We start from the raw sequence: 115,343 nt of genomic DNA, 5'->3' as shown, positions 1-115,343 counted from the left end.
CAATTCGCTGCCTTTATTGGCAGCAAGCATCATGACACCCATGATACTTTTGCCATTTACAGTTTGAGAATCCTTGGTGATCTCAATATGACTGGAAAATCGTGCAGTGGTCGATACGAATTTCGCAGAAGCTCGAGCGTGCAAACCCAATTTATTGATAATTTTAATTTTAGTTTCTATCATGGCGAGCAATTTAGCATGTGCTGTAATTTTCTACAATGGTTAAAGCCCTAGTTGTTCATTATTAGCACAAAAAAGCAGGTGTTTTTTTATAGTAAAGAATTATCAAATTGCTTCTTAGCGAGGAAGAGTTTTAAAAGAGTGATGACTAAAAAAATAGTGTTGGTTATTAATTAATTAATGTGATAACATTTTGCGCACTTGAATGCATTTTTTTAATATTTATTCTCTCACTTAATACTATTTTAAGCTTTATTCAAGATAATTTCAGCGATTAATTCATAGGAGAAGACATGGGAAGGTATGTAAAACGATTGGACGAAAAGCTAAAAACAATAGCAAAAGCAAGCTATCCGCGCTATCAATATCAGAGTTTTATGACTGGTCCCGAATGGCGTAACGTTGAAATGGCCGAAGAGCTTGCTGCGTTTTTACGAGAAAATAATTCTATATTTCAATTTCCTTATTTTCGTCAAGTTGCTGACTTATGGCGGGTATTTTATAACTCTTATTCAGTAGCAAGAGAATACGATAGTGCTTGGAACATATTAACTTCCGAATACATGGTAATGGATATCTTCATTACGCTTTTTACTACTCTGGAAATGATTCCTAAGGGATTGATTTCTCTTATACTTTATCCTTTTTTGAAAAAAGATAATAACTCGGAGATGCAACAAAAAGTTGCTGCTTATTTTGAGAGCTATGCTCAAGATTTACAAACGATTCCGTTTTATGATCATCATTACAAAGAAAATCGTGCGGCCTTAGCAGAAGCTTATAACTCTTGCGAAAACAAAACTTGGGTTGATTGGTTCACTTGGAAATCGTTATCGATCGAGCTTTGGGCAAGACGCTGGATTTCTAAACCTTTAAGTTATTGGTTTCATCAAGACACCAATATTGTTGAACCCGTAACCGATATCATCGTCAAGTATCGTGCAGAGGGTGTAAATAGGAAGAAAGATGCTAAAGCACAATTTAGGGATTTATTAGCACAAGCTAATGGACAGTTAAAAGACCATCTTAGTGACGATGAGATTGGCCAGGATCTAGAAGTTTCAATTGTCGATAACGAGGTATATGCCAGGAAGAAAATGGATAACTCTCAAGAACAAGAAAGTTCATCCACTTATGTTTATGCTCGTTTAAGAACACCGCGTTATGCTCTTTTTCAACCCGTTATCCGTGCTTTAGCCGATCAAGAGATTCATGTGAAAAAAATTGCAGGACAGGATCGGGTACAGGTGAAATGCGTGGTCACCGGGTCTGCAGATGAGGATGCAGGGGTTGAAGAGCAATTAGAACATAAAATTGAAACCCTCAACACTAGGGCTAGGGCTACAGACGCTACACCATTGTACACCTATGGTGACAGGATTCATGACAAAACACGCCAAGTGTGTTTATTCGATGTTCCTGTTATGAAATTAGAAGAAACTTTAGACGAATTTGACGAGCAAGGTGCTGAAGTCAGATTCATTCATAATTTTTAAGGGAGTAGATTCATGTCGAAATTGAAAGAAATGTTTAATTCATTACCCGAGCTCGGCCGTTTAAACTCATGGCCCGCAGGAATGATTGATAGAGCCTATTTGGCGAATTCAAAAGGTTTTTTCAGTAAAGCCTGGCAGTTTTTTAAAGTGAGAGCAATATTTTTGACTTTATTCCTGCCATTGACGCTGGTTGATATACTGGTCTCCGGCGCTTTAGGCATTCGTTTTTCCTTTAGTACATTTTTTGTTGCTGATAATTTACAAGATCAACGTCTCGCTCAGCAAAAAAAGTACACCACTATTTTTAGTAAAAACCTCTATGCCATTTTTGCCTCGTTAATTGGTTTAATTAGTCCAAAGCTGGTGGCTTTTTATTTTACTCCAGAAAAAACGTCGCAGAAGGGTGTCACTGCGGGTGGTGGCTACCATCATGATGAGGAAGCAGAATTTGAGCGACCAACAACGGTTAGGGAGTTGCAAAGCATCATTACTGAAGCAGCTGAAGCTGGCAAAAAAGTAATGCCTATAGGAGCGGGTCTCAGTCAAGGTAAACAGTTTCTGCCGGAGGGAGGTAAAGGTGCTGTAGTGGTTGATCTGAGTCAGTTGCAGCTAAGAGGTGGTCCTATTTCTATCGATGCAGAAGAAGGCGTAGCAACGGTTAGTGCGGCCGTACGTTGGGCTGATTTGCAAAATGAGGCTAACAAGTTAGGTTTAGCATTACAATTCATGCAGGCTTCTAATGTGTTTTCAGTAGGCGGCTCTATAGGAACGGATATTCATGGTTGGAATATAACTGGAACACTGGCTGATTCTATTTTGGAAATAGATTTTGTGGATGCCCAGGGCAAGCAACATACCTTAACGCCGGAGGACGAGTTATTCCATCACCTTACCAGTGGATTCGGCCTTTATGGTGTTATTACCCAAGTGAAGTTGAAGTTGATTAAAAATGAGAAACTTTATGAGCGTGGAGTAGAGGTAGCGCCTGCTCAATATGTTGAGCATTTTCAGCAGAAAGTTCAGCACAATGATAACGTGCACATGCACTTATATCGCTTGTCCTTAGATCCAAAGAATTTACTAGGCGCTGGTGTCGCAGTTGATTATGTGAAAGACCCAAGTCCCTATGGCCCAGTTGAAGATGAAGCTCACAAAGCTCGTTTAGAAAAAGGAAAACAAAAAGACGATAGCGTTGAAAAAGAAGAGGAACTACGTCCTCGCTCCAAACGAAAGGAGCGGATTAAAGAAGAAGAGGACGAGATTTGTGTTACTCCTAATCTGCAACAGGAAGGCAACCGTGGCACGCGCTTTAATCAGGTGATGATTAATCTTGCCCGACGAATTCCTTATGTACGCAAATACTATTGGGAAAGCGAGCGTGATCGCGTTTTAGCCAATAATGCGCCGGCAACGACCACCAATGAGATTATGCAACCCCCCATTAATGCGATGTTTAATCCTTCAGTGTCTGAGGCGGAGTGGTTGCAGGAGTACTTCTTACCAGGGGATGAACTCGACGGCTTTTTAGCAGAATTAGGGCAATTGTTGATGACAAACGGCGTGCCTTTGCTTAATGCTTCTGTACGTTTTGTTAAACATAATCAAGAAACACACCAATCACCCTTATCTTATGCAAGAGCAGGAGATCGCTTTGCAGTGGTTTTATGTTTTAACCAATCGCTTGAGCCCAGTGAAATTATAAAGGCGAAAAAATGGTTACGAGAAGCCCAGCATATGGCAGTAGAGCGAGGTGGAAGCTATTATTTGCCTTATCAACAAGTCTCTTCTCCAGATGATTTTGACCGCGCTTATCCAGATGCTCAAGCCAAAGTGCAAGCGCTTAAGCAAGAAGTTGATCCTGAAGGGGTTTTCTCGAGTGGACTTTATCAAAAATACCTCGCTCCTCAGACAGAAGTTAATCATTTTAAAGTGATTATGGAGTCTGAAGAGAACAAAGAAGAATTTGCTGGTTTCTTGAAAAATGTCCTCCAGCGTGTCGATGCGGATAAATTTTTCGCCTTGCTCGAAGACATTATGACCTATAACGATACTCATGCTGAGATTTACCAAGAATTATGCAATCGTTTACCAGAAATCATGCCTTCTGCAATAGGTGATTTCCGCCATATCCTAAGTTCACTCTCGGCCATTAAAACTGATCTGGCTCGCCAGGCTAAGGCCATATTGCCTTCAGAGATGACTGAAATTAATGGGTTAGTAGAAATTGGTTATCCTGCTCGTTTTGTTGGGGGATTTAAAGCGAATTACCAAGTCACAGGGCCTATTGTGGCGATTCATGAAAATGATCCTTCTTTGACTGACTATATTCAGACTGGATACCCCAGACCTAACGATGACTATAGAAAGTTAGATTACAATAAACCCCATCTCGCACTTGCTGATTTACCAGAAGACAGTGCAGACGTGATTACTTGCTATGTGGGTCTGCATCATTTCCCTGACGATGAACTAGAAGCCTTTTTAACTGAAGTAAGGCGAGTATTGCGTGAAGGAGGTCATTTCTTACTGGTTGATCACGATGTAGAGTATGGTGAAACTTCAATGAGCATGGCTCATATGGCTCACACTGTGTTTAATGCAGTCACAGGCGCTTCTTTGAAAGAAGAAATGACAGAGAGAAGGAATTTCCGCCCTATGTCTCACTGGAAGGCATTGCTGGAAGAGTACGGCTTGGGTTATGAGGTAGAGGGTCCTGATGTCCCAATGATTCGTGAAGGGGATCCAAGTCGTAACCGGATGGTGAGTTTTGTTAAGCCTAAACTGGAACTTCAATTAGATAAAGGACTGAGTAGCTCGGCAAATGATAAGGATGATTATGAGCATGGGCCTCATGCCAAGCGTGATTTTAGGAAGGAAAAACAGATTAAGGTCGTCGTTGTAGAAGAATCAACGGCTTCAAACTCAAAGAAAACAGCTGTCACTGTGAAAAAGGATGAGGATCACCAAGACAAGCATGAGGGAGAAAAGGTTCCTGTAGAAGTGGGTCAATGGAGGAATAGTGAATCAAGTGCGAAGCTATCAAGAGATGGACATTGGGGAGCAGCTAGTAAACGCAGTATAACTAGTGACCAACGTACTCAGGAACCTACCCCAGTTTCAACAGCTACCTGTTAGTAAATAGGCTGGCGTTATTGCATTGTTGAATGTAAGTTGGGTCTTGACTCAACTTACATTAAGCAGGCAACTCTTCTGCTGAAATTAATAAATTATAAAATTCTTCCTGTTCATTTATCCGCCGACAAGCCTCACGAAAAGAAGAAATGCTGAATTGCTTAATGATTGCAGCGAGTATTTTTAGATGCTGATCAACTTGTTCCTGCGGAACCAATAGACCAATAATTAAATCGATGGGCTGTTTATCTTCTGCCCCAAAATCAACCGGATTTAATAATCGGATCACGCAGCCTTGCGGTTTGATTAATGCGGCTGTGCGAATATGTGGGATTGCAACTCCTTGACCTATCGCAGTACTTCCTAAACATTCTCGTTTCCAATAAGCATCAAATAATTCTTGCGGATTAAGATGGGGATGATTTTGACTGACTAATTGGCTGAGCTTTAGAAGTACAGCCATTTTGCTTTGTGAAATACTGTCAATATAAACGGTGTTTACATTGATTAGTTGACTAATATGCATATTTACTGACCATAATAAGAGCTAAAGTATTTTAACGTGTCTTAAACTTTGCTGACAAGCAGAGAAGAATAATCATTAACAGTTCATATCCAATTCCGTGGAAGGTTGGGCCTTGGCCTGTGGTATCGTCACTTTTGTTTGAACAAAAATAGCTGTTGCTCCAATCAGTAGCTCACTCCGTTCGGGCTGAGTCCTTCGAGAGCCTCAGGATGCTCGGGTGCGCGTAGCGCTGTCTCGAAGCCTTGGTGCTGCCTCAGGACAGGCCCTTTCGAGTACCTCAGGACAGGCCTTCGAGACGTCGCTGACGCTCCTCCTCAGGCTGCATGGTTCAGTAAAATACTGGATTTGGCTCGAAATATTATTCAAAAAAAGTGACGATACCTCAGGGCCAAGGCCCAACCCACTACTTGACTCAGATTAGATGGCGTTAATCGCGATGATGATCGCGGATTTTTTCTTTATGCTTTATCAACTGTCTATCTAATTTGTCAATTAAAGAATCGATTGATGCATACATGTCTTCGGATTCGGAGCGCGCATACAATTCGCCTTTTGCAATCATGACAGAGGCTTCGACAACCTGACTTAGTTTTTCTACATCGAATATCACATGAATGGAAGTGATTTTATCGAAATGTTTTTCTAGTTTATTCAATTTATCCTGAGCATAAGATCTCAAAGCGGCGGTGACTTCGATATTATGACCTGTGAAGTTGATCTGCATAACGTTCTCCTTCAAAAAAAAGTAATCTAACTACGGATTGTTTTACGTTCATTGGACGGGGCGATACCCATTGCTTCGCGGTATTTGGCAACAGTCCGGCGTGCGACTTTAATACCTTGCTCACCAATTAACTGGGCGATTTTACTATCACTCAACGGTTTTTTCCGATTTTCTGCCGCAATCAATTTCTTAATGACTGCACGAATCGCTGTGGATGAACATTCTCCGCCACTCGCTGTAGCCACATGGCTTGAGAAAAAGTATTTTAACTCAAAGACTCCTCGAGGGGTATGCATAAATTTCTGTGTGGTGACTCGAGAAATAGTCGACTCATGCATATCTAAAGCAAGGGCCACGTCATTTAAGATAAGCGGCTTCATTGCTTCTTCACCATGTTCTAAAAAGTCTTGTTGATACTCTACAATACATCGAGCGACTTTGAGTAAAGTTTCTTGTCGGCTTTGAATACTTTTCAAAAACCAACGAGCTTCTTGTAAATTATTTTTCAAGAATTGATTATCAGCACTATTGTCTGCTCGTTGAATAAGCGATGCATAGTGATTATTAATACTCAGCCGCGGTAGGGTATTCGGATTTAAGGTGGCTTGCCAGCTACCATTAATTTTTTTTACGGTAATGTCAGGAACAATGTATTCGGTAACTTCTTGTTGAATTAAGTTGCCGGGTTTGGGGTTTAAGCGTTGAATAATTTGCAGTGCCTTATCCAGATGTATTTCATTGGATTGATGGTTTTTCATTAGCTGTCGATAGTTGTGTTGACCGAGCAAGGCAATATCATCGTGAATAATTCGTTTTGCTAAATTCACATCAGCATTAGCAATAGGGAGTTGCTTTAGTTGAATTAACAAGGTTTCAGCTAAATTATAAGAAGCGCAGCCAACTGGATCAAAATGTTGCAAACGATGACGGACCGCTTCTATTTCTTCCATATCTAAGGGATGTGTTTCACTGTCTAAACTTGCATGTAATTCGAATAATGACAAAGTAAGAAAGCCGTCATCATCAATCGCATCAATAATGGAGGTGGCGATAACTCGATCAACATCACTCATCGGCGTCAAATCTAATTGCCACCGTAAATGATCTTGTAAATTGGTCGTAGTCGAATAGAGGTTTTCATAGTTAAAATCCAGCTCATCAAAATTAGTTCTCTTGCTGGAATTGTTGTAAAGCTGTGACCATTGGAAATCGGCAAATTCATCAGTACTTTGTTTGGTTTCTTGCCGATTTTCTTCTTTCTCCTCATTAGGAGTGATTTCGAGCATGGGATTAGATTCAACGACTTGTTGGATCTCCTGTTGCAAATCTAGTGTGGATAATTGAAGCAGACGAATGGCTTGTTGTAGTTGTGGGGTAAGCGTTAGATGTTGATTGATATTCAGTTGCAACGACGGTTTCATGCAAATCCTCTTTGTTATTTTCCTCGCCTTTTCTTAAGTTTAACCGATTCGGGGGGATTATCCAGTAGGAATTTGGCACAATTCATAACCAAAACGCGATCGTATTGGTTTTTAAGTCTATCTGCTTGGGATTTAGAGGAGGTATTTTAAGCGTATAAGTCATCTCTTGCTAGGCGCTCGAGATGACTCTATTGATATTACTTAACTTTTTTCTCTTTAAAAATAACGTACTTACGAATCACGGGATCGTATTTTTTTAATTCCATTTTTTCCGGATGATTACGTGGATTCTTGGTGGTAGTGTAGTAGTAACCGGTACCAGCGGTTGATTCCATTTTGACTTTAACAGTAACAGCGGCCATGGTATTTCCTCAATAAATTAAACTTTTTCGCCTTTAGCTCGAAGCATTTCGAGAACAGCTTTAATTCCTAGTTTATCAATAATACGCATACCTTTGGTACTTACCTTCAGGCATACGAATCTTTTTTCTTCTTCAACCCAAAAACGATGCCGTTTAATATTAGGTAAAAAGCGTCGCTTAGTTTTGTTATTAGCGTGAGAGACATTATTGCCTGTTGCTGGTCGCTTACCAGTAACCTGACATACTCTTGACATATTGTTACTCCAAAGTGTTCGTAGATTTAAGTCAGCTTTGTATAAATCGGGACATCGCGTCTTGTGTTATTGCGAATTTCCAACACAAGCCAGACAAATCAGTCGGGTGTGAATACAAGTGCGGTTTTATAGCAAAAAACGCCGAATTATGCAAGATCTTATCTTCTTTCCTGTCATTTTGATCGTGAAAAAAGATAAAAAACAAAGCAGAAAGGGAGCTCCTCACATCTAATTTACAGGAATTTGCATAAATTTTTTCCACTTAGAGTTTAAATGATCGCAAAATAAATATAAATGAGTATAATCTGCTCAAATCAAAGAGAGTAGAACCATGCAACGAACCATTAAGAGCTTTGTTTTACGCGGCGGTAGAGTAAGCAATCGACAACAGTTGGCCTTAGACCATTTTCTTAGTGATTATGAATTAGCTTTGCCCAGTACGCCATGGGATTTGTCGGCAGTCTTTAAAAGAGAGGCTAAAACAGTCGTTGAGATTGGTTTTGGTATGGGCGCTTCTTTAGTTGCCATGGCGCAACAACAACCTGAGCTTAATTTTATCGGTATTGAGGTGCATAGAGCAGGCGTGGGAAGTTTGGTTGCCGATTTGCACGATCAGGAAATGACTAATGTAAGAGTTGTTTCTCATGATGCGGTAGAGGTGTTTAAACACTATTTTATGAGTGATTCTTTAGCGGGGATCCAAATTTTCTTTCCCGATCCTTGGCATAAAAAACGCCATCATAAGCGGCGCTTAGTCCAATCCGAATTTATTAAATTATTAGTAGACCGACTTCAAGTCGGTGGTTTTATTCATTGTGCTACAGATTGGCAAGATTACGCAGAGCATATGCAAACTGTTTTGTCGCAGGAAACGTTATTAATAAATACACAGGCTGATGGTGGATTTTCACCACGACCTAATACAAGACCATTAACTAAATTTGAACAACGAGGAAATCGCTTAGGTCACGGAGTGTGGGACTTAATTTATACCAAACAAGTTCAAAAATAATGACTGATTTCTTCATGCAAATGCTTAACCTATTGTTGTAAGAAAGAGGACTTAGTTTATGAAATCTTTTGCAGAGTTAGAGCGGGCTATCGAGTTAGGGGAAAAGGTTTTTGAAGCGTTTATCCATAAGGAAGCATCAGCTGATAAAAATTTTTTTGAGCGAAGATTTCTTTTTAAAGAGACTGAGCAAATTACAGTACTCAATTATCTCATTCATATTCATGAGGTAGGATTGGGAAAGCCCTGTAGGAAAAACCATATAAAAATGCTTCTTTCTATGGGGGCAGATTTTAACTTAGATTGCTCAATCCATTTGTTATTGAGATTGAAGAAATTAGATTTGTTTCCACTTTTTTTTCAGGACTCGGATGAGGAAAGCGAAGCTCGGCGAAAAGTCGAATTAGATTTCCCTGAGCTTATTACTGGTCGGACCCTATTATCTCGGGCTATAAGTACCGGAAATGCCTCAATTTTAAGTACTCTTCTTCGGCGCGGATTTAAAATTGATGTGAATGCGCCAAATCAAATACTAGTCCAGGGTCAAACCCTAACAATACAACCCTTGCATCAAGCAGTGGCAACTAATTTTCCCGAGGCAACTTATTATTTGCTTGAGAATGGTGCCATCGTCGATAACCCCTGCGGTCGATTAAGAGAAACGCCGCTGTTACTCGCCGCTCGGTTAGGCACAATAAAATCATTAGAAGTTTTGTTATTTGCAACTGCGGGCAAAAATTGTTTAGATCTGCAAGCTGAAAATAGTGAATCTGATAGGGCCATTGATTTGCTTTGTAAGCGCTTAAAAAATCAGGAAAAACCACAAGAGGCTTTATATGGCATTGCCATGTTGCTTTGTCATGGCGCTAAAGCGCCTCGAGATGAAGGCTTCAGAAGCTTATTAATAAAAAATCGTTTTGCATTAATCGATCAGGTGAAAGAATACAAGAAACAATCAGGAAATTCTGCTGTCTTATTTGTTCGGGCTTGCCATGATAAAAACAATCCTTTACACGATATTATTTATGCGAACACCTGGCTGCACCTTTTTTGGCGCTATTCCTCCTTGCAATGGATATGGCATTTATTGGGACTAAATTGCGACGAAGCGTTTCGAGTCGAAGCCTTAGTATACGATGGTCCTGAATCAAATATACCTCCTGCTTTTATACACAATGAATTTCAACCCCTAGAGTCGATCGCAACGAATCGTTCAAATGAAGAAATATCGGCCGAAGACCAGGCTAGTGAGCAAAGAGAAGAAATTAATTTAAATGGAGAAGAATTGGATTATAAGCCATGGGAGCGTGAATTTGCACAGTTTACTTGGCGTTATGGTGTTACTTGTGGACTTTTTAGAAACCCAGCAAGCACCATGTATCGAAATTTGACTTTAGGTGAGTGTACAAACATTGACCAGGTGCGTGAGTACTCAGGAAAAGTAGGCAATGAGACAACGACCACACGAACAGTAATTAATGCAATGTATGGAGAACCTACCCCCACTCACGAGAATTTATTTAATCCATTTTGATAGAGATAGTCTTAAATAGCATTGCAGTTGATGGGTATATTAGTCATTTACTTGCTTAAACTAAGCATACCCCATAGAATTCTAGTTTTCTGTGTAAAAGGCGGGGGGAGATAATGGGTTGGAATGAGCCAGATAAAGGCAAAGATCCATGGAGTGGAAAAAATCAGCCACCTGATTTAGATGAAGCATTAAAACGTTTTCAAGAAAAACTAAAGAAAACTTTTTTTGGTGGTTCAAATAAATCTGATGACTCTCCTCCCACGAATAGAAGTGGCGGATTATTGATCCTGATGGCTGCTTTAATTATTTTTATCTTATGGGCCTTGTCCGGAATCTTTATTGTTGACGAAGGTGAACAGGCTGCAATTCTTCGTTTTGGCAAATATGTTGATACAGTGGGTCCTGGACCACATTGGATTCCTCGTATTATTTTTTCAAAAATTGTAAAAAATGTAGAGCGAGTTTCGGATTATTCTTATTCAGCTCAAATGTTAACCAAAGATGAAAATCTCGTATCCGTTTCCTTAGCAGTGCAGTATCGCATCGGTGATTTACAAGCCTATTTATTCAATGTTGCCGATCCACAGGAAAGTTTGCAGCAGGCCACTTCAAGTGCGTTGCGCCAGGTTGTTGGAACGACAACCTTGGATCAAATTATCACCGAGGGCCGTGAAGCTTGGGGAGCTAATGTTCAAGACTCGCTGACTCGAATTCTTGAGAAATATAAAACAGGCATTGTGATTGTAAACGTATCGCCCCAACCTGCTCGTGCTCCTGAAAATGTGCAAGATGCGTTTGATGATGCGATTAAAGCGCAAGAGGATGAAAAGCGATTTAAAGAACAAGCATTCGCTTATCAAGCACGTGTTGTTCCTATCGCCGAGGGAAATGCCAGACGAATCATTGAAGAAGCTCAAGCGTTTGCTCAGCAAGTTGTACTTCGATCTAAAGGAGAGGTCGCTGAATTTTTGGCTTTGCTACCGCAATATGTGCAAGCGCCAGTGGTCACTTCTCAACGTATGTATTTGGATATGATGCAGCAGGTTTTAAGTAACAGCTCTACGATTATTGTCGATAATAAAGCCAATAATATCTTGTACTTACCACTCGATAAATTGGCAAATACGGATAACTTGCTGCCTAAAGCCGCTGCTATGGCGGGAGCCGCAAATGGTAATCCTAAACCGACAACAGGCTCTGAAGCTGAGAGCTTGGCAGTAAGTAGCCGTGATTTTAGTAGAAGAACATATAGTAGTGGCCCAGGAGGAAATTAGTAAATGAATGCAACAAAGACAATATTAAGCATCCTGGCATTTATCATACTGATGATAGTATTAGCGAGTGTATTTACTATTACTCAGGGGCAGCATGGTATTTTGCTTCGCTTAGGCCGTTTAGTAAATGATAAAGCAGGCAATGCCTTAGTGCTGGGGCCGGGTTTACATATTAAGACTCCATTTATTGAGAACGTACGTATTTTTGATACACGCATTCTTACCATGGATATTAAATCGTCGCGCATCGTCACTAAAGAAAAGAAAGACGTTATTGTGGATTATTATGTCAAATGGCGAATGGATGATTTAGCCCGTTATTACAAAGCAACGGGGGGCAATATGCTGAAGGCTGAAATTCTGCTTGAACAGCAATTAAATACCTCTTTACGCGCTGAATTTGGTAAACGCACCATTTCTGAAGTGGTTTCAGGAGGGCGTGATGATGTCATGGAGTCTTTACGTGGCAATGCAGAGCAGCGAGCGGCCGGATTAGGTATTTCTGTCGTTGATGTGCGTATTAAAGGAATTGAGCTACCTGAAAACACTAGTAATGCTATCTATCAACGCATGCGTGCGGATATGCAGAAGATCGCTAATCGTCATCGCGCGGATGGAAATGCCGCTGCAGAAGCCATTCAAGCTGCAGCTGACGCACAGGTTACTGTAATGCTCGCCAAAGCAAAAAGTGAAGGACAAATGATTCGCGCGCGTGGTCAGGCTGAAGCGGCAGCTATTTACTCAGCTGCTTATAGTCAAAATAAAGATTTCTTTAGTTTTTATCATAGCTTAAAAGCTTATGAAGGTAGTTTTAATAATAAACAAGATTTATTCGTGCTTGATCAAAGTTCTAGTTTTTTTGATTATTTTAAGCATGCTTTGACTGGTTCTAATACAAATGTTAAAAATCAGGCTCACTAATTGAGCTAAGACACCTGAATTTCGAATTTAACAGAGAAAATCATGTGTTTTCGTGCAAAATAGTAGAAATGTTGATAGAGCCTAATTATAATTATTGATTTTGCTGAAAATCGGGTTAAGTGCGCTTAACCCTTTTTTATTGGAGTGGCTAGATATGATCATTAATTTCCTCTCGGCAGTCGCGTTAGTATTTGTGTTCGAGGGATTAATGCTTTTTAGTGCTCCTAAGCGAGTGAAGAGATTATTACGCAAAGTTATTGAACAGGATGAGAAGGTAATGCGTATAAGTGGTTTTTTCAGCATGCTGGCGGGAGTAGTTCTACTCACCGTTGTTCATCAATTTGCAGAGTAAAGAGTCGATTATGGGTAAAAATGTTGTTGTAATAGGTACACAGTGGGGTGACGAAGGCAAGGGTAAGATTGTCGATCTCTTAATGCAGGATGCACAAGTTGTCGTCCGCTATCAGGGTGGCCATAATGCCGGTCATACTCTAAAAATAAAGGGTGAAAAAACGGTATTACGCCTTATTCCCTCAGGAATATTAAGACCTCATGTGCAATGTTACATTGGCAATGGCGTCGTTCTTTCTCCACAGGCACTTCTTGATGAAATTAAAGAATTAGAAAATAAAGGAGTGAATGTTCGTAGCCGCTTGCATATCAGCCAGGCTTGTCCTTTAATCTTGCCTTATCATGTAGCCTTGGATAAAGCGCGAGAAACTCATAAAGGCAGTGTTCCAATTGGTACAACAGGTCGTGGCATTGGGCCTGCCTATGAAGACAAAGTGGCTAGAAGAGCATTAAAGGTCAGTGATCTTTTAAATTTACAACGCTTTAAGACCAAGCTGGTCGATTTACTGCAATACCATAATTTTGTATTAAAAAATTACTATAATCAGCCCGAAGTTGAACTTGAGCCTTTATTAAAAGAAGCAGAGGGTTGGGCCGAAGCCTTGCGCGATATGATTTGTGATGTCACCACTTGTTTGCATAATCATAGAGAAAAAGGGGAGGCTATCTTATTTGAGGGAGCGCAAGGTGTTTACCTTGATATTGATCATGGCACCTATCCGTTTGTAACCTCATCAAATACTTGTGTCGGAAGCGTGATTAATGGTGCTGGTTTTGGACCTAAATATCTTGATTATATTTTAGGCATTACCAAAGCTTACACGACACGCGTTGGTGGTGGCCCGTTTCCGACAGAACTTAGCGATGACATTGGTCAGGGATTAGCAGCTCGTGGCAACGAGTTCGGTGCTGTAACAGGGCGCCCACGTCGCTGTGGATGGTTTGATGCTGTTTTATTGCGACGTTCTATTGAACTGAATAGTATCTCTGGTTTATGTATGACCAAGCTTGATGTATTGGATGGTATAGAAACAATAAAAATTGCTGTTGCTTATCGCGATACAACGGGTCAATTGTTGACTCGTCCGCCTCAATCCGCCGAAGATTTCGAGGGTTTGGAGCCGGTATATGAAGAAATGCCAGGTTGGTCCGAGTCTACCGCGGATATAACCGAATTAAATCAGTTACCTGCTAATGCCTTGGCTTATGTAAAGCGAATAGAGAATTTGCTGGGAGTCCCCATTGATATGCTATCAACAGGTCCTGAGCGTGATTCAACTATTATTCTTCGAGATCCATTTAAGGTTTAAATCAATAGGTTGGGCCTTGGCCCACCTTACCTTTCTTATATTAGCTAGCTCTGACCCCACTCAATTTATTAATTTTTTTGCCATCAACGAATTAAACGAGTAACATAAATAAATATTTATCATTTTGTTATAAAAAGAATCACAATGGAGGTGAGTTATGTACAGTAGTAGTTGGGATAAACTTGTGGGTATGTTGCCGACGAAACAGCAAATAATCAATTTGCTTCCAATCGATGCTGGTGCCATTAAGCATTCTCTGCAATGGATTACATCCAGCTCTGATGACATGTTATATCTTAATCCTAATTTTAAAGCACCTGAAAAAGGCAGATCTGTTCTCAGCGAGAAAGGAATTGTCCTTTACCTTATTCACGGTACAGCGGATTATCCCGACGGTTTCAATGACTTCATTATTAATATACTGCTAAAACTTCCAAGCTATGTCTATGCTATTTGTAATGTGACTTTTGACAATCGGTTTGAAGGGGTTTCTATTCAAGAACAAGGGATGCAGATTTATCAAAAAATTATAACGAATGGTCATAGTGATGTTGGTTTTTTAGGTCATTCTAGAGGCGGGCTCGATGCTCAGCAAGTGGATGCACAAGTAGCAGGAAAGAATGAAGGCGATATTAAAGTGCACTTCGTTATTAATGTCTGTACTCCTTATCGCGGTTCTTATTTGGCCCTTCCACCGCTCACCTCAGCCTCTACTTCCGTGGGTCAAATGGCTATTGGTTGCGACTATTTGAAAAAAGTGGCAAAAGAGGTAATGGAATCACAGGCTAGCTATCATTTTATTTTAGCCCGACGCGATAAGATCGTAGAGCCTAGTTATTGCTATTTAACTGAATATGTCGAAAAAAATCCAAAGTCACTCATCGTTATTGAGGATGTGGGCCATTTATCAATCATGCATAATAGTTACTTAGCCGACAGGTGTGTCACTATTTTGGAAAATCATGCCGCAACCCTAGAACGAAAAGCAAAGACAGTTCACCTATCTAATGAGTCACTTCTCGGAGAGGAGCTTCCTGAGCCTGAGATGAATTATAGAGGTTTTCAAATCCCCTAAACTCTTTTTCAAGGACACGTTGCAGGCGCGCTTTTTCATTCTTTTTTATAAAAAGACGACATGCTGGGCTATCGAGTTCTATACACGACTCAACTGGGAGTCCTTGATTGGCGTTGGCCCATATACTTTGCCCTGGTAAAAAACTATATGTAATTGCATTTCGACTTATCATTTTTAACCTAGGATAATCCAAGCCATGCTTTAGTGTGGCTTCAACATATTGTTGGGTGAGATCGGTTCGCAATAAGCCTTCATCATCGGTCGATAAGACAACAGGTACTTTATGATTTAGATAGTCATTTAGGGGGTGCTGTGAGCCTGAGATATGGAGTAATTTTTGATTGCTGATGAGGTTAATTTCAACCGCAGTTCCTTTTTGCGCCATGATCTGGAATAATTTTTCAGCATCGTTTTCGAAAGCAATATCAACACCATGACCTATTCGTTCTGCCTGACCTATAGTAATTGCATCACGAATGTGGAAGCGTAAATTTTCGGGAACGACTGCTGGTGGAGCTAGTTCACCCGCATGCAAGGCAATATGAACCTTCGGATAAGCTTCATGTAAAAAATTAAAAACCTGCATTTGCTGACGATAATCACGTAGAGAAATAATGCCGTCTTCAGCTTGCACTAAGTTAACCCCAACGATATCTTCAGAGCGCTCAGCTACGGCAAAACCATTCAGGGCTTGCGCAAATACTTTTTCTATAGGCTGTTCACGCAAAATATAATATTGAAATTTGACCTTTATTCGGCAAACATCCTGTTGTGGATTGGTACTGCAATCCAAATCTTGTCGAGCTTGTTTTAAAATTCGACTGGCTTCTTTGCCAGTGTATTCTATATTTTTAATAAAATCTGGATTTTCAAGTAATTGTTGTTGGGCTCGAGAAAATAGATCGGGGCTAATCGTTGACGGTGAAAACTGAGTTGATTTTGCATTGTCTGGCAAAATCATAATTTCTAAATAAAGCTCATGTTGGCTAGCCGCGCGTTGCATGATTTCTGCAAGAAGCTGTGGTCTATAATCAGCAACCAAAGGCATAAATTTATAAAAACTCGCAAAAAAATGGTCATGATTTGACTCCTGACCCTCTATAAAATCCTTAAGAGACCAGGCACGGATAGTTTGTGCATAGAGCTCAGGATAATTGCTCAATTCTTTTCCAGATACGTCACGACAACGCTGCTCTACCATCTTAGTCATCGTCATGGTTTTTTTATCTAAACAATAATCACCCTGCGCAGCAAGGGCAAGCATGGTTTCAGGGTAGGCGCCACCTGCCAAGTGATAATGTAACTCCCCTCCTTTTGGCATATTTTTTAGAAAGCTGTATAAGGCATTAGGCTGATTTTTGATACTATCGAAATAGCTGCTCACAGTGGCATTCGTAAAGGAATGGATGAGCAATAGAGTGACGAAGGAGCTTATTCTAAACAGTTTCATAAAAGCACAGGGAGATTGGTTGGATGGCAATTATCTCATAAATAATTCATGTCAACAAACAAGAATGGTTTTAGAGTAAAAAAAACACCCTCCTTTGTCCTTCACACTATCTCCCCAATTCCGAGGAGATAGTGTGCAGTTTATGGAGGGTGATTGATTATCGGTGAGCGACGGATAAACCTTTTAGAATCGTAAGAGCGGCATACAATTGATAGTCTTCATGCAATAAAGTGTCGTCATCTTTTATTGTATTATTACTTGTTGCTTGCTCTTCGCTTTTATTCATTAAGTGGCCACTCAAATCTGCTTCGCTGAAACCGGCAAAGGCATCTGTTTTAGGCGCAGCTTTAGGTACATCAATTTCCTCCACGACGATATCAGGAGTAATACCTTTAGCCTGGATTGAAGTGCCGGATGGGGTATAGTACAGAGCCGTTGTTAACTTAATTCCCCGTTTCTCATCAAGTGGTAGCACAGTTTGTACTGAACCTTTACCAAAACTTTGTGTTCCAAGGATGACCGCTCGTTTATTATCCTTCAGCGCACCAGCAACGATTTCAGAAGCAGAAGCGGAGCCGTTATTAATCAGTACGACCATCGGTGCTTTGTTTAAAATATCATTAGAGTTCGTCGTTAGGGCAGTAAATTTTGAGCCCGGCAGACGTCCTTGCGTATAAACAATCATTTCTGGTTTACCATCTTTATCATTAGCGAGGAATGAGTCAGACACTTGAATTGCAGAATCTAAAAGTCCGCCTGGGTTATTTCTTAAGTCCAGAATCAGTCCTTTTAAATTACCACCCGATTGTTGTTTAAGTTGGGCAATTGCTTTTTCCATGTCTTGACCTGTCATCGCCTGGAATTGAGTGAGGCGAACATAGCCATAACCATCATCGAGCATTTTACTTTTAACACTCTTAATCATAATTTTTTCACGTACTAGAGAAAAAATAAGCGGTTTATTTTGACCCTTACGTAGGATTGTTAGATCAAGAGTAGTACCTTCTTTGCCGCGCATTAATTCAACAGCATCTTTTAAGCTGATTCCTTGCACCGATTTAGGACCCAGTTTGATGATGTAATCACCTGCTTTAATACCTGCTTTGAAAGCAGGGGTGTCAACTAAAGGAGTAACCACTTTGACGACGCCATCTTCCATAGTGACTTCGATACCAAGGCCACCAAATTCACCAGAAGTTGAAGTTTGTAATTCCTTAAAGGAATCTTCGTCCAGGTAAGTAGAATGAGGGTCTAGTCCACTCAACATACCGCGAATAGCGTTATCAAATAATTCTTTATCATCGACGGGTTTAACGTAATATTTTTTAATTTCGCCAATCGCATTGGAGAAACGTTGTACATCTTCCATAGGAATTTGTTTTGTTCCACTTTGATCCTCGGCAGGAAATGCTTGCGCCGGAAAAATTAAGGCTGTAGTAACTATTGTTGCCATGGCCCCAACATAAAACCGTCTCTTGTGCATACTATTCTCCTTGGCTAAGTTTGGCGACGCTGCTTAGGCGGGCCAGCTTTTTCCGGTATCGTGTTTTCTATATTGCAATATAAGTGCCAGGGGCAATCTTAAGTTAACCAATCTAGCGGAGGGATTGCTTTGCCACGATGTCTCACTTCGAAGTATAGTCCGTTTTGCTTCAATCCGCCGCTGTGGCCGACTGTAGCAATTTGTTCTCCCTGAAGGACGGTTGCGCCTTTATGTTTAAATAACGATTGATTATGAGCATACAAAGTCATGAAGCCCTGACCATGATCAAGAATTATTAATAATCCATAGCCGTTTAGCCAATCGCTAAAAACAACTTTGCCTGGATAAACGGCGGTTACAGATGTTCCTTCTCCGGCAAAAAATGTCACTCCCTGGTTCATTTTTTGTAAGGCTTCAACACGAACCGGCCTAGGCAACTTTTTGCGCATCTGAGTAAAGGGTTGCTTAACTTGGGTAATACTCTGTTGAGCCAAAGTTTTAAGGAGTTGCGATAAATTCTTTTTGTTTCGTTCGTATTCAGACAAAGTCAATTGTTTAGTTTGAATCTCATTATTAAGTGTTTGAATAACGGCCTGATGATAATTTTTATTTTGCTCAAGTTCTTGTTGATGCTTGTTGAGTTGCTGTTGTAGTTGACGTTGACTATTCAATTCATCTTTTAAGGTTTCTTGATTGAGCGTCAGATTGCGTTTAGTCGAATCAATTTGATCAATAATGTTTTGCCGCGATCGTACTAAATATTGATGAAAAGTAAGCAGGCGGCTAATGGAGTAAGGATCATCTTGGCTAAGTAACCATTTTAAGGGTTGATATTCACCCATTTTATAGCGAGTGCGAATATGTTCAGAGAGTAATTGCTGTTGAGCGTGCAGTTGGTTATTTAAATCATTCACATGCTGCTGGAGAGTATTGATTTTTTGTTGTTTTGAATTCATACCTTGCTGAATGTTACGCAGCAGATGGACTCCTTCACCTATTTGTTTTTCTGTACCAGCAAGTTCTTTATTTAATAGACCGCGTCGATCGTTTGCGGAGGTTAAGGTTTGCCTGAGTTTACCAATTTGTTCATCAAGTTGTCTCAGTTTACTCTTAGTTTGATTGACTGAGGAGTTTTCAGACCAAGAACAAAGGGGAGCAAATAGAAAAAGACCAATGACAAGCAGCATCTCTAGATGAGGTGTTCTTCCCAGAAATTTCAAGTTTTTGTTAGAACTTAACCATTGCCTAATTCGGGAGATCATGAGTTTCTGCCAATAATACGCTGCCTGTCATTTCATCGGGCGGCTGAATACCTAATAAAGCCAAAATAGTAGGGGCAATATCGATTAAGTTTCCCTTGGATTTGTTAAATTGCCAATCGCCACCTACAAAAAGCAAGGGAACTGGTTGACAAGTATGAGCAGTATGGGCTTGATTAGTTGTTTCATCATACATTGATTCCGCATTGCCATGATCAGCAGTAATTAACAAAGCGCCTCCCGTATCTACTAAAGCTTCCCATACCTCATGCATGCATTGATCTAAACACTCAATGGCTTTTATCGTTGCATTAAAATCACCGCTATGGCCAACCATATCTGCGTTTGCATAATTACAAATAATGACATCATAAGCTTCACTATGAATGGCGTCTACTAGTGCACGCGTCAGTTCTGGTGCACTCATTTCGGGAAGTAAATCATAAGTAGCAACCCGGGGCGAGGGAACAAGAATTCGATCTTCATTGGGGAAAACTTGTTCTGAGCCGCCATTGAAGAAAAAAGTTACATGAGCATATTTTTCTGTTTCAGCAATACGTAATTGGCTTAATCCATTGGCCGCAATCACTTCGCCCAAGGTATTGTTTAAGTTCATAGTAGGGAAGGCTGATTCAGTGTCTAAACTTTTTGCATATTGCGTCATGCTGACGAAATGAGCAAGAGAAGGTTGTCTTGACTGAATAAAACTATTGAAGTTTTTGTCAATAAAGGCTTTGGTTAATTGGCGAGCACGGTCAGCACGGAAATTGAAAAAGAAGAGAGAATCGCCATCTTCAATGCTTTGGCTTTTACCAATCAGAGTTGGTGGAATGAATTCATCGAATTTCTTTTCTGCGTAAAAAGATCGAATTGCTTCTTCTGCGGTATCAAAATGATAACTACTTTTACCTTCCGTTAATAAATGATAAACAGGCGCTATTCTCTCCCAGTGTTGATCACGATCCATCGCAAAATAACGACCGCTAATTGATGTAACTGAGGCTACGGGATAAAGCTCCAGTTGCTTTTCAAGCCGGGCAAAGCTGTCTAAGGCACTTTGCGGTGGCGTATCGCGGCCATCGAGGAATAAATGCAGGCAAACTCGATTGAATGCCAGTTTCGCACAGAGGGCAAGAAAGGCAAATAAATGATTTTCATGGCTATGAACGCCACCAGGAGAGAACAAGCCCATCACATGAAGGACTTTGCCACTTGCTTTCATGTCCTCAATCATCTGAACCAAAACGGCATTGTGATTAAATTCATCCTGAGTAATGGCTGCATTAATACGGGTAAAATCTTGATTAATAATGCGGCCTGCGCCAATGTGCATATGACCCACTTCAGAATTTCCCATTTGCTCATCTGGTAAACCGACCTGAGGTCCTGAAGCTGAGAGTAAAATATGCGGGCGAGTTGCCCACCATTCATCCCATTGAGGAGTATGGGCCGCAGAAATTGCGTTATGCTCATTTTCTTTACGGTAACCCCAGCCGTCAAGAATCATTAAGACGAGGGGTGTATTTTTACGCATACTATTCTCTTGAATAAAAAGTTTGATTATATACCCAATCAAAATGAAGTAGTGAGCTAAATTTTATCGGTTTGTTGATACGATTGTGAATGGTCAATATTATTTTAATAATAAGAATTTAAAAGCGATCAATAGTTGTCTATATGTTTAAAAAGGAACTAAAAAGGCGTAAAATTGACTATATTTTATTGTTTAGCAGTAAACTAATAAACGAAATAATATAAAAAAAGATTAATCGCATAAGTTTTGCTGCAAATCCGATTAAAATACTGTATAATATGTGACAATTTTTTATTCATTTGAATTTTAGAAGAGTGCTATGGCTGACTTAAACTTGTACAGAAATATTGGTATCTTTGCTCACGTAGATGCCGGAAAAACCACCACTACCGAACGTATTCTTAAGCTCACCGGTAGAATCCACAAAATGGGTGAGGTTCACGAAGGTGAATCAACAACCGACTTTATGGAACAGGAAGCGGAGCGCGGTATTACCATTCAATCAGCAGCGGTGAGCTGTTTCTGGAAAGGTACTCGCTTCAACGTAATCGATACTCCAGGCCACGTTGACTTCACTGTAGAGGTATATCGTTCACTGAAGGTACTCGATGGCGGCATCGGGGTATTCTGTGGTTCTGGCGGTGTTGAGCCTCAGTCAGAAACTAACTGGCGCTATGCGAACAATTCAAAAGTATCTCGTTTGATTTTCGTCAACAAGCTTGACCGTATCGGCGCGAACTTCTTGAAAGTAACTGAGCAAATTAAAAAAGTATTGGGTGCAAATCCTTTAATCATGACTTTGCCCATCGGCTTTGAAGATAGTTTCGTAGGTGTTGTCGATTTATTAACCCGTAAAGCTTATGTTTGGGACGAAACTGGTCAGCCAGAAAATTACACGGTTACTGACGTACCAGCCGATATGCATGACGACGTTGAAACGTATCGCGCACAATTAATTGAAACAGCGCTTGAGATGGATGATGATTTGCTAATGGCTTATTTAGAAGGAGAAGAGCCTTCAATAGAAGACATTAAGCGTTGTATCCGTAAAGGAACGCTTGAATTAGCCTTTTTCCCAACTTATTGCGGTTCGGCCTTTAAAAACAAAGGGATGCAGCTATTATTAGATGCAGTAGTTGACTATTTGCCTGCTCCCCATGAGGTTAATCCACAGCCTTTGACCGATGCTGAAGGTGAGCCAAACGGTCAATTCGCTATCGTTTCTCCTGATGAGCCATTTCGCGCCTTGGCATTTAAAATTATGGATGACCGTTTTGGTGCGCTAACATTCATACGCATCTATTCAGGAAAACTAAATAAAGGGGATACTATTCTTAACTCCTTTACCGGTAAAACTGAACGTGTCGGCCGTATGGTTGAGATGCAAGCAAATGAACGTAATGAATTACATAGTGCTGAAGCAGGCGACATTATAGCTATCGTAGGTATGAAAAACGTTCGCACCGGCCACACCCTTTGCAGTCCTAATCACGAGTGTACACTTGAAGCGATGGTTTTCCCTGAGCCAGTTATCTCTATTGCAGTCGCGCCAAAAGATAAGGGCTCTACTGAAAAAATGAGTATTGCTATTGGTAAAATGGTTGCAGAAGATCCAACGTTTAGAGTTGAAACTGATGAAGATTCAGGTGAAACCATTCTTCGTGGTATGGGTGAATTACATCTTGATATTAAAGTGGATATTCTGAAACGTACTTACGACGTTGAATTAATTGTAGGCCAACCACAGGTTGCTTATCGCGAAACCATTACCAAATCTATTCAAGACAGCTATACCCACAAGAAACAATCAGGTGGTGCTGGTCAATACGGTAAAATTGACTACACTATTCAACCAGGCGAACCAAACACAGGCTTCACTTTCCTTACATCCGTCGTGGGTGGAAATGTCCCTAAAGAATTCTTCCCAGCAATTGAGAAAGGTTTTCGCTCAATGATGGGCACAGGTACTTTAGCAGGTTTCCCTGTATTGGACGTTGTGGTTAACCTCACCGATGGTGGTTACCATGCCGTTGACTCTTCAGCAATTGCGTTTGAAATTGCTGCAAAAGGGGCTTTTCGTCAATCAATACCAAAAGCTGGCCCACAATTGCTTGAGCCAATTATGAAGGTTGACGTTTATAGTACAGAAGAAGATGTAGGGAATGTGATTGGTGATTTGAACCGTCGTCGCGGCATGATCTCAGGCCAGGAGCCTAGTGCAGCAGGTGTCCGCATTAAAGCCGATGTTCCTCTTTCAGAAATGTTTGGTTACATCTCTACCTTGCGTACCCTTACCTCTGGACGTGGTCAATTCTCAATGGAGTTCTCTCACTATTCTCCTTGTCCAGCCAGTGTAGCTGAAGCAGTGATTGCCAAAGAAAAAGAAAAGAAAGCCGCAGCTGCTAAGTAAGATAGTCAACTTTTAAAAAGCTCCGTCCGTTTATTCTGATGGAGCTTTTAAAAGATAACAATCAGCTCAAGCAAACCTTAAAAATAATTTGTAAAACGGTTAAACAGTCTTTTATACTTTGAAAACACCATTCGATTATTAAAGCTCAAAATAAGTCTTCCTTTATTCCTCTTTTTTATCCAACTTGTGTCCATCGAGATGTTGTTCATTGTGTTCATTCTTTTGTTTCTCTACCTGCTTTTCTTGTTTTGTCCTTCCGAATTTAATACGATTTTCGGAAGCTTTTTTTTCTTTCTCCAAACGAATTTTAGCCTTTCTTTTTTTATTAAGATTAATAATCTCTACCATGGAAATCTCTTTTAAATCAGGTTTTGTATACTATAGCGCATATAGCACGCAAAAAAATTAAAACAAAAAAATAGCTAGGATGAAGCTAGTTCTAAGTGGAGTCTTTAACAGAGAAATTTATACCAGAATTATTATAGATTGCGATAAACAATCGAGCGTTTAAAGAAATATTGATTGAGTCAATTAAATACAAAGGGTTATCAATCTACACTAGAAAAACTTTCTCAAACTGAGAGGTCAAAGCTAGGTTAAGCCCAACTATAAAACCCCTCTTCCGGGAATGGAAAGAGGGGCCAGGCGAAATGGTACTCTATACAACAACTTGTCTATTAGTAAGCGTTCACGCCAGAGTGTATATAGTTGTTCACAGTTTGCGTTTAAATGCGTTTTATCAGCACCATTTTCACGCAATCTACACTCAAATCAAAACGCTATCCAAGATTCAAGCCTACCCCTTAAGCAGGCTTGCCGAACCGTTGTTTCTGAGCTTTTTTCGCAACGACGGCTGTTCTATTTTTGTGAGGAAAGGATTTTTTAGTTTGAGTGGGCGATGCACTATGAGGGAGATTGTGATTGGGTTCAAAGTCTTCAATTTCAACTCGATTTAATTTATGCTTAATCAATCGCTCTATTGCATGTAATTGCTGCACTTCATCAGCACTCACTAAAGAAATTGCCTCTCCCGAAGCGCCAGCTCGGCCTGTACGGCCAATGCGATGTACATAGTCTTCGGCAACCTGAGGAAGATCAAAATTGATAACACAAGGTAGTTGATCAATATCAATACCACGGGCTGCAATATCTGTTGCAACTAAAATATGTAACTCCCCAGATTTAAATTCAGCCAGAACCTTGGTGCGTTGTGATTGTGATTTATTGCCATGAATAGCTGCGGCATGGATGTGGTCTTGAGCTAATTGTTTAACTAATTTGTTTGCTCCATGTTTGGTTCGAGAAAACACCAGTGTTTGTCCCAATTTATTTTTATGGATTAAATGGCTTAATAAATCTGATTTGCGGCTTTTATCCACGGGATGAACTATCTGTTTTACGGCAGCTGCAGTTGTATTGCGTGGTGCTACGTCAATGGCTATAGGTTCCTTTAATATACCTTTCACAAGGGAACGTATTTCTTCAGAAAAGGTAGCAGAAAACATGAGATTTTGGCGATTTGCAGGCAGTAGTTTAATAATGCGCTTTATGTCATGAATAAAACCCATATCAAGCATACGGTCTGCTTCATCTAATACCATGGTGTCTACTTCATCAAATTGGATAGCTCGTTGTTGGTGTAAATCCAATAATCGTCCAGGTGTTGCTACTAATAGCTCTACGCCACCACGCAATTTCATCATTTGTGGATTGATTTTTACTCCACCAAAAACTACAGCGGAGCGTAGCGACAAATGGCGTCCATATTGAACAATACTTTCATGAACTTGAGCAGCTAATTCGCGTGTTGGGGTAACTATCAAAACCCTAGTTCGGTTATTTTTTGAACGGGGTTTATCTATTAATTTTTGTAAAATAGGCAAGACAAAACCAGCTGTTTTGCCTGTTCCCGTCTGAGCTGAGGCCAGCACATCCTTACCACTTAAGATCGCAGGGATCGCCTGTTTTTGAATGGGTGAGGGCTCAAGATAGCCTAATTCGCTAACGGCACGGAGTAGGGGGTCTATTAAACCCAATAATGCAAAACTCATGTTATTTTTCCTTATAAATATTTGTTAATAGATTACCATCAGTTTTTTTATCCTAAGCTCTGTGCGAGATGACGATTTAGGGAGTTATAAACAAGGTTATCGGCAGTCATACCTAATTCAGTATGGTTGATTTTTGATCAATTATATCATGGATTTGAGATACCAGGAAATTTATTGTATCTCAATCTTAGAGCTAATAGCGAGGATACTTAGAGTTGCAGTCAAAATTAGAGCCAGAGAGCAGGAGCTATATCGGCTTGCTGTGCATCAAGAGCTGCCACTTTGAAAGATAAAGAAAGCTCAATCTACTGTGCCAGTAATACCATTAGGAGAATGCAAAATATTGGCATGCCTTGCCTTACTCTGTAGAAGTTAATACTAAATTCCAAAATATTATGAGAAACAACTGTTTTGATCTATGAGGAATGGCATCATCATCCTTTTTCACTTAGAGATAGGAATCGGTGACGCCTCTTTCTTGGTAACCTTGTTTGAATTTATTGCGACTAGTTTAAAAGAGACGCGACAAAGGGCCAATTAGTATTCATAATGTGTTAATATAAGCATGAGATATTTATAAATAGTTCCTTTGAGGTAGTAACAGTATGGCAGACGAGCAAGGGCGTTTGAGTGCATCCGATCTGAATAGATGTTTGGTAGAGGCTCTATATGAAGAAGATGAGGTTCGACTTTATTATCCGAAACCAATTTTTGAAGGATTTACGTCTACTCTAGGCGACAAAAATATATTAATTACCCAAAGTAGGCAAGGTTGGAAACAAGCTCATGCAGCCTATTGTTTGGCAAGACAGTGGCAAGAAATACTTGAAAATTTTACGAATAAAAAAAATTATACTTTAGAACAGCAAAGTATGATTGATCGCAAAATTCGTAAAATTCGAGATGCTCATAAAAAAGAATTTTATAGCAAGTTGAAAGCTCAGGAAGATATTGAGGAGCAGGATCTTGAGATTCTTCAAGCAGATTTATTATCCGATGTATTGGGTTTTGAGCGATTTACTAGCTTATACGATTTATTATGCCCTATTGCCAATAGTAGTTATAAATTGATAGGAAAACGTTTAATTATTGTTCATGCTACAGTTGACACCACCAAGGGAAAAACCCCAGAAAATTCTGCCAGTTCAATAATTACTAGGTTGAAAGAACAAGAAATTATTGATGAATCGATTAAGATAACCCATCTCATCCCTGAAGTTGGCAAAGGACGATTGGATGGAGTTTTTGGTGTCAACCATATTAGGCTTCGAGTTGCTCAAGGTGACCCAATTGATATGCACGGAAGTCAACTCATCGATCCCAGAGATATTTACCAAGGGTACTTTGATACGGTTAATTGTGGGCGTTATGTCGCAACAATGATCGGCCAGGCTGTTGGCTTGCTGCATAAAGAAGATGAAGAGATCAGTGTAAAGGCATTAAGAGCCAGCCCGATAGTAAAAAACGCTGCTAAATTTACTTCTGACAAAGCATTGCAGGCAGCAACCAAATTTGCTTCTGAGCATCCTATTGATGTTGGGTTACAAGAAAACGCAGTTGAAAGAATAATTGAACAGATTAGACAATTAAACTATACCTACCAGCAAAGAGTTGAATTGGGTATAGAATATGAGCATCTTTGGGGTTCTTTCTTCGGCGGGCATTCGGCCACCCAAAAACGGAATGTTAGTCAACAGCTTCTAGATGAGTATCAGCGTAGTAATAGGATTGCTACTGATACAGCAGATCAAAAGATTGTTGAGCAAGGAGAGTTAGGAAAATTATATCGACAATTGAAAGAAGCAATTAAAATTGATGATAGTCATAGTGATGAATTGCTAAGGCCTTAATAACCAAGTTTAAATACTAAATCCTACTTCAAAACAGCTAAAATAATTGAAGCCTTTTAACTCCTCGGGCACTCTTTGAATATTTTATGTATATTTTTGCCAAAATAAGCACATTCTGTTGAATGTTATATAATTAGATTCTGACTTGTTGATTATTTATGGGTGAAATTGTGTTAGATCTAATTATTAAAGAAAAGAAAATCGATGAACAACAGTTTCATATAATTGCAAACTTTAAAGGTACAGAGGTTTGTACTGCTATTATAAGCTTAGCTCCTGAACGTTTAGCATTACAATGGATTGAAACTAAAGAAGAATATCAGCATAAAGGGGTCGCCAGCGTAATACTTAATTATTTATGTAAAAAATGCGACTCTGAAAATAGAGACCTAACCATCAAAGCTGTCGATGAGGAGGTATTAAATAATTTCTACCTACGATGGTTTTCTAAGAAAACTGATCCAACTAATTCAAGCCCTGACAGGGTTAAAGATAAATTTATATCTTTCTTAAACGATGATGAAAATCCCAACCTGCTAACAATCTTACACGAGGATCTTTCCTGGGATGTAATCTCTGGTTCTTATACTTATAGTTCGAATGGTTTTTAGTTGACAGTATTACTCTTGTATTCCCTCGACATTAACAATTTCTATTGAGAGATTAGGAATAGCCATCATCTGGTACTTAATATTTTGCTCCAAAGCGGTTAGACTAATGACCTTTTATTATTTGTTGGATGAATGGGTTGAATGATATCTTACCCCAACATATTGCCATAGTAATGGATGGGAATGGGCGTTGGGCACAAAGCCGAGGTTTATTGCGCGTTGAAGGTCATCGTGCTGGCGTTGAATCGGTCAAGTCAGTAATTCGCTGTTGTTTGCAAAGCGAAATACCAGTTCTCAGTTTATTTGCTTTTAGTAGTGAAAATTGGTCAAGACCTGAAAATGAAGTTGAGTTTCTTATGCAACTTTTTATAGAAGCCTTAGGCCATGAGGTACGAGAGTTACATCAACATGGTGTTCGTTTGTGCTTTACAGGGGATCGAGCCGCTTTATCATCAGCACTTTGTGAGCAAATGTCCGCTGCAGAAAAACTGACTGAAGCAAATAACCGATTAACTTTAAATATCGTTGTCAACTATGGCGGCAAATGGGATTTAGTTCAAGCGACAAAAACAATTGCAAAAAAAGTAGAAGCTGGTGAGTTGTCTGTTGATGAGATTGATGAGGGTATGTTAGCTCAGGCCTTAAGCACAGCCGAGTTAATAGATCCAGATTTATTCATCCGCACTAGCGGAGAACAGCGAATTTCTAACTTTTTCCTATGGCAGCTGGCTTATACTGAATTGTATTTTGCTGATGTTCATTGGCCTGATTTCGATGCTAATGAATTTCAAAAAGCATTAGCTAGTTTTAGTCGAAGAGAAAGACGCTATGGTAAAACTTCGCAGCAATTAAAAGAGGCTGACCATGTTTAGACAAAGGTTATTAACCACCTTAGTGCTTGTACCGCTCGTTTTATTCATAATTTATTATGCAAAAAACTGGATTTTTATAGATTTGATTCTGCTATTGCTAGTTGCTTGTGGTTTAGAGTGGTTATTTTTAATCCCTGTTAAGCAGTTATGGTTGAAAATAGTCTTTGTGATTCTTTTGCTAGCTTTTACCTGGCTAAATCATCTGGGTTTTTATTATTGGTTATTGTCCGGGATGCTAGTTTGGGTTGCTATTTTAATCGCTGTGCTCAATTTTCCTAAATCTCAGCGTATTTGGGGGCATTCATGGATTGTATTTCTTGCCGGACTTTTTCTGCTTCCCTTATTTGCGCAAAGCATGCTGAGGCTTTATCATGGATATGAGGGTAAAAACTTAGTGGTTTATTTGTTTTGTCTAATTTGGGCCGCAGATATCGGTGCGTATTTAGCAGGTAAGCAATGGGGAAAACACAAATTAATTCCTTTGGTGAGTCCAGGTAAAACAATACAAGGCGTGCTAGGTGGATTTTTGCTCTCGATGTTAGTGGCATTAGCTGGTTATTTTTATTTCCAGCCTCAGGGGATAGTAAATTGGTTCTTAATCGCAGTCCTCACTGCATTAATTTCCGTCCTAGGTGATTTATTTATTTCCATGCTAAAAAGGCGGACTAATATTAAAGATACTGGGCATATATTGCCAGGGCATGGCGGAATACTTGATCGATTAGATAGTTTAATCGCGGCGTTACCTTTATTTTACTGTGGGTTGGTTTTTCTAAACCCGGGATTATAACTATGGTTGCAACCCTACTTTATTTTTTCCTGGCGTTATTACTCTTAATCACAGTGCACGAATATGGTCATTTTTTGGTGGCTCGTCTCTGTGGCGTTAAGGTTTTACGTTTTTCTTTTGGTTTTGGAAAAGTTTTAGCGCGTTGGCACGGCAAACATGGGACGGAGTATGTATGGTCATTGCTCCCCTTGGGTGGCTACGTGAAAATGTTAGACGAGGCTGAAGGAGAGGTTCCGGCTAAAGAGCGCCATCTGGCATTTAACAATCAATCTGTTTGGGCGCGAATTGCCATTATTGTGGCCGGCCCGTTATTTAATTTTATTTTTGCTTTTGTCGCTTTATGGCTAGTACTAGTCATTGGTATTAAATCATTAGCACCAATGATCGATGGGGTGAAAGCGGGTAGCATTGCTGCAATGGCAGGTTTAGAGCCTAAACAAGAAATTGTGGAGATGGATGACAAGAAAATAAATAGTTGGCGTGATTTTCAATTTGCCTTGATGCCTTTGCTCGGAAGCGATAAAACAGTTTCACTGACGGTAAAATCATTACCTAACGGCCAAATGAAAACCCTATCCTTGCCTCTCGCTAATTGGGAATTGGATCCTAAAAAACCTGATCCTTTAAAAAGCTTAGGTATAAAACCCTTTATTCCGAACATCCCCCCTGTCATTGGTGAAATAGTAAAAGAATCACCTGCCAATACAGCGGGTTTACAGGTAGGAGATGTGGTTAAACAAATTAATAATAAACCTGTAGATGATTGGTTGGATTTGGTAGAGTATGTAAGGCAGCATCCTGATGAGCAATTAGCGCTTGTTATTAGCAGGAAGGGTGAAACTCAATCTGTTAGTTTACGTATCGGATCCAAGCTTAATAATGGCAAGAAAGAGGGTTTTCTAGGTCTTCGTTCAGAAAAAGTGGATTGGCCTGCTCAATGGTTACGCACGGAGCGTCAGCGACCATTGCAAGCCATCGGAACGGCTTTTACCCAAACCGCTGAACTTACAGGCGCTACCTTCTCGCTGATTGGACGTTTTGTAACCGGCAAATTGGCATTGCAGAGTATTAGTGGTCCGGTAGGTATTGCACAAGGTGCTGGTGAATCAGCTCGTAGCGGATTAACCTATTATTTATCATTTTTAGCATTGGTTAGCATTAGTTTAGGTGTCTTAAATTTATTGCCTATTCCTATGCTGGATGGTGGGCATTTGTTGTACTGTGTTATTGAAGTGATTCGAGGTAGGCCACTTTCGGATAATGTAAAATCGGTAGGTATTTATTTAGGATTGATGGTGTTAATGGGATTAATGTTATTGGCGTTAAGTAACGATATATCGCGCTTAACTAATTGATAATAATCGATAAACTGAACTAAGTTGAAGTATACAGCCAGGTAAGGTCTTATTCAATTTCTTGACAGGGTCGGTCAGTTCCTATAAAAGGTTGCAATTTATTTCTCGCTGGATTCTTGGGATAATTCCTTTGATTCCAGAAATAAGATTATCTGTGCTGGACGTAATATAAGAATGAAAAAAGTCAGTAGAAAAATTTTATTGGGTATTTGTTGTTCGACAATGTTAACTTGGTCAATACAAGTTAGTGCAGCAAATGAATTTATAGTACGTGATATCAAAATTACCGGGTTACAGCGAGTTAGCGCCGGTACTGTATTAAACTATCTGCCTGTTCAGGTGGGTGAAGAGGTAGGACCTGCTTCTACGGCGCAAATTATTCGAGCTTTGTACGATACCGGTTTTTTCCAATCAGTTGAACTTGAAAGACAGGGAAATACACTGATTGTTAATGTGGTAGAGCGAGCAACCATTGGTTCGGTAACCGTCGCAGGGAATAAAGAAATTCCCAGCGAGAAGATGAAAGAACTGCTAAAACAACTTGGTTTAGTGAAGGGTCGTGTCTTTCAGCGCTCGTCGCTAGAGCGCTTAGAAAAAGAGCTAAAACAAGCTTACAATGCACGAGGTAAATATAATGCTCGCATTGAAACTAGCGTAAAAAATCTCACTGAAAACCGCGTTGCAATTAACGCGACAATTTCGGAAGGCCGTGTTTCGCGCATCAAAGAGATTAAGTTTATTGGCAACCACGATTTTACAAGCAGTGAGTTGATGCCGCAGATGTCTTTATCGACTTCAAGCATCTTTACCTACCTTACTAAAAAAGATCAGTATTCCAAAGCAGCGATGGATGCATCCCTGGAATCCTTGCGCTCGTTTTATCTCGATCGTGGATATTTGAAATTTAGAATAGTCTCTTCGCAGGTTTTATTATCTCCTGATAAGAAAGATGTTTTTATTAATATTCATATAGAAGAAGGTCCGCAATACCGTTTTTCCGGCTATTCAGTCATTGGTAAAACCATTTTACCAAAAGGGAAAATTGATTCGTTAGTTCAAGTCAAACAAGGTGAAGTGTTTTCAAGAAAGAAAGTGACTGAATCGATTTCTGCAATGGGTTTAGCACTGGGAGACATCGGTTATGGGTTTCCTGCAATTAATGCTGAACCACGTATTGACGAAAAAAATAAAACAGTATTTATTACCTTCATTGTTGAGCCTGGACGTCATGTGTATGTTCGACGAATAAATTTCCATGGTAATACTAAAACAGCGGATTATGTATTACGAAATGTTATCCGTCAAAATGAAGGTTCCTTGCTATCACTGCACAATATTAAAGAGTCTGAAAGACAAATGCGTCTTTTGGGTTATTTAAAGAATGTTAATGTGAAAACAACCCCAGTTCCTGGTGCAAATAACCAGGTTGATTTGGATGTGGAAATCGAAGAGGCCCCCTCTGCAGAAGCGACCGCTTCTTTGGGATATGGAACAAACGGTCCTCAATTTAATGCTGCGTTTAATCAACATAACTTTATGGGTACAGGTCGTTCTGTAGGAGTAGGTTTCAACGCAAGCTATTGGGGTAAAGATTATTCTTTTAATTACTATAATCCTTTTTACACCAAAACGGGTGTTGGGCGTGGTATTAACCTGTATTACCAAACCATTGATCCGAAGCGGCTAAAAGACATTAGCGTGTACTCTGCCGATCGTTTTGGAGCCGATGTCAGCTATAATATTCTTCTTAGCGAATTCAGTAGTTTGCAATTAGGCTATGGTTATCAGGATTTACGAATTAAATCCGTTGGTTTCGTAGAGCAGATTCGCAATTTCGCACTTTTGCATGGCCGTAATTTCCATGAGATCCGCTTAAGCTCAGGTTGGAGCCGCAATACTTATGATCAAATGCCTTATCCAACACGAGGATGGAACCAGCAAGCGAACGTTTTAGTTGCCTTACCTGCATCAGCTAAGTCATTGTCTTATTACAAAGCATCCTATATGACTCGCTTCTACCAACCTCTGTTGCGAGGATTTATTTTAACTGCATTAGGAAATGTTGGTTATGGAAATACCTTTAACCGAGATGGCTTGCCTTTCTTCGAAAACTATTATGCAGGTGGTATTGCTTACCCAGGGCAAGTACGTGGTTATGACAGCTATTCCCTAGGACCTAAAGATAATAACTTTAATGCTTTAGGAGGAAACTTCTTGTTGAATGCTAGTGCAGGACTTATTTTGCCCTATCCCTTGAGTAGAGATACCGTCAGGACAACAATCTTTGCTGATGCGGGTAACGTTTATGCGAGTCGTATGCCGACCTTCTTGACAGGTATCGATTCTGGGCCTTTGCGTTATTCAGCTGGTGTGTCTGTAGAGTGGCGTTCACCTTTTGGACCTTTGGCATTTAGCTTAGCTAAGCCCTTAAACAAGCAACGTTTTGATGATGAGCAGGTATTCCAATTTACCTTGTCATCTGGCTTTTAAGGTGAAATGAGAGCAAGCTCTTATTCGATAAAGAAAATTTACGATAGAGCTTTTCACAATTATCGCAACCTACGATGATCTGTGATAGCATCAGGATCTTTTAATTAGGAGAGCAATAAAAATGAAGCGTGTGAGTGGGATTATAATCTCGTTGATGTTGAGCTTAGTTGGTTTTAATGCCTTTGCAGAAGCAAAAATCGGCGTAGTTGATTTGCAGAAGATTATGCAAACTTCTAGTCAGATGAAAACAATTCAGCAAAAACTAGAAAAAGATTTTAAACCCCGTCGTGACAAATTAGTCGCCATGGAAGAAGGTTTAAAGCAAGACATGGAAAAATTTAAACGTGATGGCTCTATTATGAGCGAGTCACAAAAAAAGGATATGGAGAAAAAGATTCTTGCTACACAACAAACTTTTGAAAGAGAAGGTCAACAATATCAACAAGAATTAAGCACAGCTCACAATGAAGCAATGGAAGAGCTCTATAGCAAAATTCGTAAAGCGATTGCCAAAGTTGCTGATACTGATAAATATGACATCGTTTTACAAAAGGATGCAGCTCCCTTTAGTTCTGAGAAGCTAGATATTACTGAAAACGTGATCAAACAAATTAGCTAATCAGTGTGAAATCTGTGTACACCCTTGCCGAATTAGCACACCACCTTGATGGTTGCTTGCATAGTAATGCCGAGCAATCTATCAGGGGTGTAGCGTCTCTGAGTCGTGCTACAAGTTCCGATCTAACTTACTTTGACAATTTAGTGATGTTACAGTTGTTGGATAAAACTCAAGCTGGCGTGGTGTTGTTAACAGCTGGGCATGTTCATTACTGTCCAGTAAATTCCATCGTTGTTGCTAATCCCTTAGAGAGTATGGCTATTGCTGCAGATCTGTTTGCGCTGGCAATTAATCATCATGAAGGTATCCATCCCAAAGCCTCTATTTCTCCTGCTGCTCTGTTGGGAGAACAGATTGCTGTAGGAGCTAATACTGTTATTGCTGATTCAGTGAAGTTGGGTGATGGTGTAAAAATAGCAGCAAATTGTGTAATTGAAGAGGGAGTGAATATAGGGCCGTATTCTACGATTGGAAGTGGTGTTTATATTCATAGTGGTTCGAAGTTAGGTGCTCATGTGGTGATTGAAAATGGTGTCATCCTTGGTGCTGCTCCTTTCAATAGTATAAAGAAGCAAGGGCGTTGGCATAGTGGTGCAGCAGTTGGCGGCGTAGTGATCGCAGATTATGTTCAGCTTGGTGCAAATACTGTTGTTGCAAGAGGTTCCTTGGGCGACACGTATATTGGTGAAGGCGTACATATTGATAATTTGGTTCATATTGCTCATGATGTAACCATCGGTAAAAATACCGCAATTGCTGGATGTGCGGCGATTGGTGCTTATACGCAGATTGGTGCAGATTGTATAGTTGGTGGTGCTAGTTGTATTGCTGCTCATGTGCATTTGGCGGATGATGTCGTTATCACTGGAATGTCAACGGTAAGTAAATCACTGTCTAAAGCCGGCGTTTATTCTTCGGGAATTATAGTGAGTGAGCACCAGCAATGGCGTCGTAATGCCGCGCGTTTTCGCCGTCTTGATGATTACATTATTCGGCTCGCAAGACTGGAAAAAGAATATAACAAAAAAAATATGGAACATATCTCTCAGAATTAACATGAAGGGATCCCATGAATTCAGCTTGTTTAAGAGTGAGTTTGCGGGTTCTTTTTAACCTGGGTCGTATGAGGAAGCGATAGAATTATGAATGTAGTGAGAACTAATGTATGACTGAATCCGTTGATATAATCAAAATTCTTGAAATGTTGCCACATCGTTATCCATTTCTTTTAGTGGATCGAGTTTTGGAGTACGCCCCATTCGATTATTTGATTGCTACAAAAAATGTAACTATCAACGAACCTTTTTTTAATGGGCATTTCCCAGGAAATCCCATCATGCCTGGAGTGCTAATGCTTGAAGCTTTGGCGCAAGCAAGCGCGATATTATCTAATTTATCGCGCTCTCCTAAAGAAGGACATGAGTTTTTGTATTTTTTTGCGGGTATTGATAATGCCAAATTTAAACAAGTCGTGACTCCTGGCGATCAATTACGTTTAGAAGTTAAATTTGTTGGTCAAAAACGCGATTTTTGGCGTATGCATGGCGAAGCTTTTGTCGGTGACAAACTAGCCTGCTCCGCAGACTTAATGAGTGCAGCAAAGGAAATAAAAAGTGATAGATGAACGTGCGATGATCCATCCCACCGCCAAATTGGCAGCAGGGGTATCAATAGGTCCAGGCTCTGTAATTGGTGCCGGAGTTGAAATTGGTGAAGGTACTTGGATTGGCCCCCATGTGGTAATTCAAGGTCCAACTGTGATTGGGAAAAATAATAAGATTTTCCAATTTGCCTCAGTTGGTGATGAGCCGCAAGATATCACTTATAAAGGTGAGCCAACTCGTTTAGAAATTGGGGACAATAATATTATTCGTGAGTATTGCATGATTAGCCGCGGTACAGTGAAGGGCGGTGGCATTACTCGCATTGGTAATCAAAATTACTTAATGGCCTATGCTCATATTGGTCATGATTGTGTGGTTGGTAATAATGTCACTATGATAAATTATTCAGCACTTTCTGGGCATGTCATTGTTCATGACTTTGCAATTATTGGTGCCTATGCTGCTATACATCAATTTTGTCATGTGGGCGCTTATGCTTTTATTGCACGGGCAACTTATATCAACAAAGATGTATTGCCCTATGTCATGATTGCAGGACATACCACTTCAGCTTGTGGTTTAAATACAGTAGGCTTACGCCGCAGAGGATTTTCAGTGTCAGCTGTTGAACAGTTGCGACGTGCTTATAAAATCATTTTCCGCAAAGGATTGACCGTTCAACAAGCTGTAGCGGAATTGGAGCTCATGCAAAATGATTGTCCTGAAGTAATACTCATGATTGATGCATTGAATGAATCAACTCGAGGTATTGTGAGGTAATTATGTTAGATGCTCAATTATTGCGCGATAATCCACAATATGTGGCTGAACAACTAAAACGACGTGGCTTTGTTTTTGATATTGATGCATTTATCTTGCTCGAAGACAAAAGGAAGGCATTGCAAGTGGCTACTCAAGCCCTGCAAAACGAACGCAATCAGCGTTCTAAAGCGATTGGCCAAGCGAAAGCGCGTGGTGAAGATATTGAGCCTATGCGTGATGAAGTCAATCGTCTTGGGCAAGAATTAGATGCTAAAAAAGTAGAGCTTGAAGAAGTTTTACAGCAATTAGAGATAATAACATTAAGTTTGCCGAATTTACCTCATGAATCGGTGCCCATGGGTAATAATGAGAATGATAATGTAGAGCTTAGACGTTGGGGCACTATACCCAGTTTTGATTTTCCAGTGAAATCTCATGATGAATTAGGTGAGGCGCTTGGTGAAATGGATTTTGGTTTGGCCGCAAAAATCACTGGTTCCCGTTTTGTCGTTATGAAAGGGCAGATTGCTCGACTTCATCGCGCTTTGATTCAATTTATGTTGGATATTCATACTCAGGAACATAATTACCAAGAAATCTACGTACCTTACATTGTTAACGCTGATAGTTTATTAGGTACAGGGCAGTTGCCAAAATTTGAAGATGATTTATTTAAACTCAGAGGTGAACAAGATTATTATCTGATTTCAACCTCCGAAATTTCAGTGACCAATACCGTGCGCGATACCATTTTACCCATAGAGTCGTTACCTATTCGCCATGTTTGCCACTCACCCTGTTTTCGTTCTGAGGCAGGTTCCTACGGTAAAGATACTAAGGGAATGATTAGACAGCATCAATTTGAAAAAGTTGAACTTGTTTGGGTAACTACTCCAGAAACATCTTATGAAGCGCTTGAACGTATAGTACAACATGCAGAAGTTATTTTGCAGCGTTTAAATTTAGCTTACCGTGTAGTCACTTTATGCTCTGGAGATATGGGTGCTAGTGCAGCAAAAACTTACGATCTAGAAGTTTGGTTACCGAGTCAAAATAGATATAGAGAAATTTCTTCTTGCTCAAATGCGGAAGCTTATCAAGCTCGACGAATGAAAGCGCGCTATAGACACCCAGAAACAAAGGAAACAGAGTTAGTCCATACTCTCAATGGTTCTGGACTTGCTGTCGGCCGAACTTTAGTTGCGATTTTAGAAAATTATCAAGATAAAGAAGGAAATATCCATATTCCTCAGGCATTACAGCCTTATTTACAAGGACTTAAGTTAATTCAAGCCTCTTAATTATTTTGCGCTGTTGCACCTGGGGTTGGCGGTCTAGCTCCAGCTAACTCCCGATGGTACCTGTTTATCGCACTATGATGAGTTTTGAGAGGATGCGAAAATGGGGGCCTTCACTTACGATGACGCAACTTATGGCAGTGAGGGCTGCGGGGAGTGGGTATTAATAAAGTATGTATAGTTCTGAAAAAATTTGACGAAACTCAATTAGTTTGCCACTCAACTGAAGAATAATTAGAAACGGGCCTGAGCAATAAAAAGGAATCAAGCCCTCATAGTGTTAACGCATCCGCGCTTGCATCGAGTTTTCTTCGTCATCCGAATCCCCGCCAATGTTTGGAGGTAAACTTGTATCCGATGCATTGCCAACTTCTGAAATATTAAAGTCATCAGCGTCTGCTATATCATAGGTATAACCACTTTCATCAGCTTCTCCATCGCTTTCCAAGCGATAAGCTAAACTTTGTCTTAAATTTCTTTCAGTATCTTTTACAGATTGAAAACGAGTTTTTATGAATTTATTGTTAGGCCGCTTTTGCTCACTATAAGCTTCTTTAACTGCCATCTCCGCAACATCCTCCAAGGTTCCACCTTTTTCAATAATATAAATCAAATCCTTTACCTGGCATTTGTAAATCATTCCATCTTTCACATGACTGTAATCAACAAAAGTCACCTCGTTAGGAACAGTCTGGCAAATAGCTGACAACAACTCCATCATTTGTTCAACAGTTGGTTTATAGTGCCCGCTATTGTTATCAATAACTTTTAAAACCCCATCCTCAAAAACCATGAAGCCAGCTCCTTTCGTTTTTTTACCATTAGCTGCAAAGGAGTGATGTAAGTTTTTTTGATTCGGGACAGCTATTAGCTCTGAATTTTTTCCTACTACGTAAAGATAGGTGCCATTTACTAGGCTTCCCTTTTTATTAATGAATTTTCCTTTTCCATTCATGGATAAAGTGTGTCGATATTGTTCATTTTCGTTGAAATATCGACGGCGAAAATGCCCTGTGTCGAATGTTTGAAAAAATGAATCCGATTTTAAATGTGCTTGAGATAAGTCAGCCCAAAATGTTGAAATTAATTTTTCAGTTTTTTTCTCTTTTCTATAGGCTGGATCAAGTTTTGTTAAAGTTGGGTTACGGCTATTGCTTAATAAAGCTTGTATATTTTGGAGTTTCATTTTTGCCTCTAATGTTCAATTTTTGGTGAATTGAACATATTGTACAATCACAACATTAAATGAATATTAAGTTCACAATATGATCTGATAGATATAAATTCACGCATCAATGGTTAGGGCCGGAGGTTATGGTTCTTTGCTTTTTCTCTAACCTAAAATAATGAATATTGGATTGGACAAGAGCAACTGCCCTAAGGGCTGTACCTAAGATAGATGCTTTTTGCATTTTAGTAAGTGTAGCCTTGATGGAGACGTCTCAAGGCTAATTAGTAGATGTAGAACAGAGTTTATTTATAATTAAAAAAATCGTTTGAAAGCAATTCGTCAACAGGTGCTTCTTGTTTTTTGCTACCAAAAGCAAATAATCCAACTCCGCCTAAAATAGCGGCTGCTCCCAAACCTGCCACTACCAATCCTGGAATCCCTAAAGTAGCTGCATTTAATGCTGTAAAGGCGATAGCTACTGCAGCAACACCAAGGGCAGCAATGAATCCACCTAAAATCTGCATGCTAATATTGGTGTGGGTGGTTGGAGGGTAATTTATCTCTACTGATTGAGTTGGAGCATATATATTTCTATCAATTTGTTCTAATGCATTTTCAAGAGTAGTTCCAGCTGTAAGTACTCTTTCGGTATGACTTTGAAGAGCAGATGCAGCTTGAAGTACCCTTTGGGTATTTTGAAGCGTGAACTCTTTAATGAGATAATTCTGTTGCTCAGGGTACAACGCAATTAGCGCATCAACATCCTGCTCATATCTCAGAAATTTCACCAGGTTAGCAAAAATAAAATCTTTGATGCGATAATCTTTTTCAGTTGGATATAGGTCTATTAAATCAATAAGATCTTGATAACTCTTAATTACATCTGACAGATCAGCAAAGACGGCTTCTTTAATCTTAGAATCTTTTTCGTCTGGGCTTATTTCAATTTGCTGACGTATTTCTGCTATTTGCATTGGAATGAACTTAGGGTATTGGATTGTAGGGGATTATAATTGAACAATTCATAACCATCAAATAATTCTCTATCATTTGCTGTGAGTAATCATCTTGAATTAGTTTGAACCTAAGCTAATGACTCAAAGTTTGCTCAATGGTCGGAGTGACAGGAATTGAACCTGCGACCCCTGCCTCCCGAAGACAGTGCTCTACCAGGCTGAGCTACACTCCGATTAATTTATCCTTCGGCTTGCCGGAGGGAACAACCTACTCTAATTAGTGATCCCGTTTCAGAGAAAAATGGGCAAGTTCTATTAATGCGTCTTTATAGACTGTATTGGGTAGAATTTCTAAGGCAGATAATGCGCGATCTACCTCTTGTGCGGCGTAGTTTCTCGTGAATTCTATTGCTTTAGTGGCCTCAATCGCTTCAAGGATTTCTGTCAAATGCTGCAAACTTCCTTCGCGAAGACTGTCTCTTATCAATTGTTGCTGCGCTGATGTACCGTGTTGCAGGGCGTGCAGCAAGGGTAGAGTAGCTTTACCATCAGCTAAATCGTCGCCAATGTTTTTGCCAATTGTTTTTGCATCTGAGCAATAGTCTAGAGCATCATCAATCAGCTGGAAGGCATTACCCAAATGAAGACCGTAGGCATATAAGCTTTGTTCTACTGTTTCACCTGCATGTGCTAATAAAGCTCCGATTGAGGCTGAAGTAGCAAATAACAGGGCAGTTTTGGAGCGAATAACATCAAAATAATCTTCGATTGACAACGAGAAGTTATGGCGATTGACAAGCTGTTTTACTTCCCCGCAACTAATTTGATGTGAGGTATCTGCTAATAAGCGAAGAATTTGTGAATGATTAACACTTACCATAAGTTGCACGGATTGTGTAAAAAGATAATCACCGACAAGAATGCTCGCCTTGGAACCCCAAATCTCATTGGCAGTTTCGCGTCCGCGTCTTAAGGTGGATTCATCGACGACATCATCATGTAATAAGGTTGCCGTATGAAAAAACTCAATCATCGCAGCCAGTGTGATGTGATCTTTACCCTTATAATGGCATGCATGGCTCGCTAGAAGCACTAGTAAAGGACGTAGGCGCTTACCACCACTTTGTACAATATGATGGGCTAAATCATCAATTAAACCAATTTGCGATTGAATTTTGTTAATAATGAGAGCATTAACCGCATCGAAATCATCACTCACTAGCGTTTTTAAACGGTCTACCGTCATTGTTAATCCTCATTCAGGGAATCTATGAATGCTAAGGGGGGGCTCGATTAATGTCAAGTTCGTAAACTAGGGCAAATGAGAAAATATCAGAGGACTCCGGTAGACTTCTCCTCATATTGAGGAGAAGTAGGTTAAGGTTAGTTTTTTGAACGCGGCATGGAATATTCGTTATAAAACATTTTTTTTGTTCGTTTATTCTTATGATAGGTATTACCTCCAAGGTGTTTAGCGGTATACATTGCTTGATCGGCCTTGGCAATCAGCGCATCAGCATTTCGAGTGTCATGGGGATAAGTCGCTAAGCCAATACTGACCTTGCAATTAACTTCTGTACCGTTAATCACAAAAGGTCTATTAAATTCCTCGATAATACGCCCTGCAATAGACTTGGGTATTTTGTCTTTTTCAAGGTGATTGACGACGGCGGTGAACTCATCGCCTCCTAGTCTGGCGAGAAAGTCATTTTCTCTGAGACAAGCTTGCATACGCTTACCTCCTTCAGCCAGTAAAGCATCGCCGGCTTCATGTCCATAATGATCATTCACTGCTTTTAAGCCATCAAAATCCATAAAAAAGACGGTAACGCAATGTCCTTTCGCTTTGGCTGATTCAAGAACATTCTGTAAATAAGCGTTGAAATAAGAGCGGTTGGGTAAATTAGTTAGAGTGTCATAGCGGGCAAGATAATGAAATTTATCTTTATCTGCCTGCAATAAATAATTGTGTTCGTGAAGCATTTTTTCGTACTGCATGTTTTCCCGAAGAACAGTATATAAAGTGGTTGTGATGACAAATAACGAAAAGAATCGATTTATAAATCCCATTAATAAAAAGTCTGAGGCAGATAATTCGTAGACAGGTATGACTGTTGTTGTTGCGAAAAAAACGACCATGAATAGGGCAATGGAGGCATAGATTAATAAACCAGACCAGCCTATTACAGCTGCAGCAAGGATAGGGATGACATAAAACCATCCAAAGTAAGAAGTAGCTATGCCTCCCATCCAGCAGTTTGCCAAGGTTGTAGAGATTAAAACAAGAAGAGTCAACACATGACCACAGAAGATAGTATTTTTAGTTTTTTTAAGAATAACAAGATTGATCGCAGCGAGAATACAAGCTGCGCTGATAAGATAAACTAAGCGCCAAAGATGCCAGGTGCTATGAATGTAAATTAGGAAAAGACCAAGGATTATAAGCTCAACACTGACTGCATTAATTAATCGGTATTGACGACTATAACCGATATGCGGAGTGCTATTGTTACCAAACCATTCCACTATGTGTTTGAATAAGTACATTCGTTTTTCCTGTGTATTTCTAATTCATTTCTACTTGCCATATCCATAAATTCAGTTGGCATACCTCGTAAAAAATGTTTATAACAAGATGTCCTTATTCAAATTGTCCATAACCTCCAAGCGCATGTTGAAAAATTAATTGCTGATAGCATTAAAAATGCACCTCAAGGTTTATTTAGTATAGATTAAATGTATATTTATTTCTCAAAAAAGACATATTTTCATCATATGAATGCTACAAGTTCTATAGCTCGAAGTAGGGCTATTTGTGCTTTTAAAAGAGGATGGCCATGTTATTTACAAAAAAAAACCTTTTTTCTCGGTTATTTTTCTATTCACCTATTTTCCAGTTGGTTGGTTTTTAGTAAAATTAGACCCATTATTGATCAAACAATATTAAATGATGCCCTATAGTATTTTAGACGCTCCAAATCCCAAAGGAGGGCGATTTTTTTTCTCTATTAGCCATGCAAAAACAATAGAGTCTATCTACCCATCACGATTAACTGTCGATCAAGTAAAACAAGGCGGGAATACGGGTAATTGTTATCTACTATCAGTAATCAATGCCATTCTTACTTTACCAGGGGGAGAGAACTATATCCGCCAATTACTCATTGAAAAATCCGACAAAATTCATGTCCATTTTTTTAAGGATGATAAGCCAATATGGATAGCGATTGAAAAATCGCTACCTACCAATTGGGGGCTTTTAAGTTCGGGGGCTTTATGGGTGAGATTTTTTGAGAAAGCCTATGTGGCCTTGATGAGTGGTGATTATGATAAGACTTTGAAATCGGGTGATGCTAGAACTGCACTTCGCACCTTTCTTGGTGGTTTTGACAACTACATTGCACCCTCAGTCCAATCTCGCACTACCCTCGAAGAATTATATAACAAAAAAATTTATGGGTGTTCGGGTGAGGACATTTATTCATTTATCTTTTTATTAAAACCCTACGATAAGCTGGCTACGCAGGTTATGCTAATAAAATACATTTTTTTAGAGGATAAATGCTTATTAAAAGAATGGTGGGATTGGGTGGCTAAAGATCCAGAAAGTTGGAAAAAATTACTTGCAGGGAAAGACATTCTTTTTGAAGAAGAGGTTCTCAATTTTATAGATTGCCAGCAGAAAAAATCTAAGGATGCCCCAGTGGAGGCAATATTAGCGGTCAAACAGTGGCTGCTTAAAAATGAACTTTTACCTGGAGCAACCCATTATTGTAAAGATGAATTAGCACTTTATACCACTTTAGTAGAAACGCATAGAGCACAACAGCCCATAATTGCTTCGCCCAAAGCGAAGCCGCCTGAAGGCTTGATTGCCCAGCACAGTTATGCAGTGCTAGGTTTTACTGAGAGTAAAATCACCCATCGAAAATTTGTGATTTTGCGTAATCCTTATGCAGAAGATCGGTTGATTACTCAGTTTTTCTTACCCGGCGGTCGTCAGGCTAAAGAAGTTGTTGATAGCAAAGGAAATGTTAGCCTCGTCCTGTCTACCACTTCTCACTCAACTTTTAAAATGGAACTACGTGATTTTTCTCATGCTTTTGCTTATATTGATAGTGGTAATTCACTCAATAAGATTAAGATTGAACAATTAGAAGAATCCCCCCAGACTCGAAGTACAACTCTAACTTAGAGTAACTTAGTTGCAACGAGGAATTTTAAACAAACCCTCGTTACAAGCTAAGAGTTCCCCTCCAATTTTTCTCCTCTCCCTAACTACGATTACAAAACTCTTCCGCAGCAAGTAGTATCTAATCTTATTTAGGATAATTATTCAAAAACTCGTTATAAACTGTGCTTGGTAGAGTTATTGTCATAGGTAGAGTGGGTAGAGCAGGTTTGAACAACAAATTGCGATGGATGAATTTGCTACAGAATTGGTGATAACCAGGCGATTCGCTTATATTTCTTTGGAAGTCCTTTAAATTCTCTAGCCTAATCGTGCTACCCTGTTCAACCACGCTGGTGAACTTAGGATCAAGTGGGTCTGTGTAGAGATCGGCTAATTCCTTCCAAAGTTCTAATCTAACCTGAGCTTTGATTTGCGGCCAAATTGATCTTAAATCAGTAGCGAGCAAAGATAAAACTCTTGTTACATATTGGTAATCTTTTGCAGTTTGAGGGTTAGTAAATTGGGCCAGATAGCTCATTGCAACTTCGCTGACAATACGTTTTCTTCTCTTCTCAATAGCAAGTGGCAAAGCATTTTCTAGCGAAATAAAATCTTTTTGCTGTTCTGAATAAACACTGACGGTACCTGTTTTAATGTCAAAATACCAGACGTGCAAATCTAATTCCTCACGCTCGAACTTTTCAGCCACAAGCGGATAAGTTTTTAAATTTTCCAGTTGCGCCAGAGCGTTTCTTTTAGTCAATTCTAATACATCTGTTGGAAAATCACCTGTAATCTCTCCTGCTTTCTCCATGTTTTTAAGTACAGAATGGGAGTAGCCAATCCATGACGATACAGCGGGTAATTGGTTTTCAATCCCGGGTGTTAATAAGCCTGCCATTGCACCACAATTGGAATGACCACAAACAATAATGTCTTTTGTCGGCGTTTTGCTCAGAGCATACTCAATGATAGCTGCAACACTTTTTTCATTAGCGGAATAGGGCGGAATAAGATTACCGATATTACGCGAGGAAAATAACTCACCAAGTTTTGAGCCAGTCATAAGGAGAGGATCAATACGAGAATCAGAACAGGCAAAGAAAAGAACAGGAGGCTTTTGCCCTGTACTTAATTCTATAAACCTATCTTCCATTTCAGGAACGGTTTCCCTTTGAAATTTTAATGCTCTCGCAATTAATCTAATTAACATAGCTTGCTCTCTTTTAATTATTCTTAGCAATGACCAAAGTGACTATGTGCAAAGATAGTTAATTGTTTCTATTTAGTCAACAAGTTTAACAAAACTGTAAATTTTGCCAGACTATACGATAAATACTTGTAGTTAATTCCAATGCTGAGATTTATAATTCACTTCGCAGGATGAGGTTTTAGCAACTAGGGTGGGTTTACAGGTGAAAATTTGGGAAGAAAAAAGTATCAAAATTCCAGGCTTTACCATTGGTTTAAAAATTTGGAATGCAAAATCTCCAAAACCAGTGCTATGTTTGCATGGCAAAATGGATAATGCAGCAAGTTTCGATTTTTTGGCTCCATTATTTCCTGATAGACAATTGGTTGCTGTTGATTACCCCGGCACAGGATTTTCAAGTTCCTACCCTGAGGGCGTGATGCCTCACTGGAAAAACGACGCTTATTTAATGTTGCATTTAATCAAAGAATTAGGCTGGAACTCTTTTGATATCATTGCTCACTCACTTGGTTCACTATTAGCAACTACCATTGCGATTGCCCGGCCGCAGCAAGTAGGGCGAATGATTTTTCTTGATATTTTAGGACCGACTGTCAATTTTATTGAACAGAGAATGAATTATTTCCAACATGACATTGAAACTTATTTGTTTTATAACTCAAAGCAACGTACTTTATTTCCTGATCAAAACTCAGCTATTCAAGATAGGATGAAAATTGGAAATATTAGCTACCAGGCGGCACAGGCTTTGGTTGAACGAGGAACAATTAAAACTAAATACGGATGGCATTGGAACTTTGACCAACGATTACGCTGTCTCAGTTCAACCCTTCCTTGCGAAGATGAATTGAGAGAAATGTTATCTGCTATTGAAGTGCCAGTAGGTCTTATTCGTGCTAAACAAGGTGTTTTCTATCCGGATGAGTTATTTCAAAGTAGAGCGCAAACAATAAAAGACTTATCAATCTATGAAGTTGATGGCAGTCATCATGTCCACATGGACGATCCAATACCGGTAGCGCAGATTAGTTTTGAATTTATGGGCAGTTTACTAATGCTGCTTTCATCAAATGCCCAGTATATCCGAGCTCGATAAGAGAATTATAGGCATACATGACTTCATCAGGTATGTTTTGGGGAATTTGGTACCCTAATTCTGGGTAGTGGATTATCCGTTGCAGATCGCCAACCATTTCATGGGTTAAATTTTCCAATTGTACCGGGGGAAGTTGCTCTAAATTCTTGCGTGTGCTGCTAACGACTAACTCAACTGCTGGCCATACTTTCTTGCAAGTCGCATAAGCTCTGCGTTCGCTGTTGGGTTTCGCAATAATCACAATTTTTTTTGTGTTATTAGCTTCAGCTGCTAAAATAGCGCGAGAAAATTTGATATTTTCACCAGTATTGGTTGATTCTTTTTCAATCAAAATATCTTCTGGAGGAACTCCCATTTCAATCGCTCGGTTTGCAAAAGTTTCCGCTTCTGTTTTTTCCCATAGCCCCTTAGTCCAATTGCCAAATTTGCCACAAAATAACAATTTTGGAGCGAGCTTATTGCGATATAACTCCACGCATCGATCTACTACAGATAAATCATAACTACCCAAGCCAATAATACAATCTGCTTCTGTATTAATTTCATGATGCATTTGATGATAATTCCAGAGTGTTATTAGGTGCTTTATCAAGCTTGCTCCAAATTCGTCTATTTTATTTATTGCAGAGTTGAGTTACTTTAGCCATTCATGGTTTTCATCTGGAACAAAAACAACCGTTACATCATGAAATCCTGTGGTAATTAGCCAACCGTGTGGTACTGCGGCTCGATGCATAACTGCAGATCCAGTCCAAGTACCATAATCCGGCGCTGTAATTTGTTCCCAGTGCGGATCTTTGCTCGGTGCTAATTGTGTATAAGGTATCTGGATGTTAGCTGCGGACAAGAGTGAAGGAGTTAGGGCTAAAGCAAGAAAGAGTTTTTTCATTTGTTTTTCTCAAAGTAAAATTAAGAATTGCACAATTATATAGTTGTTTTTCTTTTAATCAATATTTCCTTGCGCAATCGTCTGGCGAATCCCTGTTGCTTGGGCCACCGGGTCCATTTTAAATAGGGCTAGAAAGCCCCTGGTAGCCGCGGGGATTCACTTTGATAATGGACTATATCCTCAAGACAGTTGCTACGCCCGACCGGAATTCCCCTGGCTTGATCCATCGTTGCATTTTCTTAGGGGGGCTTTAATTGCTGAAAGAACTAAAGCTCCGCTGTAAGCTTTTAAGAAATTCGTTTGTACTTGTTATGGCCGATAAATCGAGCACTGAGAGCATCTTTAGTAGGATCAACTTGATGCGTAGCCACCCAAGTGCTATCGATTATCTTGTTGTCCTTTTTTAAGTTACCAATAATACTTAGGGCAGAACCGCAACTCGGATAGTAGATACTTAGCGTTAAGGCATTGCCTGTTAAAAAACCAACCACAGGTCTTTTTTGACCAACCACTTGTTGGCAATCTTTGGTAGCCACTGTTGTAGTGAAAAAACCTTGAACACTGTCATCCTCGTTGACTGTAATTTCTAGAGTAGATCCATGATTATTCTTAAAAACCATGGTTTCTTGAGCAGAAAATCCTGTTTGACTTAGAATCGCAAGACTCAACGCTGCTGCATATCCGATATGTTTAACTCTCATAATCTAATCCTTATTACTTTAAAGTTACCCAGATGAAGCACGATTCACTGAGGCTTCAAGTTGAAGCATAGGAATAATAATCGATACGATCAGGAGAAGCTATCCGTAAAATCACGGAGATTTAGCTCTGAAATATTCGCCAATCAATTGCGCTTTTGTTTCAATGCCTAACTTCGATTTAGCAGAGTTGATGTAGGTTTCCACTGTACGAGGCGAGAGGTTTAATTCCTTTGCTATTTGTTTATAGGTTAGTCCTTGAGACAAATAGTGGAGGCAGATTTGCTCTCTTGGACTAAGTAGATTAAGTTTCCTTGGTTTTGGTAATTCAATACAAAAACCAATTAAACCGATGAGAGTTTGATGTTGATCGAATAGGGGACATTTTCGAGTCAGAATATCCACCTGCTGGCCATCATAACGGACAATTTTTTCATAGACGCTAATACTTTGCCGGTGCTCAAGTAGCAGTTGATCATTAATCCTCAGCTCATCAGCATAGATTTGCCAGGAAAAATCATAATCATTTTTGTTAACAATTTCGCTGATGGATTTATGACCTGCGGATTGATGCACAAAAAAATCATTAGCCCATAAATAGCGCCCTTGTTCGTCTTTAATAAAAACGGAATTATGGAGTAATTGGTATGAATTGAGATTTAGCGATTTTAGATAAAGAGAGGTTTTATCCATTAATGTTTACTCATTAAATCATGCAATGAATTTTTTAACTTCCAAGCGACGTTAAAGTAGTGTCTTCAATAAAATTACTATTGATATCAATCGCTCCAATAAGTTCGTCAAATGCTCGATTAATAGGCGATTTGAAGAATCCTTGGCTCACTAAATGATATCCTATTCCTGCTCCTATAAGACTCCCAATGATTAATGTACCTATACCTAGGCCAAAAATTAATGAACCAAGCAACACTGTTACTGTAGACGCGGCTGCAACAACGAGAATACCTTGGCTTACTTTTGTAATGATGCTTTTTGCTACGCCGAGTGCGCTGGCTTCTTGCAAGGCTGTACTGCACTTATTGACGAAGGTTTCGATGACCTCTTTCTTATCTTGTTCAGAGTTGTGCAAGCCAATGAGTAATTCTACGAGCGCATCTTCAATTACCTGTCTTTGCTGCAAGGGTAATTCTTGAATTAAAGTCTCAAGATTAGTTACGGCTTCGTAAAATGGTAAATTAGGTTTGAGGAGCGCTTTCATCTCCGTCAATGTGGGTCTATGAAGCCAGCTAGGTTTGCGCTGCGTATGAGGATTGACGTAGTTTTTTGCTTTTTGATATTGTCCAATTTGAGTAATGGTAGTAAATAATTCTTGTACCTTCTCATCTTTGAGGGCTGAAGTAATAATGGGTTCATAAGGAATATCATATTTTTTTTGGATCTTGTGTAATAATGCATCATCGATTTTTCGAGTTTCCTGCAAATCGCTTTTGCATCCTACTAAGACTATCGCTGTATCTGGAGATGTTTCTTTTATCAATTTAATATCGACAGCAAAGGCTTCTTCGTCGAAATTTTTTGATAAATCAAGGGCATACACACAGACCTGGCAATCTTTTAGGTAAGCTTTTTTTAATTCTGGAATATACTGCGGAGGTACTTTATCCGATTCTGATATATCCCAAATCTTAAGCCTGCTGCTTTCATCAATGTGTACAGTAGTATAATAGACAGGAGAATTGTCTTCAGGATAATCCCTTGTATATCTGCGCTCTTCATCCGAAACAAATCGACCGCTTTTCAAACGATAAATTAGGGAAGTTTTTCCACTTCCATGGGCGCCAAAGAATGTTGTTGTAATGAATGACAAGGTAAACCTCTAAATCATCTGCCTTGTAATAGGGAAGACATTGTACAGTATGATTAGAGAGTAGTCCATAGTGAAAAAAAGCCTTAAACATTAAATCGAAAATGCATTACATCGCCATCACAAACAAGGTATTCTTTTCCTTCAAGACGTAATTTTCCTGCTTCCTTGGCACCTTGTTCTCCTCCATAAGTGATGAATGCATCATAGGCAATGACTTCAGCTCGAATAAATCCTTTTTCAAAATCAGTATGAATAACCGAAGCGGCTTGAGGTGCTGTGGCGCCTTTGTGTACAGTCCAAGCGCGAACTTCTTTGACTCCAGCTGTGAAATAAGTTTGTAAGCCTAAAAGCTCATAGCCTGCACGAATGACTCGATGTAATCCCGGTTCATCAAGACCTAAGTCATCCATAAATTCTTTACGATCTGCCTCATCTAAGTCGACCAACTCAGCTTCTGTCGCTGCACTCAGAGCTACTATAGAAGCCTTTTCTTGTTGAGCAAGAGCAGTTACTTTGTCTAAATAAGGATTATTTTCATAGCCATTATCATCAACATTAGCAATATAAAGTACAGGTTTTGCGGTGAGTAGAAATAATCGACGAGAAAGCGATTGTTCTTCTGTTGTGAGTGGCAAAGTACGTACTGGAAAGCCTGCATCTAAATGCGTTTTTATTTTTTCAAGCATTTGTTTTTCAAAAAGGGCTTCTTTATTACCGCTTTTACTGTTTTTACCTGCCTTATTAAGCGCCTTTTCAACAGTTTCCATATCAGCCAGTGCTAATTCTGTATTAATAACTTCGATGTCACTTAAGGGATCAACCCGACCTTCAACGTGAACAACGTCTGAATTGTCAAAACAACGCACTACGTGAGCAATCGCATCTGTTTCGCGAATATTGGCTAAAAATTGATTGCCTAATCCCTCACCTTTGGCTGCTCCTTTAACAAGTCCCGCAATGTCCACAAATTGCATCGTAGCCGGAACGACCTGTTGCGGTTTAACGATTTCACTCAAAGCGTCAAGACGTGGGTCAGGCACCGTAACAATACCGACGTTCGGTTCAATGGTACAAAAAGGATAGTTTGCAGCTTCAATACCTGCTTTAGTTAATGCATTGAAGAGAGTTGATTTACCAACATTGGGTAAGCCTACTATTCCACATTTAAATCCCATTGTGCACCTCACAAAATCACATATAGATCGGTAGAATATTCATCTAACCGTTTAATAAATTCATAGCCCCGGCAATATTGCCTGTCAAAAGGGTAGGAATCACCGCTATGCCACGATCGATTGCGTCAAACATTAATTGCCTATCGTGCTGGGATGGCTTTCCCAACACAAAATTTAATACTAAGTCTCTATGACCAGGATGGCCAATTCCTACTCGTAAACGGTGAAATTCAGAACTGCCTAATTGGGCAATAATGTCCCTAAGGCCATTATGTCCGCCATGCCCACCGCCTGTTTTAATCTTTATTCTTCCTGGAGGTAAGTCCAGTTCATCATGTACAACTAAGATTTCATCAGGAATAATGCGATAAAACTGAGCGATTTCTCTAGTCGCTAATCCACTATGATTCATAAAAGTCAAAGGAAGTAAGGTCTTACAGGAAATAGTATTAATTGTAAAACTCGCTACTTCACCATGCAGTTTTTTTTCTACTTTAAACGAGCCATTATGACGCTGCGTTAAAGTTTCTACAAACCATCCACCCGCATTATGTCGAGTATGCTCATAGGCAGATCCGGGATTGCGTAGGCCGATAATAAGTTTAATTGCCATAGGAGGGCTCGTTCAATGATGGGCCTTTCGGCCCATACACTTCTAAGAAACGCGTTATTCAGCGCCTTTCTCTTCGTTTTCTTCTGGTGCGACTTCAGTTTCTGTTTCTTCTGAAGCGGCAGGAGCAGCTACTTCTTCTTCCACAACAGCAACTTTAGGGGCATGAATACTTACAACCGGTAAATCATGGCTGCCATCTTTCACATCAATTGTGAGTTGCGCACCTTTAGGAAGTTTAAGGTCAGAAAGGTGAAGGACGTCATTCATTTCTACTTCGGCCATATCTACTTCAATGAATTCAGGAAGGTTTTTTGCCTGACAACGCACTTCAACTTGATTCATTGTGTGAGAAATTATGCCACCTGCTTTAACGCCTTTCGATGTTTGCTCATTGATAAAATGAAGAGGAATGTGTATTACCAATACATCTTTCGCGCCAACACGTTGCAGGTCCATATGCATAATAACGGGTTTGTAGGGATGACGTTGCAGATCTTTTAGAATGACATGTTCTACTTTACCATCAACATGTAAATCAAAAACACTAGAGTAAATGCTCTCGCTTTCTAGCGCTTTTATTACTTTATTGTGCAATAAATGAATTGATTGGGGTTTTTTGTCTCCGCCGTATAAAACAGCAGGTACTTTATTTTCAAGACGACGTAGGCGGCGGCTCGCACCTTTCCCCATATCTTTTCTTGTTTCAGCTTCTAAAACTATTGTTGACATTAGCAGTCTCCATAATGAGTAAAAACGCGTTGTCCCGCGACCAGGAACAAGGTTCCCTAATACAGATAGGGTGGCGAAGTATACAATATTTTAAAATCAACTTGAAGTCATTGGCGTAATTTCATAGAATATGCCACTTTATTGAATTCGTAAAAGCCATTCAGGCGAGTTGGAGAATAGCTATGTATGCTGTAATTAAGGCGGGCGGTAAGCAATATCGCGTAAAAGAAGGTGATATTCTAAAGTTAGAATTAATGTCCGATGATGTAGGTAACGAAATCAGTTTTTCTGAAGTCCTCATGCTTGCTGATGGTGATAAGATGACTTGGGGTACTCCATTTGTTGCAAAAGCCGCGGTTAAAGCCGAAGTGATTGCGCATGGTCGCCACAAGAAAGTGAAAATTATTAAGTTTCGTCGTCGTAAGCACCATATGAAGCAAATGGGTCATCGACAATATTATACGCAAGTAAAAATTACTTCGATCGGTTAGTAAGAGGGGAAAGAAATGGCTCATAAAAAGGCAGGCGGTAGTACACGTAATGGCCGCGACTCGAATCCTAAGTACCTTGGCGTTAAGCGCTATGGTGGCCAAATGGTTAATGCAGGTGAAATCCTTGTTCGTCAGCGCGGCACACGTTTTCATGCTGGTGAAGGCGTAGGTTGTGGACGTGATCACACTTTATATGCTTTAGTGACCGGAATTGTAGAGTTCACCATCAAAGGCACCAAAAATCGCAAATTCGTCAAAATTAATGCAGTAGAAAACTAAGATTGATTTACTACTAGGCCCCGGCATTCCGGGGCTTTTTTTTGGTAAGCGTTTAGTCTTATTTGGGAATGGCTATCTAGTGTTCATTTTGCAAGCTGTGTTCAAGCTTAAACCGTTCGACTGAGTCCTTCGAAGTCTCAGGATGCGGGAAAGAAAACCATCTTAGCAATGTAGGTTGGGCCTTGGCCCCTCATGAACCTAAAAACCCTTCAACCTCTCTGAGCGATTACTTTTTTGGGGTGTAAATCATGAAATTCGTCGATGAAGCAATCATTAAAATTGAAGCAGGAAATGGCGGCCATGGTTGCCTAAGCTTTAGACGCGAGAAATTTGTGCCACGCGGTGGACCCGATGGCGGAGATGGCGGAGATGGTGGATCTGTATTTCTTGAAGCCAGCTCAAACATAAATACCTTAGTTGATTTTCGTTATCAACGTAATTACAAAGCCGAAAATGGCCAACCAGGTATGGGTAGCAATTGCAGTGGTAAAAAAGGGGAAGATTTAATCATCTACGTTCCTGTGGGAACGATGATCTACGATATCGATTCAGGCGAACTGCTTGGAGATATCAATCATGCTGGCGAACGGTTATTAGTTGCTCAAGGCGGCTTTCATGGATTAGGCAATACCCGTTATAAAAGCAGTGTTAATCGCGCACCCCGACAAACGACTCAAGGTAGTTCAGGTGAGGCGCGCCATTTGCGTTTGGAATTACGCGTACTGGCCGATGTAGGTTTACTTGGTTTACCGAACGCTGGTAAATCGACTCTAATCCGAGCGGTTTCCAGTGCTAAACCGAAAGTGGCTGATTATCCGTTTACTACACTGCATCCCGGTTTGGGAGTGGTGAGTGTTTCTATGCATAAAAGTTTCGTGATGGCAGATATTCCAGGTTTAATTGAAGGAGCGGCTAGCGGTGCTGGTCTGGGCCACCGATTTTTAAAGCATCTTTCCCGTACTTGTGTATTATTGCATGTGGTTGATCTTTGTCCTCTGGATGATACAAATCCAGTCGACTCCGCTAAAGCAATTATCAATGAACTGGAAATCTATGATCCAGAGCTAGTTAATAAACCACGTTGGCTCGTTTTAAATAAAATAGATATGTTTCCTGATGAGGAAACAAAACAAAAAGCAGTGCAAAACATTATTGATGGTTTGCAGTGGAAGGATAAAGTATTTACGATTTCTGCTCTTAGTGGCGTCGGCACTCAACAGCTTTGCTACTCACTAATGCAGTTGATCGATGAGATGAAAGAGGCGGAAGCTTAGCCATTCTGCTGCATAATGAACGACAAGGGGGCTACGATAGGGAAGATCATGGGTCTCTTTGCCGCTCATTTTTGCATTGCGATATTCAACAGACACTTGGGTTTTTCCTTTTTTTCCCTCGCCTGACCAGTATTCTTTAAGTCCACGTAGATGAAAATGAAGAACGGCGTCTTTATCATAATAAAATTTTAACCAGGGATAACTATTAGGTTGTTGGATTAGTGTTTGTAAGATTCCTCCTGTTGCCTCATCGATAATGGAAATGGGTATTTGGTTCTTCACAATCTTTTCGAACAATAATTCCGAGGCTTTTTGTTCCGGACCAGCAATAATATAGGGAGCTGCTATCGATTCAACGATTTGTATAACCTCAATCATCAAATGACTCTTGCATCGTACCTTGCATTCAACATAGGGTGTTTCCAAACGATAACCCGTTTTACAATCTATCTTGGCGAGAGCCTCATCTATTTCTTGGGCAATTTGACTTTCTGCAACTCCAAATAAACGCCATTTATGAATCTGTTTATCACTATGAGTCATTTGTTGTAACAACGGCAATACATGATCATTAAACATAGGCAGGCATTCACGCGGGGGGCCAGGCAGTAATATAAAAATTTTAGCTTCATGTACACAATAGCAACCCACAGCAGTACCGTTAGGGTTGGGAAGAATAGTGGCATTCGCTGGGAAAAGAGCTTGTTGCCGATTCCCTGGGTTCAATGCCTGCTCACTAAGACCCAAGCGATTTTGAATATGTTGAATCGCTGCTGGGAATTCAACTAAATCAGTTTTAAGAAAACGGCCCAAAGCAAAACGAGTCCTATCATCCGAGGTGGGTCCAAGCCCGCCGGTAATGATAATGATATTGTGATGTTTTGCCAAGAATGAAAGACAATCATAAAGCTCATGTTCTTTATCACTACAGACTAGCTGTAATCCTAAAGGTAAACCTTCTGAACTTAAGGCTTGAGCAAGATTGTGACTATTGGTGTTAAGAATATCACCATGAATAATTTCATCACCTGTCGCAAGTAGAGCTACTGTCATTTTGTGGCTTCCAATTTGATAAAACTTAGGGTTGTTACATGTGGTTGGTCGGGTAAAAATTGAATTCCCCACAATGAAATCGTTGGGTTTGTATTAATAAGATAACGTCCATCAGCTAGGCTTAATGGTAGCTGTTGAGCTAAAATCACATAGCTATCACAAAACCAATAGAAAATCCTAAAATCTCGCATCTGAGTTGGCGAGTCTTTAACAATTGATGGTAAATCGCTAGGCTGGAAAAGAGGAAAAATTCCCACCGGTTTCAGTTCAGTGCTTTGAGTTAATGGAGTTTTCACATCGGCTATATGGAGTTGACTATCGATTTCAGCAGCATCTCGCCAAAGTGTTGAACTTGCAAGATAGGGAAAAGCGCGCACTCTTTTCACAGATAAATGAGCTTGGGCTAAATAAGTTTGCATCGTAGACAGAGCACGATAATGTTGCACCGTATTAAATAGAAAAAATAAACCGACGAAAAACAGGCCAACAAATGCTCCTTTTTGATCATCATGGATAATAGTCCAAGCGACTCCCAGCACTAAAGGTATGGTGACCATCGGATCAACGATAGAAACAATATCCCAACTAATGCGTTGATCTGAGAAAGGCCAAAATAACATCGTACCATAACTCGTAAAAGCATCGAGTAAGCCATGGGTGGCATAGCCAATAAATGCAGCTAGCAAAGTGAGCCGCCAATGTTGGCGAAATCGTTTAAATATCATAAACGCTAAAGCAACTAATAAGGCTCCGAGAGGAATAAACAGGAATGAATGAGTAAAATTGCGATGATAGAGCAGGGCTAACATTGGATCTGACTTCGAGTTGATGAAGATATCCAGATCAGGTGCCATTGCTGCTAAACCACCAACAATCCAAGCATTTCGTTGATCGCGTCTATGCAAGAAGGCCTGTGCACAGGCTGCACCTAAGGCACCGTGGGTAATTGGATCCATCTTGCTATACTCGATGCACTGTAACTTGTGGTAACGGTGTTTCTATTCCTTCCTGATCAAATTGTTGTTTAATCATTTCTTGCAAGCTATTACGGGCCGAAGAGGCGTCAGCATTATTGACCCAGACCATAAATTTAAGTTCAACAGCGGCGTTCGCAAAGTTATTAATCGTCACATTAGGTTCAGGGTCATTTAAAACTTGAGCACAATCGTTAGCTATCTTGATTAGCAACGATTTAACTTTGCTAAGGTCACAGCTGTAAGCCACCGAAACAATTAAATCAATACGGCGAGTGGAAAAATAACTTAAATTGATGATTTCGGATTTGATCATCGCTTCATTAGGAATGCGCACCAATTTATTATCAGGGGTTTTCAGTTTTGTTGAGAGTAAATCAATCGAGTCGACTACACCATTAATGCCTTTAACTTCGACAGTATCGCCCACTTTAAAAGGATGCTCAAATAATAAAAAGATACCACTAATCAAATTAGAGGCGGCTGTTTGCGAGGCAAAACTGATTGCTACCGTAAAAACCCCAGCTGCTCCCAGCAAAACACTCAATTGAAACCCTAAATGCTGCAAACTAGCGACAAAAAACATGGTAAAAATTATATAGAAGACAGAGCGTCGAGCTAACATGATTTGATTCGGTAACAAGGCTGAGTCGTTTGGCAATAAAATATCCAATAAAAAACAGACATAATGCGTAAATAAAATTCATAGTTCGGTCTGGATGAAGAAAATAATTATAATTGATTGGTTTTCCTGAAAGTAAATGTCCTAACTCCATGTTGCGGTGACCTCTTGTCAGTTGTCTTTAGAATGTGCGCCATACACTATACCCAATAATAGCATTTAGGCTAATAATTATTTCGTTGGTGCAGATAATCACTAAGAGCGAGTAAATGTTCTGCTTGATGACCTAAAGGCATTAAAGCATCCCGAGCTAATTGGAAATGATGATCAATTAAATGTCCCAATTCCTCTTGAGTGTAAAGGCTAGCAAAAGTCATTTTTTGATTGGCTAGATCAGAGGCCCGTCCTTTACCGAGCAAGTCAGTCTGAGCATAATGATCTAAATAATCGTCTTGGATTTGAAAAACAAAACCTAAATGGCCGGCAAAATCACGCAAGGCTTTGACTGCGATTTCAGCAGGTTCACTTGCAGCGACGACCATGTTAACGCAAGCTAAAATCAATTTCCCTGTTTTGAGCGAGTGGATTGTACGTAATTGAGATTCACTAATTGCGGTATTTGTTAATTCAGAGAGATCAAGACTTTGTCCGCTAACCATGCCTGCAGGGCCACTTGCGAGCGCTAATTCGCGTGTTATCTCAATAACTTGCGTTGGATTTAAGGACTTAGGTAAATAGCAGAGAAGAATATCAATAGCTAAAGCTTGCATGCCATCGCCAACTAAAATCGCAGTGGCTTCATCAAACGCTTTATGACAGCTGGGTTTACCGCGGCGTAAATCATCATTATCCATGGCAGGCAAATCATCATGAATCAGTGAATAGCAGTGGGTAAGTTCGACAGCAGCAGCGATGATATCAAGGCAGGCGAGCTGCGTATTCAGAATTTCTCCGCATAAATAAATGAGGGTGGGGCGAAGCCTTTTACCCCCAGGAAAAAGAGAGTAAGTCATCGCTTTTCTGATGCGTTCGGCCGGTATTTCTGCATCCGCTAACAACTGTTGTAGAACCTTTTCATGACGGACTAAATAAGTATTAATTTCTTGATTAATCATCGGAAATTTCACTGCTCAAAGGGGTTGCTGAGGTAGCAAGCATCTCAATTTTTTGCTCAGCGTGCTGCAAAATTTCTTGGCATTTGCGTGCTAAGACAATTCCTTTCTCAAATTGTTTCAGTGAATCATCCAGTGACAATTCACCTTTTTCCAATTGCATGACAATTTCTTCAAGTTCTGTCATGGATTTTTCAAAATGGATGGGTTTAGTCATAGCATGATCCTGATTGAGAGTTGCCAAAGTATACTGCATTGAGACTGCCCTTGTCTTGAAATATTGCTTCATGAAAAAGGGTAGGAGTTTAAGTAGGATACTTAAGCCAGACTGGCATTACTTGACTTAAATAAACCATAAATTTCCATAACCCAACTTGTGATTCACAATTACCGTAGGGATCGGCTTTTAATTCAGGATAGCCAATCCCTAAACCAAATAAACCAGGGCCTATAATTCCGAGATGTGGATTGTGGGTGAGATGTTCATAATGATCAATAATAAGGTTGGAGCGTTTTTCAAAACCTACTGCATAAACCACTTTGTCACACTCGGGTAAAAACCGGGCAATATTATGTTCGCTAGTGTTATAGCGGACTAAATTATCGGGTAAAATCCCATCAATGTTTTCCCGCGCCCAAGCGGCTGTCTGGCCTTTGAGGCCGGTATTGTCAAATAAGATCCATTCGCCCATATCAATTGCATAACGACAGGGTGAACGATAAAAATTAATTATTTTTTTAACCCCTAGTTCAACCAAATGACGAATAATTATGATTGCAGAATGCGAAGAACCAAACACTGCATAGGTCTGTTTTTTATCGATAAATTGCTTCAAGCGCTCCAGATCAATAGCAATTTCAAAAGGGAGAACATCCACACCCGGGTAGTTGAGATTTGCAGGGACAGCTCCAGTTGCGAGAATGACATTTTTTGCTTTGTAAACTTGCGTTTCAGACGATAAAAACCAGCTGCGTTCTTTTAATTCCATACTTCGAATTGTTGCTTTTTCACTAACTACTTTTTGGGTTAAATGGTCTGTAACCCATTGTAAAGGCTCCACAATTTGATTTAGATCACAGGTGTGATCGGGAATTAGATGATTCAATTGAAAATCAATTTTCGCCTGTTTATAAGTAAAAGAATCGGCCGCATTTAAAAAATCGACAAAGCGTTTTACAATCGTATTACTTGAGACATTGGGCCACAATTGCCCGAGATCCCCTACTTTAAACTGAGGATCAATCCATAAAAGCTCCGTCGGTGGGACCTGATGATCTAATAATTTCCCTAGAGCTGCAATGCCTGCAGGTCCTGCACCTACGACTGCCCATTGAAAGGTTTTTTGATTTATTTGCATATTTGCTAACTAGTCTTTGACAATAGCAAATTTTATGACTGAACGTAAATTTTCACAAGTACGAGTTACTCTGGTTGACAAGACTTTAGCTTCAACCTAAGCTCAATTTTTTTTAAAAATGCCTCGAGCCTCGTTCAATGAAAAGCAAGATCCGGTTTATTTGTAATCAATGTGCTGCTGTTTTTTCGCAGTGGGCTGGTCAGTGTACGCAATGTGGTGCTTGGAATGCAGTGAGTGAAGAAAATGTTGTCTCACCCAACCGTAGCGCTCGCATGGGACATTATGCTAATCAACGTTCGGAAGTGATGGCGGCGGAAGATGTAGTACTCGATAAAGAAGTCCGTATGGATTGTGGCCTATCCGAATTAAACCGGGTTTTAGGTGGTGGTTTGGTTGATGGCTCAGTCGTTTTAATTGGTGGTGATCCGGGGATTGGAAAATCCACTTTACTGTTACAAACCTTAGCTAATTTATCGCAGGAACAAAAAGTTCTCTACGTGACAGGTGAAGAGTCTTTGCAGCAGGTCGCTATGCGTGCTAAACGCTTACAATTACCCATCAAGGGTTTGCGTTTATTAGCCGAAACACAGGTAGAAAGCATTATTGCTCATGCGCAAAAAGAAACTCCGCGCATTATGGTTATCGATTCGGTACAAACCATTTTTACCGAGAGTTTAAGTTCAGCACCCGGTGGTGTGGGGCAAGTACGTGAATCCACAGCGCAGTTAGTTCGTTTTGCAAAAATGACTCAAACAGCTGTTTTTCTAGTTGGGCACGTCACCAAAGAAGGGGCTTTAGCAGGTCCTAGAGTTCTAGAACATATGGTGGATAGCGTTTTATATTTTGAAGGACAAACTGATAACCGTTTCCGGGTTATTCGAGCGATAAAGAATCGTTTCGGGGCAGTTAACGAGCTTGGTGTTTTCGCGATGACGGATCGGGGTCTTAAAGAAGTTGCTAATCCTTCAGCCATTTTTTTATCCCGTCAACCTGAGAGTACGCCAGGATCGGCGGTGATGGTCACCTGGGAAGGTTCAAGGCCAATGCTAGTTGAGGTGCAAGCTTTAGTCGATGAGGCGCATGGCCAACAAGCAAAACGTGTAACGGCCGGGCTTGAGCATAATCGACTTGCTATTTTGCTGGCGGTGCTTCATCGTCATGGCGGGATAGCCACTTTTGATCAAGATGTATTCATCAATGTAGTCGGCGGCGTGAAAGTGACGGAAACAGGTAGCGATTTGGCCCTAATCGCAGCGGTTGTTTCAAGCTTACGTAATCGAGTTTTTGATCGTGAAACAATTATTTTTGGTGAAATTGGTTTGGCTGGGGAAATTCGTCCAGTGCAAAGTGGTCAGGAACGCTTGCGAGAAGCGGCCAAACATGGCTTTAAAAGAGCGATAGTTCCTTTTGCTAATGCGCCTAAACAAGCTATTGATATGCAAGTGGAAGCGGTAAAACATTTGCAGGAAGTTTTAGAAAAAATATAAGAATGACAAATTGATTTTAAATAATTTCCTGACTAAGCTTGCAGGAAAAGGGAGTGAGAAATGAACAGAAAATTTATATTTTTGTTGCTGGTATTGTCGACAGGCCTCTTAGCTGGCTGCTGGACAATAAAATCGGGACAAAAATCGGGAATTATAGTCAAAGTGGCAAAGGAAGGTAAATTTTGGGGGACTTACGAAGGCGAACTGATTCGTGGGGGCTTAGAAAACGCGAGCGGAGCTACGGGTCGTGAATTCCATTTTACCATAGGTCAATTTAAATCGTCGCTCGTTAAAAAAGCAGAACTAGCGATGCAGAATAATGATCATGTTATTCTCACTTATCACTGCGAAGAATTTGTAATGCCTTGGCGTGGGGAAACTAAATGCTTTGTCGATAATATTAATATTGTCGAAGCGCAGAACCTATCCAAACCAGGTGCGCAGCCAACGGGTGTGGCAAAACCGCTAAGCGAGTAAAAACGAATTGCTAATTAAGCAAAATGCCTCAGTTGAATCATTTTGCTTTATAAAGCTGTTCGATGGTTTTGATTTCTTCGGCAGCCAAGTCGCTTTGTTCATTCATTGCGGTATTAAACCAGGCGTTTAAAATTTCCTTTGCCAAATCCTGCGTAATGAGTCGATTGGATAAGGCTAAGACATTGGCTCGATTCCATAACCTTGCACCAGCTGCTGTTTGCGCATCGGTACAAAGCGCAGCCCTGATGCCTGGTACTTTATTAGCGGCAATAGAAGCGCCTGTTCCAGTCCAGCAGAAAAAAATCCCTTCCTGACAGTTTCCTTGACAAATTGATTCAGCCGCAGCTTTCGTTGCTTGTGTCCAAGATTCATTCTGACGTGATTGTATTGCTCCAAAGAGGACAACTTGATGGCCTAGGCGTTGTAACTCTTCGACCACAAAATCGTTTATAGGATAAAGTTCGTCACTACAAACTGCTATTTTCATATCACATCCTTTAGATTGAAGGTTAGTTCCTGGCCCAATAAGCTTGTTATTCGCACAATATATCGACTAACCGACCATTCGTCCTAGGTTAGTCAGCTTATCAAAAATGTGCTTGGGTAGGAATAACCAATAGCGGCCTTCGTTTTTCATGTTCTCACCAAGGAAGCTTGCTTGCTTACCTGAACCCCAATAAACGTCTCCGCGCATCAAACCACGAATTGCCCCGCCAGTGTCTTGAGCAATCATTAGGCGTTGAAAATCTTTCAATTCGTTATTTTGGCTGAGTGGCTTCTTTGTACTGAGCCATAATGGTGAACCAAGAGGGATCCATTTTTTATCTATGGCTAGAGAATAACCGGGCGTGAGCGTAATATCTTGCACACCAAGAGCAACTGGCTTTTTTAAATTTTCAAAGAAAACAAAGGACTTGTTTTGATGAAGGATATTATCGACCTTGGATGGATGATTTTGAAAATAGCGTTTTATCGCATTTTTCGAGGCTGTATGCTTATTCATGACGCCATTTTTAATCAATACGCTGGCAACCGGTGTATTACGGGCGCCATTTTCACCTGCATAGCCTAAATATAATTTTTTACCGCTTGCAAGCCTAATAACTCCTGAGCCTTCGATCTCTAAAAATAATCGTTCCACAGGGCTGTGAATCCAGGCTATCACGGGGGCTTGTTTGTTTAGAGCGCCTTGGTCAATTGCTTGGCGAGTATAAGAATGAGTTCTTTGACTATTCCAAGGAAGATGCTTGGGTAAACCATAGATAGGAACATTGTATTGCTTGGTTTTGGTCAGATTACCTTTAACCAAGGGCATATAATAACCAGTAAAAATACCACGAATTGGTTTTCTTTTTACAAGCTCTAAAGGGTAAAACCATTTTTCAAAGAAAGTCTTTGCGCTCGCTTCTGTAGTGGTATTAATTGTTACCGCTTCGTTACAGGCAGGAAGCCAATCTTTTGCTTTTAACTTGATAAGTTGAGAACCAACTGGATGAGTGGGTTTCTTTTTCAGAAAAACCTTACATGATTCCTGAAATGCAGCCAATGAATTTTTAACACCGGATTTATTCCAGCCAGGTAGCTGCTCAAAAGATACTTTTTTGAGAGTAATATTTTTGATCGTTACCTTTTTGGGCGCTATGTCCTTCGGTTCGTTTTTGGCTGCTAGCGTAGGGGTAGTCAAAACTTTTTTGGTAGGATTAGCGTCAACAGCCTTTGTCTTTGAATGGGTATTAGTCGACAAAACCAGTTTTGTAGAACCTGCTTTAATCGCTTTTTCTTTTAATGTGGCATCGAGTGCCGAAGCTGATTTCGCAGTTTCAGTTTTAACAGTTGCTAAGGTGCTAGCTGCCACTATTTTTATAGTCTCAGCTTGCATTGTTTCTTTGCCTGCAGTGACTGTTAGTTTCGGGTTTTTCTTAAAATGAAGAAATCCAAAAGTACTCAGTACAAGACAAGCAACAGCAGTTATTATGTAAATTATTATTCGCTTCATAAGCGTGGAAAATTGTACCTAGGTTTAAATTTAATTCAACATGTTTTTTAAATGATGGTGTTTTTATAAGGTTTTAAAAAAATTATGAGCAAAAATTTGTTTTTATAAACAATTGGTTAATTTTTTGCAACAATTAAAATTTTTTAGTTATTGGGCATAGGATTGGTTTTCTTTAAGACGTTTTGCTATCACTAATTGGATATTATCACGTGCTTTAGGCGGAAAATATTGGTAGGCAGCTAAAAAATCTTTGTCACTTATTGTGAGAAAAGTTGAGGGTGTAAGAGTCGTAATACGAGCTGTTCTTGGAATATTTCGGACAATGGCAATTTCTCCAAATACATCCCCAGGTGCGAGGAGGTTAATTCGTTTCCATTGTGCTGAACCATGTTTCACAGATACCAGTACGCTACCTTCGATAATGACATACATTTTATTAGCGACGTCACCTTGCTCAATAATAATTTCATTCGCTTTGTGTTCACTAATATAACATTTATCAGCCAGCATCCCTTGCTCATGAGGACCAATGCCCATAAACAGAGCGACATTATTGATTATTTTGAGCACTTCATTTTTAGAGGAGGGGTCGAAAGCTGTCATGATAACCATCCTTGTTTTTAAAATTTAACTTTAGTATAGATAAGATTTCAGCAAGCGAACAAGATCCAGGCTCTAGGCCAATTATTCGTTTTCAGGATAAATGATCGAATTCTTATGCTCAGAATACCAGATCTCCGCCTCACTCAACGCCGTTTCAATGAGTTCAATAGGTGCTCCGCATTCCGCAATCATCGCCACTTTAAACCCTGGAAACGGTTCGTAGGGTTTTAAGATCAGTTCCTTACCCTCAATGGCGTTGATAAGATTATCCACTCTAAAGGCAACATGGGTCTTTGTTTTTATTAAAGGATGCAAAGGCGAATCGGCTTCGAAGCGGTGATATTGGATCCGGTACTCACTATTTTCTCCGCCGCTAGTATACATTTTAAAAGTTGAGCTATAGCGCTCATTCGGCTGTGGTACATCAGTGGGAATGCCCATGTGGTGAAATTGGTAGCTTATCGTTTTAATAGTCATTATTTTTACTCCTTTTACTTATCTTTATTTTATTATTTAGTAGTAAAACTTGTAAATTGATTAAAAATTCATTCATTATGAACTTTTGGTTCATAATAAGAATGTCTAATGTATAATCAGCGACAAATAAGTTGTTTTCTGAAAGTGGCTGAACTGGGAAGCTTTACTTTGGCTGCAAACATAATGCACTTAAGTCCTACGGCAGTTAGCAAACAAATCAAGCATCTCGAGGACGCCATTGGCGAGCAGCTATTTTTGCGGACAACACGCAGAGTGCAATTGACTGAGTTGGGTCATTTATTCTACGAGCGCTGCAAATTAATTGATGAGCAAATTACTGCGGTGAATCAATTTATCGAATCAAATCGCGAACAACCACAGGGCGAGTTGAAGGTTCTAGTATCGACCATTACTTCAAAGAACTGGGTTCTAAAGCATCTAAAAGAGTTGATAGCAAAGTACCCCATGCTGCACTTGGAGCTTATTTTTTCAGAACAGGATGAAGCCATTTCACGCTCTGATATTGATATCATGGTAGGGTTTCCTATTATTCCTCCGGCCACCGAGTCACTCAAATATCGCAAAATGTATAGTATGAATAATATCCTTTGTGCTTCAAAAGAATTTGTTCATCGTTATGGCAAACCAGAAACAGCGGAGGATTTGCCGCGTTTTAAAATGGTTTCCCATAGTTTGCGTAAGCCGGCTCATTTTTTACCCTTAGCGGAAGGCGGACGATTAGCTTGCGCAAAACCTATTATTTATATGAATGATTTTGACGCACTCAATCAGGCCTGTTTAGCAGGTATTGGTTTATTTTTAACAGGAGACAGTTTAGTCAAACGATGGCTAGAAAGTGGTGAATTAATTCAACTATTACCGCAATACAAGTTTCGAAATTATGAAATTTTTATGTTTTATCGAGCTTATGATTTTGAATTAGCAAAAATCAGAGCATTTATCGATTTTTTTACTGAGCGCTTGCCTTGATTTTTGCAACTGGCATCGAAAAAGCGCATAATAGCCGCTTTTTGATGAATGAAAACCCCATGAAAGCTGCTGTTGAACAAATCATTACACAAGCTCTCGAGACCCTCAAAAAGTCTTCTCAATTACCGCTAGATCTTGATGTCGAAATTAAGATAGAACGCGCAAAAGATAAAACTCACGGCGATTTCGCTACCAATCTCGCTTTAATGCTAGCAAAGCCCTGTGGCCAAGCACCGCGACAACTTGCGCAATTAATTGTTGAGCATTTACCGACTCATCCACAAATCGAGCGCGTAGAAATAGCCGGGCCTGGTTTTATTAATTTTTTTATGCGTGACGACGCGCGTTCGCAAATCATTGCTGAAGTACTCAAGCAGGGTGAAACCTTTGGTCGTAGTGATTTAGGAAAGAGAGAAAAGGTTATTTTAGAATTCGTTTCTGCGAATCCAACCGGGCCTTTGCATGTGGGACATGGCCGAGGTGCAGCCTTTGGCGCAACTTTGGCCAATATCTTAACCGCAGCCGGTTATGATGTAAGTAGTGAATATTATGTTAATGACGCTGGCCGACAAATGAATATTTTGGCGGCTAGCGTCTGGTTACGTTATTTGAGCTTGGCGGGTGAGAAAATTATTTTCCCTGCCAATGGCTATCGTGGCGATTATGTTTTGCAGATTGCGCAACAAGTTTTAAATCAACATGGCAACGCCTACGTTCAATCCTGGTCGCTTATCAAAGACGGATTACCTGCTGATGAGCCACAAGGTGGCGATAAAGAGCTTTATATTGATGCGGTGATTGAGCAAGCAAGACGATTATTGGGCGAGGAAGGTTTTAAATTATTCCATAAGCAAGCATTAGATTCTGTTTTGGATGATATTAAAGAGGATTTGGCCGAATTCGGTGTGCATTATAACCAGTGGTTTTCTGAGCAATCGTTGCTGGATGGGGGCGCAATCAACAAGGGTATTCAAGCATTGAAAAAGGCAGGGCATACCTATGAAAAAGAAGCTGCCTTATGGTTTCGTGCCACTGATTTTGCCGATGAAAAAGATCGCGTACTTATTCGCGCGAATGGCCAAACCACTTACTTTGCTTCGGATGTTGCTTATCATTGGGATAAATATGAGCGCGGTTTCGATCGTGTCATCGATGTCTTTGGTGCGGACCATCATGGTTATGTAACCCGGGTGCGTGCAGCAGTAACTGCGTTAGGCCATGATCAGGATGCATTAGATGTGTTGTTGGTTCAATTTGCCATTCTTTATCGCGGCGGTGAGCGCGTGCAGATGTCAACTCGCAGTGGTTCCTTTGTTACTCTGCGCGAATTGCGTGAAGAAGTAGGAAATGATGCGGCTCGTTTTTTTTATGTAATGCGAAAGCCAGAGCAGCATATGGATTTTGATTTGGATCTGGCAAAATCAGAATCCAGTGATAATCCCGTTTATTATATTCAATATGCGCACGCACGCATTAGCTCCGTGTTGCGTCAACTGCAGGAGCGTGGTTTAAGTTGGAATGAAGAAGAGGGTCTTGCTCACCTTGATTTATTAGTCGAGCCGCAAGAGATTGCCTTAATTTCATTGATTACTCGTTACTCTGAAGTCATAGAGACTTCCGCAAAATTATGCGAACCTCACCAGCTGGCCTATTATTTACGTGACCTAGCTAACGGCTTGCACAGTTATTACAATGCAGTACAATTGCTATGCGAGCAAAAATTGTTAAGATCAGCTCGCCTATGTTTATTAAAGGCAGTACGTCAAATACTGAGAAATGGTTTACAACTAATTGGGGTATCAACTCCTGAGAGCATGTGATGGCAAAGGATTATGGTAAAAGAAGGCCGATAAGACAAAAAAGCAGTGCTCCTAAGCAGTTGTTTTGGATTCTCGCTTCTTTTTTGGCGGGGTATTTAACGGCAACGGTCTTCGATTTTACTAGTTTAAGTAGTTGGGTCAATGCAAATATCTTGGCAAAACGTCATGAGGCAAAGCCACAGTCTCAAACTCAGGTTGCTGCAAAAGAAAAAGAGCCAGAGTTACCAAAACCCAAATTTGAATTTTATACGCTCTTAGCGAAAGGCGGGAATGCACCAGTCGTGGTGCCTTCACCAAAACCAACTGCCTCTGTACTCACAAAGCCAGTCTCCCAACCGGCGGTTGCGGTGGGCAATGCTGCTGCTGTAGTTCCTAATAAGCAAGGGACAGCGCCTGCTCGCTCACCAGCAACTATTGCTGTGACTGAAAGTAAACCTATAGCGCCCGCCGGCTCAAACAAAGACAACTATCAAATTCAAATTGCTTCTTTTAAAAGAAAGCAAGACGCTGAGCAAATGAAAGCAGGACTGACTTTGAAAGGGTTTGATGTCAGTGTTGTTGCAGTCTCCCAATCTCAAGGTACTTGGTTCAGGGTAATTGTTGGACCTTTTGGCTCTAGAGCAGCTGCAGAAAAAGCACAACTTTCTTTAGCTCAAAGCGAGCGTGTCAAGGGCATGATTCGTAAGATGGACGCCTAGTATCTGCAACTATACTGTCCTCATTGCAAGAACTATCTGTCTTCCGTTGAGCATATCGTGTAATCCCAAAATCTGAGAGAACACTCGGCTCTCTTTCCTGAACGGAAAGAGAGGACGGTTCAACCAATGAGTGCACCGAGAAATCTTCACCAGTTTCCACAGATTCACAGCTGCAGTTGTTCATAAATAAATAGGAAGTGGCAATTAAACTAAATATGCCAAACATTAGACCTGCAGTTATCAAACAAGCGCTACTGGCAGCCAAGGCGGCGCCTGCCGTAAATACAATCGCAGGGAATGCTAAACCGCCAGTTGCTAGCGTTGCAACGAGTACAGCGCAGATAAACAAAGTACTGGCGCCCACTAATAATCCGATTGAAAGATCCGAGGCTAGCAATTCTTTAGTTAAAGAGGATGTTTTATCGAGTGCATTATCAATTGAAAGCTGGGTGCGATAAGAATTGAATAAAACCAAAAAGGTGGTTGATAGCATGATTGCTAAAGGAATTAATGGCGATACGGCGATTCCTACAATAGAGAAACTAATAATAAACGCTAAAAAAATTGCCGAGCTCTGAGCAATTAGCCATTGATTTTGTAAGATATTTTTTTCCAAAAAAAGATTTAATTTGCGATGTTTGAATAAATATTTTAATGAGCCATTTAAGCTAATATCGGTAAAAAATGCAGCTTTATCACCGGAGTTCATGGCGCAACTAGTTCCGCCTTCTTCACTTACAATTCTGGCGCAGGGGGCGTCATTTATACCATCACCAATAAACCAAATTCCTTCACAGCTTTCTCCTCGTTTTTTTGTTTTTTTTATCAGCTTAACTAAAAACTTCTCTTTTTTCTCTGGAGTTTTTTCTGCACGAATATTCTCATCTGCGAAAACACCCCCTAACTGCTGATTAAAACCCATTGCTGATGAAGGATTGTCCCCAGTCAGCATAATGAGATTTACTCCCTTTTCCTTTAAACGCTCCAGTGTTTTTTGGATGCCTGGCCTGGGTTCATGTTGTATAAAAATGACGCCTTTATAGCTATTGTTTTCAGCAACATAAACGGATGTTACTCCTGGCGGCGTTGTAATTGAAGGAATTTTAATCCTCGCATCCTCGAAATAGGTGGCATTTCCTAGGCAAATTTCAACGCCTTGAACTTTTGCGGATAAACCACGGTTTTTGAAATCATGAACAACGTCGCTGACGTTATTAATAATGGGTTGAGGTTTTCCTGCGCGAAAATTAACGAGTGCTTTAGCGATAGGGTGCTCTCCTCCCTGTTCCTTTTCCAATAAATAAATTCTTTCCCATAACGCTTCAGAAATTGTATCAGAGCAATGCGTTACTCGGCTTTTGCCGGTAGTCAGGGTTCCAGTTTTATCAAACACAACGGTATGTATTTTGTGAGAGCGCCCAGAGAGCTCGTCATCCCGTAAAATAATGCCTTTATTACTACGATGAAAAATACTTAAAAGAGTGGGTAATTGATGGCCAATTGCAATAGTACAGGGGCAAACTGCAAATAATATTCCCATTATGTTTTGCAATAGCAAAGGAATAGTAAATACACCAAACGCCAGTGGGGCTGCAATGGAAGCAATAATTCCAGCAATAATTAACCCAGTATAAAGATAGGTAAATTTTGAGCTTGGTTCGAGCGCTCTATTTTCACGAGCACGATTGGCACGGAATAATATTTTGTTGATTGTGCTATCGTAGGCATTTGCTTTAGCATACACGGTGACCTTATTTCCTAAGTTAACTGCACCCGCAGGAATAAGATCTAAAAACTTTTTATTTCCCTTATGTTCTCCCGATAAAATTGAAGGGTCAACGGTTGTATTTCCTTGAATGAGAATACAATCCACAGGAAAGCAATCTTCGCGATCCACTTCAATATACATTCCTTCTCTTAATTCATCGGTGCTTTCTTTAACAAAGCCTTCCTCAGTGAACAAATCTTGAATTGCTTCCCTAAGCTCATGAGAGTTTTCTTTATTAAAAGCGGCGATAAGCTCAGATAACTTGACTTGGTCAGTGGAACTTAGCTGGTAACAAGGGTATTCCTTTTTCATTTCTGGAAATAAAGTATCCATTCCTTGCAAACGCATTTTTTTCGATTTATTTAAAATGATGCGTTTAATTTCATCCATGCCATTGACCAGAGTAATGAGCATAACAGGCATGACAAAACTCATAAATGCCATGGAAAAACTGCTAGCCATAGGCATCATTATCGAATGATAGAGTGTATGTGCGAGAGATAAAAACCAACCAAAGCTAATAGTAGTCGTCATATTAGCTAGGTTTTTAGAGCGCAGATTGCGGAAAAAATTAATTAAATATTCTCTTGCAGTAAAGCCTGTGGTTAAAAAGGAAATAGTGGTTAAAACAATTGTTAAAGGTATGGATGGGGGAAAAAAAAACCATAAAAGGGTAATGACTCCCATCGCCAATAAGTTGATCAATATATTGATCCAGTTGATTTTACCCGAAGTTTCAGTTTGTGCTTTGCGCGGGTCATCAGTGATTTGTGGCCCTTCCATCTCAACTAGGCGGTTATTCAATTCATCAAAAAAAGAATCACAAAGATTTTCTGGGGGAGTGAATGTTGCTTCTTCAGTTTTAATTTTGATTTCTAAACTGTGAACCCCTAGCTTTTCGGGTTGAGGATAGATCGACAACTGAGCATCTTGCGGGAAATATTTTTTGTCTTTAAATTCTTCAAACAAGTTGTTAAGAGCGTAGTTAAGGGAGGAACCACATCCGCTATGACACATAATGTCAGAGATGAAAACTTGTCTTTGAACCAATATTCTTTTTGTCATTGCCGTAAAATGCTTGAAAAAGTTGGCAAATATTAAGCTACTTCGTATTAAATTGCCACACAGAGGTTACCACTAACTTAGCGAGTCACAGTTACTCGCACATCGCTGGCGTTTTTAATCGCGTGCGGTTTACTCACTGAGACAGTCACTTGCTCAAGGTTAAATTCTTTTTTTATTAATTGGGCGACTTGATTGGCTACGGTTTCAATCAGCTGAAACGCATTGGATTCCACAAAATCGGTGATTAGCTGGCAGAGTGTGCTGTAATCGATGGTTTGATCAATCTTATCTTCGCAGGCGCTAAAATTAGCAGGGATTGTAATATCAAGCACTAAACGTTGAGAAATTTGCTGCTCCCAGGCATACACACCAATGCGTGTCGCTATCGTCAAGCCTTTAATATCAAGATAGTCCAATTGCTAAGCTCCAAAACAAGAGCGGGCTAGCATAGCAATTGGAGCTTATAAGAGCAATGCTCGCCTTCAATAACCGTAGCTTGCTGATGGCTCAACAGGCATCGCTTGACCTGAGTCATTCTTAGGTGGAGAAAGCAATGAGTGAGTGACTTGCTCACTAAAAGATGTTCTTAATGCTCCGCGATGTTCCCCAGTGACGGCGGATGATAATCCGACTTGAATCGTTGAATCGTTGGTTTCGACCCAATGCTCTGTACTTGTTGCTGCTGCTTTTTGTTGATATGAAATACCCAGTTTAACTTCAGGTTTGGTTGGCTCAGGTGAGTAAAAGAAACCTAAGACTCTTAATTTAAAAATCAGTTTGATTGCTTGAAAGAAAGTTAATTCTTTATAACCATGGGCGGCCGGATTTTGTAAGGTATTTTGATAATCTTGCGGAGAGAGTTTTAGTATTTTGCTAACATCTTCACGAAAATAGACTTTTTGATCAAGACCATAAATTAATAGAGGCTGAGGTTGAGCTTTCTTGTAATCAATTTCAGGTAAGAAGGTTAACCCACCATAATCTTCAACGTCACGTCGCTCACCAGTCATCATGAGTCTGGCAATATCACCTAAAGAATTATCCATGCCATTAATGAGTAAATTAGCCGTGTTGTCATTACCCCGTCCAAGATAAGTACCATCGCCATAGGCTTGAGAGTCATCACGGATCTCGGTGTAGGCATCGGAGTCTGTATCGTAGGGTGGAGTCACCGTAACGCTGTCTGTATTATCTTCATTGTGCATATTATTAATCAAAATGCCGCCTAAAAAACCAAACTTCTTAGGCATAACTTCGCGCAACAAACCAATACGACCCATATGTCCACCGGCGAAATGGTCCGAATAAAAATGCATAACGAACAAATCGCGACTTACAGCTAAGGCGTGATAACGTTGCCAGAGTTCGGTACAGAGTGCTTCATCGTCCCCGAGCTGGGTTTCGGTGAAACCATAGGCACCACCCTTCTTGATTTTCTGAATAATGCTATTCAATTCCTCATGATAATTCTCAGGTATTTCTTCTGGTTTTCCTTCCGCTAATTTTTTAAAATAAAAGGCCAAAGCCGCCATACGCAGTGCAGACTCATGACCAACAAGATAAGCGCGCGTTGACCAGGGTGTAAAATGGGCGACATTTAGATTTAATTTATTGCCGTAATCTTTGACAGTGAAATAAAACACTGCCTGTTGAAAGAGGCTATTGAGTGATTTAAAGAAAGGAATATAGGTTTTATTCTCAATCCGATAAATTTCCTCGATATCTGAGCTTTTGACGGTAGGCGAAGCTAAATCCTCATAAGCCTCTCGGAAGGCACGTGATTCTTTTGCAGAAATAGGTAGATTAAATAGTGCTTCGTTGTCAGCAACAGCATCGCCAGTTCGTGGAGGAAGTGATAACTCATATCCCCAGCCCGCTTTAGTGTAATAATCAGCGGCCATTACTAAATCGCCGGCACTTAATTCTGGATCTAGTGGAACAGGGATGCCATCCACCGTATGCATCATCTTAACTTTGAGATTATTTGTTGGTTCTAATGACAGATCTTTACTGCCTTGTAAATAGCGATTTCCTAAAGTTTCTATTCGAATTTGATCGCCAACTTGTTTATGTTCACTAGTTTCCACGTCCTGTCCTTATTTCACATATTCAAATCATTTGAATATTTTATCTGTAAAAAATTAACACAATATTAAAAATTAGGAAACATGCTAGAATGAGCAAAATTTTTGAAATAAATGAGTGAATTATGAAAGATATCGCTGAATCTCTATTTATTCGGGCACTACAACGGAAACCAGTTCCGCGTACACCTGTCTGGTTTATGCGTCAAGCAGGTCGTTATTTACCTGAATATCGCCAAGTGCGCGCTCAGGCCGGTGATTTTTTAAGTCTATGTAAAAATCCTGAATTAGCTTGCGAAGTGACTTTACAACCCCTGGGACGTTTCCCGCTCGATGCCGCTATTTTATTTTCAGATATTTTAACAATTCCTGACGCAATGGGCCTGGGTCTTTATTTTGCTGAGGGAGAGGGTCCTTGTTTTCAAAGACCTGTGCGATCCATAGAAGCCATCGATTCATTGGTCATTCCCAAAGAAGAGTTAAACTATGTGATGGATGCAGTACGATTAATTCGTCGTGAAATGCCTAAGCATTTACCGCTCATTGGTTTCGCAGGTAGTCCCTGGACTTTAGCCTGCTATATGGTGGAAGGCGGCTCGAGTCGTGATTTTAAACAAGTAAAACATTTGATGTATACCGAACCGCAAGCAATGCATCTTCTTCTTGATAAACTAGCGCTTGCGGTCAGTATTTATCTTGAAGAACAAGCGAAGGCAGGTGTTAATGCACTGATGCTTTTTGATACCTGGGGTGGGACATTAACCACGCAAGCTTATCTTGATTTTTCACTCCATTACATGAGAAAAATCGTCAGTCATTTAAAGAGTAAATACCCCCACATCCCCCTTATTCTTTTTACCAAAGGTGGAGGACAATGGCTTAAGCCGATGGCTGAGAGCGGTTGTGATGCACTGGGTTTGGATTGGATGACTGATTTAAGTGTTGCTCGCCAGCAAGTTGGAGCAAAAGTTGCTTTACAAGGAAACCTTGATCCTTCGCTTTTACTCACCAATACTGAATGTATAAGGCGTGAAGTGAAACACGTTTTAGCCTCTTTTGGTCACGGTTCAGGACATATCTTTAATCTTGGACATGGCATTACTCCGGAGGTACCGCCTGCGAATGTTTCAGCGATGCTAGAGGCGGTACATGAATATAGTCCTAGTTATCATGGTGAAGATGATGATAGTCAACAGCGATTTTAAACCTGCTTGGTGGTTAATCAGCTCACACGGTCAAACCTTGTACCCCACGTTGACCAGAAATATCAAGGCGCCAGTGGATTTATTCGAGCGAATCGAGCTACCCGATGGCGACTTTATTGATTTAGCATGGGCCATTAATGGCTTAGATAGCCAAACACCTGTCGTGATTTTGCTGCATGGTTTAGGCGGCTCAGTTGAGTCCTCTTATGCTGCTGGCTTAATGCAGGCGTTTAATCACTGTGGTTGGCGGGCAGTACTGATGCATTTCAGGGGTGCGAGTTCAGAGCCTAACCGTTTACCACGCGCTTACCATACTGGCGATACTGGCGATGTGGATTACTTTATTCGTAGATTGGCAGAACGCGAACCACAAACTAAAAAAGCGATAGTGGGTGTTTCATTAGGAGGCAATGTTTTACTGAAGTGGTTAGGGGAGCAAGGTACACAACAATTAATCAGTGCCGCGGTGGCGGTATCGGTTCCTTTTCAACCCCGTTTAGTTGCTGATAAAATCGGCTCAGGCTTTTCGCGTATCTATCAAGCGTATTTACTACGTCGCATGAAAAGCGTATTTGAACGCAAAAAAGCTTTTTTTGCCGATAAAGAGATCCCGCAAATTTATAAAGATATGGATAAATGCCACTGTTTTTGGACTTTTGATGAATGTGTAACCGCGCCGCTGCATGGTTTCCCGCATGTGCATGCTTATTACAAGGCAGCAAGCTCAAGGCCCTACATCGCTAAAATTACAACGCAAACCTTGATTATTCACGCTTTGGATGATCCTTTTATGACACCGGATATAATACCTGCTGAAGAGGAATTATCCCAAGATGTTACCTTGGAATTAAGTGCGAAGGGCGGTCATGTCGGCTTTATTTCTGGTCGTTTACCAGGGAAGCCGGTTTATTGGTTGGAGCAGAGAATTCCTGATTATCTGAAACAAATACTTGCATAATTTTGGCGACGAAGCCCTAGTCCATTAAAAGTATTCAGAGTAGAATTTAAAATTCAGAATGGAATAACGCGAGAATACTGACGCAGCAATGAATGCCTATTTAATAGTCAAAACAGCACATATTTTATCTTCTACACTTCTATTGGGCAGCGGTCTTTGCATTGCCTTTTTTATGTATCGTTCAAAATATACCACCCCTATGAATGAAAAATATTTTGCCATCAGAAACACTGTTCTGGCTGATTTGGTATTGACGACACCGGCTGTGGTAATCCAACCACTGACCGGATTTTGGCTCATGTATTTGACGGGTTATTCCTGGACATCCTTCTGGATCCTACTTTCCTTAGGACTTTATGTTGTCATTGGTTTATTTTGGCTTCCCGTCGTTTATCTGCAAATTAAACTGAGAAATCTCCTCGCGCACTGTCTTGCTAACCAAGAGCCTTTACCAGAACGCTATGAGCGCCTTTTTCGCCTATGGTATTTGTTGGGATTTCCTGCTTTTATTAGCTTGATCATTATTTTTTATTTGATGGTTGCTAAAGTATCATGGAACTAACTCGGGTATTCATTGTTGGTGGTTATGGAAATTTTGGACAGTATATCGCGAGAGCACTGAGCTTAAATCCAAGAATCAAGCTGATTATCGGTGGGCGACAGATTGAAAAAGCGAAGGAATTTAGCAAACAACTTCCTACGCCAGTTGAGATCGTTTATTGCGATATTTTTGATCATTTTGCGACGGTCTTGCGAAATCTAAAGCCAGACATTGTGATCCATACCTCAGGCCCTTTTCAAACCCAGGGCTATCAAGTTGCTCAGGCTTGTCTTGCCGAAGGAGCACATTATATCGATTTAGCGGATTCCCGTGATTTTGTAACCAACATTAGCCAATTTCATGCACAAGCTTTAGAGCATAAAAAGCTTATTTGTAGCGGTGCCAGTTCTGTTCCAGGATTAAGCTCTGCTATCATCGAGCATTATTTGCCGGAGTTTAAAGAATTAAGCTCTGTTGATTATGCCATTGCTACTGCGCAATTGACAAACCAAGGTTTAGCCACGACCACTGGGGTTTTGAGTTATGCTGGTAAGCCCTTTGAAACATTGATTAATGGCCAGTTTCAAAAAATATATGGTTGGCAGGACTTACGCCTGCTAAAATTTTGGCGCTTAAATAAACGTTTTTTAGGTAACTGCGATATTCCCGATTTAGCGCTTTTTCCTCAACGTTATCCTACATTGCAAACTCTTCGCTTTCAGGCTGGACTCGAACTTAAATTTCTTCATGTGTTTTTGTTTTTGTTTTCTTGGCTCGTACGTCTTCGATTACTGCCACCGCTGAATAAATTTGCAAGCCCGCTATTGAAAATATCGCATTTTTTTAATTGGTTGGGAACGAATAACAGTGGTTTTTATATGCTGCTTCAGGGTTTAGACCCAGATAATAGGCATAAAACAATTTGCTTTGAAATCACTGCGCAGGAAGGTGATGGACTTTATATTCCCTGTATTCCGGCTATTTATCTTTCTGAGCAAATCGCCTCAGGTCAGCAGATTCCATTAGGAGCGCTACCTTGCGCGGGACTGATTAGTTTAGATAATTACTTAGAAGTAATGAAAAGGCTGGGTTTAAAGATAGCCATTCGACAAACTATTTCTGTTGACTTCTAGCCTTGATGGAGACGTCTCCATCAAGGCTAGAAGTAACCGTTCGGACTGAGGAGGTGTCTTCGCCGTCTCGAAGTCTTACATCAAACTTAAGATTTAAATTGTTTACTAAGCTGAATAGCCATTTCCAAGGATTGTTCATAGTTCAAACGTGGGTCGACTAGACTACGGTAGGCTCGTTTAAGGTCATCCTCATTTAAACCACGCGCCCCGCCGATGCATTCAGTAACATTATCCCCTGTTAATTCGAAATGTACGCCACCTAAATAACTACTCATTTCTTGATGAATTCTCACCGCCTGCTGCAATTCACTTAAAATATTATCAAAATGTCTTGTTTTAATGCCATCCGAAGTTGTTTCTGTATTACCATGCATGGGATCGCAAGACCAGGTTACCGGAGATTTCGTTTCACGTACTGCTTCAATAAGAGGGGGTAATAAATGATCAATGTCTTTGGCACCTAGTCGAGTAATAAGCAGTAAACGACCTTCCTGATGCTCAGGATTGATGGTCTGAATGATTTCTTTGAGCCATTCTTTGCTCGCGGTGGGGCCCACCTTAATACCAATCGGATTTTGTACCCCACGCAAAAATTCCAGATGTGAACTGCCCAGTTTTGCCGTGCGCATGCCAATCCAGGGTAAATGAGTGGATAAGTCATACCATAAGCCATCATGCAAATGACGAGTTAATGCTTGCTCGTAATGGAGATGCAGGGCCTCATGGGAGGTATAAAAATCAACCTTGTTAAGATTAGTAGAACGAAAACCGTCAATTGCTTCCATAAACTCAAGGGATTCGGTGAGAGAGCGCACAATATCATGGTACTCATCAGCCTGTGGGGAATGTTCGACGAAGCGGAGGTCCCAGCGTTGAGGGTAGCTTAAATCGGCGAATCCGCCATCAAGCAAGGCACGTATAAAATTCAGGGTCATGGCTGCACAGCTATAACCTTGTAACATTAATTTAGGATTAGGCACACGGGAGGGGGCATCAAATTGCTGCGAGTTAACGAGATCCCCTCGGTAGCTCGGTAGGGTAATGCCATCAATGGTTTCCTGATCAGAAGAACGTGGTTTGGCGTACTGACCAGCGATTCGGCCAATGCGAACAATAGGTTTTCGTAGACCATGAATTAAGATAAGACTCATTTGCAGTAAAATTTTAAGCTTATTACTGATGATGTCTGAGCGGCAGTCATTAAACGATTCTGCGCAATCTCCACCTTGTAGAATAAAGGCCTCACCTCTGCCAGCTTTCGCAATAGCCCGCTTTAAATTTTTAACTTCGCCCGAGGTGACTAAAGGAGGAAGTTGACTTAATTGGTCAACAACTCGCTCTAGTTGATTTTGATCTGGATAATTGGCTGCTTGTTCATAGGAGAACTGCTGCCATGAAACGGGCGACCATTCTTGCATAAATCAAACCTCGTTATTACTTACTGATTATCTATAATACTGAGTATGCGACGAATGAACAGTTCGTGCAAGTACTTAGATCTAGGCTAGGAATTATTGATCATGGGAGATCTTGTTTTAAATAGGAACAATTATTGATAATTTTAATTTGAATTCAATAGGTTAGAAAAAATTATATGCCTATTGCAAGTTTAAAAAATTACTCTAACTTGGCCTCATTTTTGCTTTGTGACTCTCCATGGTCAATAAACCTTTAGACCTAAATAATAAAATTATTCTGGTGAATGGGCTTGAATTTTCTATTGTCGACCCCCAGTTACAGTCACCACTGTTTTGGGAGATTCCTATGAATAAAGATAAGGGCAAAGATTGGCACAAATTTAAAGAAGAAAGCGAATTAGATGATATGAGTGAAGAGATTAATGAAGAGGATGAAGATGAAGGCGGCACTGAAGGTGGTGAAGCGGCTTTAGAACATCCCAGTTATGAGTCTTTAGAAGAAAAGCTAACAGTAGCTGAGCAAAAAGCACATGAAAATTGGGAAAAAGCGGTGCGGGCAACGGCTGAATTGGAAAATGTTCGCCGCCGCGCCGAGCGTGATGTGGCGAATGCTCATCGCTATGGTTTGGAAAAATTAATTCATTCCTTTTTACCGGTGATGGATAGTCTTGAACAGGCTCTGCAATTAACCGAGAAACATGCAGATGAAAGCATGCGGGAAGGATTATTGCTAACCATTAAGTTGTTTATGGATGCCTTGAAAAAACTGGATGTGGAAGAAATTGATCCCCTAGGTCTAGTGTTTAATCCTCAGGAACATGAGGCAATGTCGATGCAAGAAGTACCCGATGTTGAACCCAATACTGTCATAACGGTGTTCCAAAAGGGATATAAATTGAATGACAGAGTGATTCGACCAGCGAGGGTGATTGTTGCTAAACCAAAACCAATTAATGAAAAAGCTTGAAATTGGTAAATTTCACCCCCATATGAGAAACATTGCATATAAATAATAGAATCGGAGCAAGAAAAAAATGGCAAAAGTTATCGGAATCGATTTAGGTACAACGAATTCCTGCGTAGCAATTATGGAAGGCGATAAGCCTCGAGTAATTGAAAATAGCGAAGGTCATCGTACCACCCCTTCAATTGTTGCTTTTACTAATGATGATGAAGTATTAGTTGGCCAAGCGGCTAAGCGCCAAGCAGTGACTAACCCGGACAATACTCTTTTTGCCGTGAAGCGCTTAATTGGTCGCCGTTTTGACGATGCTGTCGTACAAAAAGACATCAAAATGGTTCCCTACAAAATTGTCAAAGCAGACAATGGCGATGCTTGGGTGCAAGTAAAAGGTCAGGATAAAGCGCCTCCACAAATTTCTGCAGAAGTATTGCGCAAAATGAAGAAAACGGCTGAAGATTATTTAGGTGAGACTGTCACTGAAGCCGTAATCACTGTACCTGCTTATTTCAATGATTCTCAACGTCAAGCGACTAAAGATGCGGGTCGTATCGCTGGTTTAGAAGTAAAACGTATTATCAACGAACCTACTGCTGCAGCACTGGCTTATGGTATGGATAAAAAGCGCGGTGATTCAGTCATTGCGGTTTACGACCTCGGTGGCGGTACTTTTGATATTTCCATTATTGAAATTGCTGAAGTAGATGGCGAACATCAATTCGAAGTATTGGCTACTAACGGTGACACTTTTCTAGGTGGTGAGGACTTTGACTTAGCCTTAATTGAGTATCTAGCTGCAGAGTTCAAAAAAGATTCTGGAATTGATCTGCACAATGATCCTTTAGCCTTGCAGCGCTTGAAAGAAGCGGCTGAAAAAGCCAAGATTGAATTATCCTCTGCCCAACAGACTGACGTTAATCTACCTTACATTACAGCGGATGCTTCTGGACCTAAGCATTTAAATATCAAACTGACTCGTGCCAAGCTGGAATCTCTGGTTGAAAAATTAGTCGAGCGTACCGTTGAGCCCTGTAAGATTGCTTTAAAAGACGCTGGATTAAACATTTCACAAATTAACGACGTCATTCTTGTTGGCGGACAAACCAGAATGCCAATGGTACAAAAAACAGTACAAGATTTCTTTGGCAAAGAACCCCGCAAAGACGTGAACCCTGATGAAGCGGTTGCTGTCGGTGCAGCAATTCAGGCTGCTGTATTGTCAGGCGACGTCAAAGACATTCTCTTACTTGATGTGACACCACTTTCTTTAGGAATTGAAACTTTAGGTGGTGTGATGACTAAATTGATTGAAAAGAACACTACAATCCCAACCAAAGCGAATCAGGTATTTTCTACAGCAGATGACCGACAAACTGCAGTTACCGTGCATGTATTGCAAGGTGAGCGTGAGCAAGCGTCTGCGAATAAATCCTTAGGTCGTTTTGACTTAACTGATATTCCATCTGCTCCACGAGGTGTACCTCAGATTGAAGTGACTTTTGATATTGATGCGAACGGTATTTTAAATGTTTCTGCTAAAGACAAAGCCACGGGCAAAGCTCAGTCTATCGTGATTAAAGCATCAAGCGGTTTGAGTGATGCAGAAGTCGATGCCATGGTTAAGGATGCTCAGTCTCATGCTGAGGAAGATAAAAAATTCAAAGAAATGGCTGAAATTCGCAACCAGGCAGATAGCCTCATTCATAGCAGTGAGAAGTCTTTAAAAGATTTAGAAGGCGAATTATCTGCTGATGAAAAAACAGGCATAGAAACAGCGATCGCAGAATTGAAAGAAGCTGTGAAAAGCAATGATAAGGCTTTAATTGAAGATAAAATAAAAGTCTTAACCAATGCTTCGGGCAAAATGGCTGAACGCATCTATGCGAAAAAATCCACTGAAAATCAAACTGAAGCGCAAGAAGCCGCACAAAGAGAGGGGCAATCACAAGAAGCGCCTAAGGCTGATGAGGGTGTTGTTGACGCTGAGTTTGAAGAAGTTAAAGACGAAGATAAGAAGCAATAGAAAATAAATTCTGCCTCTTTAAAGAGGCAGAATTTTTATCGTGTGGTTGGTGCCTATTATTGGCACTTAGTTCTTTTTTAGGCTATGAAAACTATAATAGCCCCTAATTTTATTTGGTGTTTGAGTTATGGATCAGAAGGATTATTACGAAGTTCTCGGTGTGAGTCGTGGGGCCGATGAATCTGAAATCAAAAAAGCTTATCGCAAATTAGCGATGAAATATCATCCCGACCGTAACTCAAATGACAAAGAAGCTGAAGAAAAATTTAAAGAAATACAAAAAGCCTATGGCGTATTATCTGATCAACAAAAACGCGCAGCTTACGATCGCTTTGGCCATGCCGGAGTAGATCCCTCCATGGGAGGGGGCGCTGGAGGTTTTGGTGGTTTCGGAGATGTTTTTGAAGATATTTTTGAAAATATTTTTTCAGGCGGAAGAGGCCAACGTCAATCCAGAGGTCAGCGTGGTGCTGATTTGCAGTTTAATGTGAATCTCACTTTGGAAGAAGCAGCACTTGGTAAACAAATTGAAATCACTGTTCCCCGCCATATCAGTTGCCAAACCTGTGATGGCTCAGGCGCAAAAGCGGGCACGAAACCAAAAACTTGTGAAACCTGCGGTGGAGTGGGACAGGTTCGTATCCAGCAAGGTTTTTTTTCCATTCAACAAACTTGCCCAAGCTGTCATGGAGAGGGACATGTGATCACTGATCCCTGTACGAGTTGTCATGGACAAGGACGCGTCAGAGAAAGCAAAAAGTTAACCGTTAAAATCCCCGCCGGTGTCGATAATGGCGATCGCGTCCGCTTATCAGGCGAAGGTGAGGCCGGTATACATGGTGGAGGTCCAGGCGATCTTTATGTACAAATCAATGTGAAAGCGCATGCTATTTTTGAGAGACAGGACAGTGATTTGCATTGTGAGGTACCGATTAGTTTCACGACCGCAGCCCTTGGTGGTTCCATTGAGGTGCCTACCTTAGAGGGGCGAGTCACGTTAAAGATTCCTAGTGAAACTCAAACTGGGAAGACATTCCGCTTGCGCGGCAAAGGGATGAAATCAGTACGTGGATACGCGACCGGTGATTTATTGTGTCGAGTCGTTGTTGAGACACCTGTTAATCTTTCCCGTGAGCAAAAAGAGTTATTCACTCAATTAGAAGGTTCATTGGCTTCCAGTAAAAGCCATTCACCCCGTTCAAGCAGCTGGTTTGACGGCGTCAAGAAATTTTTTGAAGATATGAAGTTTTAAAATCTAAAACCTTAAGCCAAGGCTAATATGATTTTCTTCTCTTATTGAGTGCCCTCGGGCTGAGGAGTTTGTACCTCCTCAGCCCGAACGAGTAATCAACCTACAAGGTCGAATAATTAGCTAACTATGGCATACCTGACGGCTAAGGAGCCTTGGCCCATAAAATTCAATGCTTAAAAATCTCTCAAGTCATTGGTTATGAAAGAGATTGCAATTTAAAGCTCTTATTTAAGCGAGTGACCGGCAGGGGAGTAAAAGCTAAAGACATTAACCCAGCGCCGTTAGAATAAACACAGGCCCAAACATTTTCGGTAGTCACTGGTATTGGTGCAGGATTGCCATTCAAGGAAATCAGGGCTTGGTATCCAATAGCTAGAGCTTCTTGGGTTGAACTAGCGTGAATTCCTGTCATACCAAAAGCCCAAATATTGGACGTTCCATAATTATGAAATTGATAGGCCGTATACTCGCCTTCATCTAACTCAGCGTAAGCTAATCCAGCGGATTTAATAACTGCCGCACTAGGGCAACGATCAGGTCGGGGAGGCATCTCCGCAAAGACTTGTGAAAAGAGCCCTGCCGCCAATATAAATGAAGAAAAACGAATAATAGGTTGTTTCATAATGTTACTCTTAATACAAAAAATGGCGAAAATAGCATAATAATTAACACATGTAAATATTTTGATCACTTGCGGTGTATTTAATTACAAAAAGAGTATTAGTTGAAAATTATGTGTCAAAAAAGTTAATTTTTCTGGGGTATAAATACGCTAGGCTATTTAAAACGCTTTATTTAAGCGTTAAGCCTAGAAATTATTGGGTTTTCAGCCAAAATGGTAGCAATGTCAACCTAGCCTACGGTACAATCGGTTATTTTGTCTCAGCATGTAAGTATTGGGTGGGTCGTCAATCTACTTTGTCCAATAATACTACTCTGATTATGAGTCTGTTATGTTTAATAAACCAGCGATATTAGTTCTTGCCGATGGCACAATTTTGGACGGAATCTCCGTTGGTGCTAATGGTGATTGTGTGGGGGAGTTAGTATTCAATACCGCAATGACCGGTTATCAGGAAATGTTAACCGATCCCTCTTATGCAAAGCAAATTATTACACTAACTACAGCGCATGTAGGAAATACAGGTTGCAACTCCGATGATATGGAGTCATCACGAATTTGGGCAGCAGGCCTAGTGATGCGCGAGTGTGCTTTACTACCCAGTAATTATCGCTCACAACAATCCCTACCAGATTGGTTAAAAAAACAGGGAATTGTCGCCATCGCTGGAATAGACACTCGTGAACTTACCATTCGCCTACGAGAGCAGGGGGCAATTGCCGCTTGCATTAGCACCGATACGGACAACCCTAAACTCGCCTTAGAAAAGGCCCGTTCTTTTTCAGGCATGGAGGGAAGCGATTTAGCTTGCGAAGTATCTCGACAAACTATAGAACGTTGGCATATGGGCCGAGGTGAATGGGGACCGGACTCTAAACCTTCTGAATTTCATGTGGTCGCCTATGATTTTGGGGTGAAACATACTATATTGCGTATATTGCGTGATAAAGGTTGTCATGTAACTTTAGTTCCGGCTAAAACCTCGGCACAAGAGGCTTTAGCTTTAAATCCTGATGGGGTTTTTCTATCCAATGGCCCTGGCGATCCTCTAGCTTGTGATTATGCGATTAAAGCGACGCAAGAATTTTTAGAGGCAGGGACGCCGCTTTTAGGAATTTGCTTAGGTTTTCAAATACTTGCCTTAGCAAACGGAGCAAAGTCATTAAAAATGAAATTTGGTCATCATGGGGCTAACCACCCAGTTGTTGAAGTGAATGAGCCTAAGCGAGTGTATATCACGAGCCAGAATCATGGTTTTGCCATTGATGAAGCGACATTGCCGGATTGTCTAGAGGTAACTCATCGCTCATTATTTGACCAAAGCCTGCAAGGAATTAGGCATAAACATAAGCCTGCTTTAGGTTTCCAAGGACATCCTGAGGCAAGCCCTGGACCTCATGATATTGAAGTCATATTTGATGAATTTATTACAATGATGAGCTGAATTCAGTTATTCGCTTTCCGAGGTTGAAAGACTAAGGATCGAAATTAATCTAATAACTTAAGAGGAAATAGCGTGAGTGATTTTTATGTTTTTACATCAGAATCAGTTTCTGAAGGACATCCAGATAAGATAGCCGATCAAATTTCAGATGCTATCTTAGACGCAATTTTGGCCAAAGATCCGAAAGCGCGCGTAGCCTGTGAGTCATTTGTCAAAACAGGTATGGTACTAGTCGGTGGAGAGATTACGACTTCCGCTTGGGTTGATGTCGAAGCCATTACTCGCGAAGTGATTAAAGACATCGGTTATAATAGCTCAGAAATGGGTTTTGACTGGGCATCCTGTGCTGTATTGTCAGCGATTGGTAAGCAGTCCGTTGATATCGCGCGCGGCGTTGATAATGAAGAAACTAAAATTCTTGGTGCCGGTGATCAAGGGTTAATGTTTGGTTACGCGAGTCGTGAAACCGATGTTTTCATGCCAGCTCCAATTGCTTATTCTCATCGCTTAATGGAAAAACAAGCAGAGTTGCGTAAAACGAATCAACTTCCTTGGCTTCGTCCAGACGCGAAATGTCAGTTAACGCTTAAATATGAAAATGGTAAACCAGTTGCGGTCGATACAATTGTTTTCTCAACACAACACGCCCCTGAAATTAGCCAAAAAGATCTCGTTGAAGCAGTGCGCGAAGAAATTATTAAAACAATTTTACCTAACGAATGGCTATTACCAAAAACTCGTTATTTCATTAATCCTACAGGTCGTTTCGTTATTGGTGGGCCTCTGGGAGATTGTGGTTTGACAGGACGTAAAATTATTGTAGATACCTACGGCGGTATGGCGCGACACGGTGGAGGTTGTTTCTCAGGTAAAGATCCTTCTAAAGTTGACCGTTCTGCGGCTTACGCGGCTCGTTACGTCGCTAAAAATATTGTGGCAGCAGGAATTGCGGATAAGTGTGAAATCCAGGTTTCTTATGCTATCGGTATCGCCGAACCAACGTCAATTAGCGTGGATACTTTTGGAACCGGACGATTACCCAATAACGTGATCATTGATTTGATTAATACCCATTTTGATTTAACGCCGCAGGGAATTATCGATCATCACGAATTATTACGGCCTATTTATCGTAAAACTGCCGCTTACGGGCACTATGGGCGCGACTATTTTCCTTGGGAGCGCTTAGACAAAGTTGAGACCTTAGCAAAAGCACTATAAGGTCAACAGATACACGAGGATAAACATGAAACAGGATTCTGTTGTGATGAAAAATCAGATGAGCCAAGATTTTAAAGTAGCTGATTTGTCGCTTGCAGCTTGGGGACGTAAAGAAATCGCCATTGCTGAGACTGAAATGCCGGGTTTAATGGCATTGCGTGAAGAATTTGCTGATAAAAAACCATTAAAGGGTGCGCGTATTGCAGGTTGTTTACATATGACGATCCAAACTGCCGTACTCATTGAAACTTTATTAGCATTGGGGGCAGAAGTCAGATGGTCTTCTTGTAATATTTTTTCTACCCAAGATCATGCAGCAGCAGCAATCGCTGAGGCTGGTGTTCCTGTATTTGCTTGGAAAGGTGAAACAGAGGAGGAGTATTGGTGGTGTGTCGAGCAAACAATAGTTGGACCTAACGGTTGGGTGCCCAATTTACTTCTCGATGATGGAGGCGATTTAACTCAGCTCATCCATGAAAAATACCCAGATCTGCTTCCAGACATCAAAGGCGTATCAGAAGAAACAACCACAGGTGTTGCCAGATTATATGAAATGGCAAAAAAAGAGCAATTAAAAACTCCTGCAATTAACGTCAATAATGCGGTAACCAAATCAAAATTTGATAATTTATATGGCTGCCGTGAATCGTTGCTGGATGGTTTAAAACGAGCAACCGATGTGATGATTGCGGGTAAAGTAGCTCTTATTCTAGGTTATGGTGATGTAGGTAAGGGCTGTGCCCAAGCCCTGCGTGGTCAAGGAGCAACGGTATGGATCAGTGAAATCGATCCTATTTGCGCTTTACAAGCAGCGATGGAAGGTTATCGTGTTGTCACTCTTGATGAGGTTGCCGAGCAGGTCGATATTCTTGTGACTGCGACGGGTAATTATCATGTGGTACGTCATGAACATATGCTGCGTATGAGAAATCAGGCGATTTTATGCAATATTGGCCATTTTGATTCAGAAATTGATATTCAAAGTCTGCGTCAATACTCATGGGATAATATTAAACCACAGGTCGATCATGTTATTTTTCCAAATGGCAAACGAATCATTATTCTTGCTGAAGGCCGTTTAGTGAATTTGGGCTGTGCTACCGGACACCCAAGTTTTGTCATGTCGGCTTCCTTTACCAACCAAGTTTTGGCACAAATTGAATTGTTCCAAAATGGACAAAATTATGAGAAACAAGTCTATGTGTTACCTAAGCATTTAGACGAAAAAGTAGCACGGCTGCATTTGGCTCGTATTGGTGCGAAATTAACTCAACTCACAAAAGAGCAAGCAGTTTATATCGGTGTTTCAGTCGAAGGACCTTACAAACCTGACCATTATCGTTATTAATAATAAACCCCGCAGCCAGCTGCGGGGTTTGCCTAGTTAAAATTTTTGTTCTCATTCCTCAGCGGTGTGTTTTTATCCTAAGTACAGGAGTAACAATGTCGTATCAAATCGGTATAGCGGGATTAATGTGTTTATTGGCTACTCAAGGATTTACTGCTGAAGAATCGGTACAAATCATTATCAAATATAAGAAAACGCCAACTCTAGCTACCCTAAAAGCCCAATTAAGCCAAACCGCCAATTTACCTTTTGAGCACTTAACAGCTATCGCAGGTGGCGCGTTTGTAGCCAGTTTCGATGGCAAAAAACTACAGCGAACTGAAGAAAAAATGGATGCCACCTCAATCGTATTAGAGGAATTACGTAAAAATCCAAATGTGCTCTACGCTCTAAAAGATCGAAAAGGATATTTCAAACCGCTGGTAAATCCTCCCCTGAATGAAGAAGGTGCTTTTATTTCACATGAATCACAATGGAATGAATTTGCGGCACCCGGGGGCGTAAGATTGGAGTCTGCTGCTGGCCTAGCCGACGGCGCTTGGGCTTACACCCATGGTCTTGCGACGCCACCCGTCGTCGTTGCTGTTTTAGATACCGGTATCGCATTACATTCGAGTCTAATGAATACTTTTATGAAAAATGATGAGGGCAAAGTTTGGGGCTGGAATTTTGCTGCTAATAATGAGGATGTTCTAGACGAAACGCGCACTTATCACGGAACTCATGTGGCAGGAATTATTGCTGCCTACAGTGACATGATGCTCGGCGTTGGTCATCATTTAAAAATTTTGCCTATCAAAATTCCAGATGCGACAGGCATGTTCTATGAAAGTCAGGTAATTAATGCCCTTTATTGGTCTGTTGGTGGAAGTGTTCCTGGCGTACCGGAGAACCCTTATCCTGCTAAAATAATAAATATGAGTTTTGGCGTCGATAGAGAGCCTGGTAAAGAAATTGAACATTGTGATCTTGCTTTACAAGAAGCACTCCATTTTGTTCGTCGTCACGGCGCAGTAATAACTGTCGCTGCAGGCAATGAAAATCGCTGGGAACATTACAATGCTCCAGCTGTCTGTAATGATACTATCAAAGTTGCTGCTACAGGTCTTGAAGGCCTCCGTGCCTATTATTCTAATTACGGTCCAGGAGTAAGTTTTGCAGCACCTGGGGGAGATTTAATGTATGGCAGACAAGGCGGTGTTCTTTCCACAGTTAACCCAGGGGGTGGTTATCAAAACTCCGGATATGATTTTTATCAAGGAACAAGTATGGCGGCACCTCATGCTGCGGGAGTAGCAGGCTTGGTCTATGCGGTAAGTCAGAATGATATAACGCCAGAGAAAGTAGAGCAGCTTCTTTATACAACGACTCATTCCTTTAAAGAGACTGTCGATAGCAATAACTCTTGTGTGGGTAGTAAACCTTGTGGAAGTGGTATTTTGGACGCGGAAAATGCGGTAAAAGCAGCTATGGCTAGGTATGACACCGTTTTTACTGTTCCAACCTTATCTAAAAAGGCTCTTGAGCCCTGTGGGGAAAATTCGTTCCAACCCAGGCTAAAAAGCAAATTAGCTGCGAATAATGCCCAATGGTTGCAAATTAAAACAGCCTGTCAAAATGAAACGAAATTCGCACTACCTCGATTACAGCGAGTCAAAGGTAAAATAGTAGCCACTTATGGCGCTGTCAGTTATCGCTTAGATGATTCTCAGTTTAAACTCTGCCAAATAATAGGCGATAAAGGGGTAGGTTGTTATTTTTAGACCCAATTGTCTTGAATTGAAAAACTCTGTAGCTTGGGCCTTAGCCCTGAGGTATCCACTTTTTTGAACAAAAATAGCTGTTGCTCCAATCGGTAGCTCGCTCCGTTCGGGCTGAGTCCTTCGAGAGCCTCAGGATGCTCGGGTGCGCGTAGCGCTGTCTCGAAGCCTTGGTGCAAAAGGCTCTTCGAGTGTCTCAGGACAGGCCCTTCGAGACGTCGCTGGCGCTCCTCCTCAGGCTGAACGGTTCAGTAAAACACTGGATTTGACTCGAAATATTATTCAAAAAAAGTGACGATACCTCAGGACCTTAGCCCAACATTCCCAATGATTAGAGCTATTTTAAAAAATCTTGTTGGGCTAAGATGAACCTAATTAAGCCAACATCTCTGGAACGTGTTTCTTTACCCACTTTGCGAAAATTTTAGAAACTTCAATACTCGCATATTCTGAGATATGCACATCGTCTCTCATCAACGGCATGCCATTACGCACCATAGAGCATTTTTCGTGATCACAAAATAAATCATTTTGATCAAAGAAAATAACCTTAGGATTTGATTTAGCAAAATAAGCTTTAAGTGGTTTAAAAAGCGTTTTAATGTCTTTTCGTTGTTCCAAACTGCTCTCACATTTTGTCTGAGAACCCATTTTGAATGGTCTTGAAAAACAGCTTTGAATGTTATCGGCAAAGGCTAGTGGTCTCATAAAAATGATCACTTTAAGATGATTTTTCTCTAAAAAGTCCACTCTCTTTTTCAAGCGTTGAATATAATTTGGATCATTCACAACACCACTTAAACTGAGTATGGCGTATTTCAAAGAGTCAGAATTTTTTTCAATAATTTGATTAATAAATTTCTGCTGATGTAGCGGGCGATCACCTGAACAGGGTGAGCGATTATAATCTTTATTTACGGTTGCTGGATCAACTTCTGCAGGATCACAGGTACCTATGGAAAGAATATTGTTTTTGGAGAAAATACTGTGCTGTGAAAGTCCAGCATAAAGTTGATTCGCCAAACTATCCCCAAGGAGTAATAAACTAGGTTTTTCATCCCGAGTTATCATGCAAAACCACCAGCCATAATTTTTAGTTTCGGCGAAAGGGTAGCGGTTTAAGCAAAAGTCATTTTTAGTATATTTCCATAAAGGGCCAACAAATTGCTCGTTAATCTTTGCAGCATTTTTCATGATAGGGCGTGCTAAGAATCCATCTTGTTTATAGCAGTAACGTCCTATACATCCTATGGTGACCATTAATACCAAAAGTAGAATGACTATCTTTTTTTGGCCACGATGACGAATTGGTTTTTCAAGTAATTCATAGGTTAACCAGGCAAATGCAATAGATACTAAGACGATCAAAAAACGAATTTCGGGCTTAGGCGTTTGACCCTCCACAATACGCACAAAAGCGAGGAGAGGCCAATGCCAAAGATATAAGGGGAAACTGATTAAACCGAACCAAACTAACAGTTTGTTAGAAAGTATTTTTCGATTGATCCAGGTATTAGGTCCTGCAGATATAATTAGAACAGCGCCTAGGCTTGGTAATAAGGCCCACCAACCAGGAAATGCCCGTTCTTTAATAATAAAAAGAATACCTGAAAGAATTAAAATACCTCCCAAAATCGAACGCGCATCATCAGAAAAAATCGCAGTTGCATTGCTAAGTTTCGGAAAAGCAACTTTAAGTTTGAACTTGTCGACAATCGCAGTGAATTTTTGCGGATATAAGCTGAGATAAGCTAAAAGAGAACCAAGCCATAGTTCCCAAAATCGCGTTTGCGGTGCGTAAAATGCGCCTATAATATCGCGATGTACTCTGCCAATGTTTAATGAGAATGAAATAAGGCAAACAGCAGCAATAACGAGCAAAATATTCATTTTTCGCTTCCAAGCGAAATACAGCAATAATGGCCAAACAATATAAAATTGCTCTTCAATACCAAGCGACCAAAGATGCAATAAAGGCTTAGTTTCTGCTGTGTTATCAAAGTAACCGCTTTCAGTCCATAAAATAATATTAGAAATAAAACCTGCGCCACTGAAAATATGTTTACCTAATTGCTTGTATTCTTGAGCAAATAAGGCGAACCAACCTAATAAATAACAGCTGAGTAGAACAAGTAAAAGCGCTGGAAAAATGCGCTTTATACGCCGGCTATAGAATTCAGTGACTTTAAAACTATTTTGCTCTAAGTGACCGAATATAATGGTTGAAATAAGGAATCCTGAGATGACAAAGAAAATATCCACCCCAATAAACCCCCCCTTCAATAGTGTAGGAAAGGCATGAAAGAAAACAACCGATAAAACAGCTATCGCACGTAAGCCGTCGATATCAGGACGATATTTTGGATAAGATGATGCCATTTAGAATCCTTCAAAAAGACCAAAAATCTACTCACACTAAGCTTGGTCAGAGTATTGCTCATGAAAATTAGGGATGCCGATATCAACGAAATGAATCTTGCCAATGGGGAACTTTGGCTGTGGTATTTTTGCTCAGCATTGCCAGCGGACAATTTATTCGAGAAGCGCTATATTGTCAATTACTCCCTAAGAAAGAGATGCAGTTTCACTAAATCACGAGCATGTTGTCTTAGTGTGGATATGTCCATTTCCCTCTCCCGCGAAGGACATTGTTCTATCCGGGTCGGACCGAGAGGGCTTCTTCCTCAACCTCTACCCTAACCGCTCTCCTTGATATAACCATATAAGCCAAAGGAACGATAAATAACGAAAACAGCGTTCCAACCATCATTCCCCCTATAATGACCAAGCCCAATTGCTGACGACTTTCAGCGCCTGCACCTGAAGCTAACGCTAAAGGTAGCGCACCCAAAATCATAGCTAGCGTAGTCATGAGAATAGGGCGTAAGCGTATTTTTGCACTTTCCACGACTGCATCCCGTTTAGTTCGTCCCAAATTAATTTGATGATTAGCAAATTCTGTAATCATAATTCCATGTTTGGTAATCAGACCGATCAAGGTAACCATACCAATGTTGCTGTAGATTGATAAATTTTCACCAAATAAATAGAGTGCAGTTATCGCACCGACTAAGCATAAAGGAACACTGAAAAGGACGATAAGAGGGTCAATAAAACTTTCAAATTGCGCAGCTAGCACAAGATAAATGAACAATAACGCTAACAAAAAAGCATATAAGCTGCTATCAGACGATTCAATATAATCTCTAACAGCGCCAATAAAACGGTATTGAATATCATCAGGAAGTTTTTCTTTAAAGAGTGTTTTGACGTCTTTGATCACTTCATTGAGGCGCGCACCCGGGGTTAATTCTGCACTAATATTAGCTGCACGCAAACGATTGAGATGCGGAAGGCTATCAGGGCCTATGGTGTTATTAATTTGAATAAGAGTAGATAAAGGAATCATTCGACCTCGACCACTTTGTACATAAAGCTTATTTAACACCGAAACATCTCTTCGATCGGATTGTTGCAGTTGTAAGATCACTTTGTAGGATTGACCATCGAAATTAAAATTCACAGGATTAGATCCACCCAACATAGTCGAAAGCAATTCAGCGACATCTGCTAAATTGACATCTAAATCCGCTGCTAATTGACGATCAATCTCGATATCAACCTGCTCACTATCCAGCGCTAAGTTATTTTTAACATGCCTTAAACGGGGGTCATCGGCTAATATTTTTACAATTTCACTACTAATGTCATTGAGTTTTAAATAAGAAATATTACCTAAAAGGGCGACGCTAAATTGACTGTTGTTTCCACCTCGATGGCCAAAAGGATTGGGGCTTACGGGGAATACACTCACCCCGGTAATTTTTTGCATTTTATCGCTAAGCTCATTAGAGATTTCTTTTTGTGAACGCTTTCGTTTATCCCAGGGTACTAATTTTAATAAGGTAAAGGCTGAGGTGGGCTTGACTGAGGTGAGGTAAGCTGCTTTTTCTGGAATGGTTTCATAAATTGATTCAAGCTCACGGCTGTATTGATCGGTATAGCTGGTACTCGAGTTAGTAGGCGATGAGATGGGACCGATAATATAAGATTGATCCTCAATCGGAGCCAGCTCCGCACCCAAATGGAAATAGCAAAAAAGACCTATCAAGCAGGAGAATAATAAAATTGTAGACAAACGCAGAGGATGATTAAGGGCAAAATTTAAACTCTGCTGGTAGCTAGCGCTTAATTTATCGAATTGTCGATCGAGCCAACGGCTATAGCGACCCTCTTCTGGTTTTAATAATTTCGAGCACATCATGGGTGATAAGCTCAAGGCAACGATACCTGAAATAATGACGCTGAGCGCGAGAGTAGTACCAAATTGCAAAAATAATTTTCCAGTAAAACCCGCGACAAAGCCCATGGGAGCATAAACGGCAGCGAGGGTAATAGTCATTGCTAGGACTACAAAAACGATTTCATTGGAGCCCTTAATGGCTGCTTGCAGGGGTCTCAGTCCTGTTTGCATATGTCGGTGACAATTTTCAAGCACCACTATCGCGTCATCGACGACTAAGCCGATCGCTAAAACCATGGCTAAAAGAGTCAGTGTATTGAGTTCAAATCCTAGCCAATACATCGGCCAAAAAGCACTTACTAAACAAATAGGAATAGTAATAATCGGAATAACGGCAGCGCGCAGATTCCCTAAAAATAAAAAGACCACGAGGCCAACAAATAAGATAGCTTCGATAAATGTTTTATACACTTCATGAATGGATTGCTTGATAAATCGGGTTGAATCAAAAACAAATTGAATATTAAAGCCAGGAGGAAGAGTTTGTTTTAAAGAACTAATGGTTTTACGCACTGCCGCAGCCACTTCAACGGGATTCGCAGTAGATTGAGCAAGGATAGCGAGGCCGACGGCCGGTTTGCCATTAATTCGCAATAAATTATCCTCATTTTCGCTACCCACTGTAATTCTGGCGATTTCGCCTAGACGTATGAGTTGATTATTGCGTTGAGCGATGACTAAATCTGAAAAATGCTTAGCATCTTGTAAGCGGGCATGAGTGACCACCGTATAATAGCGATTGGTGCTTTTAATTTGTCCACTTGGCACGTCAATATTTTGCTGCATCATAGCATTTTTCACTTCGGCAACAGTGACCTGATGGGCAGCCATTCTGACAGGATCCAGAGCCACCTTAACCGCGTAATCACGGCCGCCGTGGTAGGTGACCTCCCCAACTCCTTTAATTTCTTGCAGAATAGGTTTGATGTTACGAGTCACATAGTCGGTAATGTCGAGTGGTGTTTTTGATTTATCATTAAAACCAATGACCGCTACAGGATTGGCGTCCGCATCATTTTTACTAACAGTAGGAGGATGGCTGTCTTTAGGCAGTTTTGCTTGAAGTGCAGAAAGCTTATTCCGAATATCGTTGACCGCTTCATTAATATCCACGCCGAGTTGAAAATCGATATTAATTCGGCTTTTGCCCAAAAGACTAGTCGAACGAAGGGTATCAATTCCTGAAATACCGGAGATGGCGTTTTCAATGGGAATGGTGATTTCTTTTTCCATGAGTTCAGGACTTGCTCCGTCAAAGTCGGTAGCAATATGAACAACGGGTTTATCAATATTTGGTAAATGCCTGAGAGGAAGCTTGCTGAAGTTAATCAAACCAGCGATGATCAAAATTAGGGTTAAAACCACTGTAAAAACAGGGCGTTGAATACAGCGTTCAGGAAAATTAACCATGCCTATCCTTGATGAATATCAATCACGCGGCTACCTTCTTTTAGCTTATGTTGACCACGAATAATGACGATATCTTCAGGTTTTAGTCCGCTACAAATTTCAGTCATTGAAGCATGATGAGCCCCTGTTTTGACGCGAACGGCGACCGCTTTTTTGCCTCGTAAGACAAAAATTTTCTGACCATTGATAGTTGGGATTAGACTTTCTTCAGGGACAAGCAGCCGTTTCTTTTTTTCTCCGAATTGATGACTTACCCGTACAAATAAACCGGTTGACAATAAACGCTCTACATTGTCGATTAGCGCTTCTACAGCGATAGTACGTGTTTCTTTATCGATAGCGGGAGCGACGTAATTGACGATACCGACATAGGTTTTATTAGGGAAAGCATCGGAACGTACGCTGACTTTTTGTCCAAGAAGAAGTTTAGGTAAATAACGTTCTGGCAAATTATATTCAACGCGCAATTTTTGATTAGCAACCAAGTGGACAAGCGGCTGGCCGATTTTTACATATTGACCGGCACTCACTTGTCTTGATCCCAAGGTGCCTGAAAAAGGAGCGCGTAGACTTAATTTCTCAAGTTGTGCTTGCTTCACTTTGACCGTATTTTCTTTTTCTTGTAAATCAGCCATCGTTTTATCCAAAGCTTGTTCGGAGGCAAGGCTTCGCTTCGCTAATTCTTTGGTTCGAATATAGTTGGTTTCACTCAAGGTGAGATTGGCCTTTGCACTCGCTAATTCACTTTTCAAGACGGTATCATCCAATTGAATGAGCAAGATTCCTTTTTTAACATAAGCGCCAGGTGTGAAATGAATGGCAGCAATTTGACCTGCAAGTTCGGAGCTAATATCGATGTTATCTGTACTCGCTAGGCTGCCGATCGTTTCAAATTTTTCAGCGAGAATTTTTTCAGTAACAGGCGCAGTTTCTACTGTAATTGGTTTTGATTCATTCGTATTTTTGCTGGGTATTTTATGATGACTGGCGAAGATATAACAGAGCGCCGTAAAAATGATGAGTGTCGAAAGCAAGACTTTAGATCGGTATTTCATGCAATAAGCACCCAAGAATAAAAGATCGAAAGATTATAGTTCACTTTGGATAAAGATTCAAAAGCTCTCCAATGATCGGATAACACGTTAACTCGCTATTATTTCATAAATAACTTTATGAAAATAGTCTATTCTAAATTGAAAGGTTGTTCCCAGAATAAGGAATCTGAAAGATGATAAGGAAATATCGATCAGCGGTCATTAGAGTTATTTTTCTATCTGGACTCTTGATGTCGCAAGCACAGGCTGCAGAGCCAAGCGAGACTCCTCCTACATCCGGACCTGACAGCTCGGCTTATAGTCCCGAGCCCAACATTCAAAAGCTTTTACAGGATGAATCTACCAATTTAAAAGCTGACTTTCCTTATCGCATCAATTTATTTAAACAAGGTCAGATTGATAAAAATAGTGCCGGGATAAGAATTGCAGAGACGGCCAAGCAGCTTCTTTCTAATAAAACAGGCTTACTTTTTTACTACGAAGTGGTCACGGATGCGATGCGTGTTCCACATTGGCATGCTAATGCTACAGAGATAGGTACAGTTCTCGAGGGTAAAATGAGAGTCACCATTTGGGAAGGTTCCGGAACCACAAAAATGTACACCGTGGAGAAAAATGGTACCTGGATTATTCCCAAAGCTAAGCTCCACTCGTTGGAAAATGTGGGCCAAGACAAGATGAAATTCCTGGTTGTTTACGATTCGCCAATTGCTGCAGATAGAGATTTTTTGACCGCTTGGGCTTCATTGCCTGATACGATACTAGCACGTGCCGTTGGTCTTTCAGAAAGCGATATTGCTAGTATTAAAAAAACAACAGTAAATAAATTAAGCGCTTTTGATCCGGCAGCGGCACCTGTAAAGGCTGAGGCCTACAGCCTGTTATCGAATAATTTTAAGACGACTAAACCGATTTACCAGTCAGAACTCGGTTCAATCACACGAATCGACCCGAAAATTAACGCTAATATGAAGGCCATGGCCTTGCAAAGAACGATTATGAAGCCCAAGGTCTTACGTATTCCTCATTGGTATACTTCGGGTGATGTGCTGTTATTTGTATTAAGAGGCGATGCCTTTTTCACTCTGATGAATGATGATGGAAAAGTGTTTCATACGCTCATCCATCGCGGTGATTTGATCTCAATTCCTATCGGAAATTTTCATAGTTTCTTAAATATTGGCAATGACGATTTAGAAGTTTATGAAGGTTTTAATCGCGTTGATGACATCAATGAAATCACTTTGATGAATGGAGTACAACATTTTAATATAGGTACAATCGTAGGTGCTACAGGATTAAGTAAGGATGTGATTCAAAAGATAAATCAGGATAAGCCTGAATCTTACATGGTGAAATTCTGAGAATTTGCGGGCTCCAGGTAGGTTGAACCTGGATCCCGCTTTCGCAGAAGGTCCATATCTTAGATCAACGATCTAAGCCTCATCTTTAGCTAACCAATCGGTCAGCACCTCAATGATTTTACGCGCCTGATCTTCACTGGAAATATTAAACTTTGATTTCATCCAATATTGATTGTTTCGCTTTTGATAGCGTCTAATTGAATATTTCACAGGCCCAAAATCATTTTTGCCGTTATCCCAATCTTGATAACGAAACATGATTGTCGTCCAAGCACCTTTGGATAAAACGTGCTTTCCTAATTCTTTGGTTTTTTCAGTAGTACCATCTTCGCTGTAAGCGATAGTTAAATCATCGATTGATTCACTCATGTTTGATTCCAAAATATAACTTAATCGATGGATTGTAGTTTGCCGTTAACAAATGTCAAGGTGACTGGTGATTGATAATCACCGGCTTGATAGATCCATACCTGTGGTTTTTGGTTAGACTGAATGGGTTCATTGATGTAGCTATTGTTGACTACAGAAGGGGTGCCACAAGAGCCATACACTTTAGAAACGGGGTCACCGACTTGAATACTAGTACCACCGCAAACGGAAAAGGCGTTTGTTCCTGAGCCATTTATGTTGACGGATTTAACTTTACCATCAACGACATTCACTTGCACTTGGGCACCGGTATTGGTTCCTGTTGGTATTTGCCATACGCCATAAAAAGCGGTTGGGGCGCCTGCATTGTTATACATCAGTTGTTGTACAGGTACTCTTTGCATGACGGGTTGACTTGATTGTTGTTGACTGATTGGTTGGCCACAAGCAGAGATAACTTGGTCTGGTGTCATGCCAATACTAATATAGCCGCGGTTTTGTGGGCAGTAATAGGATTGTACATCAGCCATTGCATTCAATGAGAAAGAAATAACTCCCAAAGCTACCACTAATCGGCTACTCATGAGTTCATCTCAAATAATCCCAACTTAATTTTAGTATAGCTCTCCCTTCATTTTTTGCTGATAAAGAGAAAGTTTTTCTCAAACTGATTAGCAAATTTTATCATCTTATAATAATTATTCACATTGATAATTTTTACTAATCAGAGAGGATTAAATAAGCCTTATCGGAAGTGAAGCACTCATAAATAAAGTAATTACTTTCAAGAGGATAAGGATAATAAAGGGGGAGAAATCAAAGCCAGAAATATCGGGTATTAAAGAGCGCCCGAATGCTAATAAAGGATCGGTAATCTTTTTCATCACGTCCACAACTGGATGATGCCAGCTTGGGTTGACCCAACTCATGATGACCCGTATTAAAATAATGTAAAAAAGAAGATTGCAGGGTTGTACAATAAGATCTGCAAAGACAAATAATAATAAATAGCTTAAAGGCATCATGACCTTATAAAGCAAGAAGCTGAGTAGCGTAAATTTAATAATTTCAGCGATCACGATGACTATAAAACAAGGCCAGTCATAGCGAGAGGGCTTGGTTTTCTTTGAAGTGAACAATCCTTCCAGGGGTTTAACCAGTGGATCTGTGAATGTTTTAACCATTTTATAAATTGAATGCAAGGGAGAAATTTTGCAAAAACGCAAAAACATCCGTGCCCATAACAACAGTAAAACTAAGCTAAATAAGAGTGATACTAAAAAATGACCAACAGCTATAAATCCTGACATGTTATCCTCACAATAAGTAATTAATGCTGCAACTATAGCAGAGTGGGTGAAGCACCGAGCTGTTTAGCGCGCTCATAAGCGGCTTCCATTGCTTTCAAGAGTAATTCAGAAAATCCCTGTTGCTGAAGTATATCGATTGCAGCTGCTGTTGTACCAGCAGGTGATGTAACCTTTTTTCGCAATTCGCTGATTCCAACCTTGGAGTTCGTTGCCAAACTTATAGCCCCCCCCATTGTTTGCAAAGCAAAGGTTTTTGCTATCTCTTCACTAAGACCTAATTTCTGTGCCGCGCTAATCATTGCTTCTAGAAAGAGAAAAACATAGGCTGGCCCACTGCCGGATAGGGCTGTAAAGGCATCAATATGCTTTTCCTCTGTTGTCCAAGAAATGATTCCAGAGCGTTGAAAAAGCTGTTCAGCATAGTGTTTTTGTTCTTGACTGACAAAGCGATTGGCAATCAGCGGAGTTGCCCCTTTAGCCACTGTAACTGCTATGTTGGGCATCGAGCGAATAATAGCTTGGTTGGGCCGACAATGTTGTTCTAACCAACTCAAACTGAGACCTGCTGCGACTGAGATGAGTAGACAAGGCTCAGGCAGTTCTGCCTTAATTTCAGCTAAAATCTCAGCCATTTTCGCTGGTTTAACGGCTAAGATAACGAGATCAGCCTCTTTAAGCCCCGTTAAATTATTCGAATTCGTGATAATTCCTTCCGGAGTTTTTCCTGTTTTCAACGAAGGAGAGGTCGCTCTAATCTGAGCGATTTCATCCTGGTTAGCTAAACTGTGAGCGATGGCTTTAGCCATATTTCCAAAACCAATAAAATGGATTTTCATTGCACTAACCTTAGAGTCTCTCGCCAAAAATGGCTCTACCAATACGAACTATTGTACTTCCTGCACGAATTGCCGCAACTAAATCGTCGGTCATGCCCATCGATAAACAATCCATCGATAAATTAAGTTCTTGATTCAATTGGTTAAATAACTTTGTCAAACGAATCAAACTCTCATATTGTTGTTGCTCATCGGACTGCAATTTAGGAATAGTCATTAAGCCCCGCAATTTTAAGCGGGGTAATTCAGTGATCAGCAAAGCTAATTGAGTGATTTTCTCAGGAGCAAGGCCTGATTTCGTGTCTTCTTTATCGAGGTTGACTTGAAGACAAATATTGAGCTCAGGTAAGTGCTCGGGTCGATGTTGCGAAAGAAGTCGGGCAATTTTTTCTCGGTCAACGCTATGTACCCAAGTAAACGCTTCAGCAATAGCTGGCGTTTTATTACTTTGAATGGGTCCTATAAAATGCCAGCATAGCGGTAGATTTTTTAAGGCGCGAATTTTTGTTTGGGCTTCTTGTAAATAATTTTCCCCGATGTTGTGAATGCCTGCTGTAAATGCTTCTTGGATGGCAGTCGCAGGTTGCCCTTTGCTGACTGCTAATAATTGAATTTCTTCAGGAGAACGTTGACAGGCTATTGCTGTAGTCGCAATAAGTTGGCGAATTTTTTCGATGCGTTCAGTAATTGTCATAATAAATGCCTGTAACAACTGTCTTAAGGATATCCTCTCCTAGCAAAGCGAATCTCCGAAATTTGACTATTGCTTTAGATCCTGAGTCAATCAGCGAAGGTTGGAGCTTGGTTCCACCTTCGCTTCCGGGCTCATGAACTTGTTGGGCAAAGGCTCAACCTACTCAAGCATTTTTTTGCAATTCAATGAGTTGCGCAATGCCGCCTTCGGCTAACAATAACATGCTATTTAATTGTTCCCGACTAAAACTCTTATCTTCAGCGGTACCTTGAACTTCAATAAAATGGCCCTCTTCGTTCATAACCACGTTCATATCCGTTTCAGCAAGCACATCCTCAGCATAATCTAGATCCAATACCGGTTGACCGCGATAAATACCAACTGAAACTGCTGCAACATAATTAAACACAGGCACTTTGCGTATTTTTTCCCTTGCAACCATCCAATTCAGGGCATCTTTCATTGCCACACATGCTCCTGTGATGGCGGCCGTACGTGTACCCCCATCCGCTTGAATAACATCACAATCGATGGTTAAAGTGACTTCACCTAAAACTTTTAAGTCAATGCAATTACGTAAGGAGCGGCCAATTAAACGTTGAATTTCCAGAGTGCGACCTCCTTGCTTTCCTTTGCTCGCTTCTCGTTCCGTGCGACTGTGGGTTGCACGAGGTAACATACCGTATTCAGCGGTAACCCAACCTTGATTTTTGCCTTTCAGAAAGCGTGGCACTCCATCGATGACAGAAACATTACACAGCACGCGAGTTTGACCGAATTCGATTAAAACGGAGCCTTCGGCATGAGCAGTAAAGTTTCGAGTGATTTTAATAGGACGTAGTTGATTAGGTTCACGGTTACTAGGGCGCATAATAATCCTCGGTGAAAATGACCAAGTATAAACCTTTCATATTCCCCATGCATAGACCCTTTTGCATTGTCAAAACCTTGCATTTGAACAAATTTAGTTTATAGTCGCGCCATCTTAGACTAGTTAGTATTATTATGACTCATAGCATGACGGCCTTTGCCAGAGTTCAAAAACAACTGGATACCGGTATTTTTTGTTGGGAAATCAGATCAGTGAACCATCGATATCTCGATGTGTCGTTTCGTTTGCCTGATGCTTTTCGATTTCTAGAGACTTCCTTGCGCGCGATGCTGCGTGATCGGTTAAGTCGTGGTAAATTAGAGTGTCAACTCAAATTTCAAGATATGACTAGTGATAATCAAGCAATGCATATTAATGAAAATTTGGTGAATGGGTTGATTGATGTAGGCAATAAACTATCCGCTGCAAAGCATTTAGCTAATGATCTGACATTGCACGCAATTCTTACCTGGCCCGGTGTTATCCAAGCCACTCAACCAGATATTGAAATTCTAGGTCAATATGGGGAACAATTATTTGGTGAAGCACTTAGTCAATTGATTGAGGTGAGAAAAACTGAAGGGCAAGCATTACAATCCCTGGTGCAAAACCGTTTACTAAGCTTAGGCAGCGAGGTTAAGAATGCGAAACTCTATGTTACTTCTAATGCTGAGCAAGCTCGAGATAAATTATTAACTCGCTTAAGATCGTTGCAATTAGAAGTGGATAGTACTCGTATTGAGCAAGAAATTGCTTTGCAACTTGCTCGATTAGACGTATGTGAAGAATTAGATCGCCTAGAAACACATATTGTCGAGGTGGCAAAAGTTTTAAAAAATTCTGAAGCCGCTGGACGGCGATTGGACTTTTTAATGCAAGAGCTAAATAGGGAAGCAAATACGTTAAGCTCCAAATCGGATTCGGTAGCTTTGACTCAGAGTGCTGTAGAGATGAAAGTGCTAATCGAACAAATGCGTGAACAAATTCAAAATATAGAGTGAAAAAGATGGGTGATTCTTATCCAGGTAATTTAATCATTGTTGCTGCTCCATCGGGTGGCGGCAAAACCAGTTTAGTTAAAAAATTAGTAAGTACCTTGCCTGATGTCGAGGTATCTATCTCCCACACGACGCGTAAGATGCGTCCTGGTGAAAAAGATGGGGTAGATTATTTTTTTATTAAGGAACAGCAATTTCTTGACCTGATCACGGCGAATGCATTTATTGAGCATGCCCAGGTGTTTAGCCATCATTATGGTACTTCGGTAGCGCAAATTAATGCACGTTTAATGGCTGGCATTGATGTGGTGTTAGATATTGATTGGCAGGGCGCTCAGCAGATTAGAAGCATTTTCCCTGATGCAATTTCAGTATTTATACTTCCACCTTCTCTGAATATTTTGCAGCAACGTCTGCTCGATAGACGGCAAGATAATGAAGAAGTCATTGGAAATCGCATGAAACGTGCGCAAGACGAATTAAGTCATTTTTCTGAATTTGATTATCTGATAGTCAATGATAATTTCGAAAAAGCGTCTTTAGAATTGCAGGCCATCGTCATCGCTAACCGCCTGCGTATGAAACGTCAATTGATCGAGCAAGGAAAATTACTTTCTTTCCTGCTTGCATCGCAGTAAAATAGAATGTTTTAGCCAGTTTTTGCTAGGAATTAATTCTTAGCGACGGGCTATTACAGTAACAATAAGCAACTCACCTCGAGTTAGTTCTTTATTTTGGAGATTAATAATGGCGCGTGTAACCGTAGAAGATTGTTTAGAACATGTAGAAAACCGTTTTGAATTAGTTATGGTGGCTACTCAGCGCGCGCGTGACATAGCGGTGCGTGGAGAACAACCCTTAGTGGAGTGGGAGAATGACAAACCTACTGTAGTCGCTCTCCGAGAGATAGCTTTAGGCTTAATTACTGCAAAGACCTACAATAAGGATTAAGACCCTCTCTCCCAATTTACTATATTACTATAAAAGGCTTATAAGCATTGGGTTCGGGTTAAACGCTTGAAAAACACTGTTTTTGCATATATTTAGTTTTTATTGGAATATAATCTTCTGTTGATTGGGGGCTTTAGCCTAGGTGAAGTGAGTGGTAGTGGAATGTGGGGAGTGCGGCGTGAGCTACTTTAAGGAGCTAGACGAAGAGCTTAAATGCTACCTTGAGCAACCGCTTATTGAAAAATGTTACCAAGCCTATTTGGTCGCTGAAAAAGCACATCACGGTCAGATGCGTCGCTCAGGTGAGCCCTATATTACTCATCCAGTGGCGGCAGCGCTCATTCTTGCGCGTATGCGCCTTGATTATCAAACCATCATGGCAACCTTACTCCATGATGTGGTTGAAGATACTTCAATTAGTAAAGAAGATTTAACCCAGCAATTTGGTGAAGATGTTACTGCCTTGGTGGATGGGGTAACTAAGTTAACCAAAATCAAATTTGAATCGCGTGCCGAAGCGCAAGCAGAGAATTTTCGCAAGATGGTGTTAGCGATGGTGAAAGATATTCGTGTCATCATCGTAAAACTGGCTGATCGCTTTCATAATATGCATACCCTTGGCGCGATGCCCGCCGTGAAGCGAAGACGCATAGCGATTGAAACGCTGGAAATCTATGCGCCCATCGCGAACCGCTTAGGTATGCATGCCATTTATACTGGCCTTGAGGATCTTGGATTTCAAGCACTCTACCCCATGCGTTATCGTGCGATTAAATCGGCGGTTGAAAAATCGCGGGGCAATCGTCGAGAATTAACGCAAAAAATCGAACAAGATTTGCAAGAAGCTTTGCATGAGCTCAACATTCCTTATGAACATGTTTTTGGTCGACAGAAACATTTATACAGTATTTACCGAAAAATGCGCCAAAAAAAAGCGTCGTTCACTGAGATCACCGACGTATTTGCTTTTCGCGTGATTACTGAAGATATTGATTCTTGTTACCGCGTTATGGGTGCCTTGCATCGGACTTATAAGCCTGTGCCGCAGCGTTTTAAAGATTATATTGGAATCCCAAAAGCAAACGGTTACCAATCGTTACATACCACTTTATTTGGTCCTTTTGGCGTTCCCTTGGAAGTACAAATTAGGACACGTGATATGGATAAAGTGGCTGAAAATGGAGTTGCCGCTCATTGGATTTACAAATCCTCGGGCCTTGAAGTCAATGAAGCACAATTGCGTGCTCGCGAATGGGTACAGCGCTTACTCGAAATGCAGCGAAGTACCGGAAGTTCATTAGAGTTTATCGAAAATGTGAAGATCGACCTGTTCCCCGACGAAGTTTATGTGTTTACTCCCAAAGGCCACATCATGGAGCTACCGAAGGGCGCCACGCCTGTGGATTTTGCTTATACCGTCCATTCGGGGGTAGGAAATAGTTGTGTGGCTGCTAAGGTGAATCGTCGATTAGTCCCCTTAAGTATTCCCCTGACTAATGGGCAAACAGTAGAAATCATCACCGCTCCTAGCGCTCATCCTAATCCCGCCTGGTTGAATTTTGTGGTAACTGGTAAAGCTCGCTCAAACATTCGTCATTTCCTCAAAAGCCAGCAGCATGCCGAATCGATTGTTTTGGGTAAGCGCTTATTGGAGCAATCTCTCACCGAATTAACGAGCGACTATGCGAAAGTACCGCCCGAAACCTTGCAGGCCTTGCTTCATGATTTAAGTTATAAATCGGCGGATGAATTGCTTTATGCGATTGGAATAGGTAATCAGATGCCCATGGTGATTGCTAAACGCTTGGTGAGCACCCAAGATATTACTGAGTTTGATAAAACAACAAAAAGTCGTCCTTTAGCGATTAAAGGAACTGAAGGAATGGTGGTGCATTTTGCCGATTGCTGTCAACCTATTCCTGGTGATAATATTGTAGGTCGCTTTCAACAAGGACGTGGCATTATTGTGCATGCCAGTGATTGTCCCAATATAAATCAAGGACGCAGTCATCCTGACCAATTGATTTCTTTGCGCTGGGATGAGCAAGTTGAGGGTGAATATTGGGTTGATATCACCGTTGAGGTGGCGAATCAACGCGGTGTGCTTGCTGCATTGGCTACCGCTATTTCTGAAGCAGAATCCAATATTGGTAATATCAATGTTGATCCAAGAGATGGACGTCATAATGCAGTGACTTTTTCCATCAGTGTACGCGACAGATCCCACTTGGCGCGGGTGATGCGTCGTTTGCGTGCCAATAAAGTAGTAATGCGCCTCTATCGTAAAAAGCAGGGAGATTAATCGATGCAACCTATTCATACTGATTTGGCACCGGCAGCAATTGGCACTTATAGCCAAGCAATTCGCTGTGATAATACTGTGTATTTATCAGGACAAATTCCTTTAGATCCTAAAACCATGCAACTCTGTAGCGATGAAATTCGTATGCAGATTAATCAGGTATTTGATAATTTAGCTGCTGTTTGTGAAGCAGCCGGGGGAAGTTTGGCGGATTTAGTGAGAATCACCGTTTATCTTACCGATCTCAATCATTTTCCATTAATTAATGAGGCAATGACACGATATTTTACTGAGCCTTATCCAGCTCGGGCGGCAATAGGTGTATCTGCTCTGCCACGTGGTGCCCAAATTGAAATCGATGGAATTATGGTACTTGAAGCAGCAAACCGACTAACGCGTGAGTGACAAACAATACGCCCAAACCGGGCGTTTCATGTTCATTATTGCTTGGTTAATATTTTTTGTCCTATTGTTTGCCTTTTTTCGCTATTACAATCAGGGAGAAAAAGGCTCCTATCAAGTTGAGCATGGAACAGTGACTATTACCCCTGATGCTCAGGGACATTACCGTATTGATGGATACATCAATGAGTCTCCTGTTAAGTTTATAGTGGACACAGGAGCTAGTTTGGTGGCGATTCCGCAAAATATCGCAATGGAATTGAATTTGCGCGGTCGTTACCAGATTAATTTGCAAACCGCTGGTGGCGAAGTGACAGGTTCACTAACACGGTTACAACAACTGAGTTTTGCGGGGTTTACCCTCAATAATGTAAAAGCAGTGATTGTACCCAGTGGCGGGGATCTTGTTTTATTGGGTATGAATGTATTGTCCCAATTTAATCTGTCACAACAGGATAAACGTTTAGTTATCAAGAAATAAGAAGGTTGTATGAGTATAGTTTCCCTCCACAATATCACCTTAGACTTGGCTGGTAATCGCTTACTGGATCAGGTGGATTGGCAAATTCAGCCCCAGGACCGCATCGCACTAGTGGGTCGCAACGGCGCTGGAAAATCAACCTTACTGCGCTTGTTACAGGGCGAGTTAGTCCCGGATCAAGGGCAACTCAATCGAATCAATGGATTGCGAGTTGCAGGCTTAATGCAAGAAGTACCTTTGAATGCCAATGAAGAATCGGTCTATCATTTTTTAGTCAAAAGTTTAGGCGAAGTAGGAGAAGTCCTTACTCAATTTCATCGCCTATCCAAATCTAATGATTTAGAAGCGTTAGCTCAATGCCAACAGCAAATGGATAATTTACATGCCTGGGATTTACTACCACGGGTTGAAATGATGGCAAGTCGATTAGGGGTCGATGCCGATGCTGAAATGAGTCGCCTATCCGGTGGCATGAAGCGTCGAGCTCTGTTAGCAGCAGCTCTTATTGCCGCTCCGGATCTGTTGATACTTGATGAGCCGACTAACCACTTGGATGTGAATGCGATTGAATGGCTGGAATCTTATCTCAAATCTTACACCGGCAGTTTGTTGGTCGTGACGCACGACCGTGAGTTTTTAAATCAAGTGGCAAATCGAATTGTCGAGATTGACCGCGGGAAACTTTATTCCTACGACTGCAACTATGAAACCTATTTGGATCGACGAGAAGCGATGCGTTTAAGTGAGCAAAAGCATAACGATCTATTTGACAAGCGTCTTGCAGAAGAAGAGGTCTGGATAAGAACTGGGATTAAAGCACGCCGTACACGTAATGAAGGTCGAGTTCGTGCATTAAAAGCCTTGCGCGAACAGTATAAAGCCCGGCGCGAACAATTAGGCAAAGTACAGTCTTTAGAACTGGATGTCACTCGCTCCGGGGCGATTGTGATTGATGCTAAGCATCTCAACTATCGTATCGGCGATAAAACCTTATTGAGCAATTTTTCACTTTTACTGACCCGCGGTGATAAGGTCGGTATTATCGGTCCGAATGGCTGTGGCAAAACAACCTTAATCCGCTTATTACTTGCTGAGCTCAAACCTGATTCGGGCACGGTAAAGCAGGGGACTTCACTTGAAGTCGCTTATTTTGATCAATTACGTCGTCAGCTTGACGAGCAACAAACCGTAATGGCCAACGTGGGTGAGGGGGCGGATTATGTCACCATCAATGGTAAGCAAAAGCATGTGGCCACTTATTTGCGTGAATTTTTATTCCCCCCTGAGCGATTTAATCAAACCGTAGCGACGCTCTCTGGAGGCGAAAGAAATCGGTTATTACTGGCTAAATTATTTGCCAAGCCCGTTAATCTTTTGGTTATGGACGAACCGACGAATGATTTAGATATCGAAACCTTAGAATTACTTGAGAATATGCTCATGGACTATCCTGGCACTTTATTATTAATTAGCCACGATAGAGCATTTATTAACCAAGTTGTCAGTTCTGTCTTGGTTTATGAGGGAGAAGGGCGGTTTGACGAATACATTGGTGGCTATGATGACTATCGCGCTCAGAAAAAACAGCAGCGCGAGCAAGCTAGTTCGCCCAAACTTGCTAAAAGAACAAGCAGTTCAACTAAGTTAAGTTTCAATGAGCAACGTGAGTTAACGCAATTACCGCAGAAAATTGAAGTATTAGAAGAAAAAATTTCTGTTTTACAGCAAAAAATGGCTAAACCTGAGTTTTATCAACAAGACGCTCAAGCACTTAGTACTCACAACCAGCAGCTCGCAGAAGACGAAGAAGAGTTAGCAAAACTTTATGCGCGCTGGGAAGCTTTAGAAGAAAGAGGATAACCTTATGGACAATATGCTAACGATAGCATTAGTTGTGTTAGCGAGTTCGATTGTTGTGTTCTTTGCGAAAGAATTTAGTGATTTTTTCAAAAAAGTTTTTGCTATTCCTGGTATGACGCTGATTTTACCCTTACTCCTAGTCACGGCATTAATCGTTAATTTTGAGAATTGGGTATACCTAGGGCTTGCACACATTCAAACTTTTCTATTGTCACTCAGTACAAAATTAGCGAGCTGGATGCCTTTCCGGCTTGGCGCGAATTATGTGGCGAATATTTTGGTTTTAATGGGATTTTCCTTTCTTCCAGTGCTGGGATTGCAGTATTGGGTAAAAAGAAAAAGCTATCACAGTTTTCCGTATACGGGTTTAACTATTACGGTTCTATGGCTATTTTTTGCGGTGTTGCTTGCCATTGATCCGCACTATTATTAAACCGATAAAAACTGTTGATCATAATTGGCTAAGAACTCTTTTTTTAATTCTAAAAATTCCTCATCGCTTTGATTATTGACAGTGCTTGTTGGAGGCGCTTTAAATACATCAAAAATATAACGACTATAAGAATGCTTGCGATGACTTGAAACTTCAACGGCTGATTTCACTTCTTGCATTAATTGAGTGGGTGAAACCCCTCTATTGATTGATTGCAGGATATTTTCTGTGCGCTTAATACCATTTGTTCCATGATACCAATGAGTAAAACGGTTAAGGAGACGATGTCCTGGCGCTTCAGTTTCTCTCCAATTTAGATAATCCACTGTTGCTCTACTTACCATTTCAACTTGAAGAAGATTAACCACATCAAGCTGACGGTTTATAGTTGCTCTGGCTAATGCTTCTGCTTTTTGAGCATGACTAACGCCGCTTTTTAGAAGGAGAGCGACGATCTGGACGTGGCCTTCCTCTGCAGCGCTTATCAACGCGGTATTATTCTCATCATCAGTGGCGTTTACATTGGCCCCCTTTTCCAAGAGAAGCTCAACCAATTTTAAATGACCACCTTGAGCGGCGTGCATTAGTGCTGTCTTTTTTCCTCTAAAGGGAGTATTGATATCAGCCCCTTTTTCCAAAAGAAATTTGATTTCCTTAAGGTACTGGTCATAAATATTTACATAATCAAAATGGAGGCTAAAGAATTTATGTTCAGCCATTGCGTAGATTTTTCCAATATGAGCAATCAAGTGCCTTAGAGCGGCTTGCTTGCTATCATTGATAGCTTCAATCTTAGCACCGTGGTTATTCAGTATTTCAATAAGATCAAAATACCGATTAGCTTCCTCGCTAGTTTCCGATAAATCATCCCAATGCAAAATAGCAATTGTTAGGAGTGTTTCTAAAGTAGAAGAGATGGTATCGGAATTAAAATTAACACCAGCCAAAAGGGGCAGGACCATGCTTGGTCTTGTTAACGCTGTGTCTAATAGGAGTTCTTCAAAAATATTGGAGCCAATCGCATCCTCATGGGCAGTATTTTCCACAAAAAATCTAACCATCTCAGACTTCTTCCAGCTAACAGCCATAAATAAAGCCATAGTCCTTAGATCAATGTTAGTTTCTTCAAAAATGATTTTAATCATTTCCACTTGGTCAAGAATAACCGCAGCCATCAATGCAGTCTGATGGTCGTATGTGACATGATTGGCATTGGCACCTTTTTTCAGCAGAAGCCTAACAATCTCAACATGGCCATTGCTAACGGCTAGCATCAACGCCGTTTCCCCATTCTCCCCCCGTCCCATATTAACATCAGCCCCTTTTTTCAGAAGGAAATCGACCATGTCGTAATCACTCTTTTCAACTGCTATTATCAATGCCGTTTGAGGTGGATCCTCAATTTTAGCACCATGGTTAAGAAGCACTTCGATAATATCAAAATGGCCCTGACGAGTTGCAGATTTTAAGGCTCGATTCTTTTCTATAGTCCATGCTTTACTCCTGGCTGTAACGTTGTCTTCATCGATTTTTGCCAGAATTTCATTGACTAGTTCGAGATGACCATGCTGAGCTGCAATTACCAAAGCTGTTCTGTTCGCATTATCGCGACTATCTATAAGCAATTGGTCAGCTTTTCTAAATTCAGCCAATTGATTGCATATAGCTGCCCAATGATTCTGAGTGCGTCCCTTTGAATCGCAGGTCTTATCCTTCTCTTTCCATTTGTTATAACGAGTTACAACCACCCAATGATAAAAAGAGTCTAATATATTCTGACTTTTATTACGTATAGCCCAGTTGATAATACGATTAAGCCAACTCTCCAAGTAACCGGAAGATACCCAGAAATACGATGCGCTCCATAGAGAGGGGTTTTCTTCACGTCTAAACACCATTCGCCAAAAAGCAATTTCATGAGAAAGGGTATAAAATTTCGGAGAAACTAATTTTAAACTGTTCAGTATGTCGTGGGGGTGCAGATGAGAAATTACTTTAATCAAGAGTTCATCTGGAAGTGATAGAATTTTTGCTTCTTCATTAGTTTCTTCTTGTTCAGTTTTTTCGTACACAAATTAGCCTGGTTGTAAGGATAAATTCAAATGGTATTTTGAAAGGTCATAAAAGTCAAAAAAAACCATCAAACGATGGTTAATCACAGAATATACAATAAATATAACTAATGCGTCTGCATCTCTCCTAAATGGAAAGACTATTGATAACGACAGCGTTTAAACGAAGGGTAAACCTATTGTGGATCATCCGAGTAGGTATAATGGGTCGCATCATATGCGCACCAGGGAATAGAGCTCATAAAACGATTAAACCGATAAAAACTGTTGATCAAAATTGGCTAGGAAATCCTGTTTTAATTCTAAAAATTCCTCATCGGTTTGGTTATTAACAGTGCTTATTGGCGGTGCTTGAAACGCATCAAAAATATAACGACTATAAGAATGCTTGCGATGACTTGAATCTTCAACGGCTGATTTCACTTCTTGCATTAATTGAGTGGGTGAAACCCCGCTATTGATTGAATGCAGGATATTTTCTGTGCGCTTAATACCATTTGTTCCGTGATACCAATGATTGAAACGGTTAAGGAGACGATGTCCAGGCGCTTCAGTTGCTCTCCAATCTAGATAACCCACTGTTGCGCCTTTTACCATTTCAATTCGAAGGAGATTAACCACCTCAAGCTGACCTTTCGTAGTTGCTCTGGCTAATGCTTCTGCTTTTTGAGCTTGACTAACTCCGCTTTTTAGGAGGAGAGCGACAATCTGGAGGTGGCCTTCCTCTGCAGCGCTTATCAACGCGCTATTATTCTCATCATCAGTGGCGTTGACATTGGCCCCCTTTTCCAAAAGAAGCTCAACCAATCTTACATGACCTCTTTGAGCGGCGTGCATCAATGCTGTCTTTTTTCCTCTGAAGGGAGTATTGATATCGGTCCCTTTTTCCAAAAGAAATTTGATTTTCTTCAGGTACTGAGCATAAGTAAATTCGTAGTTAAAATGGAGGTGAAAGTGGTTATTCTGTTCTGAAATTGATGTGATTTTTACACTATGAGCAATCAAGTGCCTTAGAGCGGCTTCCTTGCTATCATTGATATCTTCAATCTTGGCGTCGTGATTATGCAGAATTTCAATAAGCTCAAAAAGCTGATTAGTTTTCTCGCTAGTTTCCGAAAAATCATTCACCTGCAAAACCGTGATTGTCAGGAGTGTTTGCAGAGTAGAGCGGATTGTATCGGAATTAAAATTAACACCAGTACAAAGGGCCTGAACCATGCTTGGTTTTGCAAACTCTGTGCCTAATAGGAGGGCCTCAAAACTATCGGAACCAATCGCATCCTTATGGGTAGTATTTTCCGCAAAGAATCTAACGATATCAGGTTTCTCTTGTTGAATTGCATGTAACAAAGCCCTGTACTTCAAATGACTATCGTTTGTTTCTTCAAAAATGACTTTAATCATTTCCAATTGGCCACGGAAAACTGCGGTGTCCAATACAAACCTGGCTTTGGCACCTTTTTTCAGCAGAAGCCTAACAATCTCAAGATGATCATTAATAACGGCTAGCAGCAACGCTGTCCCTTTCATCGCATGGACATTAACATCAGCCCCTTTTTTCAAAAGGAATTCGACCATGTCATAATGACCGTTTGCAACTGCTGCCATCAGTACCGTTTGATGTGAATCCTCAATAGAATTAAGGTTAGCACCATGGTTAAGAAGAACTTCGATAATGTCAAAATGGCCCCAATCACTAGCAAATCTCAAGGCCAAATTCTTTTCTTTAATCCCTGCTGCGCGAGTGGCTGGGTCGTTGTCATCATCAATTTTTGCCAGGATTTCTGTGACTAGGTCGAGATGACCAAACTTAGCTGCAATCACCAAAGCTGTTCTTCCACGAGCATCTTTGATACCTAGCGGCAACCTCTCAACGTTTTGGAATTCAGCCAATTGATTGCATATGGCTGCCCAATGGTTCTGGGTATGTCCCTCTGCATCGGTAGTCTCTATTAACAAGTGTTTCTTCTGATTCTCCTCTTTCCATGCTTTATAACGAGTAACAATCACCCGTTGGTAAAAAGAGTCTAATAGGCTCTGACTTTTATTACGTATAGCCCAGTTGATAAGACTTCGAAGCCAAAACGTCAAGGTTTTTGGAAAGTATTTTGTAAGGAAATAAGTGGAAGCATTCTGCGTGAACTCCCTTCGCCAATAGGCAATATCATAACTAAGCCAATAAAATTTCCGAGAAACTAATTTTATAGTGTTTAGTATTTCTGTGGGGTGTATATAGGAAATAATTCTAGCTAATACTTCATCTGGAAGTGTTAGAATTCTTGCCTCTTCATTATTGTCTTCTTTTTCGGTTTTTTCGTACATTAGGTTCTATGGTATCCAGCAGGGGTTTTATTGTATTTTTATTATTCACAAAAATCAAATTAAAAACACCAAAGCGCAATGAACTCTAGCTGCTCTCAGTATCTATTCCTTGCAGGCTAACTTTAAACCGATAAAAACTGTTGATCAAAATTGGCTAAGAACTCATTTTTTAATTCTAAAAATTCCTCATCGCTTTGATGATTAACAGTGCTTGTTGGAGGCGCTTTAAATACATCAAAAATATAACGACTATAAGAATGCTTGCGATGACTTGAATCTTCAACGGCTGATTTCACTTTTTTCATTAATTGGGTAGGTGAAAGCCCTACGTCTATTGAGTGCAAAATATTTTCTGTGCGCTTAATACCACTTGTTCCGTGATACCAATGATTGAAACGGTTAAGGAGACGATGTCCAGGCGCTTCAGTTGCTCTCCATTGTAGATAGTCCACTGTTGCTCTACTCACCATTTCAACTCGAAGAAGATTAACGACCTCAAGCTGACCTTTCATAGTTGCTCTGGCTAATGCTTCTGCTTTTTGAGCATGACTAACGCCGCTTTTTAGAAGGAGAGCGACGATCTGGACGTGGCCTTCCTCAGCAGCACATATCAATGCTGTATTATTCTCATCATCGGTGGCGTTGACATTGGCCCCCTTTTTCAATAGAAACTCAACCGCTTTCAAATGACCTGTTTGAGCGGCGTGCATTAGTGCTGTCTTCTTTCCTCTGGAGGGAGTATTGACATCGGCACCGTAGTCCAGGAGAAGTGAAATGAGTGTCAGCCTTCCTTTCCTGGCGACTAGGCTTAATGCGGTTTCACCGCATTCATCAATGGTATTAGCATCGGTACCTTTTTCCAAAAGAAATGCAATTGCTGTATAGTAGTGACCAAATAAAAGGGGTAACTCGTCGTCCTTAAATTCAGAATTTTGTTCATCCATTGCTTGAAGACTTGCATGATTAGAAATCAAGTAAATTAGTGCGGCTTTTTTGCTATCATCGATATCTTGAATCTGTGCACCGCGGTTACTAAGAATTTCAATTATCTCAAAATATTTAAGATTAACATCGGCGCGAGTTGCCGAAAGATCATTGGCACGCAAAACGGCGATTGTTAGGAGTATATCCAAACTAGAACGGATTGCATCGGAATTAATACTAGTCAAAATAGCTTTTAGCATGGTCGAATTTCCACGCAAAGTTGCGCCTAATAAGAGTGCTTCAAAAATATCGGGATTAGTCGCATAGGAATTATTTTTCGCAAAGAATCTAACGATATCAAGTCTCTCTCGTAGAGCTGCCTCTTTAAAAGCCATGCGCTTAACATAACTATCGTTAGTTTCTTCAAAAAGGAGTTTAACCAGCTCTATTCGGTTAGTTATAATCGCGAAGTACAAGGCAGAATAATCGTATGATGTAATATAATTGGCATTGGCACCATTTTTCAGCAGAAGCCGAACGATCTCAAGATAACCACGGTCAACGGCGATCATCAATGCTGATAGCCCATCCCTCGGGGCCGCATTAACATCGGCACCTTTTTTCAGAAGGAAGTCGACCGTGTCATAATGACGACGTTGAACTGCTGCCATCAATGCCGTTCCCCTTGCGCATTCAATAGCATCGAGTTCAGCACCATGGTTAAGAAGCACTTCGATAATGTCACAATGGCCTCCAGCACCTGCACAGCTCAAGGCTAAATTCTTTCCCTTTGTCTTTGCTGCGCTACTGACTGGATCGTTATCATCATCGATTTTTGCCAGAATTTCTTTGACTAGGTCAAGATGACCATGCTTAGCCGCACTCACCAAAGCTGTTATTTTTTCTTCTTCTGTTTGCAACCTATCCAATTTTTTAAATTCAGCCAATTGATTGCATATGGCTGCCCAATCGTTTTGGGTACGTCCCTCTGCATCGGTAGTCTCTATTAACAAGTGTTTCTTCTGATTCTCCTCTTTCCATGCTTTATAACGAGTAATAATCACCCGTTGGTAAAACGAGTCTAATAGGCTCTGACTTTTATTACGTATAGCCCATTTGATAATACTTTCAAGCCAAAACTCCAAGAAACCGGATTGTGTTTTTGGATAGGATATTGTCCGTTCGAAATAAGTGGAAGCATTCTGCGTGAACTCCCTTCGCCAATACGCAATATCATAACTAAGCCAATAAAATTTCCGAGAAACTAATTTTATAGCGTTTAGTATTTCTGTGGGGTGTATATAGGAAATAATTCTAGCTAAC

General features: G+C 40.5%; 103 protein-coding genes and 1 tRNA gene (1 of these 104 only partly in view). 51 read left to right on the top strand and 53 right to left on the bottom strand.

All coding sequences use genetic code 11. The features are described 5' to 3' along the window. A protein-coding gene (locus Ldro_RS12390) for an HPr family phosphocarrier protein (protein ID WP_058496711.1) crosses the window boundary here: on the bottom strand, positions 1-183 show its 5' portion. It extends 87 nt beyond the left edge of the window; 183 of the gene's 270 nt are visible here — the first part of the coding sequence; it begins with the start codon at positions 181-183; its stop codon lies beyond the left edge, outside the window. A gap of 290 nt (positions 184-473) precedes the next feature. On the opposite strand from Ldro_RS12390, the gene Ldro_RS12385 reads away from it, so the two are divergent. Next, positions 474-1,676, top strand: a complete 1,203-nt coding sequence (locus Ldro_RS12385) for a hypothetical protein (protein WP_058496710.1) — start codon at positions 474-476, stop codon at positions 1,674-1,676. Between the two features lie 12 nt (positions 1,677-1,688). After that, on the top strand, positions 1,689-4,811 hold the full coding sequence (locus tag Ldro_RS12380; RefSeq protein ID WP_058496709.1) for an FAD-binding protein: 3,123 nt from the start codon (positions 1,689-1,691) through the stop codon (positions 4,809-4,811). 58 nt (positions 4,812-4,869) lie between these two features. Here Ldro_RS12380 and Ldro_RS12375 read toward each other — a convergent pair whose 3' ends face one another. The 5 genes from Ldro_RS12375 to rpmB all read right to left on the bottom strand — a co-directional run bounded on the left by Ldro_RS12375 (position 4,870) and on the right by rpmB (position 8,095). Then, the gene (locus tag Ldro_RS12375) at positions 4,870-5,334 is read right to left on the bottom strand and encodes a PTS sugar transporter subunit IIA (protein WP_058496708.1); all 465 of its coding nucleotides are present in this window, start codon (positions 5,332-5,334) and stop codon (positions 4,870-4,872) included. A 427-nt stretch (positions 5,335-5,761) separates the two neighbouring features. Continuing rightward, positions 5,762-6,058, bottom strand: a complete 297-nt coding sequence (gene hpf / locus Ldro_RS12370; RefSeq protein WP_058496707.1) for a ribosome hibernation-promoting factor, HPF/YfiA family — start codon at positions 6,056-6,058, stop codon at positions 5,762-5,764. Positions 6,059-6,084: 26 nt separating this feature from the next. Then, positions 6,085-7,479, bottom strand: a complete 1,395-nt coding sequence (locus Ldro_RS12365) for an RNA polymerase factor sigma-54 (protein WP_058496706.1) — start codon at positions 7,477-7,479, stop codon at positions 6,085-6,087. Between the two features lie 197 nt (positions 7,480-7,676). Continuing rightward, positions 7,677-7,841: a 50S ribosomal protein L33 gene (gene rpmG / locus Ldro_RS12360; protein ID WP_058496705.1), complete on the bottom strand. Its 165-nt coding sequence runs from the start codon at positions 7,839-7,841 to the stop codon at positions 7,677-7,679. Positions 7,842-7,858: 17 nt separating this feature from the next. Continuing rightward, on the bottom strand, positions 7,859-8,095 hold the full coding sequence (gene rpmB, locus Ldro_RS12355; RefSeq protein WP_058496704.1) for a 50S ribosomal protein L28: 237 nt from the start codon (positions 8,093-8,095) through the stop codon (positions 7,859-7,861). Between the two features lie 331 nt (positions 8,096-8,426). Between rpmB and trmB the strand changes: the two genes are divergently transcribed. The 7 genes from trmB (at position 8,427) to Ldro_RS12320 (ending at position 15,569) form a co-directional block, all read left to right on the top strand. Continuing rightward, positions 8,427-9,107 carry a tRNA (guanosine(46)-N7)-methyltransferase TrmB gene (gene trmB / locus Ldro_RS12350; protein WP_058496703.1) on the top strand — a complete coding sequence of 227 codons (681 nt, stop codon included), beginning with the start codon at positions 8,427-8,429 and terminating at the stop codon, positions 9,105-9,107. A 58-nt stretch (positions 9,108-9,165) separates the two neighbouring features. Beyond that, a complete protein-coding gene (gene ankC / locus Ldro_RS12345) occupies positions 9,166-10,638 on the top strand; it encodes a Dot/Icm T4SS effector AnkC/LegA12 (protein ID WP_058496702.1) in 1,473 nt (490 codons plus the stop codon). A gap of 113 nt (positions 10,639-10,751) precedes the next feature. After that, positions 10,752-11,912: an FtsH protease activity modulator HflK gene (gene hflK, locus Ldro_RS12340; RefSeq protein WP_058496701.1), complete on the top strand. Its 1,161-nt coding sequence runs from the start codon at positions 10,752-10,754 to the stop codon at positions 11,910-11,912. Between the two features lie 3 nt (positions 11,913-11,915). After that, positions 11,916-12,833 (top strand): protease modulator HflC, encoded by a 918-nt coding sequence (gene hflC, locus Ldro_RS12335; RefSeq protein WP_058496700.1) that lies wholly within the window; start codon positions 11,916-11,918, stop codon positions 12,831-12,833. Between the two features lie 154 nt (positions 12,834-12,987). Beyond that, positions 12,988-13,185 carry a DUF2065 domain-containing protein gene (locus Ldro_RS12330; RefSeq protein WP_058496699.1) on the top strand — a complete coding sequence of 66 codons (198 nt, stop codon included), beginning with the start codon at positions 12,988-12,990 and terminating at the stop codon, positions 13,183-13,185. A 10-nt stretch (positions 13,186-13,195) separates the two neighbouring features. After that, positions 13,196-14,494, top strand: a complete 1,299-nt coding sequence (locus Ldro_RS12325) for an adenylosuccinate synthase (protein WP_058496698.1) — start codon at positions 13,196-13,198, stop codon at positions 14,492-14,494. A 157-nt stretch (positions 14,495-14,651) separates the two neighbouring features. Continuing rightward, a complete protein-coding gene (locus tag Ldro_RS12320; RefSeq protein ID WP_058496697.1) occupies positions 14,652-15,569 on the top strand; it encodes a lipase family protein in 918 nt (305 codons plus the stop codon). On the opposite strand, the gene Ldro_RS12315 is transcribed toward Ldro_RS12320, so the two are convergent. The 4 genes from Ldro_RS12315 to gpmI all read right to left on the bottom strand — a co-directional run bounded on the left by Ldro_RS12315 (position 15,499) and on the right by gpmI (position 21,295). After that, entirely contained in the window at positions 15,499-17,019 is a 1,521-nt protein-coding gene (locus Ldro_RS12315) for an adenosine deaminase family protein (protein WP_058496696.1), read from the bottom strand. The two genes, Ldro_RS12320 and Ldro_RS12315, sit on opposite strands and share 71 nt — an antisense overlap. Positions 17,020-17,176: 157 nt before the next feature. Then, complete coding sequence (locus Ldro_RS12310) at positions 17,177-18,472, bottom strand: S41 family peptidase (RefSeq protein ID WP_420795408.1); 1,296 nt, start codon at positions 18,470-18,472, stop codon at positions 17,177-17,179. Positions 18,473-18,600: 128 nt separating this feature from the next. Continuing rightward, the gene (locus Ldro_RS12305; protein WP_058496779.1) at positions 18,601-19,689 is read right to left on the bottom strand and encodes a murein hydrolase activator EnvC family protein; all 1,089 of its coding nucleotides are present in this window, start codon (positions 19,687-19,689) and stop codon (positions 18,601-18,603) included. 58 nt (positions 19,690-19,747) lie between these two features. Next, complete coding sequence (gpmI, locus tag Ldro_RS12300; RefSeq protein ID WP_058496694.1) at positions 19,748-21,295, bottom strand: 2,3-bisphosphoglycerate-independent phosphoglycerate mutase; 1,548 nt, start codon at positions 21,293-21,295, stop codon at positions 19,748-19,750. 319 nt (positions 21,296-21,614) lie between these two features. On the opposite strand from gpmI, the gene fusA reads away from it, so the two are divergent. After that, the gene (gene fusA, locus Ldro_RS12295; protein WP_058496693.1) at positions 21,615-23,705 is read left to right on the top strand and encodes an elongation factor G; all 2,091 of its coding nucleotides are present in this window, start codon (positions 21,615-21,617) and stop codon (positions 23,703-23,705) included. Between the two features lie 162 nt (positions 23,706-23,867). Here fusA and Ldro_RS12290 read toward each other — a convergent pair whose 3' ends face one another. Both Ldro_RS12290 and Ldro_RS12285 read right to left on the bottom strand, forming a co-directional pair. Continuing rightward, positions 23,868-24,053 carry a DUF4169 family protein gene (locus tag Ldro_RS12290; RefSeq protein ID WP_058496692.1) on the bottom strand — a complete coding sequence of 62 codons (186 nt, stop codon included), beginning with the start codon at positions 24,051-24,053 and terminating at the stop codon, positions 23,868-23,870. Positions 24,054-24,508: 455 nt separating this feature from the next. After that, complete coding sequence (locus Ldro_RS12285; protein ID WP_058496691.1) at positions 24,509-25,756, bottom strand: DEAD/DEAH box helicase; 1,248 nt, start codon at positions 25,754-25,756, stop codon at positions 24,509-24,511. 605 nt (positions 25,757-26,361) lie between these two features. Between Ldro_RS12285 and Ldro_RS12280 the strand changes: the two genes are divergently transcribed. The 11 genes from Ldro_RS12280 to serS all read left to right on the top strand — a co-directional run bounded on the left by Ldro_RS12280 (position 26,362) and on the right by serS (position 38,010). After that, positions 26,362-27,606 carry a hypothetical protein gene (locus Ldro_RS12280; protein WP_058496690.1) on the top strand — a complete coding sequence of 415 codons (1,245 nt, stop codon included), beginning with the start codon at positions 26,362-26,364 and terminating at the stop codon, positions 27,604-27,606. Positions 27,607-27,764: 158 nt separating this feature from the next. Continuing rightward, positions 27,765-28,217 (top strand): GNAT family N-acetyltransferase, encoded by a 453-nt coding sequence (locus Ldro_RS12275; protein ID WP_058496689.1) that lies wholly within the window; start codon positions 27,765-27,767, stop codon positions 28,215-28,217. Between the two features lie 137 nt (positions 28,218-28,354). After that, the gene (locus Ldro_RS12270) at positions 28,355-29,089 is read left to right on the top strand and encodes an isoprenyl transferase (protein WP_131764186.1); all 735 of its coding nucleotides are present in this window, start codon (positions 28,355-28,357) and stop codon (positions 29,087-29,089) included. Continuing rightward, positions 29,082-29,879 carry a phosphatidate cytidylyltransferase gene (locus Ldro_RS12265; RefSeq protein ID WP_058496687.1) on the top strand — a complete coding sequence of 266 codons (798 nt, stop codon included), beginning with the start codon at positions 29,082-29,084 and terminating at the stop codon, positions 29,877-29,879. Before Ldro_RS12270 ends, Ldro_RS12265 begins: the two co-directional genes overlap by 8 nt. Positions 29,880-29,881: 2 nt before the next feature. Then, positions 29,882-31,234: an RIP metalloprotease RseP gene (gene rseP / locus Ldro_RS12260; protein ID WP_058496686.1), complete on the top strand. Its 1,353-nt coding sequence runs from the start codon at positions 29,882-29,884 to the stop codon at positions 31,232-31,234. A 174-nt stretch (positions 31,235-31,408) separates the two neighbouring features. Further along, the gene (gene bamA / locus Ldro_RS12255; protein WP_058496685.1) at positions 31,409-33,724 is read left to right on the top strand and encodes an outer membrane protein assembly factor BamA; all 2,316 of its coding nucleotides are present in this window, start codon (positions 31,409-31,411) and stop codon (positions 33,722-33,724) included. A gap of 121 nt (positions 33,725-33,845) precedes the next feature. Then, a complete protein-coding gene (locus Ldro_RS12250; RefSeq protein ID WP_058496684.1) occupies positions 33,846-34,343 on the top strand; it encodes an OmpH/Skp family outer membrane protein in 498 nt (165 codons plus the stop codon). A gap of 14 nt (positions 34,344-34,357) precedes the next feature. Further along, positions 34,358-35,398, top strand: coding sequence for a UDP-3-O-(3-hydroxymyristoyl)glucosamine N-acyltransferase (gene lpxD, locus Ldro_RS12245; protein ID WP_058496683.1), 1,041 nt, complete (start codon positions 34,358-34,360; stop codon positions 35,396-35,398). Positions 35,399-35,508: 110 nt separating this feature from the next. Continuing rightward, entirely contained in the window at positions 35,509-35,967 is a 459-nt protein-coding gene (gene fabZ / locus Ldro_RS12240) for a 3-hydroxyacyl-ACP dehydratase FabZ (protein ID WP_058496682.1), read from the top strand. After that, positions 35,957-36,727, top strand: coding sequence for an acyl-ACP--UDP-N-acetylglucosamine O-acyltransferase (lpxA, locus tag Ldro_RS12235; RefSeq protein WP_058496681.1), 771 nt, complete (start codon positions 35,957-35,959; stop codon positions 36,725-36,727). Before fabZ ends, lpxA begins: the two co-directional genes overlap by 11 nt. 2 nt (positions 36,728-36,729) lie before the next feature. Further along, positions 36,730-38,010, top strand: a complete 1,281-nt coding sequence (gene serS, locus Ldro_RS12230) for a serine--tRNA ligase (RefSeq protein ID WP_058496680.1) — start codon at positions 36,730-36,732, stop codon at positions 38,008-38,010. Between the two features lie 277 nt (positions 38,011-38,287). Here the strand turns inward: serS and Ldro_RS12225 are convergent, their stop codons facing one another. From Ldro_RS12225 to Ldro_RS16800, 5 genes are all read right to left on the bottom strand, one after another. Then, entirely contained in the window at positions 38,288-39,193 is a 906-nt protein-coding gene (locus tag Ldro_RS12225) for a hypothetical protein (protein ID WP_058496679.1), read from the bottom strand. Positions 39,194-39,480: 287 nt separating this feature from the next. After that, positions 39,481-40,152 (bottom strand): hypothetical protein, encoded by a 672-nt coding sequence (locus tag Ldro_RS12220; protein WP_058496678.1) that lies wholly within the window; start codon positions 40,150-40,152, stop codon positions 39,481-39,483. 138 nt (positions 40,153-40,290) lie between these two features. Beyond that, a tRNA-Pro gene (locus Ldro_RS12215) sits at positions 40,291-40,367 on the bottom strand. A 44-nt stretch (positions 40,368-40,411) separates the two neighbouring features. Continuing rightward, on the bottom strand, positions 40,412-41,380 hold the full coding sequence (locus Ldro_RS12210; protein WP_058496677.1) for a polyprenyl synthetase family protein: 969 nt from the start codon (positions 41,378-41,380) through the stop codon (positions 40,412-40,414). Between the two features lie 137 nt (positions 41,381-41,517). Further along, a complete protein-coding gene (locus Ldro_RS16800) occupies positions 41,518-42,681 on the bottom strand; it encodes a GGDEF domain-containing protein (RefSeq protein WP_065235933.1) in 1,164 nt (387 codons plus the stop codon). 400 nt (positions 42,682-43,081) lie between these two features. Here Ldro_RS16800 and Ldro_RS12200 point away from each other — a divergent pair, with 400 nt between their 5' ends. Beyond that, entirely contained in the window at positions 43,082-44,329 is a 1,248-nt protein-coding gene (locus Ldro_RS12200) for a C2 family cysteine protease (RefSeq protein WP_058496676.1), read from the top strand. Between the two features lie 124 nt (positions 44,330-44,453). Here Ldro_RS12200 and Ldro_RS12195 read toward each other — a convergent pair whose 3' ends face one another. Further along, positions 44,454-45,521 carry a carbonic anhydrase gene (locus Ldro_RS12195; protein WP_058496675.1) on the bottom strand — a complete coding sequence of 356 codons (1,068 nt, stop codon included), beginning with the start codon at positions 45,519-45,521 and terminating at the stop codon, positions 44,454-44,456. A gap of 202 nt (positions 45,522-45,723) precedes the next feature. On the opposite strand from Ldro_RS12195, the gene Ldro_RS12190 reads away from it, so the two are divergent. Next, on the top strand, positions 45,724-46,617 hold the full coding sequence (locus tag Ldro_RS12190; RefSeq protein WP_058496777.1) for an alpha/beta fold hydrolase: 894 nt from the start codon (positions 45,724-45,726) through the stop codon (positions 46,615-46,617). Here the strand turns inward: Ldro_RS12190 and Ldro_RS12185 are convergent. The 8 genes from Ldro_RS12185 to Ldro_RS12150 all read right to left on the bottom strand — a co-directional run bounded on the left by Ldro_RS12185 (position 46,559) and on the right by Ldro_RS12150 (position 52,549). Beyond that, positions 46,559-47,209 (bottom strand): YdcF family protein, encoded by a 651-nt coding sequence (locus tag Ldro_RS12185; RefSeq protein WP_131764188.1) that lies wholly within the window; start codon positions 47,207-47,209, stop codon positions 46,559-46,561. The genes Ldro_RS12190 and Ldro_RS12185 overlap by 59 nt on opposite strands. 42 nt (positions 47,210-47,251) lie before the next feature. Next, positions 47,252-47,506 carry a hypothetical protein gene (locus Ldro_RS12180; protein ID WP_058496673.1) on the bottom strand — a complete coding sequence of 85 codons (255 nt, stop codon included), beginning with the start codon at positions 47,504-47,506 and terminating at the stop codon, positions 47,252-47,254. A 287-nt stretch (positions 47,507-47,793) separates the two neighbouring features. Beyond that, entirely contained in the window at positions 47,794-48,207 is a 414-nt protein-coding gene (locus Ldro_RS16115) for an avidin/streptavidin family protein (RefSeq protein ID WP_058496672.1), read from the bottom strand. A 111-nt stretch (positions 48,208-48,318) separates the two neighbouring features. After that, positions 48,319-48,897, bottom strand: coding sequence for a PAS and helix-turn-helix domain-containing protein (locus Ldro_RS16510; RefSeq protein WP_058496671.1), 579 nt, complete (start codon positions 48,895-48,897; stop codon positions 48,319-48,321). Between the two features lie 34 nt (positions 48,898-48,931). After that, complete coding sequence (locus Ldro_RS12165) at positions 48,932-50,032, bottom strand: hypothetical protein (protein WP_058496670.1); 1,101 nt, start codon at positions 50,030-50,032, stop codon at positions 48,932-48,934. Between the two features lie 83 nt (positions 50,033-50,115). Next, the gene (ychF, locus tag Ldro_RS12160) at positions 50,116-51,207 is read right to left on the bottom strand and encodes a redox-regulated ATPase YchF (protein ID WP_058496669.1); all 1,092 of its coding nucleotides are present in this window, start codon (positions 51,205-51,207) and stop codon (positions 50,116-50,118) included. 43 nt (positions 51,208-51,250) lie between these two features. Continuing rightward, a complete protein-coding gene (pth, locus tag Ldro_RS12155) occupies positions 51,251-51,820 on the bottom strand; it encodes an aminoacyl-tRNA hydrolase (RefSeq protein ID WP_058496668.1) in 570 nt (189 codons plus the stop codon). A 54-nt stretch (positions 51,821-51,874) separates the two neighbouring features. Then, complete coding sequence (locus Ldro_RS12150; RefSeq protein ID WP_058496667.1) at positions 51,875-52,549, bottom strand: 50S ribosomal protein L25/general stress protein Ctc; 675 nt, start codon at positions 52,547-52,549, stop codon at positions 51,875-51,877. A 182-nt stretch (positions 52,550-52,731) separates the two neighbouring features. On the opposite strand from Ldro_RS12150, the gene rplU reads away from it, so the two are divergent. The 3 genes from rplU (at position 52,732) to cgtA (ending at position 54,593) form a co-directional block, all read left to right on the top strand. Further along, positions 52,732-53,040, top strand: a complete 309-nt coding sequence (gene rplU / locus Ldro_RS12145) for a 50S ribosomal protein L21 (protein WP_058496666.1) — start codon at positions 52,732-52,734, stop codon at positions 53,038-53,040. 15 nt (positions 53,041-53,055) lie between these two features. Next, the gene (gene rpmA / locus Ldro_RS12140) at positions 53,056-53,319 is read left to right on the top strand and encodes a 50S ribosomal protein L27 (RefSeq protein ID WP_058496665.1); all 264 of its coding nucleotides are present in this window, start codon (positions 53,056-53,058) and stop codon (positions 53,317-53,319) included. Between the two features lie 248 nt (positions 53,320-53,567). After that, a complete protein-coding gene (gene cgtA, locus Ldro_RS12135) occupies positions 53,568-54,593 on the top strand; it encodes an Obg family GTPase CgtA (protein WP_058496664.1) in 1,026 nt (341 codons plus the stop codon). Here the strand turns inward: cgtA and Ldro_RS12130 are convergent. The 6 genes from Ldro_RS12130 to Ldro_RS12105 all read right to left on the bottom strand — a co-directional run bounded on the left by Ldro_RS12130 (position 54,552) and on the right by Ldro_RS12105 (position 59,706). Then, positions 54,552-55,646 carry a competence/damage-inducible protein A gene (locus Ldro_RS12130; protein ID WP_058496663.1) on the bottom strand — a complete coding sequence of 365 codons (1,095 nt, stop codon included), beginning with the start codon at positions 55,644-55,646 and terminating at the stop codon, positions 54,552-54,554. The genes cgtA and Ldro_RS12130 overlap by 42 nt on opposite strands. After that, positions 55,643-56,602 (bottom strand): metal-dependent hydrolase, encoded by a 960-nt coding sequence (locus Ldro_RS12125; protein WP_058496662.1) that lies wholly within the window; start codon positions 56,600-56,602, stop codon positions 55,643-55,645. The genes Ldro_RS12130 and Ldro_RS12125 overlap by 4 nt, the downstream gene beginning before the upstream one ends. 4 nt (positions 56,603-56,606) lie before the next feature. Next, positions 56,607-57,281, bottom strand: coding sequence for a mechanosensitive ion channel family protein (locus Ldro_RS12120; RefSeq protein WP_058496661.1), 675 nt, complete (start codon positions 57,279-57,281; stop codon positions 56,607-56,609). Between the two features lie 185 nt (positions 57,282-57,466). Continuing rightward, the gene (locus Ldro_RS12115) at positions 57,467-58,357 is read right to left on the bottom strand and encodes a polyprenyl synthetase family protein (protein WP_058496660.1); all 891 of its coding nucleotides are present in this window, start codon (positions 58,355-58,357) and stop codon (positions 57,467-57,469) included. Continuing rightward, on the bottom strand, positions 58,350-58,571 hold the full coding sequence (locus Ldro_RS12110; RefSeq protein ID WP_058496776.1) for an exodeoxyribonuclease VII small subunit: 222 nt from the start codon (positions 58,569-58,571) through the stop codon (positions 58,350-58,352). Before Ldro_RS12110 ends, Ldro_RS12115 begins: the two co-directional genes overlap by 8 nt. A gap of 88 nt (positions 58,572-58,659) precedes the next feature. Continuing rightward, positions 58,660-59,706, bottom strand: coding sequence for an FAD-dependent oxidoreductase (locus Ldro_RS12105; RefSeq protein ID WP_058496775.1), 1,047 nt, complete (start codon positions 59,704-59,706; stop codon positions 58,660-58,662). 143 nt (positions 59,707-59,849) lie between these two features. Here Ldro_RS12105 and radA point away from each other — a divergent pair, with 143 nt between their 5' ends. Both radA and Ldro_RS12095 read left to right on the top strand, forming a co-directional pair. Beyond that, on the top strand, positions 59,850-61,199 hold the full coding sequence (gene radA, locus Ldro_RS12100) for a DNA repair protein RadA (RefSeq protein ID WP_058496659.1): 1,350 nt from the start codon (positions 59,850-59,852) through the stop codon (positions 61,197-61,199). A 60-nt stretch (positions 61,200-61,259) separates the two neighbouring features. Beyond that, a complete protein-coding gene (locus Ldro_RS12095) occupies positions 61,260-61,676 on the top strand; it encodes a hypothetical protein (RefSeq protein WP_131764189.1) in 417 nt (138 codons plus the stop codon). A 37-nt stretch (positions 61,677-61,713) separates the two neighbouring features. Here the strand turns inward: Ldro_RS12095 and Ldro_RS12090 are convergent, their stop codons facing one another. The 4 genes from Ldro_RS12090 to Ldro_RS12075 all read right to left on the bottom strand — a co-directional run bounded on the left by Ldro_RS12090 (position 61,714) and on the right by Ldro_RS12075 (position 64,752). Further along, positions 61,714-62,163: an RpiB/LacA/LacB family sugar-phosphate isomerase gene (locus Ldro_RS12090; protein ID WP_058496658.1), complete on the bottom strand. Its 450-nt coding sequence runs from the start codon at positions 62,161-62,163 to the stop codon at positions 61,714-61,716. A gap of 66 nt (positions 62,164-62,229) precedes the next feature. Then, complete coding sequence (gene mltA, locus Ldro_RS12085; protein WP_058496657.1) at positions 62,230-63,672, bottom strand: murein transglycosylase A; 1,443 nt, start codon at positions 63,670-63,672, stop codon at positions 62,230-62,232. Between the two features lie 147 nt (positions 63,673-63,819). Then, positions 63,820-64,275 (bottom strand): cyclic nucleotide-binding domain-containing protein, encoded by a 456-nt coding sequence (locus Ldro_RS12080; protein ID WP_058496656.1) that lies wholly within the window; start codon positions 64,273-64,275, stop codon positions 63,820-63,822. An 81-nt stretch (positions 64,276-64,356) separates the two neighbouring features. Next, positions 64,357-64,752 (bottom strand): hypothetical protein, encoded by a 396-nt coding sequence (locus Ldro_RS12075; protein WP_058496655.1) that lies wholly within the window; start codon positions 64,750-64,752, stop codon positions 64,357-64,359. Positions 64,753-64,860: 108 nt separating this feature from the next. Here Ldro_RS12075 and Ldro_RS12070 point away from each other — a divergent pair, with 108 nt between their 5' ends. Genes Ldro_RS12070 through Ldro_RS12060 form a run of 3 tightly spaced genes read left to right on the top strand, consistent with a single transcriptional unit; the run spans position 64,861 to position 68,260 of the window. After that, positions 64,861-65,742: a LysR family transcriptional regulator gene (locus Ldro_RS12070; RefSeq protein ID WP_058496654.1), complete on the top strand. Its 882-nt coding sequence runs from the start codon at positions 64,861-64,863 to the stop codon at positions 65,740-65,742. 59 nt (positions 65,743-65,801) lie between these two features. Continuing rightward, positions 65,802-67,562: an arginine--tRNA ligase gene (gene argS / locus Ldro_RS12065; protein WP_058496774.1), complete on the top strand. Its 1,761-nt coding sequence runs from the start codon at positions 65,802-65,804 to the stop codon at positions 67,560-67,562. Then, positions 67,562-68,260 carry an SPOR domain-containing protein gene (locus Ldro_RS12060; RefSeq protein ID WP_058496653.1) on the top strand — a complete coding sequence of 233 codons (699 nt, stop codon included), beginning with the start codon at positions 67,562-67,564 and terminating at the stop codon, positions 68,258-68,260. Before argS ends, Ldro_RS12060 begins: the two co-directional genes overlap by 1 nt. Here Ldro_RS12060 and Ldro_RS12055 read toward each other — a convergent pair. From Ldro_RS12055 to Ldro_RS12045, 3 genes are all read right to left on the bottom strand, one after another. Next, positions 68,229-71,093: an HAD-IC family P-type ATPase gene (locus Ldro_RS12055; RefSeq protein WP_058496652.1), complete on the bottom strand. Its 2,865-nt coding sequence runs from the start codon at positions 71,091-71,093 to the stop codon at positions 68,229-68,231. The genes Ldro_RS12060 and Ldro_RS12055 overlap by 32 nt on opposite strands. A gap of 77 nt (positions 71,094-71,170) precedes the next feature. Further along, the gene (gene folB, locus Ldro_RS12050; protein WP_058496651.1) at positions 71,171-71,509 is read right to left on the bottom strand and encodes a dihydroneopterin aldolase; all 339 of its coding nucleotides are present in this window, start codon (positions 71,507-71,509) and stop codon (positions 71,171-71,173) included. 66 nt (positions 71,510-71,575) lie between these two features. Next, complete coding sequence (locus Ldro_RS12045; RefSeq protein ID WP_058496650.1) at positions 71,576-73,180, bottom strand: hypothetical protein; 1,605 nt, start codon at positions 73,178-73,180, stop codon at positions 71,576-71,578. A 122-nt stretch (positions 73,181-73,302) separates the two neighbouring features. On the opposite strand from Ldro_RS12045, the gene hemE reads away from it, so the two are divergent. The 4 genes from hemE to Ldro_RS12025 all read left to right on the top strand — a co-directional run bounded on the left by hemE (position 73,303) and on the right by Ldro_RS12025 (position 77,014). Next, positions 73,303-74,382, top strand: coding sequence for a uroporphyrinogen decarboxylase (gene hemE, locus Ldro_RS12040; protein ID WP_058496649.1), 1,080 nt, complete (start codon positions 73,303-73,305; stop codon positions 74,380-74,382). After that, a complete protein-coding gene (locus Ldro_RS12035) occupies positions 74,360-75,340 on the top strand; it encodes a hydrolase (protein ID WP_058496648.1) in 981 nt (326 codons plus the stop codon). The genes hemE and Ldro_RS12035 overlap by 23 nt, the downstream gene beginning before the upstream one ends. Positions 75,341-75,428: 88 nt before the next feature. After that, on the top strand, positions 75,429-75,902 hold the full coding sequence (locus Ldro_RS12030) for a DUF2269 family protein (protein WP_058496647.1): 474 nt from the start codon (positions 75,429-75,431) through the stop codon (positions 75,900-75,902). Continuing rightward, positions 75,893-77,014 (top strand): saccharopine dehydrogenase family protein, encoded by a 1,122-nt coding sequence (locus Ldro_RS12025; protein WP_058496646.1) that lies wholly within the window; start codon positions 75,893-75,895, stop codon positions 77,012-77,014. The genes Ldro_RS12030 and Ldro_RS12025 overlap by 10 nt, the downstream gene beginning before the upstream one ends. Positions 77,015-77,100: 86 nt before the next feature. Here Ldro_RS12025 and Ldro_RS12020 read toward each other — a convergent pair whose 3' ends face one another. Continuing rightward, complete coding sequence (locus Ldro_RS12020) at positions 77,101-78,432, bottom strand: 3-deoxy-7-phosphoheptulonate synthase class II (RefSeq protein WP_058496645.1); 1,332 nt, start codon at positions 78,430-78,432, stop codon at positions 77,101-77,103. 346 nt (positions 78,433-78,778) lie between these two features. Here Ldro_RS12020 and grpE point away from each other — a divergent pair, with 346 nt between their 5' ends. From grpE to dnaJ, 3 genes are all read left to right on the top strand, one after another. Next, positions 78,779-79,399 (top strand): nucleotide exchange factor GrpE, encoded by a 621-nt coding sequence (gene grpE / locus Ldro_RS12015; protein WP_058496773.1) that lies wholly within the window; start codon positions 78,779-78,781, stop codon positions 79,397-79,399. A gap of 67 nt (positions 79,400-79,466) precedes the next feature. Beyond that, entirely contained in the window at positions 79,467-81,416 is a 1,950-nt protein-coding gene (gene dnaK / locus Ldro_RS12010; RefSeq protein ID WP_058496644.1) for a molecular chaperone DnaK, read from the top strand. A 127-nt stretch (positions 81,417-81,543) separates the two neighbouring features. Then, complete coding sequence (gene dnaJ / locus Ldro_RS12005) at positions 81,544-82,668, top strand: molecular chaperone DnaJ (RefSeq protein ID WP_058496643.1); 1,125 nt, start codon at positions 81,544-81,546, stop codon at positions 82,666-82,668. 196 nt (positions 82,669-82,864) lie between these two features. Here the strand turns inward: dnaJ and Ldro_RS12000 are convergent, their stop codons facing one another. Further along, entirely contained in the window at positions 82,865-83,290 is a 426-nt protein-coding gene (locus Ldro_RS12000) for a DUF4949 domain-containing protein (protein ID WP_058496642.1), read from the bottom strand. 331 nt (positions 83,291-83,621) lie between these two features. Between Ldro_RS12000 and carA the strand changes: the two genes are divergently transcribed. The 4 genes from carA (at position 83,622) to Ldro_RS11980 (ending at position 89,066) form a co-directional block, all read left to right on the top strand. Continuing rightward, on the top strand, positions 83,622-84,734 hold the full coding sequence (gene carA / locus Ldro_RS11995) for a glutamine-hydrolyzing carbamoyl-phosphate synthase small subunit (protein WP_058496641.1): 1,113 nt from the start codon (positions 83,622-83,624) through the stop codon (positions 84,732-84,734). 72 nt (positions 84,735-84,806) lie between these two features. Next, positions 84,807-85,955: a methionine adenosyltransferase gene (gene metK, locus Ldro_RS11990; protein ID WP_058496640.1), complete on the top strand. Its 1,149-nt coding sequence runs from the start codon at positions 84,807-84,809 to the stop codon at positions 85,953-85,955. Positions 85,956-85,980: 25 nt separating this feature from the next. Beyond that, positions 85,981-87,303 carry an adenosylhomocysteinase gene (ahcY, locus tag Ldro_RS11985; protein WP_058496639.1) on the top strand — a complete coding sequence of 441 codons (1,323 nt, stop codon included), beginning with the start codon at positions 85,981-85,983 and terminating at the stop codon, positions 87,301-87,303. A 95-nt stretch (positions 87,304-87,398) separates the two neighbouring features. Further along, a complete protein-coding gene (locus Ldro_RS11980; RefSeq protein WP_058496638.1) occupies positions 87,399-89,066 on the top strand; it encodes a S8 family serine peptidase in 1,668 nt (555 codons plus the stop codon). Positions 89,067-89,438: 372 nt separating this feature from the next. Here Ldro_RS11980 and Ldro_RS11975 read toward each other — a convergent pair whose 3' ends face one another. The 3 genes from Ldro_RS11975 to Ldro_RS11965 form a co-directional block, all read right to left on the bottom strand. After that, positions 89,439-91,442, bottom strand: a complete 2,004-nt coding sequence (locus Ldro_RS11975; RefSeq protein WP_058496637.1) for an acyltransferase family protein — start codon at positions 91,440-91,442, stop codon at positions 89,439-89,441. Positions 91,443-91,716: 274 nt separating this feature from the next. Further along, on the bottom strand, positions 91,717-94,776 hold the full coding sequence (locus Ldro_RS11970; RefSeq protein ID WP_058496636.1) for an efflux RND transporter permease subunit: 3,060 nt from the start codon (positions 94,774-94,776) through the stop codon (positions 91,717-91,719). Between the two features lie 2 nt (positions 94,777-94,778). After that, positions 94,779-95,831, bottom strand: a complete 1,053-nt coding sequence (locus Ldro_RS11965; RefSeq protein ID WP_058496635.1) for an efflux RND transporter periplasmic adaptor subunit — start codon at positions 95,829-95,831, stop codon at positions 94,779-94,781. A 173-nt stretch (positions 95,832-96,004) separates the two neighbouring features. Here Ldro_RS11965 and Ldro_RS11960 point away from each other — a divergent pair, with 173 nt between their 5' ends. Next, positions 96,005-97,195 carry a cupin domain-containing protein gene (locus Ldro_RS11960; RefSeq protein WP_083497957.1) on the top strand — a complete coding sequence of 397 codons (1,191 nt, stop codon included), beginning with the start codon at positions 96,005-96,007 and terminating at the stop codon, positions 97,193-97,195. Positions 97,196-97,267: 72 nt separating this feature from the next. Here Ldro_RS11960 and Ldro_RS11955 read toward each other — a convergent pair whose 3' ends face one another. The 6 genes from Ldro_RS11955 to rph form a co-directional block, all read right to left on the bottom strand. Further along, positions 97,268-97,564 (bottom strand): hypothetical protein, encoded by a 297-nt coding sequence (locus tag Ldro_RS11955; protein WP_058496633.1) that lies wholly within the window; start codon positions 97,562-97,564, stop codon positions 97,268-97,270. A gap of 20 nt (positions 97,565-97,584) precedes the next feature. After that, positions 97,585-98,148, bottom strand: coding sequence for a DUF2845 domain-containing protein (locus Ldro_RS11950; RefSeq protein ID WP_058496632.1), 564 nt, complete (start codon positions 98,146-98,148; stop codon positions 97,585-97,587). 150 nt (positions 98,149-98,298) lie between these two features. Continuing rightward, positions 98,299-98,874 carry a YggT family protein gene (locus Ldro_RS11945; protein WP_058496631.1) on the bottom strand — a complete coding sequence of 192 codons (576 nt, stop codon included), beginning with the start codon at positions 98,872-98,874 and terminating at the stop codon, positions 98,299-98,301. 32 nt (positions 98,875-98,906) lie between these two features. Further along, positions 98,907-99,710: a pyrroline-5-carboxylate reductase gene (proC, locus tag Ldro_RS11940; protein WP_058496630.1), complete on the bottom strand. Its 804-nt coding sequence runs from the start codon at positions 99,708-99,710 to the stop codon at positions 98,907-98,909. A gap of 10 nt (positions 99,711-99,720) precedes the next feature. Then, positions 99,721-100,404, bottom strand: coding sequence for a YggS family pyridoxal phosphate-dependent enzyme (locus Ldro_RS11935; protein WP_058496629.1), 684 nt, complete (start codon positions 100,402-100,404; stop codon positions 99,721-99,723). A gap of 163 nt (positions 100,405-100,567) precedes the next feature. After that, positions 100,568-101,275, bottom strand: coding sequence for a ribonuclease PH (gene rph / locus Ldro_RS11930; protein ID WP_058496628.1), 708 nt, complete (start codon positions 101,273-101,275; stop codon positions 100,568-100,570). Between the two features lie 134 nt (positions 101,276-101,409). Between rph and Ldro_RS11925 the strand changes: the two genes are divergently transcribed. From Ldro_RS11925 to Ldro_RS11890, 8 genes are all read left to right on the top strand, one after another. Continuing rightward, positions 101,410-102,276 (top strand): YicC/YloC family endoribonuclease, encoded by an 867-nt coding sequence (locus Ldro_RS11925; RefSeq protein ID WP_058496627.1) that lies wholly within the window; start codon positions 101,410-101,412, stop codon positions 102,274-102,276. Between the two features lie 5 nt (positions 102,277-102,281). Further along, on the top strand, positions 102,282-102,911 hold the full coding sequence (gene gmk, locus Ldro_RS11920) for a guanylate kinase (protein ID WP_058496626.1): 630 nt from the start codon (positions 102,282-102,284) through the stop codon (positions 102,909-102,911). Positions 102,912-103,020: 109 nt separating this feature from the next. Continuing rightward, the gene (gene rpoZ / locus Ldro_RS11915; protein WP_058496625.1) at positions 103,021-103,224 is read left to right on the top strand and encodes a DNA-directed RNA polymerase subunit omega; all 204 of its coding nucleotides are present in this window, start codon (positions 103,021-103,023) and stop codon (positions 103,222-103,224) included. A 178-nt stretch (positions 103,225-103,402) separates the two neighbouring features. Further along, positions 103,403-105,526 (top strand): bifunctional GTP diphosphokinase/guanosine-3',5'-bis pyrophosphate 3'-pyrophosphohydrolase, encoded by a 2,124-nt coding sequence (gene spoT, locus Ldro_RS11910; RefSeq protein ID WP_058496624.1) that lies wholly within the window; start codon positions 103,403-103,405, stop codon positions 105,524-105,526. Between the two features lie 3 nt (positions 105,527-105,529). Then, positions 105,530-105,931, top strand: a complete 402-nt coding sequence (locus Ldro_RS11905) for a RidA family protein (protein WP_058496623.1) — start codon at positions 105,530-105,532, stop codon at positions 105,929-105,931. Further along, positions 105,924-106,409, top strand: coding sequence for a retropepsin-like aspartic protease family protein (locus tag Ldro_RS11900; protein WP_058496622.1), 486 nt, complete (start codon positions 105,924-105,926; stop codon positions 106,407-106,409). Before Ldro_RS11905 ends, Ldro_RS11900 begins: the two co-directional genes overlap by 8 nt. 9 nt (positions 106,410-106,418) lie before the next feature. Beyond that, on the top strand, positions 106,419-108,269 hold the full coding sequence (locus Ldro_RS11895) for an ATP-binding cassette domain-containing protein (RefSeq protein WP_058496621.1): 1,851 nt from the start codon (positions 106,419-106,421) through the stop codon (positions 108,267-108,269). Positions 108,270-108,273: 4 nt separating this feature from the next. Further along, positions 108,274-108,702, top strand: a complete 429-nt coding sequence (locus Ldro_RS11890; protein ID WP_058496620.1) for a hypothetical protein — start codon at positions 108,274-108,276, stop codon at positions 108,700-108,702. Here Ldro_RS11890 and Ldro_RS11885 read toward each other — a convergent pair. The 3 genes from Ldro_RS11885 to Ldro_RS11875 form a co-directional block, all read right to left on the bottom strand. Continuing rightward, positions 108,699-110,774 (bottom strand): ankyrin repeat domain-containing protein, encoded by a 2,076-nt coding sequence (locus tag Ldro_RS11885; RefSeq protein WP_058496619.1) that lies wholly within the window; start codon positions 110,772-110,774, stop codon positions 108,699-108,701. The genes Ldro_RS11890 and Ldro_RS11885 overlap by 4 nt on opposite strands. 249 nt (positions 110,775-111,023) lie before the next feature. Further along, positions 111,024-113,096, bottom strand: a complete 2,073-nt coding sequence (locus Ldro_RS11880) for an ankyrin repeat domain-containing protein (RefSeq protein ID WP_058496618.1) — start codon at positions 113,094-113,096, stop codon at positions 111,024-111,026. 122 nt (positions 113,097-113,218) lie between these two features. Further along, positions 113,219-115,343 (bottom strand): ankyrin repeat domain-containing protein (locus Ldro_RS11875; RefSeq protein WP_193786647.1); only part of this gene is annotated, 2,125 nt, incomplete at its 5' end.

Origin of the sequence: Legionella drozanskii LLAP-1 (genome assembly GCF_001467585.1) — a bacterium.
Lineage (GTDB): Bacteria > Pseudomonadota > Gammaproteobacteria > Legionellales > Legionellaceae > Tatlockia > Tatlockia drozanskii.
The sequence above is the reverse complement of the archived record's forward strand: the minus strand, read 5'-3'. Positions and strand labels throughout refer to the sequence as shown.

Bases quoted from the DNA above. Each gene is read 5' to 3' on its own strand.
- Ldro_RS12385 (WP_058496710.1), top strand. From the start codon at position 474: ATGGGAAGGTATGTAAAACGATTGGACGAAAAGCTAAAAACAATAGCA.
- Ldro_RS12380 (WP_058496709.1), top strand. From the start codon at position 1,689: ATGTCGAAATTGAAAGAAATGTTTAATTCATTACCCGAGCTCGGCCGT.
- Ldro_RS12375 (WP_058496708.1), bottom strand. From the start codon at position 5,334: ATGCATATTAGTCAACTAATCAATGTAAACACCGTTTATATTGACAGT.
- hpf (WP_058496707.1), bottom strand. From the start codon at position 6,058: ATGCAGATCAACTTCACAGGTCATAATATCGAAGTCACCGCCGCTTTG.
- Ldro_RS12365 (WP_058496706.1), bottom strand. From the start codon at position 7,479: ATGAAACCGTCGTTGCAACTGAATATCAATCAACATCTAACGCTTACC.
- rpmG (WP_058496705.1), bottom strand. From the start codon at position 7,841: ATGGCCGCTGTTACTGTTAAAGTCAAAATGGAATCAACCGCTGGTACC.
- rpmB (WP_058496704.1), bottom strand. From the start codon at position 8,095: ATGTCAAGAGTATGTCAGGTTACTGGTAAGCGACCAGCAACAGGCAAT.
- trmB (WP_058496703.1), top strand. From the start codon at position 8,427: ATGCAACGAACCATTAAGAGCTTTGTTTTACGCGGCGGTAGAGTAAGC.
- ankC (WP_058496702.1), top strand. From the start codon at position 9,166: ATGAAATCTTTTGCAGAGTTAGAGCGGGCTATCGAGTTAGGGGAAAAG.
- hflK (WP_058496701.1), top strand. From the start codon at position 10,752: ATGGGTTGGAATGAGCCAGATAAAGGCAAAGATCCATGGAGTGGAAAA.
- hflC (WP_058496700.1), top strand. From the start codon at position 11,916: ATGAATGCAACAAAGACAATATTAAGCATCCTGGCATTTATCATACTG.
- Ldro_RS12330 (WP_058496699.1), top strand. From the start codon at position 12,988: ATGATCATTAATTTCCTCTCGGCAGTCGCGTTAGTATTTGTGTTCGAG.
- Ldro_RS12325 (WP_058496698.1), top strand. From the start codon at position 13,196: ATGGGTAAAAATGTTGTTGTAATAGGTACACAGTGGGGTGACGAAGGC.
- Ldro_RS12320 (WP_058496697.1), top strand. From the start codon at position 14,652: ATGTACAGTAGTAGTTGGGATAAACTTGTGGGTATGTTGCCGACGAAA.
- Ldro_RS12315 (WP_058496696.1), bottom strand. From the start codon at position 17,019: ATGAAACTGTTTAGAATAAGCTCCTTCGTCACTCTATTGCTCATCCAT.
- Ldro_RS12310 (WP_420795408.1), bottom strand. From the start codon at position 18,472: ATGGCAACAATAGTTACTACAGCCTTAATTTTTCCGGCGCAAGCATTT.
- Ldro_RS12305 (WP_058496779.1), bottom strand. From the start codon at position 19,689: ATGCTGCTTGTCATTGGTCTTTTTCTATTTGCTCCCCTTTGTTCTTGG.
- gpmI (WP_058496694.1), bottom strand. From the start codon at position 21,295: ATGCGTAAAAATACACCCCTCGTCTTAATGATTCTTGACGGCTGGGGT.
- fusA (WP_058496693.1), top strand. From the start codon at position 21,615: ATGGCTGACTTAAACTTGTACAGAAATATTGGTATCTTTGCTCACGTA.
- Ldro_RS12290 (WP_058496692.1), bottom strand. From the start codon at position 24,053: ATGGTAGAGATTATTAATCTTAATAAAAAAAGAAAGGCTAAAATTCGT.
- Ldro_RS12285 (WP_058496691.1), bottom strand. From the start codon at position 25,756: ATGAGTTTTGCATTATTGGGTTTAATAGACCCCCTACTCCGTGCCGTT.
- Ldro_RS12280 (WP_058496690.1), top strand. From the start codon at position 26,362: ATGGCAGACGAGCAAGGGCGTTTGAGTGCATCCGATCTGAATAGATGT.
- Ldro_RS12275 (WP_058496689.1), top strand. From the start codon at position 27,765: ATGGGTGAAATTGTGTTAGATCTAATTATTAAAGAAAAGAAAATCGAT.
- Ldro_RS12265 (WP_058496687.1), top strand. From the start codon at position 29,082: ATGTTTAGACAAAGGTTATTAACCACCTTAGTGCTTGTACCGCTCGTT.
- rseP (WP_058496686.1), top strand. From the start codon at position 29,882: ATGGTTGCAACCCTACTTTATTTTTTCCTGGCGTTATTACTCTTAATC.
- bamA (WP_058496685.1), top strand. From the start codon at position 31,409: ATGAAAAAAGTCAGTAGAAAAATTTTATTGGGTATTTGTTGTTCGACA.
- Ldro_RS12250 (WP_058496684.1), top strand. From the start codon at position 33,846: ATGAAGCGTGTGAGTGGGATTATAATCTCGTTGATGTTGAGCTTAGTT.
- fabZ (WP_058496682.1), top strand. From the start codon at position 35,509: ATGACTGAATCCGTTGATATAATCAAAATTCTTGAAATGTTGCCACAT.
- serS (WP_058496680.1), top strand. From the start codon at position 36,730: ATGTTAGATGCTCAATTATTGCGCGATAATCCACAATATGTGGCTGAA.
- Ldro_RS12225 (WP_058496679.1), bottom strand. From the start codon at position 39,193: ATGAAACTCCAAAATATACAAGCTTTATTAAGCAATAGCCGTAACCCA.
- Ldro_RS12220 (WP_058496678.1), bottom strand. From the start codon at position 40,152: ATGCAAATAGCAGAAATACGTCAGCAAATTGAAATAAGCCCAGACGAA.
- Ldro_RS12210 (WP_058496677.1), bottom strand. From the start codon at position 41,380: ATGACGGTAGACCGTTTAAAAACGCTAGTGAGTGATGATTTCGATGCG.
- Ldro_RS16800 (WP_065235933.1), bottom strand. From the start codon at position 42,681: ATGTACTTATTCAAACACATAGTGGAATGGTTTGGTAACAATAGCACT.
- Ldro_RS12200 (WP_058496676.1), top strand. From the start codon at position 43,082: ATGATGCCCTATAGTATTTTAGACGCTCCAAATCCCAAAGGAGGGCGA.
- Ldro_RS12195 (WP_058496675.1), bottom strand. From the start codon at position 45,521: ATGTTAATTAGATTAATTGCGAGAGCATTAAAATTTCAAAGGGAAACC.
- Ldro_RS12180 (WP_058496673.1), bottom strand. From the start codon at position 47,506: ATGAAAAAACTCTTTCTTGCTTTAGCCCTAACTCCTTCACTCTTGTCC.
- Ldro_RS16115 (WP_058496672.1), bottom strand. From the start codon at position 48,207: ATGAGAGTTAAACATATCGGATATGCAGCAGCGTTGAGTCTTGCGATT.
- Ldro_RS16510 (WP_058496671.1), bottom strand. From the start codon at position 48,897: ATGGATAAAACCTCTCTTTATCTAAAATCGCTAAATCTCAATTCATAC.
- ychF (WP_058496669.1), bottom strand. From the start codon at position 51,207: ATGGGATTTAAATGTGGAATAGTAGGCTTACCCAATGTTGGTAAATCA.
- pth (WP_058496668.1), bottom strand. From the start codon at position 51,820: ATGGCAATTAAACTTATTATCGGCCTACGCAATCCCGGATCTGCCTAT.
- Ldro_RS12150 (WP_058496667.1), bottom strand. From the start codon at position 52,549: ATGTCAACAATAGTTTTAGAAGCTGAAACAAGAAAAGATATGGGGAAA.
- rplU (WP_058496666.1), top strand. From the start codon at position 52,732: ATGTATGCTGTAATTAAGGCGGGCGGTAAGCAATATCGCGTAAAAGAA.
- rpmA (WP_058496665.1), top strand. From the start codon at position 53,056: ATGGCTCATAAAAAGGCAGGCGGTAGTACACGTAATGGCCGCGACTCG.
- cgtA (WP_058496664.1), top strand. From the start codon at position 53,568: ATGAAATTCGTCGATGAAGCAATCATTAAAATTGAAGCAGGAAATGGC.
- Ldro_RS12130 (WP_058496663.1), bottom strand. From the start codon at position 55,646: ATGACAGTAGCTCTACTTGCGACAGGTGATGAAATTATTCATGGTGAT.
- Ldro_RS12125 (WP_058496662.1), bottom strand. From the start codon at position 56,602: ATGGATCCAATTACCCACGGTGCCTTAGGTGCAGCCTGTGCACAGGCC.
- Ldro_RS12115 (WP_058496660.1), bottom strand. From the start codon at position 58,357: ATGATTAATCAAGAAATTAATACTTATTTAGTCCGTCATGAAAAGGTT.
- Ldro_RS12110 (WP_058496776.1), bottom strand. From the start codon at position 58,571: ATGACTAAACCCATCCATTTTGAAAAATCCATGACAGAACTTGAAGAA.
- radA (WP_058496659.1), top strand. From the start codon at position 59,850: ATGAAAAGCAAGATCCGGTTTATTTGTAATCAATGTGCTGCTGTTTTT.
- Ldro_RS12095 (WP_131764189.1), top strand. From the start codon at position 61,260: ATGAACAGAAAATTTATATTTTTGTTGCTGGTATTGTCGACAGGCCTC.
- Ldro_RS12090 (WP_058496658.1), bottom strand. From the start codon at position 62,163: ATGAAAATAGCAGTTTGTAGTGACGAACTTTATCCTATAAACGATTTT.
- mltA (WP_058496657.1), bottom strand. From the start codon at position 63,672: ATGAAGCGAATAATAATTTACATAATAACTGCTGTTGCTTGTCTTGTA.
- Ldro_RS12080 (WP_058496656.1), bottom strand. From the start codon at position 64,275: ATGACAGCTTTCGACCCCTCCTCTAAAAATGAAGTGCTCAAAATAATC.
- Ldro_RS12075 (WP_058496655.1), bottom strand. From the start codon at position 64,752: ATGACTATTAAAACGATAAGCTACCAATTTCACCACATGGGCATTCCC.
- Ldro_RS12070 (WP_058496654.1), top strand. From the start codon at position 64,861: ATGTATAATCAGCGACAAATAAGTTGTTTTCTGAAAGTGGCTGAACTG.
- argS (WP_058496774.1), top strand. From the start codon at position 65,802: ATGAAAGCTGCTGTTGAACAAATCATTACACAAGCTCTCGAGACCCTC.
- Ldro_RS12060 (WP_058496653.1), top strand. From the start codon at position 67,562: ATGGCAAAGGATTATGGTAAAAGAAGGCCGATAAGACAAAAAAGCAGT.
- Ldro_RS12055 (WP_058496652.1), bottom strand. From the start codon at position 71,093: ATGACAAAAAGAATATTGGTTCAAAGACAAGTTTTCATCTCTGACATT.
- hemE (WP_058496649.1), top strand. From the start codon at position 73,303: ATGAAAGATATCGCTGAATCTCTATTTATTCGGGCACTACAACGGAAA.
- Ldro_RS12035 (WP_058496648.1), top strand. From the start codon at position 74,360: ATGATAGTCAACAGCGATTTTAAACCTGCTTGGTGGTTAATCAGCTCA.
- Ldro_RS12030 (WP_058496647.1), top strand. From the start codon at position 75,429: ATGAATGCCTATTTAATAGTCAAAACAGCACATATTTTATCTTCTACA.
- Ldro_RS12025 (WP_058496646.1), top strand. From the start codon at position 75,893: ATGGAACTAACTCGGGTATTCATTGTTGGTGGTTATGGAAATTTTGGA.
- Ldro_RS12020 (WP_058496645.1), bottom strand. From the start codon at position 78,432: ATGCAAGAATGGTCGCCCGTTTCATGGCAGCAGTTCTCCTATGAACAA.
- grpE (WP_058496773.1), top strand. From the start codon at position 78,779: ATGAATAAAGATAAGGGCAAAGATTGGCACAAATTTAAAGAAGAAAGC.
- dnaK (WP_058496644.1), top strand. From the start codon at position 79,467: ATGGCAAAAGTTATCGGAATCGATTTAGGTACAACGAATTCCTGCGTA.
- dnaJ (WP_058496643.1), top strand. From the start codon at position 81,544: ATGGATCAGAAGGATTATTACGAAGTTCTCGGTGTGAGTCGTGGGGCC.
- Ldro_RS12000 (WP_058496642.1), bottom strand. From the start codon at position 83,290: ATGAAACAACCTATTATTCGTTTTTCTTCATTTATATTGGCGGCAGGG.
- carA (WP_058496641.1), top strand. From the start codon at position 83,622: ATGTTTAATAAACCAGCGATATTAGTTCTTGCCGATGGCACAATTTTG.
- ahcY (WP_058496639.1), top strand. From the start codon at position 85,981: ATGAAACAGGATTCTGTTGTGATGAAAAATCAGATGAGCCAAGATTTT.
- Ldro_RS11980 (WP_058496638.1), top strand. From the start codon at position 87,399: ATGTCGTATCAAATCGGTATAGCGGGATTAATGTGTTTATTGGCTACT.
- Ldro_RS11975 (WP_058496637.1), bottom strand. From the start codon at position 91,442: ATGGCATCATCTTATCCAAAATATCGTCCTGATATCGACGGCTTACGT.
- Ldro_RS11970 (WP_058496636.1), bottom strand. From the start codon at position 94,776: ATGGTTAATTTTCCTGAACGCTGTATTCAACGCCCTGTTTTTACAGTG.
- Ldro_RS11965 (WP_058496635.1), bottom strand. From the start codon at position 95,831: ATGAAATACCGATCTAAAGTCTTGCTTTCGACACTCATCATTTTTACG.
- Ldro_RS11960 (WP_083497957.1), top strand. From the start codon at position 96,005: ATGATAAGGAAATATCGATCAGCGGTCATTAGAGTTATTTTTCTATCT.
- Ldro_RS11955 (WP_058496633.1), bottom strand. From the start codon at position 97,564: ATGAGTGAATCAATCGATGATTTAACTATCGCTTACAGCGAAGATGGT.
- Ldro_RS11950 (WP_058496632.1), bottom strand. From the start codon at position 98,148: ATGAGTAGCCGATTAGTGGTAGCTTTGGGAGTTATTTCTTTCTCATTG.
- Ldro_RS11945 (WP_058496631.1), bottom strand. From the start codon at position 98,874: ATGTCAGGATTTATAGCTGTTGGTCATTTTTTAGTATCACTCTTATTT.
- proC (WP_058496630.1), bottom strand. From the start codon at position 99,710: ATGAAAATCCATTTTATTGGTTTTGGAAATATGGCTAAAGCCATCGCT.
- Ldro_RS11935 (WP_058496629.1), bottom strand. From the start codon at position 100,404: ATGACAATTACTGAACGCATCGAAAAAATTCGCCAACTTATTGCGACT.
- rph (WP_058496628.1), bottom strand. From the start codon at position 101,275: ATGCGCCCTAGTAACCGTGAACCTAATCAACTACGTCCTATTAAAATC.
- Ldro_RS11925 (WP_058496627.1), top strand. From the start codon at position 101,410: ATGACTCATAGCATGACGGCCTTTGCCAGAGTTCAAAAACAACTGGAT.
- gmk (WP_058496626.1), top strand. From the start codon at position 102,282: ATGGGTGATTCTTATCCAGGTAATTTAATCATTGTTGCTGCTCCATCG.
- rpoZ (WP_058496625.1), top strand. From the start codon at position 103,021: ATGGCGCGTGTAACCGTAGAAGATTGTTTAGAACATGTAGAAAACCGT.
- Ldro_RS11905 (WP_058496623.1), top strand. From the start codon at position 105,530: ATGCAACCTATTCATACTGATTTGGCACCGGCAGCAATTGGCACTTAT.
- Ldro_RS11895 (WP_058496621.1), top strand. From the start codon at position 106,419: ATGAGTATAGTTTCCCTCCACAATATCACCTTAGACTTGGCTGGTAAT.
- Ldro_RS11890 (WP_058496620.1), top strand. From the start codon at position 108,274: ATGGACAATATGCTAACGATAGCATTAGTTGTGTTAGCGAGTTCGATT.
- Ldro_RS11880 (WP_058496618.1), bottom strand. From the start codon at position 113,096: ATGTACGAAAAAACCGAAAAAGAAGACAATAATGAAGAGGCAAGAATT.